Origin of the sequence: Psychrobacter sp. SHUES1, from assembly GCF_001652315.1 — a bacterium.
GTDB lineage: Bacteria > Pseudomonadota > Gammaproteobacteria > Pseudomonadales > Moraxellaceae > Psychrobacter > Psychrobacter faecalis.
Map to the genome: position 1 here is coordinate 1 of NZ_LXWA01000086.1, position 87,723 is coordinate 87,723.

Genomic DNA, 87,723 nt, shown 5'->3' on the forward strand with positions numbered 1-87,723 from the left:
GAGCAGCGTAAGTTGCGGTTTATTAAAGACTTTTTAGGGTCAAAGTCACTCAAATAGCATGAATTATGTCCATTAGCGACTACCTTCTACTTTTTAGCATGAATTTTGTCCATTACACCTATAAATACTTTATGTGGCTACTGTTATGTAGCAGCTAACTATTATATAGGACAGCGGACGCATTAATTCATTGATATGAGGCAAGCTTTGATAAATTCAACCTTCACTATGCCGCGCTATTTTTAGACGCTGAACTTAAAGGCGAAATTAAATGGATGATATAGTTATTGAAATGACTATATAGAAAGAAGCATAGCGAAATACAGGAAAAAAAAGATATCGGCTAAAATATATTTAAGCACTGCTATCCGTTGATCTCCATCTGCTTATTCCATATATGAATATAATTATTCCCGCTCTTCTTGTAGTGATTCTTTAAAACGGGTCTATCATATAGCCCTTATTCAATCATACCTAGAAAAATCTGTTGGATATTCCAAATACCTTATCATAATCAATGATACAAACAATGAACAATGAACTCTGAAATATTATATCAGAGAAGGATGTGATTCCCTTGACGACTATAACGACGAGCGTTCAGCCCGTGAACGATACACGAGAGCCTATTGCTAAAGAGACGCTGGCTTTAAATAAGCCACAAAAACCATTGATAATAGCTGGTGTTATTGTTGGTTTTATCCTGTTGGTCTATCTGTCTATTACCCAGACTACCGCCCAGCCGCTGCTTTTTGCTATCGGCTTATTGCTCGGCTATACCCTATTTCATGCCCGCTTTGGTTTTACTTCTGCCTTTAGACGCCTGATGTCGGTTGGTAATGGGCAAGCCATGCGCTCTCATATGCTGATGTTGGCCGTTGCAGTTACGTTGTTTGCGCCCATTCTTGCTTATGGTACGACGATTTTTGGCGGCTCAGTCGCAGGTTATGTATCGCCAGTTGGTGTCAGTTTACTGGTCGGCGCTTTTGTATTCGGTATTGGCATGCAGCTTGGCGGCGGCTGTGCTTCTGGTACGCTTTACGCAGTAGGCGGCGGACGTTCGGTGATGTTTATCACCTTTATTTTCTTCGTCATTGGCGCGACCATTGGTGCTTATCATCTGCCGTTTTGGACAGAAGAGATGCCGTCTTTTGCGCCTTTTTCGTTAGCCACCTCTACTGGTCTTGGTTATAGCGGTGCTTGGGTATTGTCTTTGGTCCTGTTTGCTTTGATTGCGTGGGTTACGCTCGTTGTTGAGAAAAAAACCAAGGCTCCAAAGATGGCTCCCGTTCCAACTGAGTCAGGTTGGAGACGTATTTTTCGAGGTTCTTGGCCGTTATTCGCAGCCGCCATTGTCTTAGCCATATTAAATGCTTTAACCTTGCTCACGCGTGGTCAACCATGGGGCATTACTTCTGCATTTTCATTGTGGGGCTCGAAAATCGCCAGCAATTTTGGTGTTGATGTTGCCAACTGGGGCTATTGGCAAGGGGCGAATGCCGCTGCATTAAATGCGTCTATTTTCGCTGACTCAACCACAGTCATGAATATCGGCATTATCATTGGCGCTTTTATTGCCTCAGCAGCGGGTGGTTTATTCAAATTCACTCAGATTACTTTGGGGAATTTCGCCGCTTCGGTGATTGGCGGATTAATGATGGGTTATGGCGCACGTTTGGCATTCGGCTGTAACATCGGTGCTTACTTCGGCGGTATCGCCTCTTTTAGTGCTCATGGTTATATATGGGGCATCATGGCGATGGCAGGGACTTTTTTAGCCTTATATCTGCGTCCTTTATTCGGGCTGTCTGTGCCAAAATCGAATGATTCTGTATGCTAATTCATCAAATGTCGTCTTAATAAAACAAAAAAATAGCAGGCTAATGATAAGCCTGCTATTTTTTATTGCATTATCAATATAATGCGCTTCATTACTTAAAAACTATTGCCAATTGTTTGCATCAAGAAACAGCAAGGCTGCGAACAATGACCAATGCCATACGTCCTGTCGCAGGCTGCTGAAGATGCGTTTGACGCCGATAAGAATAATAATGCGGGTCAGCATAACTACAAGGTATAGCGGACTCATTGCTGACTATAATACCTGCTGCACTTAATTGGTCAGCGGCAAGCTTTGGCAGGTTCAGTTTAATCTTGTCCGCTACAGATGCTAAGACATAACGTTGTTCAAAACTCTCAAGATGCTGTGATGACAAGACTTGATTATCTATACAGCCTGCCAGCAGCTTATCTCGTACTTGGCTGCCGACTTCATAATTTTCTTGACTGATACAGACGCCAATCCATGCCGTGATTGGTTTATCAGTATCAAAGCGCTCGGCGGTTGCCTTTATGACGCCGCACGCCAGCCCTTGCCAGCCTGCATGGATAGCAGCTATCTGTCCCGTTGCTGGCTGGTATAAAACTATCGGTACGCAATCGGCGGTCATAATCGCAAGACCTAAGCCCACTTGTTGACTGACCATGGCATCGGCGTCTAGCGGTCGCATAAGGAGCGCCGTCGCATCGACATCATAAATCTGCTGCCCATGAACTTGATTAAGCCAGTGCAAGCTATTGATTGCCGCACGCTGCCCCGCCGCTAATTGCTCATTAATCGCCGTTAATAGACGCATACGATTGTTTAAGACTTTTTTGGCGTTATCATTGACATGCAAGCCTAAATTTAGCGCACCATAATTTGCCTGATTATCTACCTCATTAGCCGCTTCACTATCATCGCTGCTAAAAGCTGCCGTTTGAAAAACCGTCACGTCATCAAGCTGAGCAACTAAGGTGACAGGCAGATTGTTTGTTATGTTAGGCATGGTCAGTGCACCAGTCTTATCGTTATTATTAGAGCATTACAGCCAGATTGTTACCAGACGAATGTCATTATTTAATAGAGCTCATCAGATTTTATTCTTCGTCATAACCTTCGCTTAACACCGCCATCAATTGCTGCATGTCTTCAGGGATTGGCGTGGTAACTTCGATATCTTCACCAGTCGTTGGATGCACGAAACCTAAAGTATAAGCATGCAATGCTTGACGCGGGAAATTATTGATTGCCTGACGCTGCGCTTCTGTTAAGCCTGCTCGCAATTGACGACGCCCACCGTAGACACGGTCACCGACTATCGGATAGGTAATGTGGCTTAGATGCACACGAATCTGATGGGTACGCCCCGTTTCAAGACCGACGTCTAATAGGCAATAGTTATCGTTCAGCGGTGTGACATTCAATAAATGCGTCACCGCTTCACGCCCTGCCGTCATCACCGTCATTTTGGTACGTTGATTGCGATGGCGACCAATCGGCGCATCGATACGGCGATGACGCAGTAAACTTGCCGCATCCCCTGCAACCACACATTGGTAATGACGATAGACAGATTTGTCCTTTAACTGCTCCATTAAAGCCATTTGCGCAGGCTTGGTTTTACCAATTAACAGCAGTCCCGAGGTGTCTTTGTCAATGCGGTGTACCAATCCAGCCCGCGGCAAGTGGTGCTGCTGCGGATAATGATAGAGAAGCGCATTGACCAAGGTGCCCGTCTGATTGCCAGCGCCCGGATGGACAACCATACCGACAGGTTTGTTAATCACTAGGACATCATTATCTTCATAGACAACTTCGATATCGATATTTTCTGGCTGATCTTCGCTATGCTGCTGCAGTGTCGTCGATAGATGCAAGACATCACCTGCTTTGACACGGATTTTCGGTTTTTGTACCGTCCCGTTATAAAGTAAGCTGCCATCAGCAATCCAGCCTTGCAGCTGGGCACGCGAGAAATCGGCAAATACTTTTGATGCCAGTTTATCAATACGTAAGCCCGCTTCGTCTTCTATGACGGTATGCGTGACATCAATAACGACCGGAACCGCTTGCCCAGCAACTACGACTGAACCCTCACTGTCTTCGTATTCATCTTCATCTTCATCGTCGACAATATCGTCATCGACCAATTCATCAAACTCATCATTGGATATGTCCGGCGTTTGCTCATCAAGCGCACGCTGATGGTCATTTAATAATTCATTTGGCATTGGTAACTCTTGTGCTGACATATCGGTATCTAACGGTTGTTTCTTAGGGAAATTGGTCGTCATAGCATCATTATTCATAGCGGATTGATATAGGACAAAGTCGCTTAGCGCTTTATAAGCTGACTTCATAAGAAAACGAGATAAGAAAGTGGACTGGCGCTCACAGACCGGCAAAAATAAGGACGGTCGAAAAAAGCAGCAGTTATATCGTCATAGTGTAACATGCCAAGCGCCTAAGCCCTACAGAAGCTGCGTGTTATCTGCGATTTTATCGTTACCTTCTTTTCAAAGGTGGTGAGCCGTGTTAAAAATTTATGACAAGTGATAAAAATTAAGTCGCTAGCCGATGGCATTGTTTGGTAGATTAGCTCTCTAAAATATGACATGGCTGTAATTTACTGTATATTTGTCCTTGTCAGCCATATTCAATATCGCTCGTGACGACGGCTCATGCTAAACTACAGACCGAAGCCAACACAGATAAAGCATTAGCCCTTTAACTACAAAATAGATAACGAAAAAATAGACGAAGCAGGCGTTATTCTATAAAGTAAGCGTTGTTTTGCTGTATGCTATGGCACTGATTTTTAAAATAAGAACTTTTAAAATAATTTATTTTATTAATATTGGCAAAACTGCATTTGATAAAACGATGTGGATAATAAGTGCGCTAATTGCTAGCGCTTACTTAGTAGCAGACCCTTAATGGATGCCGCCAGCATCGTTTTTTATTATTACCCTTTTATAATTTAGCCTAATAGCGTCGCTGCTATTACGCGTCTTGTGTCGGAGAAGAAGTATGCAAGCTGTTGGCAATACGTTTATCAAACTGTCCTCAATCACCTTACTGGCGTTAAGCGTCAACTTGGTGGGTTGTCAAACGTTTAAAAACCTAACTGGCGGTAAAGACGTGGATGCGGTTGCCACTGCTGAGAAGTCTGAGCAAGGTTATTATAACGACGCCATCGCTCAGATTGATAAGGGTCGCTATACGCAAGCTATCGAAGATTTGAACAATCTGCGCACTTTTTATCCAACGGGACAATATGCCGAACACGCCTTGCTTGATGTGATGTACGCCCAATACGAAAGTGGAAAGTTCGAGGCGGCGGCTGCCAGTGCTGAGCAATTTATTAGCCTATATCCTTCTAATCCGCAAGTCAGCTATGCTTACTACGTGCGCGGCGTGGCCAATATGCAAGGCTCGTCTGAAGGTCTAAAATTGTTTAAGCTCAATCAAGCTGAGCGTGATACCGCCTATTTGCGTATTGCCTTTGCCAACTTCCAAGAGCTTATCAATAAATACCCAAACAGTCCTTACGCGCCCGATGCTGCTCAGCGTATGACCTTTATCTATAATCAGTTTGCCGAAAGTGAGATGAGTGCAGCCAACTGGTATGTCGAGCGCGAAGCCTATGTCGCTGCGGTCAACCGTGCTAAATGGGTATTCCAATATTATCCATTAAGTGAATCTGTGCCTAATGCCCTCGCCGTATTGGCTTATAGCCATGAAAAACTCGGTCTTAATGACTTAGCAAATGAGTATAAGACGCTATTGCAAATCAACTATCCAAATATGCTTAGCGCTGATGGACGCGTCAAGCTCAATACCAAACGTGAGCGTACTTTATTTAATAAACTCACCTTTGGACAATTAAACCGCTTTAATAAAGATACCTCTGTTGCGTCAGGTAACTACAATGGCGCCACCAAAACCCAAGTGATTCGCAATGCCAATCAATTAAGATTGCCGAGTGATAATGCGGCAGCAGCGAATGCTAACGCACCGCTAAATATGTCTCCTAAGCGTGCCAATAGCGGTATCAATGTAGGTTTAGGTTTGCCTGAAGCATCGACTGAGCGCGTGACGAGCCAATCGAGCACTGGTGATACTGCTAGAGAAGCCGATGTCGATCCACAAAACATGAACCCTGTACGCCGTACCACATTACCTGCTGAATAAGTTGATACTACTCGCGTCTATTTTAGACGCTTAGTACCTATCATCAAAAATAAGGTCAACGTTCTGTTGGCCTTATTTTTCTGTTTTTACTTCTTATAATTTTTATCTACTGTCAGTTTTTTCCTAGCTGATTGTCGATGCTTAATATAATTGACCTATGGTAAACTGTTTTTTGTATGAGCATTCCTAACCATATTCTCGAACAATTAAATAGCCAAGCTGACTTAATCAGTATCATTGGGCGTCATACCACGCTCAAACGTGCGGGTAGTGAGTACAAAGGCTGCTGCCCGTTTCATGGCGAAAAATCGCCGTCTTTTTATGTCAATCCACAAAAAAACATCTATCACTGCTTTGGCTGCAGCGTTGGTGGTAATGCCATCAGTTTTTTACGTGATTATGAAAACTTAACCTTTATCGAAGCGGTTAATGAGCTGTCCAAACAAACGGGCATTGAAGTCCCAAAAGACGAGCAGCAAAACGTCAGCTATCAGCGCGCGCCCGTTAAACCAAAAGTTAATCCGCAAACCAAGCCAAAACCCGCTAGTCAGCCAGCAATATCGGCAGCAGAAACGCAGCAGCAAACGCCTAATAACCAGACAGCAGATGATAATAAGTCATCCATAAACATGCTAGCTGCTGACATGCAGCCGCCAACTTATAACGATAATTATGAAAGTTATCCGCCATCAGAGGCGTATGATTCGATTCCTTATACAGACGATGATTACGAAGTTCATTATCAAGGTGCTCACGATCAAGACGATAATAGTTATCCGCCTGCATGGTTGACCAGTGATGGTGCTACTGCTGATACTACTGCTCTTTATGATGAAACTAGCGTCTCTGATAAAGACGGCAATCTGTACGAGCTATTAGAGCAAATCCAGCAGTTTTATCAGCATAATCTCACCACTCATCCGCATGCCAAGCATTACTTTTTATCGCGTGGTATTACTGAAGATATTTTTGAAACATTTGGTCTCGGCTATGCGCCCTTTGGTTGGCAGCATCTTGAGCATCAATTCCCGCAAGATATCGAGGGACTTAAAGCGCTAGGTTTAGTGCGCCAATCAGAATCTGGGCGCGATTACGACCTACTGCGTGACAGAGTAATTTTCCCAATTCGCGATAACCAAGGTCGCACCATTGGTTTTGGTGGTCGCGCGCTCGATGACGAGGTAAAACCCAAATATATTAACTCCTCTGACTCGCCCGTTTTCCATAAGCAGCATGTCCTATACGGCTACTATGAGTCTCGCCAGCAGCGCGCCGATAAATGGTTAGTAGTCGAAGGCTATATGGATGTCATTGCCCTGTATCAAGCCGGTATTTATGGTGCGGTGGCGTCGATGGGTACGGCAATTAATGAGAGCCAAATATCACGGTTATTGACATTAAACCCTACCCTGACATTGAGTTTCGATGGTGATAGCGCGGGACAAAAAGCCGCTTGGCGCACGCTTGAAGTGGCGCTGCCTGTGCTTGGTGATGATAAAGAGCTGCGGTTTTTAACCTTACCAAATAATCATGACCCTGATACCTTTATCAAAAGTCAGGGCGCGGATGCCATGCGGGAGCAAATCGCCAATGCCATGCCGCTATCGCAATATATCTTTGCTTATTTGAGTGAGCGTTATGACTTAAGTCTGGTCGAAGGCAAAGCCAAGCTGATGTCACAAGTGCGTGCCTTGACCACTGCCCTGCCGAAAGGTAGCAGTTTTCGCTATCTGTTGAACAATGACATTTATCAAAAGCTTGGCGGCAGGCGCAATCAAAACAAAGACGCAAGGGATGCGCTGCTAGATTTCGATGGTGAGATGACCATCAGTCAGCAGCTGCAGCTGTGTTTTTTATTCCAGCCGCGTACCTTAATCGATGACCCTATAGAAGCCATTTGGCAGCAGGCAGGTATTCATGAGCTGCAGCTACCAGCGCATATTAAACAAAAAGCCTCGGCCGATATTCTGCGCCCGCTAGCCTGGGAAGATTTGCAAGATAATGCCTTGCTCGATATCGTCAGTACCATTAAGCGCTGTCTTAATTATCTGCCAAAAGACGCCAATGCAGCGGCGCACTTTATTTTATCGAATGTCAAACCGAGCACCCAAGAAACGCTTAGCGGTGATTGGGGCGCCTTTTATAAAGCCCTTACTGCTCGTAATATTTTAAGTTTAGATGGCTTGGTCGAAGAGCTGGTCAGTCAACTTCTTGAGCGTCATATGAAGAAAAAAATTCAAGACTTAGTAAAAAACCCAGACAACATAAAACTGGCAATTGTCCGTAAGCAATCACAGTTATTAAACGACTGGCTACGCGAACAGCACGCGGAACGCTCAGCACAAATGGCCACGGTGAAATCTTAACAGCTAGGCGAAATTTTATTTATCATCGGTAGCCCTTTAAAAGCACAGCCATTGCCCCCACTATTAATGATTATGCCCAGTTGCATATTGAGCGCCAAAGCAAGCGCTGGTTAAAAAATGATAAAAACGTCATGGCTAAGAAATAATCATCCATACAGATAATAAATGCCTGCGAGATTCACTAGCTTGTGCTTGATGAGGCTGGTCTGTGTTAAACTGTGTCGCTGTATATTACTAGCCCGATTTAATAGATGACAATACGCCCATATTATTGAGTAGCATTTTTGGTGCAAGCGCAATTTTAGCGAACAACTTTTAAAGCGTTTTTTAGACTATTCACTTTAAATGCTTTTAGATTTTAAACCGCCATTTTAAGCAAGTTTAAGTAACGGTATTTTTTAGGTAAGCGTGTTTTGACGTATTTATGCAGGAACCATTTTTAGCGGTTTTTTAGTATTGTAATTGTCGTATTTTGAGCCTTTATTCATATCCACTCATTTTTGTTATTATTGACAACCTTTACGCCATATTTTGATGAATCGATTGATTATATCAACGCACCCGTAAGCGTTAGCGAGTCACAATATAAAAATGTCCGATACAAGCAAGCGAGTATTTATGAACGATAAGTCAGTTTCTAAGTCCACATCTCAACTGGCCACCTTAATCCAAATGGGTAAAGAGCAAGGGTATTTGACCTATGCTGAGGTGAATGACCAACTGCCCGACTCTATTACTGAAAGTGATCAGATTGAAGATATCGTGCAAATGCTAACGGACGTTGGCATTAAAATTTTTGAATCTGCGCCCGATGCCGATGACATCTTGATGAACGATGATTCAAGCGATGATGATATGGCAGCCGATGAGGCCGCAGCAGTATTGGCCTCGGTTGAGACCGAGCCGGGTCGCACCACTGACCCTGTGCGTATGTATATGCGTGAGATGGGTACGGTTGATCTTTTGACTCGCGAAGGCGAGATTGCCATTGCCAAGCGTATCGAAGAAGGTATTCGTGATGTACAACATGCCATGGCCTACTGGCCGGGTACGGTACAGTTTGTCCTTGATGAGTACGAAAAAGTACAAGACGGCGAGAAAAAACTGTCCGACGTTATCACAGGCTTTTTAGACCCTGAAACCGAAGAAGATAAAATCGCCGCACAAGAAGCCAAAGACGCAGCTAAAGAAGAGCGCGAGCGTATTAAAGAAGAAAAAGAAAATCCGCCTGTCATCAAAGCAAAAGCCAATGCCAAATTGGCGCTTGACGATGATGATGAAGACGAAGAAGAGGTTGAAGAAGAAGCCGAAGAAGAAACCGGCGGTATCGACCCAGAACAAGTTCGTCTGCGTTTAGAAGAAATTGAGAACCTGTTTATCAAAGCCAAGCAAGCCTTGCTTGATTATGGCCGTGGTAGCGTAGAAGCTGAAGCAGCTTATGCCCTGCTTGCTGAGCGCTTTATGATGCTTAAGCTCAATAATCGCTTGTCAGACCAAGTCATGGCAATCATGCATGATGTCTATGACGATGTGCGTAAGCATGAGCGTCAAATCATGCGTTTGGTGATTCGCCGTGGCCGTATGCCGCGTGACGAGTTCCGTAAGACTTTCCCAAGCAATGAAACCAACGTCGATTGGCTGATTGAACGTATCAAAGGCAAGCCTGCGTTTGCCGGTACGCTAGAAAAAGTCGCCGATGACGTGATTTTATTGCAGCGTCGCATTCGTGACTACGAGCAGCAGCTCGACATGAAAATCCACGATATGAAAGATGTCGCGCGCCGTATGGCAGTCGGTGAAGCAAAAGCACGCCGCGCTAAAAAAGAAATGGTTGAAGCTAACTTACGTCTTGTTATCTCTATCGCTAAAAAATATACCAACCGTGGTCTACAATTCTTGGACTTAATCCAAGAAGGTAACATCGGTCTGATGAAAGCGGTCGATAAATTTGAATATCGCCGTGGTTATAAGTTCTCAACTTATGCGACATGGTGGATTCGTCAGGCAATCACCCGCTCTATCGCTGACCAAGCGCGCACCATTCGTATCCCTGTGCATATGATTGAGACCATTAATAAGATAAATCGTGTCTCTCGTCAGTTGCTACAAGAAATGGGACGCGAGCCGACGCCTGAAGAGTTGGGCGAACGTTTAGAGATGGATGAAGTCAAAGTCCGTAAAGTGCTAAAAATTGCCAAAGAACCGATCTCGATGGAGACGCCTATCGGTGATGATGAAGATTCACACCTAGGTGATTTCATCGAAGATGGTACGATTTCAAGCCCAGTTGACGATGCGACGGCGGCTGGTCTACAAGAAGCCACGCGTGATGTCTTGAGCAATCTGACTGAGCGTGAAGCACGCGTCCTTAAAATGCGCTTTGGTATCGATATGCCAACCGATCATACGTTAGAGGAAGTCGGTAAGCAGTTTGATGTCACGCGTGAGCGTATCCGTCAGATTGAGGCAAAAGCGCTACGTAAATTGCGTCATCCTTCACGTTCTGAGCATCTGCGCTCGTTCTTAGAAAATGACTGATTTATCTAGACATACTTCATTGTCTAAAAATTTCTCAAAATTACATCAAAAAAGCTGAGCATGTCTCAGCTTTTTTGTGCCCGTTATTCGATGGCGGTTATTTAATTGCTATTAACTTATCTAATCAAAATATCCTAAAAACGCTGCGTTATTGCTGCTATCAATTTTTTATAGCCTCTGTCTGCGCAGGCACAGCAAGCAAGAAAAATTGCTATCAGCAGCAGTGCGCGATGTATCTATATTACTTTTCACTCACTATATCTATTAAATGTTAAGCCGCTATAGCATTACATAAGCAATTGACTCATAAAAATATTGCCTTCATCTAAAATAGCGAGTATAACTACCTACCGTTCGGTAGTTAAACAATCAACAGCTAATAGTGCACTTTTATGAATAAGCAAACCCATGTAAAACACATCAGTATCAAAACCATCATCTCTCTTGCCATTATTGTGGCGCTTGGCCCTGCAGCGATTGATATGTATTTGGCCTCAATGCCAAATATGGCAACAGACCTCAATACTTCCTACGCCACCACACAAATCACTTTGACCGTCTTTCTTATCTTTATGGGCTTAGGGCAACTGGTCTTTGGTCCCGTATCTGATGCCATAGGACGAATCGCACCATTATTTGCAGGCTTACTTGCATATATTGGCGCTTCCGTGTGGGCGATGTGGTCACAAAGTATTGAAAGCCTAATCTTCGCCCGCATTTTGCAAGGTCTTGGCGCCTCGATGGCTATCGTGGTGGTGATGAGCATGGTACGTGACTTAGTCGATGGACCGAAAGCGGCACAGATTTATGCTGTACTAAATACCATTGTGGCATTAGGTCCAATCGTCGCACCAGCAATCGGTGGTATCGTCGGTACGCATTATGGTTGGCGTGGCGTCATGTTTATTTTGGCGGCGTTAGGTATGATTGTGCTGATTAATACGCTGTTGAATATCAAAGAAACTTTGCCAAAAGACAAACGCATTCAATTAAATATGCAAAATATTACAGGCATTTATGTCGGCATATTAAAAAATAAGACCTTTGTCTTTAATCTGTTTGCACTATCTGCGGTGTATTTCTTTTTGTTTGCCTACATCGGTGGTTCTGCTTATGTCTATCAAACCGACTACGGTCTTAGCCTAGAGCAATTTGGTTTTGTCTTTGGCTTGACCAGCATCAGTCTAATTTTAGGTGCTTCTTCTACCGCTTATTTGGTCAAAAAAATATCAGCGTCACATTTGGCTTTAATCGGTGCCGGTGTCATGATGCTCGGTAGTGCCGTCTGCATCGTCGCTTATCTACTATCAATGGGTTTGGGCGGTATTGTAACTGGTATTGCGTTAGGATTATTTGGCCTTGGCGTATTGGAGGCGACGTTGATGGCAATTGCAATGGACTCGCAGCGCAGCGCTTTGGGCTCAAGCGCGGCTTTATTGGGCGCCATTCCTATGTTACTCTCATCTACTGCCACGCCCATCGCGGGGCAATTGGTCGAAATAAACACCTTATATTGGTTAATCTTGCTAGGTGTTATGGGACCCGTTATTTTAACTTTGGTTTATTTTAGTTCTAGAAGTTTAAAACCTGATAGCACTGTCGCCACAACATCATTAGAGGAGGCCTATGCAAAGTCATAAACCACGCTCAAGCGCTAAGCAACGTATTATTGATGCCGCGTTTGAGCCTTTTTTTATGCACGGCTATGAGGGCGCATCACTCAGTGATATTGCCAAGGCTGTGGGCATCCGCAAAGCCTCTCTCTATACGCATTTTGCCAGTAAAGAAGCGATATACTTAGAATTACTACAAGATGCGCTTGAGTCAGAATGTGCATTTGTTAAATCATGTTTTGCGACGACTAATGAGTTTACTGCTCCCGGTGAAGCGTATTGCCACGCCTTTGAAGCACGTTATGAAAGCGCAATTACCTTACGGTTTTTAATTCGCATGGCCTATGCCGCACCTGTGCATCTGACCAATACCAGCGCGGCGACTTTTAACGTTTATATTGAGGTGCTGACTGAGCAAATACAGCTGGCTCTGAAGCCTTATGAACTCAACTCTGCGCAACTAGCGCTATATACCGACGCTTATCTAGGCATTATCGATAGCTTAAGTGTGGAGTTGCTGTATGCAGAAGGCTTATATGAGCGCCGTTTTAAAGCCATGCTGATGCTGTATCATACAGCTATTGCACAGCTTACTAAAAAGTAACTTTTTAAATGTAGAACAATTTTATTGATGGTTATTTGAGCATCACTTGCTAATGATGGCTGAGTTCGCCTATCATAGGGACGCTTGGTTGTTTTATAACCATAAAGACCAACATTTAAATCATAAAAACCTTGTCGGGGTGCTTTGATTTTTGATGATTTAATTACCATCAAAATCATGGCTGAGAGTTACCCGCGAACCTGATGCAGTTAGCACTGACGTAGGAAACAAGCGTGTCGATATATAAGTCATAATTACTTTATATTTTGCCAATCTAGTTACTTTAGACTGGCAAATTTACTGTGCCTTATCACTTCTCGTTTCTTATATTTAGCTTACTGCACTTTATAACAGTAAGTAAAAACTATGGATTATCAAACCCTACGCCACCATTGCCCTACATGGAACGATTACACTCAGCATGATTTCGTCAAACAACTGACAGCTGGCACACTCGCCCCTGATAGCTTTCGCCACTACCTCATTCAAGACTATTTATACTTAATTCACTATACCCGCGTGATGGCGCTCAGTATTTATAAAAGCGATAACTTAGCACAAATGCGCGTCGGTCAAGCGGGTGTCAATGCCATGCTCGACATGGAAATTGGTATGTATTTGGATTTCTGTCATCAGTGGAATATCCCACTTGAACAAGTAGAAAACGCTCCTGAGTCTGCCGTCACCATCGCCTATAGTCGCTATATATTAGACGCGGCAATGTCAGGCTCACTGGCCGAACTGTATGCTGCAATTGCACCTTGCCTGATGGGCTATGGAGAAATTGGCAAGTCTATAAAAGAACAAGGATTTATCGCTGATAATCCGTATCAGCCATGGATTGAGGTGTTTTCAAGCGATGACTTTCAAATAATTACCGCGCAAAACGAAGCACAAATTAATACGCTACTAGCCGATGCCAGCCCTGCTCAAGCAAACAAGTTCCAACGCTTATTTAACACCGCCGCGCGTATGGAAGTGAATTTTTGGCAGCAGGCGTTAGATTTGTCTTAACTTATACTCAATCTAGCTTGGTTCTAAAAAAGCCCTCTAGAATCAAAAATAATGATCAATAATAACGATCCACAAGGAGAAACATCATGGCAGCATTCGATGAACACGCAAGCGCGTATGACAGTTGGTTTTTTGACAATCAAAACCTACTGACCAGCGAGCTAAAGCTGGTTGCTCATTTCTTGGATAAAGACAGCGAGATATTGTCTATTGGCTGCGGTAGTGGACTGTTTGAGTCCTTGCTAGCAAAGGATTATGACATTCATATCAAACATGGTATCGAGCCGTCAAAAGACATGGCAGCAGTCGCAGAAAAGCGCGGTATGCAAGTCGATATCAGCCCAGCCGAAACCTGCGAGATTGAACCTAATAAGTTCGATATTATTATGTTTAACGGCAGTGTCAGCTACATCAGCGATTTGGATGTCTGTATCAAAAAAGCCTTTGACGCTCTAAAAACGGGCGGCAAACTTATTCTGATTGATGTACCAAAAGAAAGTGGCTTTGCCAGCTTATATAACCTTGCCAGCGCGGTAGATACGTGGAAGCATCCACTACTTGCCCACATCTCGCCTGCTGACCCTTATCCTATCGAGCTAGTGAAGTCAGCTAACTGGCGTACCTCTGATGAAAAAATAGCCTTAATGCAAGCCAATGGTTTCGTGGATTTTGAATATGCGCAGACTTTATTGACCCATCCTATGTATGCCAATGACAAAGTCCAAGAGGTCATCGAAGGCTATGATCGCGGCGACTACGTGGCAATTTGTGGTTATAAAAAATAACGGTTTTAATGTGCGTTATCGCTGGGTGACACTTGAATAATACGCCGAACGCCCTTATAAATGGTGCATAAAGTGCTTATCATATTTCAATAAAAAATAAGGACCACATCATGACTGATGATCCAAAAGACACCACTACTCCAAACACTGACAACTCGAGCACCGAAAGTCAAGGCAGTAATGCTAGTCCAACGTCGAAAAGAGAGGTCAAAGTGACAGAATTGGTCGCTAATGACGGTATCTTAAAAGGCAAAAAAACTGACGTGCAAAACCCTGAGCTGTGGGATTTCCCAATGAACTATCCAATGAGCATCATCGGTCATGAAGGTGAGCACGAAAGCTTGCTTAATGAAGTGAAGCTTATCTTGGGTAGCCAATTCCCTGAGTTTGATTTGGCCTCTATGGAAGTCAAACCCTCAAAAACTGGACGCTTCCATTCGGTACGTGCCAATTTATACTTAACCACCGTTGAGCAAGTGAACACGCTTTATGCGGCGCTTGATAATGCAAAAACCGTACGTATGGTGGTTTAAAGTCAGTTTTGTTAATTTTATAAAATCCAGCCCGTTTTTCATCCGAATCGTCACTCATATGGGTGGCGATTTTTTATTGTCTGCGGTACAATCTCCACCCGAAATATAACTGCTATTTAGACAATTTGCCCTTATAAATTTAGCCAACAATAAAAAGTAAATTCGCGCCATTTTTTACAAAACTTTTATTATTTTTCTTATCGGCGTCTAACCCTTATCCCATCGTCCTTTGCCAAAATTTGGACACGCTTTACCCTCGCATCAACATAGTTTGCCCTTAAAATCAATATAGCATTTTCAAAATTTTCCCGCTATATTGTGTCCATCTACTAACAAATACGCTATATGTAGTGCTCAGTGATTTAAACCGTCACTATGAGCCAGGGCATCGTTTTACCTAAAAAAACATCTGCCATGACAGGATATCTTGTCTTAAAACAGATAGCGTCTGAAAGATAGCGTGACAAAGCATGTCTGCCAGACTTAACCGCGCAGCAGCTTATAAAGCAACATTATAAATAACTACCTAGCAATCAACTTACGAGGTCAGCATGACACATATCGATAATATCAAAGTAACCAAACGTGATGGACGTTTAGAGCCCATTGATTTAGACAAGATTCACAAGGTTATCGAGTGGGCAGCTCATGATTTAGATAATGTGTCGGTATCGCAAGTTGAGCTAAAGTCGCATATTCAGTTTTATGACGGTATCAGAACGCGTGATATTCACGAAACCATCATCAAGTCAGCCGCCGATCTCATCTCTGAAAGCACACCTGACTATCAGTATTTGGCGGCGCGCTTGGCGATCTTCCATTTACGTAAAATTGCTTATAATAAATTTACTCCGCCGCATCTGTATGACCATGTCAAAACGTTGACCGATGCCGGTAAATACGACGAGCATATTCTAAAAGACTATAGCCGCGCAGAATTTGATGAATTAGAAGCATACCTCGACCACTGGCGCGATATGAATTTGGCTTATGCCGCCGTTGAGCAAATGGCGGGCAAATACCTTGTCCAAGACCGCGTGACCAAGACCGTTTACGAAAGTCCGCAGTTCTTATATATGCTCGTTGGCATGTGTTTGTTTGCCAACTATGAAAAGAGCGAGCGCTTAAGCTATGTCAAACGCTTTTATGATGCGACCTCACAATTTAAAATCTCGCTACCAACGCCTATTATGTCAGGTGTACGCACGCCGTCGCGCCAGTTTAGCTCGTGTGTCCTAATCGAATGTGGTGATAGCCTAGACTCTATCAACGCCACCACCAGTGCCATCGTCCGTTATGTGTCGCAGCGCGCTGGCATCGGCATCAACGCTGGTCGTATCCGCGCCCTTGGTAGCCCTATCCGTGGCGGCGAAGCACAGCATACTGGCTGTATTCCATTCTACAAACTGTTCCAAACGGCGGTTAAATGCTGCTCACAAGGCGGCGTGCGCGGCGGTGCAGCGACGTTATTTTACCCATTATGGCATTTAGAAGTTGAGTCATTGTTGGTGCTAAAAAACAACCGCGGCGTCGAAGACAACCGTGTCCGTCATATGGATTACGGCGTCCAGTTAAACAAAACCATGTATACCCGTTTGATTAAAGGGCAGGATATCTCGCTGTTTTCACCATCTGATGTCCCAGGCTTGTATGATGCGTTCTTTGAAGATCAAGACAAATTTGAAGCGCTATATACCAAGTACGAGCAAGACCCTAACATTCGTAGCCGTCAAATTCCAGCAACGGAATTGTTTAGTCTGATGATGCAAGAGCGCGCCAGCACTGGTCGTATCTATATCCAAAACGTCGACCATTGCAACACCCATAGCCCATTTGACGCGAGCGTTGCGCCGATTCGCCAGTCAAACCTATGTATGGAAATCGCCCTGCCAACCAAGCCTCTTGATAACATCAATGACGAAACTGGCGAGATTGCCCTTTGTACGCTATCAGCAGTCAACTTAGGCAAAGTTGAAAACGTTAGCGATATAGAAGAGCCAGCCGAACTAATCGTCCGCGCGCTTGATGCCCTACTCGACTATCAAGACTATCCAGTCAAAGCCGCTGAAAACGGCAGTATGCGTCGTCGTACCTTAGGCGTTGGTGTGATCAACTATGCCTATTATTTAGCGAAAAATGGCGTACGCTATTCAGACGGCAGCGCGCATGGTCTAACCCATCAAACCTTTGAAGCGTTACAATTTTATCTCTTAAAAGCGTCAAACAAATTGGCTAAAGAGCAAGGCGCTTGCCCTGCTTTTAATGAGACTACCTACTCGCAAGGTATCTTGCCGATTGATACCTATAAAAAAGACTTGGATCAAATCTGCCAAGAGCCGCTACATCTCGATTGGGAAACGCTACGTACTGAGATTACTACGCACGGTCTACGCAACTCTACCCTAACTGCCTTGATGCCGTCTGAGACCTCTAGTCAGATTGCCAACGCCACCAACGGTATCGAGCCACCACGCGGTCTGGTGTCTATTAAAGCCTCAAAAGATGGCATCCTAAAGCAAGTCGTGCCTGAGATTGATAAGCTAAAGGATCAGTACGAGCTACTATGGCAAATGCCGAATAATGACGGTTACCTAAAGCTGGTCGCCATCATGCAAAAATTCGTCGATCAGAGTATCTCTGCCAATACCAACTACGATCCAGTTCGTTATGAAGGTGGCCGTGTACCGATGAAGATACTGCTTAAAGATCTGCTAAACGCGTATAAGCTTGGCGTGAAGACGTTGTATTATCATAATACGCGTGATGGTGCGAATGATGCGCAAGCGGATATGGAAGATGATTGTGCTGGCGGGGCCTGTAAGATTTAGAGTTTGACGGGTGGCGGGTTTGGCTTTTGGGTTGAACTCGCTGTTTAATGCTTTGATTAAAAAACTATAAATCATTTTGAAAGGATTGTTTTATGGAAAAGGGAATAGTGAAAGCGGTTTTAGAAACATCGAATAACATCTTGTTAGAAGTGTATGGTGACCTTTTGAAACCAGGCGTTTCTCAAGTTGGTCAAGCAATTGGTACTTTGCTAGGCTATGGAAATACCATACTAATGCCTCTAGCATTAAAAAATGAAAAATCTAAAATTACTATTCAGAGCAATTTGAATAAATATCGACAAAAGCTTGAAGAGATTTCTGAAGAAAATATTCAATCCGTTGTTCCTGAGATTGGTGTACCTATTCTAGAAAAACTAATGTATGTTTCTGATGAAACTCTTGTAGAACTTTATACTGAATTATTAGCGAAAGCTTCTGACAAAGAACAGTGTGAATCTACTCATCCTAGCTTTGTTAATATTATTAACAACCTGTCTCCTAAAGAAGTTAAGATCTTAGAGCTTATATATGAGAAACATCTGGCCATAGTATCCGTTAATGTTATTGCGGATGACAGTTCTCATCCAGTAGAACAAATATCAGAATTAATATTAGATGTAGATATATATGACGAGAATGCTACAGCTCACATAAGTAATCTAATTGGGCTTGGCTTAATTGATATGAATTTTAATGTGCAATTCTCAGCTGCTCAGCGCTACGAGAGATTAGAAGAAATAATAAAAGAAACTTATTCCAATGCTCCTACAGAATTAAAAGACGTCGAAATAATTTCTCATTTCATGAAAGGTAACGTCAGTTTTAGCAGAGGAACTATTAAAATTTCAAGTTTTGGGGGTCTATTTCTTAAAGCCTGTACTAAGAATAGAAAAAAGACAGAATTATTTAATTTGTTTTCTAGATTGTGAGGTGCACCCAGCGCACCGATGATATGGAAATTGTATTTAACAGTGCGTGAGGCGCACCCTACACAATATATAGATTAACAATTAAGACCTAATTTTCGTGCTAAAATTAGTCCTATATTTAGAGCCTAATATTAGCGGAGAATGAATCATGCAACCGATATTTGCGACACAGACAGCCAGTATCTCAGAGCTTAAGACCAACCCTTCGGCACTGATTAAACAGTCGGACGGTGAGTCTGTTGCTATTTTAAATCACAATAAACCTGTGGCTTACTTGGTTTCCACAGATATGTTTGAGCGCATGATGGAAGCGATGGACGATATGGCACTCAGCCAAACCGTTAACGCCCGAATGAATGACGGGCAAACACCTATAAAGGTAAGTTTGGATGACTTATAATCTTGAATTTCATCCTTTGGCGTTAAAAGAATGGAAAAAGCTAGCGCCCAGTATTCAGCAGCAGTTTAAGAAAAAATTACAGCAGCGCTTAGCAAATCCGCGTGTGCCTGCGTCAAAACTCTCAGGACATACAGACGCCTATAAAATCAAACTACGCACCATCGGCTATCGTTTGGTATATATCGTCAAAGATGATGTCGTCGTGGTTTATGTATTAGCCGTAGGCAAAAGAGAAAATAACAAAGTATATGAGGCGCTTGCGACTCGCCAGCCATAATTAAAACACAGAAAGAATAAAAATGACGGAGGTCATAGACGTGCAATATACCGCAATCATCAAAGACGGTGGTTTATTTATCCCTAATGTATTTTCCGACCTAAATGATGGTAACTCGCATATCGTGCAAGTAGAAGTCGATATCGAGGAAGTTCGTCAGCAATTAAATACCAACGAAGTAACAAAGATGGACGCGCCAAGACCAGCAAAAAAGTCAATCAAGAAGCCGCCAAAAAAACCAGTACAGAAAGCCGCAGAGGTGGAATTGAGTACGCTGCGTAAGAGCGCTATCGATGAGCTAGAAGGATTGGACGATAGTGAGCTGAGCGAGATATTTAAAGCCTATATGAATGACGGACACGAACAGACACAGATAGCATTAGAAAACTTATAAGCTATCGTTGCTGATACAGTAACGAGCGCATTTTAAAAATAGCAAAGCCAATTTTAGATTAACCATTTGTATAACTTATAAAGGTAGCACGATGACTTACTCGATTTTTTCTCAAACGCCAAACAATGCGCTAACAGAGCCGATGTTTTTTGGTCAACCGGTCAACGTGGCGCGTTATGACCAACAAAAACACCCTATCTTTGAGCAGTTGATTGAAAAGCAGCTGTCGTTCTTTTGGCGTCCAGAAGAAGTCGACGTTTCAAAAGACCGTATCGATTATGGCAACCTGTCGTCGCATGAACAGCATATCTTTATCAGTAACCTAAAGTATCAGACCCTACTCGACTCTATCCAAGGTCGTAGCCCAAACGTGGTGCTGTTGCCGTTGGTGTCTATTCCTGAGCTTGAGACGTGGATTGAGACTTGGACGTTTTCTGAGACCATTCACTCGCGCAGCTATACCCACATCATTCGTAATATCGTCAATGATCCCGGCGTTGTCTTCGATGACATTATGCAAAACGAGCACATTTTAGAGCGCGCCTCTGATATCGCCAAATATTACGATGATTTGTACTACGACTCACAGCTTTACAATATGTATGGCGCAGGCACGCATACCGTCAATGGCAAAGAAGTGACGGTCAGCTTAAAGTCGCTTAAAAAACAGCTGTATTTATGCTTAATGGCGGTCAACGTCTTAGAAGCTATTCGTTTTTATGTGTCGTTTGCCTGCTCGTTTGCATTTGCTGAGCGCAAGCTGATGGAAGGTAACGCGAAGATTATTAAATTAATCGCCCGTGATGAGGCGCTACATTTGACCGGGACGCAACATATCTTAAACTTGATGCGTAATGGTCGTGACGATCCCGAAATGGTCGAGATTGCTAATGAATGTTTCGATGAAAGCATCGAAATCTTTACCAAAGCGGCGCAGCAAGAAAAAGAATGGGCGGGTTATCTGTTTAAAGACGGCTCAATGATCGGCTTAAATAAAGACATCCTTTGCCAATATATCGAATATATCACCAATTTACGAATGGAAGCGGTTGGCTTACCAGTAGCGTTCCCGAACTCAAAATCAAACCCGATTCCATGGATCAATACTTGGTTGTCGTCTGATAACGTGCAAGTTGCGCCGCAAGAAACCGAAATCAGCTCATACTTGGTCGGTCAAATTGATTCAGATTTATCAAATAGCGATTTTGACGACTTTGAGCTTTAAGAGCTTTAAACGTTTAACTCTAAGCTCATGAATGTCATGGCTTAATCTTACTATTTTAAGGTTAGGCCACTACCGTTTTAGCAAGATTTTATGATTAAAAAGTACCATTAAAGACAACTTTACATGCGATGGGTAAATTGAGATAAGGTTGAATTATGACTTGGGTAATGACGAGTAAGAAGCAATTCTACTTGCATGATGACGAAAGTCTGCTCGATGGATTGCTACGCACCGGACATGATATCAATTATCAGTGTAAGGAAGGCTATTGTGGCAGTTGTCGCATCAAGCGCATCGCCAGCTCACACGTTATTGATTATCCGTTTGAGCCACTTGCTATGATTGAAGAAGACGAAATCTTGCCCTGCTGCTGCCGCGTGCAAGGCGTCATTTATATCAATCATGAGCTGATAGAAAAATAGCGGATATATTCATAAAGTTATTCTTAAAAGTAAAAACATTAATAAAAAAGCGCGCTATCTTCAAAATAGCGCGCTTTTTGTTATCTCTTAAACTGTAAAGCACTATATGTAAATCATGGCGTTATAAAGGTGCACCATCTCTTTCAAATAGCTGCAATAGCTCTTCGCGCATACGGTCACGCTCCGCTTCTGACATCATTGGCACTTCTTCTCCATCATTTTGTAGACTAGGATCGCCCATACCGCCAAGCGTTTCATCGTGAATGATAACAGGGCGCGCCATAGGTTCTTGCGCTGGACGCTCTTCGAGCAGGATTTTTACTTGCTTGTTTTTGCCTTGGCGTAAGACTTGGGCATTAAGCGTGGTATTCGGCGCTTTACGAGCAACATACTGGATTAAGGTATTGGCATCTGTCATCTCAATACCGTCAATTGACAAAATAATATCACCAATGCGTAAGCCACTCTTAGCCGCTGGGCTTTTAGGCACGACATTAAATACTTCTACCCCAGTTGAGGTCTCAAGCTGGGTTGGGTCGCGCAGCTGTGATTGGATTTCGATACCGAGCCAACCACGGCTAACCTTTCCATCTTTAATAATCGCATTCATCACTTGCTCAACGATGGCAGTAGGAATCGCAAAACCAATACCCATCGAGCCACCAGAGCGCGAGTAAATAGCGGTATTAATACCAATAAGCTCGCCGTAAGCATCAACCAGCGCGCCACCTGAGTTACCCGGATTGATCGCCGCATCGGTTTGGATAAAGTCTTCAAACTTATTAACACCCAGTCCTGTTCGTCCTGTTGCCGAGATGATACCTTGCGTCACCGTCTGACCAACCCCGAATGGATTACCAATCGCCAATGCCACATCGCCAACACGAATAGGGTCTTTACGGAAGCCAAGGGGTTTCAAATCGGTCATATCGACTTTAATCACCGCCAAATCACTGTCTGGATCGGTACCAATCAATTTTGCACGGCTCTTGCGCCCATCATTTAACGCAACTGTGATTTCATCGGCTTTTTCAAGGACATGAGCGTTGGTCACGATATAACCATTTTCTGAAACAATGACCCCAGAACCCAAGTTGGTATTGCCCTGCTCTTGGGAAGGCCCACCATGAAACTCAAAAAATCGGCGCAATACCGGATCGTTCATATAAGGATGCTCGGCCATCGTCTGCGTGGTATAGATATTGACGACAGATTGTGACGCGCGCGCAACGCCATTATGATAAGAGGCAATCGGTGCTGGTGTATCGGACGCCGGCGCTGACGCTTGCTGCTCGGCAGGCGTCGTTCTAGGCGGCTCCCACGCTTGCTCTGATGCCGTCTTCATACTCGTAAACAACCAAATAAACGCTGCAACCACTATCAGCAACAAAACCCAAGGCAACCACGTTAACGCGCCGGCCTTGTTATTGGTATTCCGAGATGACGACATATAAAAACCTCTCTATTTTAAAAATAGTTTTGTGAAAACAGTTTGGTAAAACAGTGAATGAATGATGACTATACGCAAACGCTTCTCGTTGGACAATAATGCTTAAAATAGCTAAGACAAGATTGAATAATATAAGCGCTACGGATTCTATAGATTCAGGTATGTAAATTATAACTGGCCATACCGATAAATAGTAACGTATCGTGTACCGTTTCAGTTATCCGCGCCATCTACACTTTTACAGCGCCATGCTAAAATGGCGCAATTAAACACCCTAACGACTTAGAGCAAAGTTAATTATAAACAGACATTTTGCTTATTTAGCGGCAATACTTACCGCATTGAACGCTCGAAATCTGCAAATAACAAACAATCAAGAAGCGTCCGTAACGGCAACAATTATAAGGAATGACCATGACCGAACACAATAGCTTAACCGAATCCTCAAACCAGTTCTCAAGTCAGTTTTCAAGCCAAACGCCAAATAAGACGATTAGCGCGCAAGCTTTGACGGATTTTTGTGACGACTACTTATCAGCAGCAGCCTTTAAAGACTATGCGCCAAATGGCTTGCAAGTAGATGGCGGGCGACCTATCGGGCGTATTGTTACTGGTGTTACCGCCTGTGAGGCGTTGATTGACGCCGCGATTGCTGATAACGCCGATGCTATCGTGGTGCATCACGGCTATTTTTGGAAAGGCGAGCCTGCGCCCATCATAGGCATGAAAGGACAGCGTGTCCGCAAACTGATGCAGCATGGCATCTCTTTGATTGGCTACCACCTGCCACTCGATGCCCATCCTATTATTGGCAATAATGCCAAACTTGCTGAGTTACTCGATATGAATATCATCGGCGCGCTTTATCCGCATGAAACGCATCCGGTTGGCAATATTGCCACCTGCCAGCCGCAAAGCGCTCAAAACCTTATTACCCAGATTACCGCTGCCCTCGGACGAATACCGTTACATATTCCCGCTGCCTACAACGCCGCACCCAACGCTGAGCCTACGCAAGCGGACAGCAGATTAATTGAACGCGTGGGTATCTGTACAGGCGGCGCGCAAGATATGATTGAGCAAGCAGCGCTGATGGGCTGTGATGCTTATATTTCTGGTGAAATATCAGAGCGCACTACCCATAGCGCCCGCGAGCTTGGCATTGATTATTTTGCCTGCGGTCACCATGCGACCGAGCGCGGCGGTATTCAAGCGTTGGGCGAACTGCTGGCTGAGCAATTTGGCTTGCCAGTGACTTTTATTGATATTGACAACCCAGCCTAATCATTAATGCCTAATGATTAAGCTGTTTGATCTACTTGCAACTATTCTCTTACTATTTTAAGCGCTAATTTTAGAGTTTTTCATTAAATACAGAAAATGCTGCTTAAGCGCAATCTTTTCTTATAGCGCTTTTTGTCACTGGGTCAGCCAAAACAAGGACGTTTTTTACCGTTTATAGTTCTATTGTTAAGTTTTATCGCTAATTTATTAACTCTACTTGAATAATATAATGAATATCCGCATATTAGTTCCTGAAGAAAGAATGTCTTGTCATGAGACTTCCCATTTTTATAGCTTCCGGTTATGGCGCTAAAATTTGTTTCATCGCTTAAAGCTCTATTTTTTAATAAGTTAATAAGGTTTTTAACGGTGATCATTTAAATACTCTCTTTGCATTATTTAGCTTATGTGATTATGGTTTTTGAAACAGTATTTTTATTTTAGCGTCGCGATAAGATGAGAGCAAAATCTCTCTGATGGTGTTTTTTTACTCGCTAGCAGACAGTATTATTACTCATATTTATCGCTGAGCAATCCATATTATTAGCCAGCTCTTCTACTACAATCGATTTAAAGAGTAGCTCGTGATTAATATAAATGCAGCAATGATTAAGTGCAGTTGTACGGCTCTTATGCTGCGTATTTGTCTCAATAATTTATTCATGACCTTACCTATGTTTCATATGGGTTTATAGCCAGTCTTTTAAGTAATAATTCGTTTTATAGCGATGAAGGAATCATCCGATTTATACCCTTCGCGCTGTGGTGCGTCTTTTTTTTAGAATGATGTTTGAAGTGCGTGTTTTATCTTCTAAAAAATAGCTACCTATGCGTTAAATGATAAAAAGACGGTTGTGCTAACGGTTGTATATTTGATGTTAGCAACGCCATATGTAAACAAGATGACAGCGACCTTATACTATTTATTAGGCTGATGTGATCTAAAATGTAACGCCAGTTTATGCCACTTATATAGCCATACGCTTTTTATAACTATATAAGCCGCATAAATTGATCAAGCATTTTTATGGTATGCAGGATGGCTAAAATCAGGAGACATCCATGCAGCGTATTACTTACCGTGTGAAAGTATCTGCGCAAGGGGCCAAACGCCGTATTTCTTATTTACTGCGTCCATCTAAGCGCTTACTGCACACCAAAAGTAACTTCGTTCCAGCAGTTGCACCTATCAAAGTGACTGGTTTCGCCAAAACCAAATTTTCCAAAACCAAGAAATTGGCACAAGTATCAAGCATCGCTCTGCTCTCTTTACCGGCTGAGAGCTTGACCACGATGAACGCTCCCGTGCCTGCCTATGCGCACGTTATGTCAGAAAACACTCTAACGGTTGCTGCTGTACCGGGTGACAGCACCTACTTTGCAACCGACGGCTTTCAGCACGGTTTTGGCTATGATTTAGTGCGTAGCTATGCAGATGGGCTTGGCGTCAACATCAATCTCAAAGCCTATGCTAGCGAAGAGGCAGCGCTCAGAGCTTTAAAATCAGGCGATGCCGATATGGCTTTGACCACCGCCAGCACCCAGCTAAAAAGCCAGCTAGACTTAGCCTCTGTTAATGTGAGCTGCGGCTATGATGCCAGCTTGACTAAAAATGGGCTGCATCCTAAGGTCAGTTGGACATTTAATTCTGCCAACGATCCATTATCGCAAAAAGCCAGTTACTTTTTATGTGATAGTATTAAGCTTGAACACACGCAAAAATTGGCGGCGTTTTATAATCAGAACTTATTAAAAGACGCTTATAGCCAAGACCATTTTAAAAAGACCTTGACAGAAAAGTTGCCTGATTATCAGTCATCGTTTCAAGAGCAAGCGCGCAATTATAATCATGATTGGGAGCTACTGGTCGCCATGGGCTATCAAGAGTCGCATTTAAATGCCAATGCCGTCTCTCCGACTGGCGTGCGCGGTATCATGATGCTGACCAATAATACCGCTAAGGCGATGGGCGTCTCTGATCGCGTTGACCCGTATCAAAGTATTGGTGGCGGTGCTCGTTATTTGGAGCAAATGAAAGCCGATTTCGCTGATGTACCAAAAACCGATCGCATCTGGTTTGCCCTTGCCGCTTATAATATGGGTCCAAATGCTGTAAAAGGTATCCAGCGTAAATTGAGCGCCAATGGCATCGATGATAAAAGCTGGGCAAACATATATGCTTATTTGTCGGAAAATAGAGCGTCAAACAGCCGTTATGGTCAGGCCATGCATTATGTGAGTAATATTAGAAGTTATCTTGAAACCATTAAAACCCAAACGGTTTAATATGGTTTTGCTAAAGGCTCTAAACCTTGAATAAAGTCTTATATCTTGAACAAAATAATGCCAACAAAAAAGCTGCTCTTAATTAGAGCAGCTTTTTTTAATGCTTAAAATTTGTCAAATGCGACTACATTCTACATTAGCGATTCGGTACGGTTAAACGTTGACCGCGTTGCAGCATGGTATCGACAGCAATGTTATTCATATCGGCAAGCTCTTTGGTAGATACGCCATACTTACGTGCTAGGCCAATCAAACTGTCACCCGAGCCTACGGTATAGCTGACCGTTGCTTTTGGTACTTTGATGGTTTGACCACGTTGTAACTGGGCGTTGGTCGCCAAATCATTGGTCGCTGCCAAATCCTCTACCGAGATACCAAACTGACGCGCTAGCGCAATCAGACCATCGCCTGCTTTTACTTTATAGCTTTCGGTATTACCAAGTTTTTTACCAGCGCTGGTGCTACTGGCTGTTTCTGTACTTGCGGTGCTGCTCTTACTACTGCTGCTAGCATTACTGTTAGTCGTGCTAGCAACACTGACCGTACCGTTTGCAGGAATGGTAATCGTCCGGCCCAATATCAGATTAGAATTGGTTTTTAAATTATTGGCGGCGGCCAAATCACTTAAGCCGATATTGTAACGCTGCGCCACGCCCGTTAACGTATCGCCTGATTTCACTTTATAGCTGACCGCTTTGTCATTAAGCTGACGATCGACCAAATCTTTGGTGACAGGCACTTTGATTGTCTGACCACGCTGTAAGCGCGCCCTAGCATCAAAGTTAGGGTTAACGGCTGCTAGCTCTTCAGGACTGATACCAACACTATTTGCAATACCAATTAAAGTATCACCCGATTTAACCTTATAGTTAGTCGTTGCCACTGTGCTTGTAGGAGCACTGGTTTTCACAGGATTGCTAGCGCTACTCGAGCTAGTATTTGCAGCAGTAAAGTCTACATTGGCAGGCACTTTTAAGATTTGACCGACGTATAGTGAGTCCGTCGTACCCATATTATTTAAATTTGCCAAGGTGGTGGTCGGCACGTTAAATTGACGAGATAGCGCAATCAAACCATCGCCCGGTTTGACTTTATAATTTTTGGTAGCCGTACTGGATTTACTAGGTTTGGTCGATGGCGCAGCAGGCGTGGCCGCAGGCGCGGTGACTTTACCAGGTACCAACCACAGTTTTTGCCCACGTAGCAAGTCTGCTCTACTGCTCAGATTATTGTAGGTAGCGAGCTGGGTGACTGACAAGCCAAAGCGATTGGCGGTACCGATTAGCGTGTCGCCACCTTGAACGATATAGCTTTCAGGCTGGCTTGCGGCGGTATTGCTGGCACTACTTAATGGCTCGATAGATTTGGCGTTGTATAGGTATAAAGTACTGCCTGCGAGTAAGTTGGCACTCGCATCTATCTGGTTCCATTCAGCGATATCACGCCAGCTAACACCAGCACGGCTGGCGATATTTGCTAAAGTATCACCTCGTTTTACCGTATAAGTAGTACGTGCGCCTTCTGGTTTTGGCTTGCTTGCGGTTTTTTTCGGGAAGCTCAGTTTCTTTTCTTGCCCCGTTGCCTCTAAAATCGACTGCTGCGTCTGAACGGCTGATAGGTTGATATTACCATCGGCGTTAACGACATTGGTTTCAGGCGTACTGATACGAATCTGATTGGCAATGTAATCACGCTCCGCTTTACTTAATGGCGGCTCTTGAATGATGGTATTGTTTTGCGTGATTTGCGCCGATGTGGTCGGTAAGCTGTTACTGTTTTTTAGCTCAGCGTTAATCTTTTTGGTTTCAGCAGACGTCAGCGGCGGCTCAGTGCGGACGGTATTGTTGCTACTATAAACGGAGCTGCTGGTCGGTGAAGCCGTGGGCGGAATATAACTGGTGGTCTGCTGTGGTACGCTCGCGCTCGCCGCATACTCTGCAAGGGCGCTGCCGGTAGTCGGTAACGAGCCACTACTGGTGTATGGTTTATTATTGTAGCTTGGTGTGGTTGAGCCTGAATAGCTAGGCGTCGTGCTAATACTGGTATTGCTAGAGGCAATCACATTACTACTACCATTACCTCTTAACGAGCTAAGCTTGGCATCTGTCGTTAAGCTAACATCGTTCGGAATGATAATACGCTGCGGCCCTGAGGTGTCGACGCGCGCTGATGTCAGTGCCGTATTTAGCCTTTCTAACTCATCGTAACTGACCCCAGTCACTTGCGATACTTCCGCTAGGCTCACGCCATAATTGACCGGTACACTACGGAAATGCTGACGGTTAGCAATAGCAGGCAGATAGACGCCATATTGCTCAGGCTTGGCAACGATTTCGGCAACCGCCAAAAATCGCGGTACATAGTTCATGGTTTCAGTCGGTAGTCTGAGCGACCAATAATCGGTCGGCAAACCACGCGCCGCATTGGCATCGATGGCTTTTTGCACCCGACCAGGACCGGCGTTATAAGCAGCTAATGCCAGCTCCCAACTGCCAAACTGATTGTGCAGTGCGGTCAAAAAGTCGTACGCAGCACGAGTTGATTCAATCACGTCACGGCGACCATCATAGGTGCTACTTTGATTTAGACCATAAATGCGTCCTGTACTTGGGATAAATTGCCATAAACCGGCGGCGGCGGCACTACTGGTACCACTTGGATCGTAGGAGCTCTCAATTACGGGCAATAACGCAAGTTCGGTTGGAATATTACGGCGCTCAGCTTCTCGAACGGTATGGTAAAGATAGCGACTGGCACGCGCGGTCAAGCGGTTTAGATAGTCTTGGCGACTGGTAAACCAACCTTTTTGCGCTTCAATACGCTGATTATAAACAGGGCGTCCACCATTCATACGGTAGCCTGCGCGCAAGCGATTCCACAAATCACCATATTGTTGAATAGCAAGTTTATTACCTTCAACCATCGTCATATCAGTCGCTTCTAATAAATCTGCCAGCTCATCTAAGCTTTCAGCATCCAAGAAAGCTGTCGAATAATCAGCGCCCGTGCTTGGTTTAGTCACTTGAGTAGCGGGACGTTTGTTAACCACAGCTGAGCTGCCGGTCGCACCCGTCTTTTTTACCGCTGAGGTATTACTACAAGCACTGATAAGTAAAGTCGACACCGCCAGCGTCAATGGTAAAGCGATAAAGGAGCGAGATTTTGATGACACAGTAGACATGATAGTGGAAGTTTCCTAACAACAATAAGTGATAAAATAAAGTTAATCGACAGTATAGTACGCAATATCAAACAAAAACCAGCCTAATCGTAAAGATAATGCGCAAAAAGTCATTTGCCTTATCTTTTGATGGCTTACTTCATAATACAGAACTTGATATATGACTAATTTTTAGTTGATGGTCACTTGTGAGACCGCGCGTAAAAGCACTGCATTACCCGTAGATAACGTCAGTGTGACCCGCGACGAGGTGACAAATGAAACTTTTTGACCGTCTTTTACCCAGCTTTCATTGGTGGTGACATTGGCTTTGGCTTGGTCGCCCGTAATCACAATGTTATCCACAGTAATATCGTAGCGATAGTTTGACGTATCACGCCAGCTTCTTTGCAGCAGTTGCAGATAAGCGTCTTTATCAAGGCTGGTGGTTTTGCCTTTTCTGGACATCGAAATCAGTGCATCATCAGACACCAAGCGCGCAACCTGATTGGTGTTTTGGCTATTGGCAGCTGACTTCATAGCAGCGGCATAGTTTTGTACCAGCGCATTGCTCATGGTCGCCGCTTGCGCGTTGATACTGATAGCACTAGCAGCGGCCACTACTGCTGTCACGCCAGCACTTTTTATCAATAGAGCAATTAGCCCTTTTCCCCATAGTCGTTTCATGATATTCCTTAGTAATACTATTATCATTATCGTCGTGTGTCGTTAAAGCCAAATAATATTATGGCTATAGATTATGGTCATACATTGACTTAAGATCTAAATCTATCAGGCGCTTATAATTCTTTTGTGTTTAAGGCTATTTATGTGTAAAGCTTAGATTAATTAACGACACATTGTTATGTTAGTTTTAGCCTATCACCCAATTCTCACAGCCATGTGACACCCTGTGTGATAATTGCGAATCTCACGCAAAACAATGCTGTGCATTTATCTGCTTAGTCCAATTTTTAATGACCATTTTTCTCATGCTTATGTTCATTATGACCGTCTTCATAACTTTCATCATCGCTAAGCTTCATGCCTAAACGCTCAACGCGTCTGTCCATCATCTGCCGAGCTAAGGCTTGCATGTCTTCGACGCGATCTATCTCATCGACAATTTCAAGCCCTAATAAAGTTTCAAACACATCTTCTAAAGTTACCAAGCCTTTAACTTCGCCGTACTCACCAACGGTGATAGCAATATGAATACGGTTTTTTAGCATCAGCTCTAATAAATCAAACAGTTTCATCTTTGAAAATACAAAGGTAATATCGCGTTTAAACTGGGTCAGTGGTTTATGAGCGGCATGGTTAAATTTTGCCAAAAGCATATCGGTTTTTAAGACAAAACCGGTGATATTGTCTAAATCTCCATCATAAATTGGCAAACGCGAAAAGGTCAGTTTGGGACGGTCGACCAATAAATCAGCCACGGTTTTATGCTCTTCAAATGCGAGCATCACCGAACGCGGGGTCATGATATCTTCAACTTTAATCGCCCCAAATGCCAATAGATTACGAATAATACGCGACTCTAATGGATCAATCTGTCCTGATTCTTCGCCGATGCTGGCGAGCGCCGCAAATTCACGACGGCTAAACGCTTGCGGCTCTTTACCGCGTACCAGCAGTTTGGTTAATTTTTCTGAGAACCAAATCAAAGGATAGAGCAGCAAAATAATACCGCGGACAAAATAAGCAACCATGCCGCCCAGTTGGCGCCAATATATAGTGCCTAGGGTTTTTGGCATGATTTCGGATAAAAACAAAATAGCCAAGGTCATGAACGCCGAGAACAGTCCAAACCAAGCACTACCAAAGACAATCGTCGCCTGCGCACCCGCCCCAATCGAGCCCAAAGTATGCGCCACAGTATTTAACGTTAAGATGGCTGCCAACGACTGATCGATATTATCAACCTTTAGGCGTTTTAGCATGTTGGACTTTTTGGGGTTCGTTTCCTGCAAGTCAGCAATATACGACGGCGTCATACTGAGGAGTGCCGCTTCTGCTAACGAACAAATAAACGAGATGCCAATGGCGATAAGGACAAATAAAATAAGCAGTAGCACGCTACTAGCAGTAGGATTTGCTACCTCACCTGCTGCCCAAACCGTTTGTGGTAGCAAAGAGGTTAGCAATAGAATAAACGCGAAAAACGATTTACTATTAAATCTGGTCACATAAGAGCGACCATTGCCACCCATCGTCGGGGGAGGTTCAGCAGAAGCGTCTTTGCGGCAAGCGCGCGGACGGTATAAGCGAGGTACAGACATAAAAAAGGTAAACAAGTTAGGTAACCTAAACAAAGAAGAAAAAGGAAATCACAATATATCATGCGCAAGCGCCAGCAGATAGAAAATAATAGCCGATAAATACGAATGCTTTTCTACCCAATCATTAAAAACGTGCTCAAACCATTCTATTATACAGCCATTCTGTTTATGATACTGGCAATTTGCGATAAATAGCTATTATTATCAATTGCTTAGAAATATAGCTACCCATATTTTTGAAAATTATAAAATAATAACAACTTTATATTAACTTAACATTTGGCTTGTTATGTCTACTGCATAATTGCCCTTGCTTTGCTTATAATAACAAATCCTCTATCACTATAACTATCATAGCCACCCCATGAATTGCAACAAAAACGCCCTCAGCCTATGATTAACAGTTACCAAGCCTGAGATTTTTTGTTACTATGCGTGTAAATTTATTCTTATCTATGACTTACTGAGAGAAATTATGAGCTTATTCATTCAAGCGGCCCATGCGGCACCAGAAACTGCCGGCGCTGCGTCAATGTTTGGACAAATCTTGTTGCCGGTTGCCTTTTTTGCCATTTTTTACTTTTTGGTGATTCGCCCACAGTCTAAACGTACCAAAGAACACCGTGCGATGGTCAACGCGTTGACCGTTGGCAGCGAAATCATTTTTGCTGGTGGTCTTATGGGCCGTATTAAAGCATTGGAAGGTGATTATGCGGTAGTGAGCTTAAACAATCATACCGATGTTAAAGTGCAACGTGCGTCCGTGATTTCAGTATTGCCGGCTGGCACCATTGAAAGCGTTTAATTGTCATTTAGAAATTCAATAATTGACAAACTTTTATTGAGCTTAATTGCTGCTAGATATCAATTATTGGTTGTAATGACTGTAAAATGACCGTACATTATTTACGGTCATTTTTCGCTTTACTGTTTACGCTTAACCGTTTTTTGCTTTACTATCATCGCGGATGATCGCAGTGGTGCAGAATTTAGTACGACTACTAACACACAATAGTAGCTCTCCATTTAATCACCTGCCATTGTTATCGCTAACTTCCCATCTGCTAACTTGTGGCCTGCGTCGCCAGTAGTTTATCAACTTAAAGAAGTGATTATGCAATATCCCGCTTGGAAATACTTACTCATCGCCGTCGTGCTTATCATTGCCGGTCTATATGCGGCCCCTAACCTCTATCCTGATGAACCTGCCGTACAGATTACCAGTGCCGCAGCAGGTACACAGCTATCTGAAGGTATTTTGACCCAGTCTAAAAGCTTACTTGAAGAGGCTGGCATCAATAATCATGATGGTACCTTTGAGGGCAACAGCGCGCTGGTGCGTCTCGATAATCCAGTCGATCAGCTAAAAGCTCAGGAAGTGCTGCGTCAGAATTTGGGCGAGGACTATGTGGTCGCACTAAACTTGGCACAAACGACCCCAGAGTGGTTGCGTGATATCGGTGCAAAACCGATGAAACTCGGGCTTGATTTGCGCGGCGGTGTACGTTTTGTACTAGAAGTGGATATGGATAAAGCGCTCGAGCAGCGTTTGACCAGTGCCAGTCGTGATATGCGCCGTGACTTACGTGCTGAGCGTATTGCGGTAAAAGGTATCAAAACCGAAAAACGTGGCGTGGTGCTGCATTTCGCTGATACCGATACCCGTAACCGTGCGCAAAACATCTTACAAGGCTCGATGGGTAATACTTTCACGCTACAGTCTTCGATTGATGAGCAGGGCCCTGCGCTGATTTTAGCGTATAACGATGCCACCTTAGATGAAATCAATAGCTACGCGGTCAACCAAAACTTGACCACCCTACGCAATCGTATTGCTGAGCTTGGCGTGACTGAAGCTTTGGTACAATCGCAAGGTGCTAGCCGTATCGTCGTTGAACTTCCAGGCGTACAAGATACCGCTGAGGCAAAACGTGTCCTTGGTCGTACGGCTAACCTTGAGTTCCGTATGGTTGCTGAAGGTGCTGAAAACTATATGGGCGGTATTCCGCCTGCTGGCACTGAAGCGTTCCCCTTTGAAACACTCGATGGTCCGCCAGTATTGCTTGAGCGTCAAGCGATTGTCACCGGTGATAAAGTCACCAATGCTCAGACAGGCATCGATGAAAATGGCTCGCCTGAAGTCAGCATTACCCTAGATAGTGCTGGTGGCAAGCTCATGCAAAACGCTACCCGTACTGCTGTCGGTAAACAAATGGCGGTGCTGTTTATTGAGAATAAACAACGTATCGCTTATAAAGAAGACCCAGCGACTGGTGAGACGGTTGAAGTACGTACACCGTATGCAGAAACCAAAGTCATTAACCGTGCCAATATCCAAGCGGTACTGGGCTCGTCATTCCGTATTACTGGACTTGACAGTAGCGCTGAAGCGGCTGAGCTTGCCCTTTTACTACGTTCAGGGGCGCTAGCAGCACCGATGTATTTCGTGGAAGAGCGTACGATTGGTCCATCACTCGGTCAAGAAAATATCGAAAAAGGCTTATTCTCTACCCAAGTGGGTTATCTATTAGTTTTCGCCTTTATGATTGTTTTCTATCGCTTATTTGGCGTCATTGCCAACGTGGCCCTAGCAATTAACGTCATTATTATCATTGCTATCATGTCAATCTTAGGCTCATCACTCACCCTACCGGGTATTGCTGGTATTGTCTTGACCATTGGTATGGCGGTCGATGCCAACGTGCTGATCTTTGAGCGGATACGTGAGGAGCTGGCAAATGGTGTCCGGCCAAAATCCGCCATCGTCGCAGGTTTTGACCGTGCTTTTAGTAGTATTTTCGATGCCAATATCACAACCTTACTGGTCGCCTTTATTTTATTTGCGATAGGTACGGGTCCGATTAAAGGCTTTGCGATTACCCTCGCGATTGGTATTGTCAGCTCGCTATTTACCGCCATTTTGGTGACGCGTGCGCTGATACAAATTGCTTACGGCAAGCGCAAATCTATCAAACGTCTGAGCATCGGTTAGGAGAAAACTATGGCTATCGATAATAACAATCCGCTAGAACAAGAAAATAACCCAGATCGAAATGGCTCAAACGGTGAAGCAAATACTACTGGTACGCGCCGCCGTAAAAAACCGCGCCGTGATGGCAAAGGCAGTAATACGCAAGCTAATAATCCTAGAACCTCTAAATTGACCGGTTCAAAAACCCGCCGCGGTGGGAAAGAAAATCAAGCCTTGGCGACCCAAGCATCTGGTAACACAGCAGCGGTTGATCCTAATTTGATGTTAGGTGGTTCTGCCGAAGATGCCGCTGCTTACGCAGAAGGTGGTATCAAAGCCATTGGCGATCAACGTATCATCCCATTTATGAAGTTAGAAAAGCCGATGGCACTTCTATCGCTTCTGATGGTGATTGGCAGTATTATCGCCATCGCCGTTAATGGTCTAAATCTAGGTCTTGATTTTACCGGCGGGGTTTCAGCAGATGTGCGTTATGAGCAGCCTGCTGAGCAAGCCGATGTGGTAAATGCCCTAGCCGATAATGGCTTTGACGATGCGGTCGTACAGTATCTAGGTACGCGCCAAGAGCTTTTAGTACGCTTGCCACCACAGTCAGATAACGTCGATGGACTGAACGCCAGCCTGAGTAAAGCATTAGCATTGCCTAATAATAACGTTGAAATCAGTAACGTTAATATAATCGGTAGCCAAGTCGGTAACGAAATCTACTTAAACTCGGTTATGGCATTGGCATTGGCATTGGCTTGTATGCTTGGCTATGTTGCCCTACGCTTCCAGTTTAAGCTAGCGCTTGGCGCAGTACTGTCGCTATTCCATGATGCGGTGGTAACCATCGGGGTCTTTGCATTATTTGGTTTTCCGTTTGATTTAACTGTCCTAGCTGCTGTACTGGCGTTGATTGGTTACTCGCTGAACGATACGATCGTCGTTTATGACCGTATTCGTGAAAACTTCCGCCGCGTGCGTGGTATCACGCCGCGTCAAACGGTTGATTTGTCATTGACAGAGACGCTGCGCCGTACGATTATGACCATCTCAACGGTACTATTGGTAGTACTAGCGATGTTATTCTTAGGCGGTGATGGCTTATTCTGGTTCTCGGCTGCCCTGTTTATTGGTCTACTTGCTGGTACTTACTCATCTACTTATATCGCAAGCTCGATTCCTCTAGCGATGGGTTTGTCACGTGATGACTTTATCGTTAAAGTAAAGCCTGAGTTTGAAGAAGAAATCGTTACTTTTAATGATCCAAAAATGTATGAGCAAGACTAACGCTTGTATAAAAGCCAATCACTAGACTTTTAGTTGTTTAGCAAACGTTATCACGATAAAAGCACCTAAACTCTAGGTGCTTTTGTCTTTATACTATTTTTATCCATCTTTTAATACTATTCGATAAGTCATCACTAAACTTTTCTGTCTTATTATATGGTTATATAAGCGACTAAGCTATGTCATCTACCCTGCCGCCAAGTGCTATGCCGCCTATTGATACTCGCTATGCGCGTATCATCGCGATTGCCTTACCTGTATTATTGGCTAACCTTGCGATGCCACTACAAAGCGTCATTGATACAGCTATTGTCGGTAATATGAATGACACTGCCAAGCTTGCTGGCATGGGTTTGGCTATTCAGCTGCTGTCTTTGATATTAGTCAGCTTTAACTTTTTGCAATACGCGTCATCTGGACTGTCCGCACAAGCCCTCGGTCAGCTGGCTCATAATGATGCGCATAAACAAACGCAATCGCCGCTGCTATCAATTTTGCAGCGGGCTTTGTTACTTGCGTTTATGATTGGCGCAGTGCTACTTATTGCAAAACCTTGGCTCATTGATTTTGGCTTGCAAGCGCTTTCTGCCAATCCTGATAGCGGTCGTGCAGCCAAAACTTATTTGGACGTCCGTTTTTGGGGCGTTATCGCAGAGCTGATGAATTTTGCCTTTATCGGCTGGTTTGCCGGTCAAGGCAAAACCCGCTATATGCTTTATCAGCAAGGCTTTATCGCCCTGCTTAATATTATTCTGACCTTGTTTTTTGTTTATGTGCTGCAGATGGGCTTGGTTGGGGTAGCATTAGGCACGACCATTGCCTTTTGGCTTGGGGTGGTCTTAGCATTGTGGCTCAGCCGTCGACATCTACAAATCTCTTGGCGCGCGTTATTTAATGCTAATAAAGACCACTTTACCAAACATAAAATGCTTAGGCTATTTTCATTAAATAAAGACATTTTTATCCGTACGCTTATTTTAACCCTAAGCTTTGCTTGGATTACCCGACTGTCGGCCCAAAGCGGCGATGTCATTTTGGCCGCCAATGCTATTTTATTGCAGGTATTAAGCATCTCAGCCTTTGCCCTTGACGGCGTGGCGGTATCGGCAGAAACCTTAAGCGGACAAGCAGCAGGACGACGCGATTGGCCACGTTTTCGCATTATCGTCAAACGCACAGGCGTGGTCAGTTACGGCCTTGCCATGATGCTAAGCGCGATTTGGTGGCTTGCAATGCCAACTTATTTGGATTTTATGACCAATATTGAACCCGTCTTTGCGCTGGCTTATGACTATCATCTTTATGCGGTACTACTGCCACTTGTTGGCGTTGGCGCTTATTGGCTCGATGGAATATTTTTTGGTTTAACGGCTGGTAGCGTCATTCGTAATGCCGCGCTGATATTGGCGCTTATCTTTTTCCCTTTAAGCTGGCTACTCTACCAGCAATGGGATATGACCGGTATTTGGCTTAGCGTTTGGTGCTTATTATTATTAAGATTGATGATTCTTGGTGGGTTTTTATACCGTGCCCATCAAACAGGCAGCTATGAAAAATTGCAGCCTGAAGCTTGACCATTAAAGTAATTAGCTAACATGAGGCGTTTTAAAAAGAAGAAAAGAGATAATCAACGACACATCAAAGTAAGAAAAATTAGAGATTAAGAAAAATTAGGATATCACGTGACTACTCAATCAAATGAGATAAACCAAAATCAAGCCTATTATTACCATTGGGCAGAAGGCTTTAAAAAAAGCTTGCCAGTCGCCATGGGTTATCTGCCAGCAGGCATCGCCTTTGGCGTGCTCGCACAAGTAGCCGGTGTACCAGTGTGGGCGACTATTATGCTAAGTGTAGTCTTATATGCAGGCGCGGCGCAATATGCGTGTTTACCGATGCTAAGTGCTGGGCTACCGATTGGTAATATTGCTACCAACATTGCCGCCATTAACTTGCGTCACGTCTTTTATGGTATGCCGTTATTGCAGTATTTGCCAAAAAATAAAATAGCGAAAACCTACTGTTTATTTGCCCTCACCGATGAAACGTTTTCGGTAATGACCAGTTTGCCAAACGAGTCGCGCCAATCACTCATACTGCCGATTAGTTTGTTTAACCAAAGTTGGTGGGTATTAGCTGGTGCGATTGGTGTAATGATTGGCAGTGCACTCAGTGACTTGGTACCGCATTTGGATTTTGCCTTGGTCTGTTTATTTGCCATTTTAGCTTATGAGCAATTCCAAAGTATCAAACGCTATTTCCCGATTGGCATTGCGGTGATTGCTTTGATGATTGCCTCATTATTTACCAGTAATTGGTTGTTATTAGTAGCGATTACGATTTGTATGCTGCTGATTTTAGCGCGTGGTTTTTGGTTACAGCGCAGTGTGCAAGGAGGCAGCAATGAGCAGTAGTTATTTGATTCTTGCCACACTGGCGATGGCAGCCGTGACCTTTATTACCCGTGCCCTGCCCGCTTTAATACCTAAAAAGCTGCTAGATACACCGTGGCTACATCGCTTAAATGAAAGCTTGCCGCTATCTGTGATGGTATTACTGATTTTAACCAGCCTTTCTTATCAAGGTTTGTCAGGCGATGCTGGCTTCCAAGCTGGCTTAAATAGTGCCGAAGTACATTTATTTATGGCACAAATTGGCGCGTTATTATTGGTGCTACTTATCTATCATCTTAGTCGTCAATTGCTGGTCAGCATGATCGTCGGTATCGCGGCGATTAATGGCTTTTTGTGGTTATTTACGCGTTTTTTAGGCTGATTAAAAATTTAGTGTATAGCGTATATTGACCCTAAAAAAGATACAGCGCGGCTGGGATGAATTTTTCGTAACCTCTGTGATAACAGCAAGCAAGGAAAATTTATACCAGCCGCCTATGGCTGTTTATTCATCATTTTATTTCATACTGACTACGTTTATTTGTGCTAATAAAAAAGGCTGGAATCTTTACGAATCCAGCCTTTTTACTTACTACCATTTTTGAGTTACTTATTCTATTATAACTCTTCTACGCCCATCATATCGACTGGCGTATCAGCAACGATTTGCACGCCTTTTTTGCCTGTTTTGGCGGTGTCGTTACGTTGCTCTTGTAGATGATCGAGATACGCTTCGTTGATTTGCCCAGTAATATAGCAGCCATTAAATACTGCGCAATCAAAGCCTTCAACCTTGCTATGCTTGGTATCTTTTACCGCTTCAATCAAATCGTCCAAATCTTGGAAAATCAAGCGGTCGGCACCGATAATCTCACGTACCTCTTCAACGCTATGACCTGAAGCAATCAGCTCGCTACGCACTGGCATATCGATACCGTAAACGTTTGGATATTTAACCGGCGGTGCAGCACTGGCAAAAAATACCTTACGGGCACCAGCATCACGTGCCATTTGGATAATTTCATGACACGTCGTACCGCGAACGATTGAGTCATCAACCAAGAGGACGTTTTTGCCCTTAAATTCAAGCGGTACGGCGCTTAACTTTTGACGCACGGATTTTTTACGTTGCTGCTGACCTGGCATGATAAAGGTACGACCGATATAGCGGTTTTTCATAAACCCTTCACGGTATTTGACGTTCATCTTTAGCGCCAGCTCCATCGCTGAGGTACGCGAAGTATCAGGAATAGGAATAACCACATCGATATCGTGGTCTTCACCCCATTCAGCAAGGATTTTATCGGCCAGTTTTTCACCCATACGTAGGCGTGATTTATAAACCGAGATATTATCCATAATGGAATCTGGACGGGCAAAATACACATATTCAAAGATACAAGGCGTGTACTCTTTTTGCTCAACGCACTGATGCGTATGCAGTTTATGGTCCAAATCAATAAAGATCGCTTCGCCTGGTTTAACATCACGGACAATGCTAAAGCCTGAACCTGTCAATGCGACTGACTCTGACGCAACCATATATTCTGTGCCGCCGTTAGCAGCCATACGCTTACCAAAAATCAGCGGGCGGATACCGTTTGGATCACGGAAGGCCAGCAAACCATGCCCCGTAATCATAGCAACCACGCCATAAGCGCCTTCAATACGGCTATAAACTGCTGTTACTGCTGCAAAGATATCCGTAGGCGTCGGGTGGGTTTTATTGATATTCTGCATTTCATGCGCAAGCACGTTTAGCAACACCTCAGAATCTGAATCGGTGTTTAAATGACGGCGATCTTCTTGATATAAAGACTTAGCCAAACCTTCAGCATTGGTTAGGTTACCATTGTGCGCAAGGGTAATACCATAAGGCGAGTTGACGTAAAAAGGCTGTGCTTCGGCGCTACTTGAGGTGCCAGCGGTCGGGTAACGGACGTGACCGATACCAAACTTACCCACCAGTTTTAGCATATGACGGTTCATAAACACGTCACGTACCATGCCATTTTCTTTACGTAAATAAAGACGCCCATCCTGTAAAGTCACAATACCTGCCGCATCTTGCCCGCGATGCTGCAACATGGTTAAGGCATCATAAAGAATTTGGTTGACCGGCTCATGAGCTGCGACCCCAACGACTCCACACATAGTTGTATCCTATTTTGTACCACACATTGATAACACAATAACGGCTGATAAGGTTGTCTTAAATGTTTGCCTATCTTTTGCCGCAACGCTGATGATCTTGCTAAGAATAACGACTTACGGACAATAGATAAGGCTAATTATCCATAAGACGAGTTAATGATGATAAATAGAGGTGTATTTTACGAATATTAAAGACGCTTGAATAGTTTTTTTTAAGTGCTTAGCATGCCTTTGGATCTATAAAATTTAAGACTGATTGACCTGATCCCATGCCATCCCAAACATATCTGAGACCAGCTCTTTACCCATGGGCGCATAAGGCAGTAATTCAGGCGCGAGCACTGAGGTTTCCCACTGCGGCATTTGTACCAACAATGGTGCGCTGACGCTAAGCACCACCAAAACCATAAGCACGTTTTTTGCCGCGCCAAGTACCCCGCCCGCCATTTTATCAAGGACGCCAAGACGTAAGGTTTTAAGTACGCCAGAAAACACAAACGCAACCAGATGCATAATGGCTAAAATAGCAATCACAATCACTAAAAACGCCAGCGCCATTTGTAAAACAGGATTCTCTACCATACTTGATAATTGCGGCGCGACCGAACCTGCCAGACGCGTAGCAGCAATAAGTGCGATAAACCAACCGACTAAACCGACAGCTGTCTTAATCAGACCTACCTGAAAACCACGCCATAAGCCAATCAGGACAACCACAGCAATTACAATATCTAAACCACTCATGTTTATCGCCTCATTTGCATCTTATTTGGTGTACTTCAGTGAAGGTGAAAAGCTTGCAGTTTTAACAATCTTAACCTTCCATCGCATCGTAATAGCCACCGATAGATTGAATGCAAGACTGTACCAGTCCCGGCCCTTTATAGATAAGTCCTGAATATAGCTGCACCAAATCTGCACCTGCTTCAATTTTTTTGACGGCTTTGTCACCGCTATCGATACCACCAACGCCAATCAACGTGACCTTACCACCCAACTGGTCAGAGAATTGTTGTAGAATTTGCGTACTAATGTGGCTGACCGGACGACCGGATAAGCCGCCTGCTTGCTCACCATCGGGCAAATCTTCGACACCCACGCGGCTCAACGTGGTATTGGTGGCAATCAAACCATCAATCTCAAAGTCCAGCAACTGCTTAGAGATGTAATCCACTTGTAATGGCTCTAAATCGGGAGCGACTTTTAATACCAATGGTACATAAAAACCATATTCGGTTGCCAGCTGATTGTGGCGATTTTTAATGGTAGCTAATAATTGGGTTAACGCTTCACCGCTTTGTAGGTCGCGCAAATTTTTGGTATTCGGCGAGGAGATATTGACCGTAATATAAGACGCATGCGGATAGACACGCTCTAAGCAATAGACATAATCATCAGCCGCATTTTCAACCGGAGTCGCAGCATTTTTACCAATATTGATACCGATATTGCCTTGGTATTTACAGCGTTTGACGTTTTCAATCAGGTAATCAACGCCTTCGTTATTAAAACCCATGCGGTTAATAATGGCATCGGCTTGTTTGATTCTAAATAGTCTCGGTCGATCATTGCCAACTTGCGGTTTTGGAGTGACCGTACCCACTTCGATAAAACCAAAACCCAACTCTGCTAATGCATCGATATAATCGCCGTTTTTGTCCAAACCGGCGGCAAGCCCAACAGGATTGGCAAACTGTAAGCCCATACAGTCGGTTGGCTGCATTGACTGACCATATACTAAGCCCAACACACGCGCTTTATGAGCTTTATCCAATAAAGACAAGGTCATCTCATGCGCGTGCTCGGGGTCCATATTAAACAAAAAAGGGCGAAGTAAGGCGTAAGACATAGTAATGACAGACCCTGCTTGAAAAGAAAGAATGAATAAGAAAAACGAATGCGGTCAAGCGCTGCGATTATATCAGCTTAACTGAAATAAGACCAAAGTTTCATCAGGAAAATTACGCCCTATCCTGCGAATAAATAAGCGTTAATACTGATAATTGACTGACTTAACCTAGTAAAGAAACCCCTATCAGACAGCATTTTTATCCACATCTACCACTTATTGATATTCATATTCTCAGATTAAGGCACTGGGCGGCCATCAGCAAGCGCAATCCAACCGCGTACAATACGGTACAGATGCCAAATAAAAGTAAAGCCCATAATAACAAAACCTAAAATAGCCAATAATACTGAGCCGATGGCAATGTTGTTGGTTTCAGCGAACATACTGACACCAAAACCGCCTAAGGCAAAGGCGACAATAAGCACCCCAATGGCGAACAGGACAATACTGTACCAAAATGTCTTGATTTGCCAATCAAAATGGGTGGCAAGCCAAGTACCATCCGCATCACGGCGTTTGGCATAGTTCATAAAGATAGGCACAATCCACAATAGCCCAGCGGTAAAGTAGCTGAGCACATAGAGCAAATAGGTGATGTGGTTATATGTCGTCAAAGAGCGGCGCTTATCATCACTCATCGTATTATTAGAATTATTTATCATGCTGTCACTCGTTATGTTCTGTGGTCTGTAGTTATTTTTATTGTGGCAAATTGTCAGGTTTTCAATGTGGTAATTTTTAAAGCGTTAACGTGGTTAAATATTTTTCTTACATAATTGACTAAAAATATTAAGAAGTCACGGTCGCCTGTACTTGAATGGCCTTGGTAACCAAATCTTGTTGCATCGACAGTTGGGTAAATTGCCAACCTTGCTGCTCAAGATTACCGAGTGCACCACTCACCACCGCTTGGCTTGGATGGGTAAAGCTCAGTTGTACCGCATCGCCCGCTGCAATGACCTGCGCATCAGCAATCCCTGAATTATTTAACAGCGCACTGATACGGCTAGCCGGCGGCATCGCTTCAGCGCCATCTGCTGAATTAGTAGCATTTAACGCATTGCTATCAATATTACCAGCTTGGGCACGCAACCAAAAATAATCAGCGACCTGCTCGTGATACTCATTTTTGCTCGCTTTTGCTGCTTGATGGACGCTATAGCCGCCATAGCCACCGACAAATAACAGCAAAAACGCCGACAATAGCAGTAAGGCTAATTGGTCACGCGCAGACAATGCCTGCCAACGTGTCATTAAAATATTTTGATAGCTACTCATGCGCGTTGATAATGCACTGCTTTTAGGGTCAGCCACCATAGTGCTGCGTTTGGCGAGGCGTTGTAATCTTTTCATGGTTACCCTTTATTGCTAACGCTACTATTGTTTTCCACCACATCGACGGTCACTTGACCACTAAACTGCCCTTGCTCATTGCCGTTGACTTGTTCCAACTTAGCATTTAAGCCTTGAGCAACTAACGTATTGGTAAATTGATCAAGACTGCTGCGGTCTGGCGCAATCAGTGTAAAGCTAAGTGCGGTTGGCTGCATGACTAACGCCTGCGCTCGTAATGACGACTGTTTAATCAACGGTGATATACGTGATAATACCGCTATGTGAGCGTTAGGCGCTTGGCTATCACTACGAAGTTTTGGTTGCAATTGCACTTGCAATTTGGTGCGCGTACTAAGCGGCTCATTAGGAAACCAAGACTGGTACTGGGTGGCAATCTCGGTTTTGGTCGCCACTGTCGCCGCCTGATACTGATACCATTGCACACCATCGGTCGCCATTTGTAACACGAGTGCTGACAGCGCTACCATCATTGCCACCCGCAGATACGGTGATAATTGTGAATCGGTCGATTTAATAAAAAAGTTCAGCGCATGACGCTCAGGAATTTCAAGCGGTTTAGGAGCAACTGGTAGCGTGGTTAATAGTAATTGATGCTCGGCAATCATTGCCGCCGTTTGAGTAGTTACTTTGACGGTATCATGCTTGGTTAAATCAATATCATCGAACGCAGGCTCATTAACCATATCAGTAGCGTGGCTCGAATCTACAAAGGCGTCATCAATAGCTGGTAATAGCAGCACTTCACTTAAATGCGGAAAACGCTCAAAGATTAAAGGCAAGTAACTGACTGCCATACCTTGATGTAAGGATTGGCGTAGCAGCGTGGTTTGTTGGTCTTGGTACAATACAATCTGCTGACCTGCGCCCTCTTCTGGCGTTGGCAGTAATAAAAAATCAGGCAATAATGCTACGATGTTCATGCCAGCAAGCTTGGCGCTTTGCTGCCATGCTTCGATATCGCTTTGAGCCAAAGCATAGAGATGATGACTGGTATTTTCAGTCACTTGGCGAATGGCTAATTGTTCAACCGGCGTCAGAGAAGTTTCTTCAAATAAATACTGTTTACCGCTCATACCTAATTGTTTAAGCTGAGCCGTATTTAGCTCAGACTCTACTTGTAAGACATGGCTTGATGGGAAATACAGACAAACCGATTTTTGACTATTGGTTTTATAGCTACCATAGATATCATGTAGCTGTTGCCAGCCGTCGACCAATTGCCATTGTTTTATGTCTTCGTGCCAGACCGCTAGAGGACTGTGCTGCGCTCTTAACCAAACATGTAACACCAAATGTGTCCTTAATTATCAAAGCTGTTGTTTAGAGTCATTGCTGATTAAAGCTGTCATTTATTAAAGCTATGGTCTAGCAAGCATTTAAATGTCTTATGAGCGTGTGTATGATTGATACTAATAAGGTTGTTCTGGAACAAAGCGGTCTATCTCGGTTGCCATACCCGCCAGCACAAAATCCATCTCAAACACGCGCGCTTCTGCTAAAGCAAACGATTCAGGGTAATCACCCGTCAGCAGGCCAGCGATATGAGCAACAATAGACATATGACAGACAACCACCAGACACTCCGTTTCAACATTACCAATGTCGATGAGCGCCTGATGGGCATCGTCGGACGGCGTGATATTCTCTTGTATTTGTGAGGGCACGTTAGGAGCGCGTAACTGTAATGCTGCCAGCGTCTGTTGCGCCCGCTTATAAGGGCTCACAACAAAACAATCAGGTTGATAATGAGTGGTAATATATTCTGCCGTTTCCGCCGCTTGTTTCTGACCAAAATCTGTCAACTGCCGTGCACTGTCTGGGCGCGTCCCATCTTCTGCTTGACCATGACGTACTAAGATAATTTTCATAATCTTAACCACCTTGTGTGTTACGTTTACCTGACTATTTTGATGATAAAGTAATGTTAACAATGAAATAGCTACATTCTGCTAAACGCTTTACTTATTTTCGTCTATTTTATGCTTAGTCTTGCTTGCTGTTTGCATTTGCGCCGTTAGTGCCGCATTACTATGGTCATGCTCCATGACAAACTCAACATCACTACGGAAGCCCGCTTCCATAAGATGTAAGGCGACACCAAGCGCGGCTTTGTCTTCATAAATTACCGCATGCAAGGCATGGGTAATCGGCATATAAATGCCTTCTTTGGTGGCTTTTTCATGTACCTGCTGAATGGTGTTGACGCCTTCAGCGGTTTGACCCAATTTTTTGACCGCCGCATCAATGGTCATACCGCGACCGAGCATATTACCAATACGGTAATTGCGGCTCAGCTCTGAGCTACAAGTGGCATATAAATCACCGACGCCCGACAGACCTAAAAAGGTCAGCGGATTGGCACCGGCATGGACACCAAAACGGCTCATTTCCGCTAAACCGCGCGTTAATATCATGGCTTTGGTATTTTCGCCCACTTCATAAGCTGCCGCCATTCCCATGGCAATGGCATAAATATTTTTTAGCGCGCCACCAAGCTCAACACCGCGAACATCGTCACTGGCAAACACTCTAAAGAAAGCACTATGTAATGCTGCTTGTACCGCATGGCGTAGTGGCTCAGAGTCACTGGCAATGACCGTAGCAGACGGCATATTTTTCATGATTTCAATGGCGAGATTTGGCCCTGACATCACGCCAAAGTTCACTTCCGGCAGCTCATCTTTAATAATATCACTCATCAAAGCAAAGGTATCTTTTTCCATACCCTTGGTCAAAGAGACAATAGATTGCCCGCTAATAAAGGGTGCGATGCTTTTAAGGGTTTCGCGAAACGCGAGGCCTGGGACAGCGATAAAAATAATATCGGTATCTTTGACCGCCGCTTGCAAATCGTGGCTGTATTTGAGCCGATCATCAAGCTTATAACCGGGCAGATATTTTTTATTGGTCTGCGTCTTTGCCATAGCCTTAACAGTACGTTTATTGCGTACCCACAGCGTGGTATCACAGCCATTGCGGGCAGCCAAGTTTGCCATTGCCGTACCAAAGCTACCGCCACCTAAAAATGCCAAACGCAGCTTGGTTGGATTGTTATGGATTTCTGCCATGTTTTTTGCCACCGCAGACTCAACCGCGCTAGGATTTAACTTCTTACGCCCTAGCCCAGATTTGGTGGCACGCTCAATGATACCGGATAGCAAACTGTTTTGTTTTTCAGCACCTTGATTGTCCGTTTGACTGTCCTTTATATTTGCATCTGTCTTTTTATCATTAGCGCTGGTCATATTATTTTATCCGTATTGACTGACTGAATTATGAATAGAATTTGTGCTGAGTATACAGTGAGATTGAGGGTATGTTTCAACAATTATTGATATAGAACCGTTATTTTATTGAAATAACGTGACCAGTTTGGTCATTGTTTTGCTTTGCTGTATCACGTTATAGCAACGCTTACTATTTTGAAACATCGCCGTAATCATAGACCTGTCTGGACGCTATGACTCAAAACGCAGTAATGCCTCAATATCAATCGGCTTGCGCGTGGGCATATCGCACGGACTGCTGCCAGTATAAACAAAAGCCGTGACATAATCATCTGCCCCAACGCCAAAATAGGCTTTGACGGCAGGCTCATTGGCCAATAAACCCGTACGCCAAACTGTGCTAAAACCTTGAGCTTGTAGTGCCAAAATTAAGTTTTGCACTGCCGCGCCGGCACTGAGCATTTGCTCAAAAGGTGGCACTTTTTTATGAACTTGCATGTGGGTGACGACTGTAATAATAACCGGCGCACGCAGTGGCATATTGTAGGTTTTCTTGCGTGATTTCTCAGACATCTCTTCGCCCGCTTGCGCCGCTTGTGCTTCAGCAGCCGCTAAAAAGGCCCGGCCCAAGTCATGACGCGCATTACCTTGAGTGACGATAAAGCGCCATGGCCGCAGTTTTTTATGATCAGGAGCGGTAACCGCACAGTCAATAGCTGCTTTAATCTGAGACTCTGTCGGTGCCGGAATGCTCAGATTGCCGATGCTACGTCTTGATTTAATCCAGTTAATCAGCTGTTCATTGGTTACTTGCGCGTTTACCTCTCTCGGGCTTTCGGCTTGATTTTCTTCGCTATTACTGTTCAGTTCGTTACCGTTATCCATATTATTTTCAGAACTATTCATATTTTATCCTTATTTATTATTATGCAACTGCATTAGCGATATGCCTTACGCCGCTTCTGAGCCTTCGATGCGATGATCCATGCGCAAATAGTCCTCTGACTGCATTTCAAGCAGGCGTGAACGTGTACGCTCAATCTCAAAGGCCAATTTTTGTCCTTGATAAAGCTCGAGAATTGGCTGCTCTGCTCTTACCAATAGTTTGACGCGGCGATCATAAAACTCATCAACCAGATAAATAAAACGGCGGGTCGGATCACGCAAATCATCATCTAAAGCGGGCACAGAATTGATTAACACCGTGCTAAATTCTTTGGCAATCTCGATAAAGTCGGACGCTGAGCGTGGCTCCATACATAAATGACGGAAGTCACAAAATAAAATATCTTCGGTACGGGCATTGATTTTGATTTCGCGACCATTGATGGTAATAGGCGCGTTGCTGATTTTTTGATTGTTAGACAAGCTAGCGAAACGGTTGGCAAGCCAGTGGTGATTGGCTTTGGTCAACGGCGACTCATATAACTCCGCTTGCTGTAAGACACGTAGGCGATAATCAATACCAGAATCAATATTCATCACTGTGGTGTGACGCTCAACTTCGGCGATAGCTGGCATAAAGCGATCACGGTGTAGACCATCTTTATAAAGCCCTGCTGGTTCAATGTTTGATGTGGCGACCAAAGTCACGCCGCGATTAAATAGCATGGTAAACAAATCACCTAAAATCATCGCATCTGAGACGTTGGAGACAAAAAACTCATCAAAACAGATAATCAGTGCTTCTGCATAAATGATATCCGCGACTTTTTCTAGCGGATCGCTTTGACCTTGTAGATTATTTAGCTCTTGATGGACGCGCTGCATGAAGTGGTGAAAATGCTGGCGCATCTTACGCTCAATGGTCAAAGAGTCGTAAAACATATCCATCATCCACGTTTTACCGCGCCCCACCCCGCCCCACATATACAAACCTTTGGGAGCCGCAGGTTTTGACTTTAAAAAGCTAAAAAAGCCTTTTTTTTGCGCCACGCTATCATTAAGCTGATGATACAACCCATCTAAATAGCTCATTGCCTGATATTGCTGCTCATCTCGAGTAAACTCATCAGTGCTAATGGCCTGCTCATAACGTTGCAAGGGAGATAAACTCATAATACGACTCATTATTAGACAAAATAAATATAAAAAGCTAAAAGTATGCTTAGATAAATTGGTTAAGACACCAGCTGGTTTTACTGCGACTCTTTAGAGCCAAAACTATGCTCTTCCAACAAACCTTTTAGCTCAGATAAACGTCCATGGAAAAAATGCCCAGCACCATCAACGATACTAACGGCCAGTCCTAAACGCTCAGCGAATGCTTGCATATTATTTGGGTCAATCACTTCATCAGCATTACCATATATCTCAAAGGTTTTATCAATGGGTAAAGTGATATCACTGCTGTCATTTTTTTCGACTGAGGGCGCGATAAGCGCGACGTTTGCTATTTCAAAATCACCCAGTCCCCAAATATGCGGCGCTACCATGACTTGCTCAGCGACACGTGCTATCACATAACCACCAAAGGAGAAGCCACCTAGCCATAGCTTACGAGCGTTGGTCTGCTCTGCAATCCATTGTAGCACGGTCATCGCATCGACTACTTCACCATCTGCGTAGTCGTGCTCGCCGGTTGACTGGCCAACGCCGCGAAAGTTAAAACGTACCACATGCATGCCGCTATCACGCCCAAAACGATACATGGTCGTGACCACTTTATTGTTCATCGTGCCTTCAAATAACGGATTGGGATGACAAAGCAGCGCCACTGTATCGGTATTCGCATCTTTAGGATTGTCTTGTTGCCATAGCGCGTCGACTTCGAGCACGCCAGCAGGAGCAGGAATCAGTTGCATAAATTTACTTATTGGTTAAAGGTGAATACCTCAATTATCCTAGATATGGTTTATATTTCAAGTAATTTGCTGTGTACCTGCAACGTTGCACACAATAACCGCCTAGACACTCCTTGTCGCAATACGTTAGATTCATACAAGTTGTCGAGTAATATATTGAACTTATAGGAAAAAGGAAACTATTATGAATATTTTTAATAAAACCGCTACTTTAACAGCAACACTGGCTGCGGCTCTGGCTTTGAGTGCCTGTCAAAGCACGCCTTCTTCACCGGTAATTCAGCGCGCTAACTCGATTTATGAAACCACAGGCATCGCTGAGAGCAAAGTAAAAGCCCAGCAAAATGCGATAGACAGTGCGCAAAAAACTTGCGGAAGAAAACAAGTGATTATCGTTGATGATAAAGTCAAATATAACGGTATTTTAAATGAGCAAACGGGCCGTATGGTCGGACAAGCGGGCGCGGTCATCGGTTCAATCTTTGGGACGGGCACGCCAGATTTATCACGTAAAGATGATTATGAGTACATGATTAATTTTCGTTGCCAATAAAGCCGTCATTATTTAGCCTTTAGCCAATAAGTTTGTGAGATAGCTATTATATTCATCTATATTTATCGCGGCTTATTGGCTTTACTTTTTGTAGCGGCACTTTTGGGGTAAACTATCCTGTCTGGTCTTTTATACCTGCAACCTTTACTTTGATGAGTTAATCTAACGTCGTTAACCTTTCAGCCTCGATTACCTTTGGTCTCCTCTTATGCGCAAACCCAATCTAGCAAATATGAAACAAGCCAGCTCTAAAAAAGACAAAGTTTTGGTGCCTGCCAAAGATTTAGCGACCTTGGAAGCTGAACTGGCTGAGCAAGAAAACAGTCTGGAAGTCAGTTTAGAAGATACGGTTTTACGCCTAAGTGATTACTTGTCGGCGGTCGATATGGTCATCAAACAGACCTTTAATCACCGCGTATGGGTTAAAGCTGAAATTCGCAACCTATCAAGCAAAGGTGGGCATTATTACTTTGAGCTGGCAGAAAAAGATGACGACGGCAAAGTTATTGCCAGCTGCCGTGGTAATCTTTGGCGCTTTAAAGCGGCGCGCGTCTTAGCAAAGTTTGAGCGCGCAACCGGTATGCCGCTTGACCGTGATTTGACCGTATTACTCAAAGTATCGGCAGGCTTTCATGCACAATACGGTTTCTCACTGACTATTGAAGATATCGACCCAAGCTATACGTTAGGCGACTTGGCGCGGCAATACGCGGAGATGGTCGACCGCTTGACTGGCGAAGGCTTATTAAACCTCAATCAGCAGCTACCCGTCCCATTTGATATCGAACATGTCTTAGTCATTGCCCCTGAAAAAGCAGCGGGATTGGGCGACTTTCAAGCCGATGCGGACCGCTTAGCTCGTACAGGTGCCTGTCATTTCCATTACCATCACGCCACCTTTCAGGGCAATCACGCACCAAGTGAAATCCGACAAGCTATCGTCAGCGCCCAGCAGCAGTTTTACGACACCTATCAACGCCTGCCAGATTTGTTAGTCATTATCCGTGGTGGCGGCGCGGTTGGTGATTTGGCGTATCTCAATGATTATGAGCTTGCTGCCCTCGTTGCCGAGCAGCCTATCCCTGTCTGGGTTGGTATCGGTCATGAGCGTGATAAAGTGATTTTAGATGAAGTGGCGCATACCAGCTTTGATACGCCATCAAAAGTGATTGCCGCTATCATGGCGCATTTAGCCCAGCTCGTCACGCAAACGCTGCAATACCAAGCGCAAATCAAACAAGCAGCGCAGCGTCAACTGAATATCGCTGAGCAACAAACGACACGCCAGTTGAGTCACATTCAGTCGCAAACGATTGGTCAACTGACCGCCCTGCAAAAAGACAGTGATTATGCTTGGCAGAGTATTCAGCAAAGTGCCCAGCGCCAAGTCAAACAAGCAGCCAGACGAACCAGTGAGCTGCGAGTCCAAACTCAAAATTCTGCTTATCAGCAATTAACCATTGCATCAAGTTATAGCCAAAACCAAAAAAAGACGATTATACATAGTGCGCAGCAGCAGTTGCTACAAGCACGACGTGATAGCGAATATCTGCGCGATATTGTGCTCTTGCATCGTCCTTCTCGCGTGCTTAAACAAGGCTACACCATGCTCACTGATGCAAAAGACAAGCAGATACTGACCAGCAGTACGCAACTTTATGCTGAGAAAACGGTACATATCATCTTAAAAGATGGTAAGGCAAAAGCACAGATTATTGATGTGAAGACCAATTAGTTATAGTCTGTTTGCCATAAAAATACACAGCTGTTGGGATAAATTTTGCGTAGCCTCGAACAGTGACGAAGTCACACAGCAAGCAAGGAAAATTTATAACAGCAGCAGACTCCTGAAACTAAAATATTTAACAACTTTTTATCTACTTTTCTTTCTATGTTTTTTTCTTAAACTAATGTGAATATTAGGAAACCTTATGACAACCCCTACTCGCAAACGTAAAAAAGCCGCCCCAAAGACCTTTAAGGCAGCTTATGTTATTCTAAAAACCAATGCCGCTGAGCTACAGCAACAAGATGAGCCAGATATCGATAATCTGATGACAACGGTTGAGGAATCGATTGCCGCTTATCGCGTTTGCGAAACCCGTATCAATGCCGTGCAGCAAGCGTTAGATGCCGCTTTCGCCGAAGAAGATAGCACAGAGAACAGTGACATTTAAACTAAATTAAGTCAGCTCTATTCTGGCTCATCGACTTCAAAAACTTGGCGCAAATAGGCAAGATAGGTATCATTATTGATCATAGTCTTGCCTGGGCTGTCCGACAATTTGGCAACTGGCTGCCCATTGCACTCAACCAATTTTAGGACGATATTTATCGGGGTGATGCCCATATCGTTGGTCAAATTGGTGCCAATGCCAAAGCTGGTTCTTATTTGACCTTTAAAATATTGATGTAAATTCCACGCCTTATTTAAATCCAATCCATCACTAAAGGTCAAAATCTTGGTTCTTGGGTCTATTTTTAATTTTTTATAATGCGCAATGGCCTTATCGCCCCAAACATACGGGTCGCCGCTATCATGACGCAGACCATCGAACAGCTTGGCAAAATACAAATCAAAGTCGCGTAAAAATGCATCCATCCCAACGACGTCGGTCAGCGCAATACCCAAATCACCACGATATTCATGTACCCACGCTTCAAGTGCCGCTTTTTGTGAATCACGCAAACGCACATCCAATGCCTGAAATGCCTGCATAAACTCATGTGCCATGGTACCAATTGGCGTCATGCCGAGTTTTTTTGCTAAATAAACGTTTGACGTACCGCTGACGATTTTCGGTTCAGCGTTATGTAAAGTCTCAACCACATGCGCTTGCCAAACCTTGCTAAAGCGTCTACGTGTACCAAAATCAGCGACGATAAATGGCGGTGTATTATTATCATATTTTTCCTGTTTTACCGCATACTGATGCAATAACTCAACTTTCTCATCTAGCCTACGTTGCCCTTCTTCAATAACGCTGGCATTTGATAAAGCACTAAAATATAGCTCATTCACAATGGCTAGGACAAATACTTCAAAAAACATTGCCTGAATCATCGGCCCTTCGATGTCAATAAACAAGCGGCCTTTTTCGTCGGTGCTAACGGTGATAAAACGGCGCTTTAACTTAAACAATTCTAGATAATCAACGAAGTCTGAACGCATAAAGCGCAATCCGCGTAAATACTCCAGCTCATCTTCTAAGAATCGCAATTCACACAAGCTGTCTAGCTGTTGCTCTAAATCGTCTTTGATATCCGCCAATGGATACAGCGTATCTTCGTTATTACGGCAGCGAAAACGATAAACGCCATGGGTCTGCGGAAACTGATGTAGCATGGCTTGCAACATAGTAAATTTATATAAGTCGTTATCCAATAACGAGGTAATAATAGGTTCAAAAGGTTTAGAAGTTTGAGTAACGGTCATGTTACAGCCTTAAATACAAAAATGAAAAGTCGCTAAACAAAACGAGCGACGAAATAGGTAGCAATAGTTATCAAGATGCCAAAGTTATCAAAATGCCAATAATAGAAAAGGTTCAGATTTTGAGTATAACGAAGTTTGTCTCATTTTTCATAACTCAACGCTTATAAAAGCAAAACTACAACGATAATAATCGTATTTATCCTTTTACTCTGACTTATAGGTTTGGAATAACAGCCTTGACTTCCTCTCCTCCCTAAAGTGAGGGGATTCCTACTACTAGACGCTCAAGCCCGAGCGCAAGAATATTCTTTGCCGCATTAATATCACGGTCATGAGTGACACCGCACTCGCAAAGCCATTCTCTTATTCCAAGACCCGTCCTACCTTTCGGACTGTTTTGGCGTGAGCCACAACACGAACAAGTTTGGGTGGTGTAACTTTCATTCACCTCAACATAGTGACAACCTGCGTTCTCGCACTTATAGGTCAGTTGCCGCTTAATCTCAAACCAACCGGCGTCATAGACGGACTTGGCTAGCTTGGTTGAGGTAAATGATTTTGATTGAAGTTTGCCAATGATGATTATTTTATTAGTCTTGGTAAGGTTGGTGGTAAATTTATGAATCAAGTCTTGGCGTGTATGTTTAATCTTGGCGTGAATCGCCTTAACTCTTTGTTTGTTTTTAGCCCGCTGAGCAATGCCTAGTTTTTTAGCGTATTGCTGGGTGACTTTGGTTTTTAGTACCTCACCATTACTTGTCGTTGCTGAGTCCCTGCAGCCTAAATCAATACCAGTTTCTCCTGTACCGCACTCAATTTTTGGGTACTCTTTAACGGTGATGCACGCATACCAGTGGCCGCGACTGTCTTGTACAAGCTCACAGGTGTTGATGGTGTAGAGTGCTAGATTATAGCTATCCCACACGTCGATGGTCAGCTTCTTGCCTTTTGATAGGCTAAATTGAATGGTGGATTTAAGAGCTTTTTTACCTGCTTTTTTGACACCTAAATATTTGATTGCTGTTTTTTTAAAAGGAATCCAACCAAGTGATTTGCGCTTAGATTTTGGGTTATTGGTTCGCCAATTTAGTTTGGCTTTTTTGAATTGCTTGCGAGATTTAGTATGGGTTTCGGTGATGGCTTGTAAGGTTTGGCTGTGCAGGTTTAGCAGCTCGCCACTACCTTTTACATAAGCGGCAATATCATAAGCGGAAAAGAAATGATTGGTGCGTTGAAGATGCTTAAAACTCAAGTCATTCACATAGTTCCACACAAAATTAACTGCGCCCGCTAAGGTATTTAGCTGATTGGCGTGTTTGTCTTTGATGCGACACTTGAGCGTTTTCATAGAGTGATTATGGTCTCAATGAGTTTGGTTGACAAGTCTGTTTTAAGGCTGAGCGACAATAACTGACGCCTGATATCCACGCCCTAGAAGGGACATGGTTTTAAGGCGCTTTTTGATAAAAAAGACGCCAAGCATCAGCTTAACGTCTCTTTATGAGTTTAATCATCAATATCAATCATTAAGGTTTTGCAGGCTTTACCAATTTTACCAACGGCGCATAGCCTGACTGCGGCATCACGCTGACTGGGATAAATTGTAGTGCACCGCCATTGATACAATAGCGCAGTCCGCCGCGGTCTTTTGGGCCATCAGGGAATACATGCCCCAAATGCGAGTCTGCTACCCGTGAGCGAATCTCAGTACGCACCATGTTAAAGGCAGTATCCTCATGCTGAGTAATCACTTGCTTATCGATCGGCTTGGTGAAACTTGGCCAACCGCAGCCAGATTGGTATTTATCGGTGGATAAAAATAACGGCTCACCGCTCACCACATCGACGTAAATCCCTGGCGCAAATAAATTATCATACTCATGACTAAACGCACGTTCTGTCGCCGCCTCTTGAGTGATATTGTACTGGGCTTTGGTTAGAGTGTTTTTTAGCGCACCTTTATCAAAGTTTGCATAGCGTTTGGGATCTAAAGTTTCAGCAACCGTGCTGACCGGTGCAAGCTTGGTTCGCGCAGTGCCTTCTGGTTTATCATCGGCAAGGCTTAAATCGACATGACAATAGCCATTTGGATTTTTTGCCAAATAATCTTGATGATACATCTCAGCCAGATAAAAGTTATCTAAAGGCTTATTTTCTACCACGACTTTTTGTTTATACTGGCTTTGGATACGTTTGAGCGCCGCATCAATCACCGCTTTGTCTGCTTTATCAGTGTAATAAACGCCCGAACGATACTGGACGCCGCGATCATTGCCTTGCTTATTGAGGCTGGTTGGATCTATCACGCGCAAGTAGTATTTTAGAATCGTATCAAGATCGGTTTTATCGGCATCGTAAGTAACCTTAACCGTCTCGGCATGACCTGAGCCGCGAATCACTTGCTCATAGCTTGGATTGGCCGTGTCGCCATTGGCATAGCCTGAGACTGCATCGACCACACCTTCGACACGCTCCATATAAGCTTCAACGCCCCAGAAGCAGCCACCTGCTAAATAGATTGAGCGCGTATTAATCGCCTTACCTTTATCGTTATAATAAACGCCATCTTTTTGCTTGATGGTTTCAATTTTACTGTTGTTATTCAATGCTTGGGCGTTTGCCGGTTTGGCATTACCCGCTTTTAGCTCGGCAAAGTCATTATCAGCATTTTCAGCAAGGGCATAGGCTTGCTCTGCTGATATATTACCTTTGACCAAATGCACCAAGTTGCCTTTTTTATCGAGTATCGCCCAGCTTGGATACACTTGCACGCCGAGCTTATTAATCAGCTCACCCGAAGCGTCGGACAATACGGGTAGTTTAGGATAATCAGCTTGCACGCCTGCATACCAAGTCCTAAAATCGCTCTCTGCTTTTTCATTGAGATGACCGGGACTGGCAACGGTAACAAGGTTTAAACCGGCAAACTTAGGATCGGTACGCCACTCTTCGGTTTCTGCAAGCGTGCCTAGACATAACGGGCACCAGCTTGCCCAAAACTTAATCAAGGTAGGTTTATTGGGGTCAATAACCGCCGCACCTGTGTTGCCCAAACCCTTGGTTAATTGCGGTAACGCCTGCATTTGCCCGAGCATATCAGATGGCAGCATATCCCGTGAACTTTTTACGCCGCTGTTTTGGCTACTGGCATTAGCATTGCTCTTAGCATTGTTCTTAGCATTGTTTTCTGCGCTACTCATTTGTCCGCAAGCAACCAAAATCCCTGCACTTAACACCGTCGTTACCCCAAAAGCACTGACATTTTTTAACCAGCGTGCAGCTGCTCGCGGTGACTGTGTCACTAAATCATGAGTGTTGCTGCCCTTATCAGAGCGATTGATATTATGAGACTTATTATCTTGTTTATCAGGTAGCATGAAGAATCCTTTTCACAAAATCTTGCGAGCACCCGCTTAATGATTAATAGTTATTAAGCGTATTCAACAGCAATAAAGCAGAATGAATGTTAGTGAAAGCAAATAGATTGCGAGATATATGAAAATAAAAAGAATGATAACGACATTAGTCTATCTTAATAGTATACATCGCTAGTGGAGTTTACTTTAATAGTAAATAAGTGGTTGCTACACTTTTTTAACAACGCCGTAAGAGTAGTGATATACACAAGTGGCTACAAAGAAATGATGTGAGCAATTATTAATGGGCGATTATATTTATATGAGGATAAAATAGTGAAAAATCAATATTACTAGGCCAATCAATCACTTAATAAGACATTTAATAGTTAATATCAGTTAGATTAAGACTATAAGGTAGTTAACTTTTAGCACCCATAAATTGCACCACATAATCATCAGCGGGATTGTTGCGTAACTCAGTTGCGCTACCAGTTTGTACCAGCCGCCCACCGTTTAAAATACTGATACGCTGACCAACTTTCACCGCCTCATCGATATCATGGGTAATAAAGACGATGGTTTTATTAAGCCGTTCTTGTAAATCAAGTAACTGGTCTTGTAGCTGCGCGCGAATAAGGGGATCAAGTGCGGAAAATGCCTCATCCATCAGTAAGATTGGATTGTCGGTTGCCAACGCCCGTGCCAGTCCCACCCGCTGCTGCATACCGCCAGACAACTCATCAGGATAGCTGCGTTCTAGATTGGGTAGCCCGACCTCATTGAGCCAATAACTTGCCACTTCATGGCGCTCCTTGGTACTCATTTTGCGCACACGTAAACCGTAAGCGACATTTTGTAGCACCGTCATATGAGGCACCAAACCAAAATGCTGAAACACCATACTAACTGTTTGCTGACGATAGTGCTGTAGCTCTTTATCATTGAGTGCTAGGATATTAATAGCAGAAGACTTTTCGTTTCTAGCCGGTAATTGCTCTTCGCTTGCGACCGCTGAATTAGAGACAGTTCCCTCTGTAGATTCTTTCGCGTTAATAGCGGTATCAACCCAAATTTTTCCGCTAGTTGGATCAATCAAACGATTGATATGGCGTATCAAGGTTGATTTACCAGAGCCTGACAAACCCATAATACAATGCAGCTCGCCCGCTTTAACGCTTAAATTGATATCATAAAGACCGACCGAATAGCCAGTCTGCTTTTTTACGGCAATGCTGTCCATACCTTCTGCCAATAATGCCAAGGCCGACTGCGCTTGCGAGCTATTGGCATTATAAATCTTGCTGATATTTTCTAATTGAATATGGTTCATTGTGGCTCTCATTTTTTATTTTTATGATTCATCATTAACCAATCGGGCGTCTGCCCGCATCAATGGTTTTTTGCCGCGCGCGTTTTCCTTGCCCAAAGGCCTGCGTAATACGGTCAATAATGATGGCGACAATGACAATAGCAGTACCCGCTTGTAAGCCTTGACCGATATTAAGCGTTTGAATCGATTGCAACACATCTTCACCAAGACCCGGCGCGCCAATCATAGAAGCTAACACCACCATAGACAGCGACATCATGACCGCTTGATTAATACCCGCCATGATACTAGGCAGCGCTTGTGGCAACTTAATCCAAATCAGCAGCTGCAAATGCGTGCTACCAAATGAGCGCCCTGCTTCGACCATTTCATGGTTGACCTGGGTAATTCCCAAAGTGGTCAGACGAATCAGCGGCGGCAAGGCATAAATAATGGTGGCAAATAGCGCGGGCACTTTGCCGATGCCAAATAACATCAGAACGGGTATTAAATAGACAAAGCTTGGCATGGTCTGCATCACATCGAGTATCGGTGTGATAATTTTACGCAAGATTTTACTACCAGACATGGCGATACCGATTGGAATACCAACCACCACCGTGACCAACACTGAGACAATGAGCAGCGCAAAGGTATCAATCAATGCGCCCCATAATCCAAACGCACCAATTAGAAATAATCCGACGCCACATGCCAGCGCAAACCATATTTTACGAACGCCAAACCATGCTAAAACGGTTACGAGCGTAATGATTAGCCACGGCGGCATAAAGGTTAAAAAGCGTTCAATGGGCAACAATAGATAGGTTAAAGCGGCGCTACTAACACTGCGAAAAACGTCACCATAGTTTCTAACCACAGTCGCTAAGACGTTATTGAGCGACGTTTCAAGCGACCATGCAGGAAAGCTTGAAGACACGCTGAATAAGTTAGCGGTATTATTGTTTGTTGATCTATTTGAGGCAGCGTTATTTGATAAAGCACTACCGTTCAGGCTCATCCCAAGCGTTGCTGCCATCTTCTGCGCCGCTTCTGGCGTTATCCACGTCTGCCAAATATCAGGATTTTGATGTAAAAATACCAGCGCTTGCTCATCACCGCTGCGCTTGTTTTCATTCATCTCTAAAATAGCGCCGTTGAGCTGATCCGGGGTAAATTTAACTTGTTTAAAAAAATCAGTCAGCTCAGGATTAGATTGTATAAAAGGCGTTGATACCGCGATACTCAAAGGAGAAACAGGAAAGCCTGAGATGCAATCAGAAGTACCATCAGCTATTAATAAATCTTGCCAACAGGCATCATCGTGCGCAGGGAACTCTAAAGGCACAAAGTCGTATTTTGCCATGAGCCCAGTCGGTTGCCAGTAATAAAATAATAAGGGTTTATGTTGTTCAAAAGCAGAGGATATTTCGGCATCAAGCGCAGCGCCTGTACCGGGGTGGACACTGTTAAAAGTCTTATCTAAACCGGTATTTTTTAATAAACGGGTATTAAAAATCTCACATGCCCATCCTGACGGACAGTTCATAAAGCGCGACTTACTCGGGTCTTCAGGATCTTTAAATAGCTCAGCGTATTTGGGCAAATCTTGATAACGACGCAGACCGGGATTTTCCTCTAGGACATATTTGGGCGCATACCAACCTTGAGTCGCACCGCCCTCAAGCGTATCGCCAATAATGGCCACCTTTTTGTCCTCGATCGCTTGCTCTAAAATCGGCGAGCGCCCTATCCACTGTTCGCCGATTACTTGGATATCATCTTGCAGCAGAGCATTTTCAAGCGCCGGACCAGCACCCGGTACCTCAGTCACTTGGCAGCCATAGCCGTTTTCAGTGATATATTTCAACACCCCAGTGGTAAATTGCCCACTCTCCCACGTAAGCGCGCCAAATTTAATCGGCGCATCACAACTTAATACAGCAGCAGATACGGGCAACGACAATATGAGTGAGCTTATTAACAATAAGCTAAAAGCAATCCATTGGCGCACGGCAGATCCTATTTATCGTTATTATTCTTGAAATTATTTCTAAGTTTAGTAAAGCTTATTTTTACACCTAAAGTCTGTTGTTTATTATTAATTTATTTACTTAGAGTGCGTCTAAAAACTAGCACCATTTTGTTTAGGTGGTCTACAAAGTGTAGCGATTTATAGATAAGATGACAAATGCTCATTCATTCTAAAAAGCGGTTTTTAACTACTTATTTTGAATGTTCTGAAGGTAATGGATTAACTTTTAGATAAAAAATAGCACCTACCTGAGTAGATGCTATTTTTTATAACGCTACTTATTTAGAGCGTATTGTTATTTTAAAAACAGTGCCATGGCTTTTTTAAATACACCACCATACGGCGGCAATAAAATATTAAGACCATTGAGCTTCGATTGTATGAATACCGGCTTCATATGACTAAGTCGCTCAAAACCAGCTTTACCGTGGTAAGAGCCCGTACCTGAGTGCCCAACCCCGCCGAACGGCAAGTCATGCTGCGCCACATGCATAATGACTTCATTGATACACAGACCGCCTGACACCGTATTGTTACGCACCTGATCTATCTCGCTGCTGTTGTCACCAAAGACATAAAGTGCCAACGGGCGTGGACGCTCATTGATAAAATCAATAGCATCATCGAGAGTGTCATAGTGCATCAAGGGCAAAATCGGCGCAAAAATCTCGTTTTGCATCAGCTCACTATCAGGCGCAGGCTCTTTGACAATCACTGGCGGCATCAGGCGGCTGTCGTGATCAGCATCTGCATCCGTCAACTGATGGATATGGTCATCTTCTAGATCATCGAGATAGCCTTTGACGCGTTTAAACTGCTCGCCGTTGATGATGTGCGAGTAATCAGGATTGTCTGCAATATTGGGATAATGCTTTTCCATCCACTCTTTTGCCAGACGGGTAAATTCCTCATGATATTGACGTTGAACCAATACATAATCAGGCGCAATACAGGTTTGACCCGCATTAAGCGTTTTACCCATCATCACGCGATTAACAGCGTTTTCTAAATTAGCACCTTCTAAAACGACAACCGGCGACTTACCACCCAGCTCAAGGGTGACTGGCGTTAAGTTCGGTGCCGCCGCCGCCATGACTTTTTTGCCGACCGCAGTCGAGCCAGTATACAATAAATGGTCAAAAGGCAGTTTACTAAAGGCTTCGGCAATCTCAACTTCGCCAATCACCACAGAAACCATATCCGGTGAAAAATAACGCGAAATAGTCTCAGCAAAGGTTTGAGCAAATTGCGGTGCCGCCTCGCTCATCTTAATCATAATGCGATTGCCCGCTACCAGCGCATCAATCATCGGTCCGACTGCTAAAAATAGCGGGTAATTCCAAGGCACCATAATACCGACCACGCCAAGCGGCTGCGGCTGAATCTCATTATGAGCTGGCATATAAAGCGCTGAAATCGATACCCGCTGCGGCTTCATCCATTTTTTACCATTCTTTTTTGCATGGCTAATACCGGTAAAGCTTGGAAATAGCTCAGCAAACTGTGTTTCGGACTCACTGCGATAGCCAAAATCGGCACTAATCGCTTTGGCAAGTAGCGCTTGGTTGTCGCTTAGCATCACCTCTAAATTATCGAGTTGATTTTCACGCGTGGTCCAATCATTGATAGGCTGCGTGCGGCTCAGCTTTTGTAAGCGCGCAAATTGCGCTTGCATATCAGCGACCGTTTTAATGATACTAAGAGACTCATCTGCATTATGAGCATGATTTGGTTTTTGAGTTTGATTGGTTGGCGTAGACTCATTTTGAGAGGGTGTATTTTGATTACTATCAGTCATTTGTCTTCCTTGTTATGAGCGTTAGAGTCAGTACGCTATTATCGATTTAGGACTCTGAATCTATGGTCGTTAAAATAAGCAGTCTCTAAAGTACGAAAAGCGCCTGAGATTCCATTCAATGCTGCTAAACAGTATTTTATTCAATGCCGTTTAATGTAGCGCATTGTCCAATCAATGAACAGCACCTTTGATTGACTACTGGGTTTGTATGAAATACGTGTCAGGCAAGGGTTATATTGCCGCAATTTAACCGTATTTTTAACGCAGCTCGGACAATTAATTCATACATTAAACAGCAAAATTTAGATTTGGGCACAAAAGCTAAAACTGCTACACTAAATATCAATAAGAAGCCCCTTTTTTAATAACAAAACCATAAGACAATCACTCTCATGCAAAATACCGCGCAACCACTCAATGATATGCTGGTCAGCAAATCACTTTCAGCTGCTGATTATGTTCCCACCCTTGATGCTATGCTATCGCGTACGTTAGCGCGTATCGCGCTGAAAAAAGAGCAAGGTCTACGCACGCCTGACGAGCTTTGGATTGTCGATCACAATGATGTCTATACGCTTGGACAAGCCGGTAAAGAAGAGCATATCTTACAACGTACCAATACGCCGATTATCAAGACCGACCGCGGCGGTCAGGTGACATGGCACGGGCATGGACAGTTGGTTATCTATTGGTTGTTTGATCTGGACAGTTTGGGCTGGAGTGTGCGCAACATGGTATCGCACGCCGAGCAAGCGATTGAAGACGTAGTCAATGACTGCCTAAAGAGCCATGCGTCTAATAGTAGTCTTATCAGCGCTCATGCCCGCCGCGATGCGCCCGGGGTTTATTTATATAGCCATCTGAATACTGCCAGCAATGACAAGGCTCAACCACTCACTGAGCTTCCGATTGATGACGCCATTATGCTGGGTAAAATCGCTTCACTTGGCTTTAAAATCAAGCATGGTTTTAGTTATCATGGGGTCGCGATTAATTTAGATTGTGATTTATCGGCCTTTAATGCCATTAACCCTTGCGGCTATGCGGGCATGCAAATGTTACGACTGGCTGACTTTGCCGCCATGGATAAGCAAGCGCAGGATAAACAACTGGCAGCGCAGGCAGCAGAGCAATCTATGCCAGCAATGACCAACTGTTTAAGCTATGAACAAGTGACGCAAAAACTTATCTCTAATATTGCCAAGCGTCATGCTGGACATATCCAATTACGTGCCCTCGCTCCTAAATAGTTTTTAATTACTGTTTTTGCATAATCCTTTTTTGCATAATATCGTGCACGCTTAGACTTAAGCATTATGAGAAAATTTGAGTCAAACTTGTTATAATCGCAGGCGCACAAATTGGGCGCAGCAAAAACCTTAGCGCGCCAACATTTAACCCTTTATCATTGAAGCATTCATAACAAAAGCACCTTGGAGCAATTTATGGCAGATTTTAATAAAATTTTGGACGCAGGCGACGTCGATGGCGGCATCATTAATGTGGTCGTAGAAATCCCAACTGGTAGCAGCCATAAAATTGAGTGGAATCGCGAATTGGCAGTTTTTGAGCTTGACCGTGTTGATCCGCAGATTTTTGCCAAACCTTGTAACTATGGTTTTATCCCACAAACCCTTGATGAAGATGGCGATGAGTTAGATGCGCTTATCATCACAGAACAGCCTTTACCGACTGGTATTTTCTTAAAAGCAAAAGTCATTGGCGTCATGAAATTCGTTGATGATGGCGAAGTTGATGACAAAATCGTCGTCGTACCGGCTGACGACCGTGATACAGGCAATGCTTATAACAGCCTAGAAGACTTACCAAAGCAGCTTATCAACCAATTACAATTCCATTTTAGCCATTATAAAGACCTTAAAAAAGCCGGTACAACGGTGGTCGAATCTTGGGGTGACGTCGCAGAAGCTAAAGAAGTCATCAAAGAGTCTATCCAACGCTGGAAAGACCTATAAATTGTCCTAGATAATTTATAAGAAGCGTTTATTGCCATTTTTTTATTAAAATAGGATAAGCGCCATGAAAATACCGCAGACATGATAATGGTTGCGGTATTTTTTTGCTTGAATTTTGCGCCGATAAAATGGTTATAATACCCTCACCTACCTAGTATCACACCCAAATAAGGACTGTCATGTTTGACTCTGATTCAGGCTCAACGCCCGCCAATAAAAAACTGCCAAAAGCCGTTATGATGATGGTCGAAAAAGGCAATTTGGTGCAGGCAATTAAAACCTTGGCCGCTGATGAAAATATCAGTATGGATGCCGCCAAATCTCGCATAGATGCTTATGAGCTTGCGCTAAAGAACCAGCAGCAGCAAACCCTCACGACTATCGCCAACAAACAAGGTATCCCAAGCCAAGCCTTTAGCTTTGATAGAGAACAAGTTGAAGAAGAGACAGAGCGTCTGACAAAGACTCGCGTTAAAACCACGCCAACGGAGCAAGGCTTCCAAAGTCTACAAGATGGTGTCGACAGTCAGCTCAATGATTTGGGCTATAAAAAACCGCTTATTCCTTATTGGGCAAAGCGGCTATTGGTCATTGCTGCGGTGATGGCAGGGTTATTTTGGATAATGTGGCGTGTGTTTGGCTAGTCTGTTATAAGTGGTCTATTAATAGGTTTGAAGAGTGAAAGGACTGGTTTCGTTGGGAATATCTTCCTGCACGGCTAAATGTATATTGCCGTATGGAGGATTGGGAATGGCTTGCCCATAGCTAAAGGCTCAAGTCTTAATTAGGGAGCTGTATCAATCCTACACCCTTATAAGCATGAGTATTAACAGGCCTTTTCTTAAACTGAGAAACGTTTTTTAAGACAGCCAGTCATTTCGAACTCCCACGCCTTGAGCAGATTAAACTTTGTGCCAATCTTCAATGGCTTTGTAACCTGCTTCCAATCCCACATCGTAGCTATAACGGATCTTAGCTTTGTTTTTGGACAATCGACTTGCCATATTTTTTAAGTCAGGTGGGCAAACCTCTACGATTTTTTGTGAGGATGCAGAATGTAAAAATTGTACAGCCGCATTATAACGTTCTGTTCGTGCCAACAAGCTTTGGGCAAAACCCTGGCGTTGCTTAGAAAAATACTTGGCCAATAACTGATCACCTTTGTGACTTGCTTTATAGTAATCTTTAGGACGAGTACGGATAACCATCAGCTTAGCAACCCCCTCTTGTTGAGCAGCCCAATGTACAGGTAAAGCATCGGCCACGCCCCCATCAAAATATGGCTCGCCAGATATTTCTACTGCTTGTCGGGTGAGCACGGGAATAGAACTTGATGCTCTTAGACCATCCAAAATATTGTCCTCACAAGCTTTTATATAGGTCGCTTCACCTGAAACAGCGTGTGTTAGCACCATGTAAAATTCAGCATTATTAGTCAATAATTGTGCCTGATTCAGTGGATATTCTTGTTCCACCACGTTCCACATCCATTTCAAATCCAGTAAATCACCGCCTTTAAAAAAACGGCCATAATGAATAAACTCAGATCGCAGTGAATGATCTAGATAAATATGCAGGGTGCGACCTTGTTGTTCAGCTAAATAGTTAGCAACATTGGTAGAGCCTGAGGACACGCCCACACAAAGATCAAAAGGGTTGAAATGTTGTTGTAAAAATGCGTCTAAAACGCCACTGGTAAATGCGCCGCGCATTCCACCACCCTCTACTACTAGTGCTTGCCGTTGGTGTTTAAGCATTGAAAACCTCGAGTTAATCATTATAAATACCCTATTGAGTACGCTAAGCCAACCTATCAAAAAATATTACAAGCAGCGTTAGCGTCAATAAAAACCCCTGCTTTACTCATTGATATAAGCATTCATACTTTTTAGAGCGTTAAAAAAGGACACCGAAGTATCCTTTTTCCATTTTAGGTCAAGGTGAAATAAACCTACTCTAATGATGCTCACCCGGTAGAATTCTGGCAAAAGCACGCTGCGCGATATTTGGTTTTTTATCACTCGTTAATCCCGCACGGGTACTTGGGAAAATACGGTAACCCATCGATTGAATACCAACGTTGATCGCTGGTGCTAATGAATAAGTCGCCGAGGCAAACTTACCCATGTTACTGGCAATACTGTTTGGTTTATGGACAATCGCTTTGGCGACCATCATCGCCGCTTCATCAGGCATCAGCGCAGGCATGTAGCGGTATAACTTAGTGGGCTCAATCATCGGCGTACGCACCAATGGCATAAAGATATTGGTAATGGTGACATTATCGCCTTTTACTTCAGCAGCCAAGCAGCGACTAAAGGCATCCAATGCCGATTTTGAAGCGACATAAGCGGCAAAACGCGGGCTATTCGCCAGCACACCAATCGATGATATATTAACAATTTGACCAGTCTGACGTTCAATCATCGTCGGCAAAAACCCAAGCACTATTTTAACCGCGCCAAAGTAATTGATATCCATGGTACGCTCAAAATCATGGAAGCGATCTATAGACTCGTGCACCGAGCGGCGAATTGAGCGACCGGCATTATTAACCAAGACATCTACATGACCGAAATCTGCCAAAATTTGCGCGCTGACTTTTTCTATATCATCCATATTGGTCAGATCACAAGGGTAATAAGTAGCTTTACCACCAAGCTCCTCGATACTGTCTTTCACAGCTTTTAATTTGTCTTCAGTACGTGCCAGCAAGATCACATGAGCACCGCATTCACTGAGCAAATAGGCCGTACGCTCACCAATACCACTTGATGCCCCTGTGATAATAATATGCTTATCTTTGACTGCTTTGCTGATTGCTTTTTTTGAGGGGTTGACCATAAAAGATCCTTTTCGTAAATGATACTTCCGTTAATGTTCGCCTAAAGCATAACAAATATAATTGGATTGAAGTTAATAAATAAGCCGTAAAATGCATTTAATATCATGAATATTAGCAGTTAGGTATTTATTATCAAGTGGATTGCTTAAACTGACCGTTTTTTCTTGCTATTCGTGCGCGTGTAAAAAGTCTTCGACCACGCGAAACTGCCCAGCGGTACTCTCTTCACCATACATGGCTTGGCGAAAAGCGTTGGAATTAGGGATGCCGGTGGTATACCACGCAATGTGCTTGCGAGCAATTCGGCAGCCTGAATATTCGCCGTAAAACTCATATAGCTCTTGCAAATGCGCTAGGACAATCTCTTTTATCTCGCTCACACTAGGTGCAGCAAGCACTTCTCCTGAGCGCAAAAAATGCTCGATATCGCGAAATATCCAAGGCTGCCCTTGCGCAGCACGCCCTATCATCACCGCATCACAACCGGTCAGCTCATAGACACGCTGCGCTTTTTGCGCGCTATCGATATCGCCATTGGCAATCACAGGGATATTAATGCTTTCTTTGACTTCGCGAATCAGCTCATAACGCGCTTCCCCAGTATACATATCCTCACGCGTTCGACCATGAATGGCAATCGCAGCAATACCCGCCTGCTCTGCTCGCTTGGCCACGCGCAAAATATTTTCGCGGCCATTTTCAAACCCCAAACGCGTTTTTAAGGTCACAGGAGCATCAACGGCTCCTACCGCCGCATCCAGTAAGCGCGCGACCAAATCTTCGTCTTGCAAGAGCGCAGATCCTGCCAATTTACGGCACACTTTTTTGGCCGGGCAGCCCATATTGACATCAATAATCTGCGCGCCATTATCAATTTGATAACGTGCCGCTTCTGCCAATTTATCCGGTTCTGCGCCCGCTATCTGCGCAGAAATAGGCGCTATTTCGTTATCAAAATTGGCGCGGTAGAGCGATTTTTTGCGCGCATAAAGTGCAGTATCAGCGATGATCATCTCACTAACGGCATGCCCTGCGCCAAAGGATTTACAAAGTCTACGAAACGGATTATCCGTCACGCCAGCCATCGGTGCGACCATCAGACGATTTTCAATCGTCAAGCCGCCAATAACCAAGGGCTGCAATAAAGGATGGTCATTATTAGCTTCTGCTGATGCTTGATTAGACACGGGATTATTTATAAGCATAAAAAACGGCTTGATTCGTAGTGAAAACAAGCCGTTATTCTAAGGGTTCTTAACTTTATTGCAAGTGATAGAGGCAATCATTTGCTTAGCGCACGTCAAGGAAAAAATGCCTATTTATCAAAAACACTGCCCTGCTCTAAGGTAATATCATTATCATGTACTTGCATACGCCACGGCAAAATGTCAGGAGATATATTAATAAAGTGCAAATATTTTTCAAACTGATCAATAATATCGTTAATCACTGAATCTGATTGATAGCCATATAAGTCATAGGTTTGCCCGCCGCGGCGTAGATAAACTTCCGCCCGATAATGATGCTCTTGCGGCAGTTTACTCGCCATCTCTTCCGTATAATAATCTGGCACTTCATGCTCCGATAAACGCACTTCGTACCAAAACTCGACGTTATCGCCGCCTCTGAGCTCAAATACCACGCGGTCATTGACTTCATCAAAATTCACCTCAGGCAACCAACCCGTTTCGGCAAACTTTTCAGCAACCTCATGCATCGACGATAAAACCGTTCCTTTAATATAACCCAAAACTTTATCGCGCGTTGGCTGCTGGGTTATATAGTCAATGCGGTCACGCCATGCATCTAGTTTCAACAGATGCGGCGGCAGATGATTGTCACTGGCCAGGCTTTGATTGCGATGACCTTCGATACGCAGCGCTCGCCACATGCCAAACATCGCAATCAAAATAATAATCGTAAAGGGCAAGGCGCTAACAATTGCCGCTGTTTGCAGCGCTTGCAGGCCACCTGCTAAGAGCAACGCCGAGGCAACAACGCCAAGTATCAATACCCAAAACGTACGCTGCCATGCCGGCGTATCACTGCGCCCGCCCGCTGCGAGCGAGTCAATCACCAATGAACCTGAATCGGATGAGGTGATAAAAAAGGTAATGATAAGTACCACAGCCAGTACAGATACCACTTGGGTAAACGGTAGATTCTCAAGCAGTTTAAATAAAGCAATCGCTTGGTTATTTTGCACTTCAGTAATCAGCGATTCATAGCCTTGAACCATAATCATATTTAGTGCTGTATCACCAAACACCGCAAACCAAAAGAAAGTAAAGATGGTAGGTACTAGCATCACGCCAACGATAAACTCGCGAATGGTACGACCACGACTAATCTTGGCAATAAAAATACCGACGAAAGGCGACCAAGAAATCGTCCATGCAAAAATAAATAGCGTCCAACTGGTTATCCAATCGCCTTGCTGATAGGCCTGCAGACTAAAGGTACGCTCGACAATATTACCTAGATAACTACCCGTGTTTTCCATAAAGGCGTTGAGAATAAATATCGTCGGCCCTACCGCAAATACAAATAGCATCAGCGCCGTTGCCAGTATCATATTCAAGATAGATAAGCGTTTGACTCCTTTGTCCATACCTGCAAGCACTGATATCAAGGCCAGCCCCGTAATCAAGACAATGGCGATTACTTGCACGGTTGTATTGACTGGAATGCTTGGTAATAGGTAATGGAGTCCCGTATTTATTTGCGACACTGAAATGCCAAGACTGGTGGCCAAACCAAATAAAGTACCTAAAATGGCGAACACATCAACCGCATGACCAATAGGCCCATGAATTTTTTCACCGATGATGGGGTACAGCGTCGAGCGCATTGATAGCGGCAAACCGTGACGAAAAGCAAAATACGCTAGCGTCAAGGCCACGACGCCATTAATTGCCCAAATATGGAAACCCCAATGGAAGTAAGCAATCTGCATGGCTTCTTTTGCCGCAGCTATAGTTTGTGGCTCTGATAGCGGCGGCGAGGCAAAATGCGTCACTGGCTCCGCTACCCCATAAAATAACAAAGCAATCCCGTACCCTGCCGAAAACAACATCGCAAACCATTCAATAAAATTGTACTGCGCCTCACCATGGTCAGGCCCTAGTTTGATACTGCCATAAGGCGAAAATGCGAGCACCACCACAAACATCAAAAACAGCGCGGTTGCTAGCATATAAAACCAGCCGAATGTCTCGGTGGTAAATTCTAGTACTTGGACAAACAAATCACTCGCCAGCTGTGGGTTGACCGATGTCCCCACTACCAGCAATAACATGACAATGGCCGTCGGTATAAATACTGGCATCAAAATAGTAGAGCGAGGTTTACTCATAAAAAATTCTCAAAAAATCTTAAATTTGGGTATGCGTCTAATATTGTTATATAACGCCCAGTTATTCAAATAAATTTTAAATCACTGAGCCAATAGTTACATTACCTAATGATGGTAAAAAATATTGCTTTGTTTATTAATATTGAAAAACATCGCTATTTAACGAAAAAAGACAGCTGCTTAGCTGCCTTTTTTATCGCACGAATACACATTTATTTATCGAACACACTGCCTTGCTCCAGCGTGATGTCATCATCATGTTGCTGCATACGCCACGGCAAGATATTTGGCGAAACATTGACAAAGTGTAGATACTTTTCAAACTGATCGATAATGTCATTAATCACAGATTCAGACTGATAGCCATATAAATCATAGGTCTGACCACCGCGGCGCAGATAGACTTCGGCGCGATGATGATGCTCTTGTGGTAATTCATTGGCCATGTCTTCGGTATAATAATCAGGCACCTCGTGCTCTGACAAGCGCACTTCGTACCAGAATTCCACATTATCCCCGCGTCTTAGTTCTAGTACGGCGCGATTATTAATCTCATCATAATTAACCTCAGGCAACCAGCCGGTTTCGGCAAATTTCTCTGCCACCTCTTGCATCGACGATAGCACTGTACCTTTAATATAACCCAGCACTTTATCGCGCGTTGGCTGATTGGTCATATAATCAATACGGTCACGCCAAGCGTCTAGTTTTAACAGATGCGGCGGTAAATGATTGTCGTTGGCCAAACTCTCGTTACGATGGCCTTCAATACGCAGCGCTCGCCACATACCAAAGGTCGAGATCAAAATAATCACTGCAAACGGCAAGGCACTGACGATAGCGGCAGTTTGTAATGCACTCAAACCACCTGCGATAAGTAGCACCGCCGCGACAGCACCCTCAGTGACAACCCAAAACGTACGCTGCCACCAAGGCGTATCGCTACGTCCACCCGCCGCGAGCGAGTCAATCACCAATGAGCCTGAATCTGACGAAGTCACAAAAAAGGTAATGATCAATAGCACGGTCAATGACGAGACAATCTGAGTAAATGGTAGTTGCTCTAAAAGCTTAAATAACGCAATGGCTTGGTTGTTTTGTACCTCGCTAATCAGTGCCTCATAACCATCGACCATTATCATGTGTAGCGCAGTATCACCGAATACCGAGAACCAGAAAAAGGTAAACAACGTTGGCACCAGCATTACACCAAGAACAAACTCACGAATGGTACGTCCACGACTAATCTTGGCGATAAATAGCCCAACAAAAGGCGCCCAAGCAATGGTCCATGCAAAAATAAACAGCGTCCAGCTACCGATCCAATCGCTCGATTGATAGGCTTGTAAACTAAAGGTACGCTCGACGATATTACCCAAATAACTACCTGTGTTTTCCATAAAGGCATTTAGAATAAATACTGAAGGTCCAACAACAAATACAAATAGCATCAAGGCAGTGGCGAGCACCATGTTTAATATAGATAAGCGCTTTACCCCTTTGTCCATACCTGCCAATACCGAAACGAGCGCTGCGGCCGTTACCAAGGCAATGATAATCACTTGTACCGTGGTACTGACTGGCACCGTATTTGGCAACAGATAATTTAAACCTGCATTAATTTGCGCGACTGACAATCCCAAACTGGTGGCGATACCAAACATAGTACCGACGATCGCAAACACATCGACGGTATGCCCAATGGGACCATGGATTTTGTCACCGATTAGTGGATAGAGCGTTGAGCGCACGGACAATGGCAGACCATGCCGAAACGAGAAGTACGCCAGTGACAAGCCAACCACACCATAAATCGCCCAAATATGAAAACCCCAGTGGAAATAAGCAATTTGCATCGCCTCTTTTGCCGCCGCAATAGTTTGCGGTGTGGACAGGGGTGGACTGGCGAAATGTAATACTGGCTCTGCAACGCCATAAAACAGTAAGGCAATGCCATACCCCGCTGAGAATAGCATGGCAAACCATTCAAGGAAGTTATATTCAGCATCCGCGTGGTCAGGGCCCAACTTAATACTGCCATACGGCGAGAAGGCTAAGGCAATAATAAACATCAAAAATATGGCAACTGCCAACATATAAAACCATCCGAAAGTATCGGTGGTAAAAGCCAGAACTTTGCTGAACAACTCACCCGCAGCTTCAGGGTTGAGGGCTGTGCCAATCACTAATAACAACATAATGGTTGCGGCTGGCACGAATACTGGCAACAAAATAGTAGAGCGAGGTAATTTACTCATAAAAAATGATGTCCTCAAAAAATAACAATAAATATGAAAGCTAAATACAACAAGAGAAGTAAGATCGCCTACTTTATAAATTTGTATGAATAGAGGCAGTATCTCGTTCGGCTCTTATTAAACCGTTTATAAAACAAATATAATTTTTATCACACTCTCTGCAAAAACCCTAGGCAAGTGCCTGACTCGTAACACTATTTTAACGTTTGTTACATGACTATTACTCAGCAATAAAAAAGGCAACTTGTTAGCTGCCTTTTTTTTGATGATTGCATTATGAATGGTCAATTTAAGACATTAAGGATTAATAGCGCCTGCTAACTGTTTCGCCATCTCAGCAAGCTCACTTTGATCTGCTTGCGTGACCGCATGACGACCTAGCTCATGAATGCTCGATGGAATTAGATGCACATGGTAATGAAAAACAGTTTGTCCGGCTTGTGCGCCATTTAACTGCATTTGAATAATACCCTCACGCTCGAATACTTGACGCTGCGCTTGCATGACTTTTTTGGACGTCATCAGTACTGCTGCGGCATATTCTGGTTCAAGATCGACTAAATCAACGGCTTTTTGCTTAGGAATGACCAGTACATGACCTTTTGCTTGCGGCATGATATCCATAAAGGCGAGGGTTTTGTCATTCTCATAAACTTTATGATAAGGGATATCACCGTTAAGCATTTTGGCAAAGATATTATTATCATCGTATTTGGTTTGGGTATCTTGACTCATTTTTATTCCTTAACCTTTTATTAGTAATTAGTTGTCATCAATTGGTTGTCAGTACTAAAGAGTAAATAGCTCAGCAAATATAGTGGACGAAATTTGGATTGAGTACAAGTGGCTGATACATTCACTAGCCACTTTCAATTTTACTGGGTTTTGCTATCAACAATTCTATAAGTGATACGATTAATTTATTGGCGAGCCGTGCGCTTTAAATGTTATATTAATCCTCTATTTTAATCACCTCAGGTTTATGGATTTGACTGCCTTGCCAACCCAATTATCCCAATCATCAAACACTACTGACGCTCATAGCGACCACGCTCATGACACTATGAGAAATCATACTGCGGTTAATGAAACGCTTGAAGATAGCGCACCGTCAACCATGTCAAGCATTGAGCCAAACGCCATTATCTTAGCTGAGGCATTAACTGATAAGGCAATCAGTTGGCGTATCCATAATTGTAAAATCAGCAAAAAAATCATGACGCAGGATATGCCACTGCCCTTTTTGTATCATTACGACAGTTTAGATGACAGCATTAAACAGACTTATCCATTAACACCTGCCCTACTTGCCCAGTTTAATACCCCCATGACAGCTGACGAGGCGGCGAAACTTATCGGTATTGATAAGGCGCTAATCACCAGCCCTTGGCATGTCAAAGTGATTGGCTCATTGGTGGTGTTTAGCGAAGCGCTGCAATTGGCCGTACGCCTGCATTGGACCAATACTGGTAAAGACACCCAGCAAATTTATACCAAAGATGAAGCCGATGCGCTTACTGCTGCTTTTAAAGAGTGGCAGTTTTTTGGTCGTATCGATGTGCTTTATAAGAATACTAAGCAAACACTTATCAGTATTGATGAGCACGCCGAAAACGATAAACAGCTACTGACTATTGCTGCCAGTCCTGACTATCAATTCTTGCCAGCGCCTCACGCCTTAGTCGTCATCGCCAAACTTGAAACCGATAAAGCCGATTTGCCTTGGTTTGAGACCGCTATTTTAGAGCGCCTCGTTTAAATATTGACCCTCAAGTCTTTATGATTATTGGTTAATGATTTTCAGTTATCCATATCTAATGGTATGGTAACGCCTTAGTATTATTCACTAGTACTCACATGGCATAAAAAGCACACTATCCGTATGACAGCGGATGCTGCAGACGTTTATAAATCTCGCTTATTTGTAAGGAATATCACATGGATTATCGCTCAAAAACTTCTACTGGCGGTCGTAATATGGCCGGTGCGCGTGCCCTATGGCGTGCAACGGGTATGACGGATGGCGACTTTGGCAAACCGATTATCGCCATTGCCAACTCCTTTACCCAGTTTGTCCCCGGTCACGTGCATCTAAAAGACTTGGGGCAACTGGTGGCGCGTGAGATTGAAAAAGCGGGCGGCGTGGCAAAAGAGTTTAATACCATTGCGGTCGATGACGGTATTGCCATGGGCCATAGTGGCATGTTGTATTCATTACCAAGCCGTGATTTGATTGCAGACTCGGTTGAGTATATGGTCAACGCCCACTGCGCCGACGCCCTAGTCTGTATTTCTAACTGCGATAAAATCACCCCTGGTATGCTGATGGCAGCCATGCGCCTCAATATCCCTGTTGTTTTCGTCTCTGGCGGCCCGATGGAAGCGGGCAAGGTCATCGCTAGCACTGTCGCTCATAGCCATAATAATGATGGTGGCAGCGATGTGCACACGACCGATAGTAAAGGCAATGCGATTCGTAAGCTTGATTTGGTCGATGCCATGATGGATGCCGCTGACGATAATATCAGCGATGAAGATGTTTTGGCCATTGAAAGCTCGGCTTGCCCAACTTGTGGCTCATGCTCTGGGATGTTTACCGCCAACTCAATGAACTGCTTGACCGAAGCATTAGGCTTATCATTGCCGGGTAATGGCTCTCTATTAGCCACGCATTCGTTACGCCGCGAGTTGTTTTTAGAAGCGGGTCGCACGATTGTATCATTGGCCAAGCGCCGTTATGAGCAAGACGATGATTCGGTATTACCGCGCTCTATCGCTACCAAAGCCGCTTTTGAAAATGCGATGAGCTTAGATATTGCGATGGGTGGCTCGACCAATACTATCTTGCATCTATTGGCTGCCGCCAATGAAGCGGAAGTTGATTTTAAAATGCATGATATTGACCGCCTAAGCCGTAGTGTCCCTTGCCTGTCGAAAGTCGCTCCTGCTTCACAAAAATATCATATGGAAGATGTCCACCGTGCTGGTGGTGTGATGGCGTTACTTGCCGAGCTTGACCGTGCCAGTTTACTGACCACCGATATCCCAACCATTCATAGCGCAAGCATGAGAGATGCTATCGATAAATGGGATATCATGAATCCTGATAATACTGAGGCACGTGCGCGCTATATTGCCGCTCCTGGTGGCGTCCGTACCACGCAGGCCTTCTCGCAATCAAAAGAGTGGCCAAACCTTGACGTCAATCGTGAGTCGGGCTGTATTCGTAGTGCTCAGCATGCCTATTCAACCGATGGCGGCTTAGCAGTACTATACGGCAATATTGCTGAGCGCGGCTGCGTGGTTAAAACCGCAGGCGTCGATGAAAGCATCTTAGTCTTTACCGGACGCGCACGTATCTTTGAATCACAAGACGCTGCCGTAGCCGCCGTGCTTGATGACCAAATTGTCGCCGGCGATGTGGTCATCATTCGCTATGAAGGCCCAAAAGGTGGGCCTGGTATGCAAGAAATGCTTTATCCAACAACTTATCTTAAGTCTAAAGGTTTGGGCAAAGAGTGTGCGCTGCTCACAGATGGTCGTTTCTCTGGCGGCACCTCAGGCTTATCCATTGGTCACGCCAGCCCAGAAGCAGCTGAAGGTGGCGCGATTGGTTTAGTACAAGAAGGCGATACCATTCATATTGATATCCCGAACCGTACCATCAATATGCAAGTCAGCGATGCCGAGCTTGCTGCGCGCCGTGAAGAGATGGAAGCGCGTGGACGTAACGCATGGAAGCCTGTGAGCCGTGAGCGTCACGTCTCGCCTGCGCTGCGTGCTTATGCAGCTATGACTACCAGTGCCGATACGGGTGCCGTCCGTGATGTGAGCCAAGTTGAGCGTTAAATAAATCTGTAAACGCAATGATTTATCACTAACCTTATAGAATTACCCAAAGCCTGCGCCATGCAGGCTTTTTTTCACCAAAAAACAACGCTACCGCCGTTCTGTTAACGTTTTTTTGCGGTAATAAAAAGCATTTGCGCTCATTATTAATAGCGATTAAACCTCTTGTAACTTTATCTTTTTAAAACCAAAAAATAGCGTGCACCAAACTTATGATTGAAAACTATAATTTATTCTTATTGGTCTGCGGTATTGCCTTTTTATTCGGGGCACTGTTTCCTATTCTTTTTAAACGTACGCCCATCTCGCTGCCCATGCTGCAAGTAAGCTTTGGTCTATTCATGGGCTATTGGTGGACCAGTTTATCTTTTTTAAATCCGATGGATAACGGTTTAATTATCGAAAAACTGACCGAAATCGTGGTATTGGTTTCGCTGGTTGGTGCAGGTATCAAGATAGATACTGAGCTGTCGTGGCACTTATGGCGCCCGACTGTGCGCTTACTACTTATCACCATGCCGATTGGTATTTTTGCCATGGCGCTCTTAGGCTATTATGCTTTTGGTTTGACATTAGGCGCGGCCATCTTGCTCGGTGCGGTACTGGCTCCGACCGATCCTGTGCTAGCCTCTAGTATCCAAGTCGGACCGCCCAATACTGGCGGCGAGGATACACCGCGCTTTACCTTGACCTCAGAAGCAGGGTTAAATGACGGCTTGGCGTTCCCATTTGTCTATTTAGCGATTAAGGTCGCAGAAGCTTATAGCGGCGGGCAGCAGTTCACAGGTGAGATGCTGTGGCAATGGTTTACGACTGATGTGCTGTGGAAAATTGGCGCAGGTTTGGTGGTCGGGATTGTGGTTGGTAAATTACTAGCAAAATTGGTCTTTTCAAAATACAGCCACAATACCTCCATCTCTCAAGGTTATGTGGTGATAGCTCTCACCTTGCTGGCCTATGGTTTGGCAGAATATGTACACAGCTATGGCTTCATTGCAGTATTTGTCGCCGCCTTTGCCTTTCGACGCTCGGAGCGTGAACACAGTTATCACCAAAAGCTGCACGATTTTGCTGAGCAGTCAGAAGGCTTACTGATGTCCTTAGTTCTTGTGGTTTTTGGCATGTTTTTAGGTCAAGGACTGCAAGCGGGCGTTGAGCTGACATGGCGCGTCTATATCGTCAGCTTTACCTTTTTATTATTGATTCGACCGATTGGCGGATTGATTGCTCTATCAGGATTAAAGCTGCCCTATACTGAAAAGTATGCCATTTCTGCGCTCGGTATACGCGGTATTGGCACCTTATATTATCTGTCTTACGCCCTCAATCAAGGCTTCTTTGATGAAGTAGACGCTGTTAAACTTTGGATAGTCTGCTCAATTGTCATTTTGGCGTCTATCTTTATCCATGGTTTGATTTCCCCAAGGTTGCTTAAACTCACGCCTAATAAGCCGCGCCATGGATAATTTCGGACGACTACCTCAATACTTTTGTTAGTTATAGTGTTGCTACTTATCCTTTAAGCACCTGTATTTCTGTTTTTCATACTGGCAACAAGAATATTGAGGTAAGTTCAAGAGTCACGTCTACTAGATTCCAGCGTCAATCAAATCTAATACCGCTTCCGTCAGCGCAAACTGGCGGACATCATTGAGCATTGTTACATCAAAATTATGGATAAAGGTAAACGACAATTGCCGCGCAGGATCACACCACGCAACCGAACCGTTATAACCCATGTGCCCAAAACCTTGCGCGCTCATATTAGAAGCTTCACTTTGACAAATGCTAAACCTGCGATGATAGCCCAAGCGCCAGTTCATTTTCGCCGGCATTACCGCGTCCATGCCAGTGGTTTGCGGGGTTGAAAGCTGCTTAAATGTTGCGTCGTCAATTAATGTCTGCCCCTGCCATGTACCGCCATTGGCTAGCATGGCATAAATAGTTGCTAATGCTTGCGCTGATGCCACGCCGTTGGCAGCGGGAATGATGGCTTGTAGCGTCCGTTTATCGTAATAATCGATAGGTTGTTTATTAGCCAACACAAGAGCCGATTTATAGTTTTTTAGATTAAGCTGGCTGTTATTAAAGTATAAACGGTTAATTTTTGCTGTATCCAAATTAGGCAGCCCATCTGCCATTGCGCTTTCATTTGCGCCTGCTTGATTGGTTAGTGCTCTTTTTTGCCAACAAGTATAGCTTGGTAGGCTTGAATAAATACGCAAAGTATTTTCAGAATCCGCTCTTAACACGGGTTTGCTGCGGCGAGGTCGCGCTTGCGACAGCTCCTGATTGCTTATTTGCTGGGCTGTGTGTTCGTCTGTTTGGAAATATTTAACCAAATGAGCCACTTCATCTACTTTATCGTCTGGCAGCCCAAAATAACAGCTGTCTGCAATTCCTAGCGGCTCAGTCAAATAGTGACGCAGCGCTGTGGCTAATGACATATGGGTAACGGCTTCTATCACGCCGCCCAGTACCCAACCGTAAACCAAGGCGCTATAAGCGCTCTCATATAAGGCGCTGTCTTCAGGCGCTGTTACTGGCATAGCAGCAACCTTTTCTAGCATGAGCTGCCAATCGAGCACCATGTCATTATCGACATCGATACTTTGAATCGAAAACAAGTTGCCTTGATGCGACATGACGCTACGTAAAGTAATCTGTTCTTTTCCTTGCGCGGCAAAAGCAGGCCAATAATCCGCAATCGCTCGGTCATAATCAAGCATATGCTCGGAGACCAACACATGCACCAATGTCGCCAACACCCCTTTCCCTGTTGAAAAATTCAGCGATAGGGTATCGGGGCTCCATGACAAATCCGCGCGCGCCATTCCCACACTAGCCTGAGCAATACATTGCCCCGCTTGATAAACCACCAAGGCACCGCCAGCTGGTGCGTCATCAAGCTGCAAATATGTTAGCAATTGTTGTAATTTTTGCTGAATAACAGGATTAATAGACGTATAGACGTTTTGATTATCAGCTTTCTCATTATTATTTTTCATTATTCACTCGCTTTATTTATAAAAACATTTTTTATAGTCAAAAAATTCATTAGCTAATTAATCACGAAATTTGCTCATAAAAAAGGCAACCTATTGGTCGCCTTTTTTGTTGCATGTCGCTCATATGTAACGCGTACAGTTTGCCCTACATGCTTAGTATGCCATGAGTCTAGCGTGGAACCAATAAACGATTATGAACCTCTTCTTCTAGCTTCGTCAAACCATGACTGCGCCCGCGCTCCATTGCCGTATCCATTTTGCGTCCGCGTAACCAGCCCGCACGCAATGCTACCGCTGCACCAGCGCGATTACCAGAACCACAGTGCAAGACGGTTTTTTTGCCATGGTACTGACGCAAGATGTTATCAAACGCCAATATATTTAACTGTTTTAAATCCTTGGCCCCGCTGATAGGCAGCTGCTCATAATGCATACCAGCGCGCTCTACCGCCGCGCGCTCATCAAAATTTAGCTCATCATCTGGCTGCAAGTTAAGCACCAACTCAACGCCAGCCGCCGCTAAAGTAGCGACCTTTTCGTCGTCGAGGGCGCCGCACACGATGGTGTTGTCATCAGGGCGAAAATACGGCTCAAACATATTTTCCAAATCGATACCGTTATCTTTAGCAGTAGATTCATCTATGGTAGCTGAGTTATCGGGCGCAGCTACGCTTGTTGCATTGTCATGTAAAGTCATAATGAATAATTGGTTAATAAAATATAAAGGTTAGAAATATGGCGCAATCTATTGATTTTCGCTTTGCAGTTTGATCACACCAGCAAGATGCGGCTTGTCGTTTTTAGCACTAAATAAGCCAAACTCGCAAGTATCGGTTGGGCTCTTTAACTGCGCTATCGGCTCAGCGATCAGCTCTACTTCAGCTGGCAAAAAGATAGGCAGCTTAAATGATACATTGACCGTGCAAGCATCTGGTAGCTCATCCACCAGCGCTAGACATTTAGCTTTTGACCACATGCCGTGGGCGATGGCTTTTGGAAAACCAAATGCGCGTGCCGATAATGGATGGAGATGGATGAGGTTAAAATCCCCTGAAACAAACGCATAACGACGGCCGATATCTTCTGGTACTTCAAAGATACTGTGCACGCCTTCTTCATTCACCAAAGGCTTAACGGTCACTGGACGCGGCGTGCTTTTTTTATCTTTGCTACCTGATTTTTTTCCACGTGACAAATAAGTAGAAGTGCCTTCCCAAATTACCTCGTCATCTGACTTAACGGTGGTGACAAAATCAAACTGCTGGCCTTGCGCATGGTCGCGTAGATTATCAAACTTCACCGCCATCGCTACCGTTTCACGCTCACCGATAGGACGATACTGCGTCACGCTATTATCCACATGCACCAAACCTAGCATAGCAAAGGGAAATGGCTCTTTGACCATCATATTCATTTGTAACGTCTGTGATAAAACAGAAAAATAGGTAATCGGTATTTTGCCATTGTCGGCGAAACCACAAATCTTACGATAATCGTCAAGATTATTTTGGTCGATGTGCAAATTATCTACATAATACGTCGCTTGTGGCAACTGATCGCGGCTGACCTTTTCGTTATTACCAATAGGCAATAGACTCTTGACGATATTGGCGTAGGTGGTATGCGCTTTTGGCAACGCATCATAATGTTTGTCTGACATAATAAATCCTAAATGGGGTTGAGCTAACTGAGGCTGGAGCAAATTATCTGGCTACTTGTAAACAGTGAAGCATTCGTTTGTCGGCTTATTTGTTTACTGGTTGGTTTACTGGTTCATTTACTGGCACATGCTTTTATTCATACCTGTTTTTATCATAAAAAAGCCACCCTCGGGCAGCTTTATTACAATTTATCAGCAATTTTTCGTAAGCATATGTGAGGTCCATTTAAAAACCTCATACACCCTACTTACTTAATACAGGCTTGCTCACTATGATTTAGTCATTTATCGAGCAGTATTCTGCCTCTATTTTACTGAGTATGCATCCAACAAGCTATGCACCCAACAAGCTTTGGCCACAAACACGCACGATGTTGCCATTTAGTCCACCAGAAGCTGGTGACGCAAGCCATGCAATGGTTTCAGCCACATCGATTGGTAAGCCGCCTTGGCTCATTGAGTTCATACGGCGACCGGCTTCACGAATGGCGAACGGAATGGCTTCTGTCATTTGCGTTTCGATAAATCCTGGCGCTACAGCGTTGATGGTCATGCCTTTAGAGCCGTCTTCTAGCTGCTTAGCAGTCGCGTTTACCAAACCAATGACGCCCGCTTTAGAGGTGGCATAGTTACTTTGACCTAGGTTACCAGCGATACCTGAGATAGATGAGACGCAGACGATACGTGCATGGTCTTTTAATACATCATTATCGAGCAAGTAGCGGTTTAGCTTGGCGATACTACCCAAGTTGATATTGATGACCATATCCCACTTTTTCTCGTCCATTTTTGCCAGTGTCTTATCACGGGTCACGCCAGCATTATGAATAACGGCATCTAAACCGCCACGCTTTTGCGCCGCTTCTGCGATTTCTTTGCCCGCATCTTCACTAGTGATATCAACGGTTAATACTGAACCACTGATTTCGCTGGCGACTTTTTGTAAGTCCGCTTGCTGCTGCGGTACATCAAGACAAATAACATGGGCGCCTTCGCGTGCCAACACACGAGCGATGGCTTCACCGATACCGCGACTTGCGCCAGTGACCAGCATAGTTTTACCGCCTAAAGGCTGCGTCCAATCGACATCAACGTTGTCGCCATTAGTAACACGTACCACTTGTCCTGACACATAAGCTGAGCGCGCTGAGGCAAAGAAGCGTAACGTTGAGTCTAGGTTCTTTTCAGCGCCTTCTGCCACGTAGATAAGCTGGGCGGTGATACCGCGCTTAAACTCTTTACCGACAGATTTCACAAAACCTTCAAGCGAGCGCTGCGCCAATGCCGCCTCAATATCGCTCAAATCTTCTGGTGGACGACCGATAACGATAACGCGACCTGATTTTTCGACGCGGCGCGCCACGGCATGAAAGAACTCATACACTAGTTTGAGCTCATCAGCATTGCTGATATTGCTGGCATCAAACAATAAAACTTTAAACTTGTCATCGCCGCCGGTATTGGCTTTGGCTTTCACGCCTGCATCAGCCAGTGCGTCTTTTACCGGATCACGGCTATTAACAAATACATCAGCATGCAAATCTGACAAAATACGGGCAACTGATTCGCTGATGGCAGTATTGTCGCCATCAGCACGGCCAACCAATACACTACCACGTACTGACGGCTGTCCACTATCAAAACGATCCAACTCGACTGGCATCGGCAAGCCTAGATTTTTTGCCACTTTTCGGCCAATAGAAGACTGCACAAAATCACCATAACGGTCTGACATAATATAATCCTATAATTAATGAGAAGAAAAAAAATTATTAATATGAGTAAACAGGTTAAAAACTGCTGTAACTATACACTTCCATGCAAAACAAGTCCAAAAGCTGCGCCTGTCTATCATAATCTGTAGACAAGCCAGTATACAAGATAGCAACTTTTTCTCGCCTTAAAAACACCCCACTTATGTTAAAATCTAACGTATAAGTTATGGCAAATGCATTTATAGATAACAATATATTATCAAAAGCTTCGTTATGCAATGTTATTAATCAATACTAACCAGTATAATCAGTAGCGTTTGATAGTTAGCATTGAAGGCATGAGCTTAAAATTAGCGTCACATCGTTTGCTAAAGAGATACAGTAAGCGCGTAAAAAGCGCCTTATGCTAACCTTCTCTGCCGTGTACTATGTTTTTCTCTTTTGTTTTTCCCTTTTATCTTCTACCCATATTTTTTAAGGATAATATTATGAGTACTAAAAACAATCACCCTGATAGCCCTGTTGTTGAAACGACCGTCGTAAAAGCTGGTGATAGCCAAAATACCGAAACAGCGACTGACGCAGCAACCAAAAAAGCAGCAACTGAAGACGCCAAGCACCCAAACGTTTTTGACACAATGGCAAACTCAAAAACCGCTGAGCCGAAACAAGCGGACGATAAAAAGTTGGATGCCAAAACAGCGGATACGAAAACAGACAGCTCTAATAAAGATAATTCTAAGAAAGACGAGTCTAAAAAAGATGATTCAAAAAAGGAGAGCACCGCTGAAAAAAGCTCAAAAGACAGCAAAACTACTAACGCTACTAAAGATGATAGTGCGGCTAAAGATGCCAATAAAAAGACTGACACAGCTAGTACAAAAACAACTGCTACGACCGCTAAAGAATCAAGCAAAACTGGCCTGAGCTCGGGTCAACATCGCGTCGCTATCCTAGGTGGCAACCGTATTCCTTTTGCTCGCTCAAACGGTACATACGCAGATGTCAGCAACACCGACATGCTAACCGCCGCGTTAGATGGCTTGGTTGAGCGTTTTAACTTACAAGACGAAAAAGTCGGTGAAGTCGTTGCTGGTGCGGTGATGAAATTGAGCCGTGATATCAACTTGACGCGTGAAGCAACGCTAAGTACGGCATTGAACCCACATACACCAACGTACGATATCTCACAAGCTTGCGGTACTGGCTTACAAGCAACCTTTGCTTCTGCCAATAAAATCGCCCTTGGTATCATTGATTCGGCGATTACTGGTGGTGTGGATACCACCTCTGACGCCCCTATCGCGGTTGGTGATGGCTTACGTAAAGTGTTAATCAAATTGGGCGCAGCTAAAGACAACAAACAACGTCTAAAAGCGCTAATGGGTTTAAATCCTAAAGATTTGATCGACTCACCACAAAATGGCGAGCCGCGTACGGGTTTATCCATGGGTGACCATCAAGCGATTACCACCCTTGAATGGAACATCAGCCGTGAAGATCAGGACGAGCTTGCCTTTAATAGCCATAAAAATCTAGCACGCGCTTATGACGAAGGTTTTTTTGACGACCTAATCACGCCATACAAAGGTTTGACGCGCGATAACAACTTGCGCCCAGATACGACGTTAGACAAGCTTGCTAAACTAAAACCCGTGTTTGGTAAAAAGAATGCCAACCCAACCATGACAGCCGCTAACTCGACGCCGCTAACCGATGGTGCCTCTTGTGTGCTATTAGCCAATGACGAATGGGCCAAAGAGCGTGGTTTTAAACCACTAGCATACATCGTTCATCAAGAAACGGCTGCCGTTGACTTTATCGGTAAATCTGGCGATAAAGAAGGTTTACTCATGGCGCCAGCTTATGCGGTACCGCGTATGCTTGAGCGCGCTGGTTTAACGCTGCAAGATTTTGACTTCTATGAAATTCATGAAGCGTTTGCCTCACAAGTGTTATCAACGCTAGCAGCTTGGGAAGATGAGAAGTTCTGTCAAGAGCGTTTGGGTCTTGATGCGCCACTAGGCTCTATCGATCGTAGTAAGCTAAACGTCAATGGCTCATCACTTGCCGCAGGTCATCCATTTGCCGCAACCGGTGGTCGTATCCTAGCCACTGCTGCCAAATTGTTAGACCAAAAAGGTTCAGGTCGCGCCCTTATCTCAATCTGCGCCGCTGGCGGTCAAGGCGTTACTTGCATCTTAGAGAAATAATATTCTCACTGATGTCATTAGAAATAAGCCATTAGTTAATAAATAGCGTTAAGCTTTTAAAACACCCTTTAATCTGATGATTAAAGGGTGTTTTTTGTTGTGGCTGAAAAAAATATTAAAAAGACTGCAACAAGTAAACACGGCGTACTCATAGCGTTATTGTAAATGTGCTAGAGTAATAAACCACATATAGAACTATCATAATGAATAATAACCATAAAAATATTGCTTAGGAGCTTATTATGAGCAAAGGTCCCTCATCGATTGACCGACAAACCTTAAACGCCCCCAAGCGGCAAGAACTGTCAGCACTCGAACAAGACAGCTTTATTACCCGTATGGATAAAGAAGTGTTTGGCGATGAGCTACGCCGCAAAATGCATCAAGATTTGATCGACAGCTATGACGAAGAGCTGGAAAATGAGATAGACGATTATGTGCGCGACTTTCGTTTTGATGGCCGCGCGATGAGTGAGCAAGAAAAGCTCGATCGGCGTACTTATTTTGAAGAATTACTGCGACTACAGCGAGAGCTTATCAAACTGCAAGATTGGGTGGTCGAATACGGCGAGCGCATTGTGGTGATATTTGAAGGGCGCGATTCTGCGGGTAAAGGTGGCGCTATCAAGCGTATCACTCAGCGTCTAAACCCGCGTGTTTGCCGCGTTGCTGCGCTACCCGCACCAACCGAACGCGAACAGTCACAGTGGTATTTCCAGCGTTATGTAGCGCACTTGCCCGCCGCTGGCGAGATTGTCTTGTTTGATCGCAGCTGGTATAACCGTGTGGGCGTTGAACGCGTCATGGGATTTTGTACCGATGCCCAGTACGAAGAGTTCTTTCAATCGGTGCCTGAATTTGAGCGTATGCTGGTGCGCTCAGGTATTCGCTTGGTTAAATACTGGTTTTCGATTACCGATGACGAGCAGCATTCGCGCTTTATGAGCCGGATTCACGACCCACTTAAGCAGTGGAAGCTGTCAGCGATGGACTTACAATCACGTCGGCGCTGGGAGGATTATACCAAAGCCAAAGAGACCATGTTTGAGCGCACCCATATTCCTGAAGCGCCGTGGTGGGTGGTCGAAGGCAATAATAAAAAACGCGCTCGGCTAAACTGTATTGCTCATTTGCTTGAGCAAATCCCCTATAAAGAAGTACCGCGCGATGAGATTGAATTGCCCGAACGCAAGCGCGATGATGAATATTACCGCGAGCCAATTCCCGATGATATGTATGTACCACCGCGCTATTAGCTAAATGCATGCACGTATTATTTAACAAAATACGGCGCATAAAAAAGCAGCCTCATCAATATAACGGCTGCTTTTTTCATTTTTTCGCTAAATGTATTATGCTAATAGCAAATACATTTCACGCTCTGTAAAAACACTACATCGTATAAGTCGACTGCAAGCTATCAAGCTTACCGGCTAATAAGCGCTCGACCTCGTTTTTGATTCTTAGCCCAGCGACATCAGTGCCTATTTGTACCGCAAAACCTGCTGGGCGGCCGCTTTGGCTTTTTGAATTGATCCAAACCACTTTACCATTCATCGGTAAGCGTTCGCTAGAATTGGGCAGAGTGACGGCAATAAACACTTCATCGCCCAGCTTTTGGGTTTTATCAGACGGCACAAATAATGCGCCATTGGTCACAAAGGATAAATAGCTTGCGTATAACGTTTCCATATCTTCAATATGGCAGGTTAAAATCCCGCCACGTCCTGGCATTGCCATAGTCCGCTTCCTTTATATGTGAGATTTTTTTTTAATCTTAGATTAACACACCAAGTGCAACGCTAATTAATATTATAGAACGCCTGCATAGGCGTCTTAAACCCTAATCGTTTTCTTGGTCTGTTGTTTAGTTTGTTCTCAATGTCCTGTATTTC

At 44.1% G+C, this 87,723-nt stretch carries 69 protein-coding genes and 1 riboswitch; of the genes, 35 read left to right on the plus strand and 34 right to left on the minus strand.

Annotated features, from left to right (window positions below):
* The first annotated feature begins 577 nt into the window (after nt 1-577).
* Nucleotides 578-1,840, plus strand: a complete 1,263-nt coding sequence (locus A7325_RS11110; protein WP_238060753.1) for a YeeE/YedE family protein — start codon at nt 578-580, stop codon at nt 1,838-1,840.
* A 121-nt stretch (nt 1,841-1,961) separates the two neighbouring features.
* Here the strand turns inward: A7325_RS11110 and A7325_RS11115 are convergent, their stop codons facing one another.
* Both A7325_RS11115 and A7325_RS11120 read right to left on the minus strand, forming a co-directional pair.
* On the minus strand, nt 1,962-2,828 hold the full coding sequence (locus A7325_RS11115; protein WP_227515006.1) for a polyphenol oxidase family protein: 867 nt from the start codon (nt 2,826-2,828) through the stop codon (nt 1,962-1,964).
* Between the two features lie 91 nt (nt 2,829-2,919).
* Nucleotides 2,920-3,996 carry an RluA family pseudouridine synthase gene (locus A7325_RS11120; protein ID WP_068408255.1) on the minus strand — a complete coding sequence of 359 codons (1,077 nt, stop codon included), beginning with the start codon at nt 3,994-3,996 and terminating at the stop codon, nt 2,920-2,922.
* Nucleotides 3,997-4,852: 856 nt separating this feature from the next.
* Here A7325_RS11120 and A7325_RS11125 point away from each other — a divergent pair.
* The 15 genes from A7325_RS11125 to yfaE all read left to right on the plus strand — a co-directional run bounded on the left by A7325_RS11125 (nt 4,853) and on the right by yfaE (nt 21,944).
* Nucleotides 4,853-6,016, plus strand: coding sequence for an outer membrane protein assembly factor BamD (locus tag A7325_RS11125; RefSeq protein WP_068408148.1), 1,164 nt, complete (start codon nt 4,853-4,855; stop codon nt 6,014-6,016).
* Between the two features lie 176 nt (nt 6,017-6,192).
* Nucleotides 6,193-8,382, plus strand: coding sequence for a DNA primase (locus A7325_RS11130; RefSeq protein ID WP_068408150.1), 2,190 nt, complete (start codon nt 6,193-6,195; stop codon nt 8,380-8,382).
* A 618-nt stretch (nt 8,383-9,000) separates the two neighbouring features.
* Nucleotides 9,001-10,920: an RNA polymerase sigma factor RpoD gene (gene rpoD, locus A7325_RS11135; protein ID WP_068408152.1), complete on the plus strand. Its 1,920-nt coding sequence runs from the start codon at nt 9,001-9,003 to the stop codon at nt 10,918-10,920.
* Between the two features lie 392 nt (nt 10,921-11,312).
* On the plus strand, nt 11,313-12,560 hold the full coding sequence (locus A7325_RS11140; protein ID WP_068408154.1) for a multidrug effflux MFS transporter: 1,248 nt from the start codon (nt 11,313-11,315) through the stop codon (nt 12,558-12,560).
* Nucleotides 12,547-13,137: a TetR/AcrR family transcriptional regulator gene (locus A7325_RS14140; protein WP_068408156.1), complete on the plus strand. Its 591-nt coding sequence runs from the start codon at nt 12,547-12,549 to the stop codon at nt 13,135-13,137. Before A7325_RS11140 ends, A7325_RS14140 begins: the two co-directional genes overlap by 14 nt.
* 125 nt (nt 13,138-13,262) lie before the next feature.
* Nucleotides 13,263-13,381: riboswitch (TPP riboswitch) on the plus strand.
* Between the two features lie 122 nt (nt 13,382-13,503).
* Nucleotides 13,504-14,151, plus strand: coding sequence for a thiaminase II (tenA, locus tag A7325_RS11150; protein WP_068408158.1), 648 nt, complete (start codon nt 13,504-13,506; stop codon nt 14,149-14,151).
* Nucleotides 14,152-14,237: 86 nt separating this feature from the next.
* Complete coding sequence (locus tag A7325_RS11155) at nt 14,238-14,936, plus strand: class I SAM-dependent DNA methyltransferase (RefSeq protein ID WP_068408161.1); 699 nt, start codon at nt 14,238-14,240, stop codon at nt 14,934-14,936.
* Between the two features lie 221 nt (nt 14,937-15,157).
* Nucleotides 15,158-15,469: a YbeD family protein gene (locus A7325_RS11160; protein WP_372396278.1), complete on the plus strand. Its 312-nt coding sequence runs from the start codon at nt 15,158-15,160 to the stop codon at nt 15,467-15,469.
* Nucleotides 15,470-16,020: 551 nt separating this feature from the next.
* Nucleotides 16,021-18,297 carry a class 1a ribonucleoside-diphosphate reductase subunit alpha gene (gene nrdA, locus A7325_RS11165; RefSeq protein WP_068408163.1) on the plus strand — a complete coding sequence of 759 codons (2,277 nt, stop codon included), beginning with the start codon at nt 16,021-16,023 and terminating at the stop codon, nt 18,295-18,297.
* A gap of 92 nt (nt 18,298-18,389) precedes the next feature.
* Nucleotides 18,390-19,226 carry a DUF4393 domain-containing protein gene (locus A7325_RS11170; RefSeq protein WP_068408165.1) on the plus strand — a complete coding sequence of 279 codons (837 nt, stop codon included), beginning with the start codon at nt 18,390-18,392 and terminating at the stop codon, nt 19,224-19,226.
* Between the two features lie 148 nt (nt 19,227-19,374).
* Complete coding sequence (locus A7325_RS11175; protein WP_068408167.1) at nt 19,375-19,626, plus strand: type II toxin-antitoxin system Phd/YefM family antitoxin; 252 nt, start codon at nt 19,375-19,377, stop codon at nt 19,624-19,626.
* Entirely contained in the window at nt 19,616-19,903 is a 288-nt protein-coding gene (locus tag A7325_RS11180) for a type II toxin-antitoxin system RelE family toxin (protein ID WP_068408169.1), read from the plus strand. The genes A7325_RS11175 and A7325_RS11180 overlap by 11 nt, the downstream gene beginning before the upstream one ends.
* A gap of 22 nt (nt 19,904-19,925) precedes the next feature.
* The gene (locus A7325_RS11185) at nt 19,926-20,297 is read left to right on the plus strand and encodes a hypothetical protein (RefSeq protein ID WP_227515007.1); all 372 of its coding nucleotides are present in this window, start codon (nt 19,926-19,928) and stop codon (nt 20,295-20,297) included.
* 91 nt (nt 20,298-20,388) lie between these two features.
* The gene (gene nrdB, locus A7325_RS11190; protein ID WP_068408171.1) at nt 20,389-21,522 is read left to right on the plus strand and encodes a class Ia ribonucleoside-diphosphate reductase subunit beta; all 1,134 of its coding nucleotides are present in this window, start codon (nt 20,389-20,391) and stop codon (nt 21,520-21,522) included.
* 155 nt (nt 21,523-21,677) lie between these two features.
* Nucleotides 21,678-21,944 (plus strand): class I ribonucleotide reductase maintenance protein YfaE, encoded by a 267-nt coding sequence (gene yfaE, locus A7325_RS11195; RefSeq protein WP_068408173.1) that lies wholly within the window; start codon nt 21,678-21,680, stop codon nt 21,942-21,944.
* A 121-nt stretch (nt 21,945-22,065) separates the two neighbouring features.
* Here the strand turns inward: yfaE and A7325_RS11200 are convergent, their stop codons facing one another.
* Nucleotides 22,066-23,394, minus strand: a complete 1,329-nt coding sequence (locus A7325_RS11200; RefSeq protein ID WP_068408175.1) for a S1C family serine protease — start codon at nt 23,392-23,394, stop codon at nt 22,066-22,068.
* A 414-nt stretch (nt 23,395-23,808) separates the two neighbouring features.
* Between A7325_RS11200 and A7325_RS11205 the strand changes: the two genes are divergently transcribed.
* Both A7325_RS11205 and A7325_RS11210 read left to right on the plus strand, forming a co-directional pair.
* Nucleotides 23,809-24,678, plus strand: a complete 870-nt coding sequence (locus A7325_RS11205) for a Nif3-like dinuclear metal center hexameric protein (RefSeq protein WP_082894391.1) — start codon at nt 23,809-23,811, stop codon at nt 24,676-24,678.
* A 1,062-nt stretch (nt 24,679-25,740) separates the two neighbouring features.
* Nucleotides 25,741-26,964 (plus strand): transglycosylase SLT domain-containing protein, encoded by a 1,224-nt coding sequence (locus A7325_RS11210; RefSeq protein ID WP_068408177.1) that lies wholly within the window; start codon nt 25,741-25,743, stop codon nt 26,962-26,964.
* Between the two features lie 136 nt (nt 26,965-27,100).
* Here A7325_RS11210 and A7325_RS11215 read toward each other — a convergent pair whose 3' ends face one another.
* The 3 genes from A7325_RS11215 to A7325_RS11225 all read right to left on the minus strand — a co-directional run bounded on the left by A7325_RS11215 (nt 27,101) and on the right by A7325_RS11225 (nt 32,409).
* Nucleotides 27,101-30,145 carry a LysM peptidoglycan-binding domain-containing protein gene (locus tag A7325_RS11215; protein WP_068408179.1) on the minus strand — a complete coding sequence of 1,015 codons (3,045 nt, stop codon included), beginning with the start codon at nt 30,143-30,145 and terminating at the stop codon, nt 27,101-27,103.
* A gap of 171 nt (nt 30,146-30,316) precedes the next feature.
* On the minus strand, nt 30,317-30,811 hold the full coding sequence (locus tag A7325_RS11220; RefSeq protein ID WP_068408181.1) for a nuclear transport factor 2 family protein: 495 nt from the start codon (nt 30,809-30,811) through the stop codon (nt 30,317-30,319).
* A gap of 287 nt (nt 30,812-31,098) precedes the next feature.
* Complete coding sequence (locus A7325_RS11225; RefSeq protein WP_082894393.1) at nt 31,099-32,409, minus strand: hemolysin family protein; 1,311 nt, start codon at nt 32,407-32,409, stop codon at nt 31,099-31,101.
* A gap of 475 nt (nt 32,410-32,884) precedes the next feature.
* On the opposite strand from A7325_RS11225, the gene yajC reads away from it, so the two are divergent.
* The 6 genes from yajC (at nt 32,885) to A7325_RS11255 (ending at nt 39,448) form a co-directional block, all read left to right on the plus strand.
* Nucleotides 32,885-33,214 carry a preprotein translocase subunit YajC gene (yajC, locus tag A7325_RS11230; protein WP_068408182.1) on the plus strand — a complete coding sequence of 110 codons (330 nt, stop codon included), beginning with the start codon at nt 32,885-32,887 and terminating at the stop codon, nt 33,212-33,214.
* Between the two features lie 309 nt (nt 33,215-33,523).
* Nucleotides 33,524-35,401, plus strand: coding sequence for a protein translocase subunit SecD (gene secD / locus A7325_RS11235; RefSeq protein WP_068408185.1), 1,878 nt, complete (start codon nt 33,524-33,526; stop codon nt 35,399-35,401).
* Nucleotides 35,402-35,410: 9 nt separating this feature from the next.
* Nucleotides 35,411-36,673 carry a protein translocase subunit SecF gene (gene secF, locus A7325_RS11240; RefSeq protein ID WP_068408187.1) on the plus strand — a complete coding sequence of 421 codons (1,263 nt, stop codon included), beginning with the start codon at nt 35,411-35,413 and terminating at the stop codon, nt 36,671-36,673.
* 179 nt (nt 36,674-36,852) lie between these two features.
* A complete protein-coding gene (locus A7325_RS11245; protein ID WP_068408188.1) occupies nt 36,853-38,247 on the plus strand; it encodes an MATE family efflux transporter in 1,395 nt (464 codons plus the stop codon).
* Nucleotides 38,248-38,355: 108 nt separating this feature from the next.
* Nucleotides 38,356-39,087: an AzlC family ABC transporter permease gene (locus A7325_RS11250; protein WP_068408189.1), complete on the plus strand. Its 732-nt coding sequence runs from the start codon at nt 38,356-38,358 to the stop codon at nt 39,085-39,087.
* Nucleotides 39,077-39,448 (plus strand): AzlD domain-containing protein, encoded by a 372-nt coding sequence (locus tag A7325_RS11255; protein ID WP_068408190.1) that lies wholly within the window; start codon nt 39,077-39,079, stop codon nt 39,446-39,448. Before A7325_RS11250 ends, A7325_RS11255 begins: the two co-directional genes overlap by 11 nt.
* Before the next feature lie 236 nt (nt 39,449-39,684).
* Here the strand turns inward: A7325_RS11255 and purF are convergent, their stop codons facing one another.
* From purF to A7325_RS11310, 11 genes are all read right to left on the minus strand, one after another.
* The gene (purF, locus tag A7325_RS11260) at nt 39,685-41,220 is read right to left on the minus strand and encodes an amidophosphoribosyltransferase (protein ID WP_068408191.1); all 1,536 of its coding nucleotides are present in this window, start codon (nt 41,218-41,220) and stop codon (nt 39,685-39,687) included.
* Nucleotides 41,221-41,466: 246 nt separating this feature from the next.
* Nucleotides 41,467-41,964: a CvpA family protein gene (locus A7325_RS11265; protein ID WP_068408192.1), complete on the minus strand. Its 498-nt coding sequence runs from the start codon at nt 41,962-41,964 to the stop codon at nt 41,467-41,469.
* Nucleotides 41,965-42,034: 70 nt separating this feature from the next.
* On the minus strand, nt 42,035-43,069 hold the full coding sequence (locus tag A7325_RS11270; RefSeq protein WP_068408193.1) for a quinone-dependent dihydroorotate dehydrogenase: 1,035 nt from the start codon (nt 43,067-43,069) through the stop codon (nt 42,035-42,037).
* 239 nt (nt 43,070-43,308) lie between these two features.
* Nucleotides 43,309-43,734: a DUF4870 family protein gene (locus tag A7325_RS11275; RefSeq protein WP_068408194.1), complete on the minus strand. Its 426-nt coding sequence runs from the start codon at nt 43,732-43,734 to the stop codon at nt 43,309-43,311.
* A 127-nt stretch (nt 43,735-43,861) separates the two neighbouring features.
* On the minus strand, nt 43,862-44,425 hold the full coding sequence (gspM, locus tag A7325_RS11280) for a type II secretion system protein GspM (RefSeq protein WP_068408195.1): 564 nt from the start codon (nt 44,423-44,425) through the stop codon (nt 43,862-43,864).
* Nucleotides 44,426-44,427: 2 nt separating this feature from the next.
* Nucleotides 44,428-45,717, minus strand: coding sequence for a type II secretion system protein GspL (gspL, locus tag A7325_RS11285; protein WP_068408196.1), 1,290 nt, complete (start codon nt 45,715-45,717; stop codon nt 44,428-44,430).
* 120 nt (nt 45,718-45,837) lie between these two features.
* Entirely contained in the window at nt 45,838-46,296 is a 459-nt protein-coding gene (locus tag A7325_RS11290; protein WP_068408197.1) for a SixA phosphatase family protein, read from the minus strand.
* 90 nt (nt 46,297-46,386) lie between these two features.
* Nucleotides 46,387-47,673: an NAD(P)H-dependent glycerol-3-phosphate dehydrogenase gene (locus tag A7325_RS11295; RefSeq protein ID WP_068408198.1), complete on the minus strand. Its 1,287-nt coding sequence runs from the start codon at nt 47,671-47,673 to the stop codon at nt 46,387-46,389.
* A 213-nt stretch (nt 47,674-47,886) separates the two neighbouring features.
* Nucleotides 47,887-48,561 carry a nitroreductase gene (locus A7325_RS11300; RefSeq protein ID WP_068408199.1) on the minus strand — a complete coding sequence of 225 codons (675 nt, stop codon included), beginning with the start codon at nt 48,559-48,561 and terminating at the stop codon, nt 47,887-47,889.
* A gap of 45 nt (nt 48,562-48,606) precedes the next feature.
* A complete protein-coding gene (gene zapE, locus A7325_RS11305; protein WP_068408266.1) occupies nt 48,607-49,713 on the minus strand; it encodes a cell division protein ZapE in 1,107 nt (368 codons plus the stop codon).
* Nucleotides 49,714-49,793: 80 nt separating this feature from the next.
* A complete protein-coding gene (locus tag A7325_RS11310; RefSeq protein ID WP_068408200.1) occupies nt 49,794-50,459 on the minus strand; it encodes an alpha/beta hydrolase in 666 nt (221 codons plus the stop codon).
* A 184-nt stretch (nt 50,460-50,643) separates the two neighbouring features.
* Here A7325_RS11310 and A7325_RS11315 point away from each other — a divergent pair, with 184 nt between their 5' ends.
* The 3 genes from A7325_RS11315 to xseB all read left to right on the plus strand — a co-directional run bounded on the left by A7325_RS11315 (nt 50,644) and on the right by xseB (nt 53,189).
* Complete coding sequence (locus tag A7325_RS11315; RefSeq protein WP_068408202.1) at nt 50,644-51,012, plus strand: hypothetical protein; 369 nt, start codon at nt 50,644-50,646, stop codon at nt 51,010-51,012.
* A gap of 208 nt (nt 51,013-51,220) precedes the next feature.
* A complete protein-coding gene (xseA, locus tag A7325_RS11320; RefSeq protein ID WP_068408204.1) occupies nt 51,221-52,747 on the plus strand; it encodes an exodeoxyribonuclease VII large subunit in 1,527 nt (508 codons plus the stop codon).
* Nucleotides 52,748-52,943: 196 nt separating this feature from the next.
* On the plus strand, nt 52,944-53,189 hold the full coding sequence (xseB, locus tag A7325_RS11325) for an exodeoxyribonuclease VII small subunit (protein ID WP_068408206.1): 246 nt from the start codon (nt 52,944-52,946) through the stop codon (nt 53,187-53,189).
* A gap of 17 nt (nt 53,190-53,206) precedes the next feature.
* On the opposite strand, the gene pncB is transcribed toward xseB, so the two are convergent.
* From pncB to A7325_RS11355, 6 genes are all read right to left on the minus strand, one after another.
* A complete protein-coding gene (pncB, locus tag A7325_RS11330; RefSeq protein WP_068408208.1) occupies nt 53,207-54,448 on the minus strand; it encodes a nicotinate phosphoribosyltransferase in 1,242 nt (413 codons plus the stop codon).
* Between the two features lie 253 nt (nt 54,449-54,701).
* Nucleotides 54,702-55,796 carry an RNA-guided endonuclease InsQ/TnpB family protein gene (locus A7325_RS11335; protein WP_068408210.1) on the minus strand — a complete coding sequence of 365 codons (1,095 nt, stop codon included), beginning with the start codon at nt 55,794-55,796 and terminating at the stop codon, nt 54,702-54,704.
* 178 nt (nt 55,797-55,974) lie between these two features.
* The gene (msrAB, locus tag A7325_RS11340) at nt 55,975-57,825 is read right to left on the minus strand and encodes a bifunctional peptide-methionine (S)-S-oxide reductase MsrA/peptide-methionine (R)-S-oxide reductase MsrB (protein WP_068408212.1); all 1,851 of its coding nucleotides are present in this window, start codon (nt 57,823-57,825) and stop codon (nt 55,975-55,977) included.
* A 400-nt stretch (nt 57,826-58,225) separates the two neighbouring features.
* Complete coding sequence (locus A7325_RS11345; protein WP_068408214.1) at nt 58,226-59,137, minus strand: ATP-binding cassette domain-containing protein; 912 nt, start codon at nt 59,135-59,137, stop codon at nt 58,226-58,228.
* Nucleotides 59,138-59,171: 34 nt separating this feature from the next.
* Nucleotides 59,172-61,130, minus strand: a complete 1,959-nt coding sequence (locus A7325_RS11350; RefSeq protein WP_197488905.1) for a glycine betaine ABC transporter substrate-binding protein — start codon at nt 61,128-61,130, stop codon at nt 59,172-59,174.
* Between the two features lie 316 nt (nt 61,131-61,446).
* Nucleotides 61,447-62,949 carry a coniferyl aldehyde dehydrogenase gene (locus tag A7325_RS11355; protein ID WP_068408216.1) on the minus strand — a complete coding sequence of 501 codons (1,503 nt, stop codon included), beginning with the start codon at nt 62,947-62,949 and terminating at the stop codon, nt 61,447-61,449.
* Nucleotides 62,950-63,341: 392 nt separating this feature from the next.
* Here A7325_RS11355 and A7325_RS11360 point away from each other — a divergent pair, with 392 nt between their 5' ends.
* The 3 genes from A7325_RS11360 (at nt 63,342) to A7325_RS11370 (ending at nt 65,569) form a co-directional block, all read left to right on the plus strand.
* Nucleotides 63,342-64,199: a lipoyl protein ligase domain-containing protein gene (locus A7325_RS11360; protein WP_068408218.1), complete on the plus strand. Its 858-nt coding sequence runs from the start codon at nt 63,342-63,344 to the stop codon at nt 64,197-64,199.
* Nucleotides 64,200-64,394: 195 nt separating this feature from the next.
* On the plus strand, nt 64,395-64,925 hold the full coding sequence (locus A7325_RS11365; RefSeq protein WP_025651820.1) for an inorganic diphosphatase: 531 nt from the start codon (nt 64,395-64,397) through the stop codon (nt 64,923-64,925).
* Nucleotides 64,926-65,104: 179 nt separating this feature from the next.
* Entirely contained in the window at nt 65,105-65,569 is a 465-nt protein-coding gene (locus tag A7325_RS11370; RefSeq protein ID WP_068408220.1) for a hypothetical protein, read from the plus strand.
* Between the two features lie 258 nt (nt 65,570-65,827).
* Here A7325_RS11370 and A7325_RS11375 read toward each other — a convergent pair whose 3' ends face one another.
* The 6 genes from A7325_RS11375 to A7325_RS11400 form a co-directional block, all read right to left on the minus strand.
* Nucleotides 65,828-66,682: a patatin family protein gene (locus A7325_RS11375; RefSeq protein WP_068408222.1), complete on the minus strand. Its 855-nt coding sequence runs from the start codon at nt 66,680-66,682 to the stop codon at nt 65,828-65,830.
* 199 nt (nt 66,683-66,881) lie between these two features.
* Nucleotides 66,882-67,769 carry an SDR family NAD(P)-dependent oxidoreductase gene (locus A7325_RS11380; RefSeq protein WP_068408224.1) on the minus strand — a complete coding sequence of 296 codons (888 nt, stop codon included), beginning with the start codon at nt 67,767-67,769 and terminating at the stop codon, nt 66,882-66,884.
* 168 nt (nt 67,770-67,937) lie between these two features.
* On the minus strand, nt 67,938-68,975 hold the full coding sequence (gene dusB, locus A7325_RS11385; RefSeq protein ID WP_082894392.1) for a tRNA dihydrouridine synthase DusB: 1,038 nt from the start codon (nt 68,973-68,975) through the stop codon (nt 67,938-67,940).
* Between the two features lie 110 nt (nt 68,976-69,085).
* A complete protein-coding gene (locus tag A7325_RS11390) occupies nt 69,086-71,125 on the minus strand; it encodes a BCCT family transporter (RefSeq protein ID WP_068408226.1) in 2,040 nt (679 codons plus the stop codon).
* 212 nt (nt 71,126-71,337) lie between these two features.
* Nucleotides 71,338-73,383 (minus strand): BCCT family transporter, encoded by a 2,046-nt coding sequence (locus A7325_RS11395; protein WP_068408228.1) that lies wholly within the window; start codon nt 73,381-73,383, stop codon nt 71,338-71,340.
* Nucleotides 73,384-73,680: 297 nt separating this feature from the next.
* Nucleotides 73,681-74,118 carry an HIT family protein gene (locus A7325_RS11400; RefSeq protein WP_068408230.1) on the minus strand — a complete coding sequence of 146 codons (438 nt, stop codon included), beginning with the start codon at nt 74,116-74,118 and terminating at the stop codon, nt 73,681-73,683.
* A 247-nt stretch (nt 74,119-74,365) separates the two neighbouring features.
* Here A7325_RS11400 and A7325_RS11405 point away from each other — a divergent pair, with 247 nt between their 5' ends.
* The 3 genes from A7325_RS11405 to A7325_RS11415 all read left to right on the plus strand — a co-directional run bounded on the left by A7325_RS11405 (nt 74,366) and on the right by A7325_RS11415 (nt 78,698).
* On the plus strand, nt 74,366-75,142 hold the full coding sequence (locus A7325_RS11405; protein WP_068408232.1) for a hypothetical protein: 777 nt from the start codon (nt 74,366-74,368) through the stop codon (nt 75,140-75,142).
* 179 nt (nt 75,143-75,321) lie between these two features.
* Entirely contained in the window at nt 75,322-77,232 is a 1,911-nt protein-coding gene (gene ilvD, locus A7325_RS11410) for a dihydroxy-acid dehydratase (protein WP_068408234.1), read from the plus strand.
* Nucleotides 77,233-77,444: 212 nt separating this feature from the next.
* On the plus strand, nt 77,445-78,698 hold the full coding sequence (locus tag A7325_RS11415; protein ID WP_068408236.1) for a cation:proton antiporter: 1,254 nt from the start codon (nt 77,445-77,447) through the stop codon (nt 78,696-78,698).
* A gap of 123 nt (nt 78,699-78,821) precedes the next feature.
* On the opposite strand, the gene A7325_RS11420 is transcribed toward A7325_RS11415, so the two are convergent.
* From A7325_RS11420 to A7325_RS11435, 4 genes are all read right to left on the minus strand, one after another.
* Nucleotides 78,822-80,240 (minus strand): serine hydrolase domain-containing protein, encoded by a 1,419-nt coding sequence (locus tag A7325_RS11420; RefSeq protein WP_068408238.1) that lies wholly within the window; start codon nt 80,238-80,240, stop codon nt 78,822-78,824.
* Between the two features lie 169 nt (nt 80,241-80,409).
* Nucleotides 80,410-80,937 (minus strand): beta-lactamase hydrolase domain-containing protein, encoded by a 528-nt coding sequence (locus tag A7325_RS11425; RefSeq protein ID WP_068408240.1) that lies wholly within the window; start codon nt 80,935-80,937, stop codon nt 80,410-80,412.
* A gap of 48 nt (nt 80,938-80,985) precedes the next feature.
* On the minus strand, nt 80,986-81,900 hold the full coding sequence (locus A7325_RS11430; protein WP_068408242.1) for a MaoC family dehydratase: 915 nt from the start codon (nt 81,898-81,900) through the stop codon (nt 80,986-80,988).
* A 334-nt stretch (nt 81,901-82,234) separates the two neighbouring features.
* Nucleotides 82,235-83,635, minus strand: coding sequence for a 3-oxoacyl-ACP reductase (locus A7325_RS11435; protein ID WP_068408244.1), 1,401 nt, complete (start codon nt 83,633-83,635; stop codon nt 82,235-82,237).
* A 618-nt stretch (nt 83,636-84,253) separates the two neighbouring features.
* Here A7325_RS11435 and A7325_RS11440 point away from each other — a divergent pair.
* Nucleotides 84,254-85,828 carry an acetyl-CoA C-acetyltransferase gene (locus tag A7325_RS11440; protein WP_082894394.1) on the plus strand — a complete coding sequence of 525 codons (1,575 nt, stop codon included), beginning with the start codon at nt 84,254-84,256 and terminating at the stop codon, nt 85,826-85,828.
* Between the two features lie 242 nt (nt 85,829-86,070).
* Nucleotides 86,071-87,084, plus strand: coding sequence for a polyphosphate kinase 2 (gene ppk2 / locus A7325_RS11445; RefSeq protein ID WP_264298329.1), 1,014 nt, complete (start codon nt 86,071-86,073; stop codon nt 87,082-87,084).
* Nucleotides 87,085-87,220: 136 nt separating this feature from the next.
* Here ppk2 and A7325_RS11450 read toward each other — a convergent pair whose 3' ends face one another.
* Nucleotides 87,221-87,568 (minus strand): PilZ domain-containing protein, encoded by a 348-nt coding sequence (locus A7325_RS11450; RefSeq protein ID WP_068408248.1) that lies wholly within the window; start codon nt 87,566-87,568, stop codon nt 87,221-87,223.
* Nucleotides 87,569-87,723: the final 155 nt, after the last annotated feature.

Bases quoted from the DNA above. Each gene is read 5' to 3' on its own strand.
- A7325_RS11175 (WP_068408167.1), top strand. From the start codon at position 19,375: ATGCAACCGATATTTGCGACACAGACAGCCAGTATCTCAGAGCTTAAG.
- A7325_RS11415 (WP_068408236.1), top strand. From the start codon at position 77,445: ATGATTGAAAACTATAATTTATTCTTATTGGTCTGCGGTATTGCCTTT.
- nrdB (WP_068408171.1), top strand. From the start codon at position 20,389: ATGACTTACTCGATTTTTTCTCAAACGCCAAACAATGCGCTAACAGAG.
- A7325_RS14140 (WP_068408156.1), top strand. From the start codon at position 12,547: ATGCAAAGTCATAAACCACGCTCAAGCGCTAAGCAACGTATTATTGAT.
- A7325_RS11185 (WP_227515007.1), top strand. From the start codon at position 19,926: ATGACGGAGGTCATAGACGTGCAATATACCGCAATCATCAAAGACGGT.
- dusB (WP_082894392.1), bottom strand. From the start codon at position 68,975: ATGCTTATAAATAATCCCGTGTCTAATCAAGCATCAGCAGAAGCTAAT.
- A7325_RS11390 (WP_068408226.1), bottom strand. From the start codon at position 71,125: ATGAGTAAACCTCGCTCTACTATTTTGATGCCAGTATTTATACCGACG.
- A7325_RS11380 (WP_068408224.1), bottom strand. From the start codon at position 67,769: ATGGTCAACCCCTCAAAAAAAGCAATCAGCAAAGCAGTCAAAGATAAG.
- ppk2 (WP_264298329.1), top strand. From the start codon at position 86,071: ATGAGCAAAGGTCCCTCATCGATTGACCGACAAACCTTAAACGCCCCC.
- A7325_RS11130 (WP_068408150.1), top strand. From the start codon at position 6,193: ATGAGCATTCCTAACCATATTCTCGAACAATTAAATAGCCAAGCTGAC.
- A7325_RS11170 (WP_068408165.1), top strand. From the start codon at position 18,390: ATGGAAAAGGGAATAGTGAAAGCGGTTTTAGAAACATCGAATAACATC.
- gspM (WP_068408195.1), bottom strand. From the start codon at position 44,425: ATGAAAAGATTACAACGCCTCGCCAAACGCAGCACTATGGTGGCTGAC.
- A7325_RS11425 (WP_068408240.1), bottom strand. From the start codon at position 80,937: ATGACTTTACATGACAATGCAACAAGCGTAGCTGCGCCCGATAACTCA.
- A7325_RS11125 (WP_068408148.1), top strand. From the start codon at position 4,853: ATGCAAGCTGTTGGCAATACGTTTATCAAACTGTCCTCAATCACCTTA.
- A7325_RS11365 (WP_025651820.1), top strand. From the start codon at position 64,395: ATGGCAGATTTTAATAAAATTTTGGACGCAGGCGACGTCGATGGCGGC.
- A7325_RS11255 (WP_068408190.1), top strand. From the start codon at position 39,077: ATGAGCAGTAGTTATTTGATTCTTGCCACACTGGCGATGGCAGCCGTG.
- A7325_RS11430 (WP_068408242.1), bottom strand. From the start codon at position 81,900: ATGTCAGACAAACATTATGATGCGTTGCCAAAAGCGCATACCACCTAC.
- xseA (WP_068408204.1), top strand. From the start codon at position 51,221: ATGCGCAAACCCAATCTAGCAAATATGAAACAAGCCAGCTCTAAAAAA.
- A7325_RS11395 (WP_068408228.1), bottom strand. From the start codon at position 73,383: ATGAGTAAATTACCTCGCTCTACTATTTTGTTGCCAGTATTCGTGCCA.
- A7325_RS11440 (WP_082894394.1), top strand. From the start codon at position 84,254: ATGGCAAACTCAAAAACCGCTGAGCCGAAACAAGCGGACGATAAAAAG.
- A7325_RS11370 (WP_068408220.1), top strand. From the start codon at position 65,105: ATGTTTGACTCTGATTCAGGCTCAACGCCCGCCAATAAAAAACTGCCA.
- A7325_RS11405 (WP_068408232.1), top strand. From the start codon at position 74,366: ATGGATTTGACTGCCTTGCCAACCCAATTATCCCAATCATCAAACACT.
- A7325_RS11360 (WP_068408218.1), top strand. From the start codon at position 63,342: ATGCAAAATACCGCGCAACCACTCAATGATATGCTGGTCAGCAAATCA.
- A7325_RS11400 (WP_068408230.1), bottom strand. From the start codon at position 74,118: ATGAGTCAAGATACCCAAACCAAATACGATGATAATAATATCTTTGCC.
- A7325_RS11205 (WP_082894391.1), top strand. From the start codon at position 23,809: ATGACCGAACACAATAGCTTAACCGAATCCTCAAACCAGTTCTCAAGT.
- zapE (WP_068408266.1), bottom strand. From the start codon at position 49,713: ATGAGTTTATCTCCCTTGCAACGTTATGAGCAGGCCATTAGCACTGAT.
- ilvD (WP_068408234.1), top strand. From the start codon at position 75,322: ATGGATTATCGCTCAAAAACTTCTACTGGCGGTCGTAATATGGCCGGT.
- A7325_RS11155 (WP_068408161.1), top strand. From the start codon at position 14,238: ATGGCAGCATTCGATGAACACGCAAGCGCGTATGACAGTTGGTTTTTT.
- pncB (WP_068408208.1), bottom strand. From the start codon at position 54,448: ATGACCGTTACTCAAACTTCTAAACCTTTTGAACCTATTATTACCTCG.
- A7325_RS11435 (WP_068408244.1), bottom strand. From the start codon at position 83,635: ATGTCAGACCGTTATGGTGATTTTGTGCAGTCTTCTATTGGCCGAAAA.
- A7325_RS11200 (WP_068408175.1), bottom strand. From the start codon at position 23,394: ATGTCGTCATCTCGGAATACCAATAACAAGGCCGGCGCGTTAACGTGG.
- A7325_RS11355 (WP_068408216.1), bottom strand. From the start codon at position 62,949: ATGACTGATAGTAATCAAAATACACCCTCTCAAAATGAGTCTACGCCA.
- A7325_RS11180 (WP_068408169.1), top strand. From the start codon at position 19,616: ATGACTTATAATCTTGAATTTCATCCTTTGGCGTTAAAAGAATGGAAA.
- A7325_RS11450 (WP_068408248.1), bottom strand. From the start codon at position 87,568: ATGGCAATGCCAGGACGTGGCGGGATTTTAACCTGCCATATTGAAGAT.
- A7325_RS11210 (WP_068408177.1), top strand. From the start codon at position 25,741: ATGCAGCGTATTACTTACCGTGTGAAAGTATCTGCGCAAGGGGCCAAA.
- A7325_RS11275 (WP_068408194.1), bottom strand. From the start codon at position 43,734: ATGATAAATAATTCTAATAATACGATGAGTGATGATAAGCGCCGCTCT.
- purF (WP_068408191.1), bottom strand. From the start codon at position 41,220: ATGTGTGGAGTCGTTGGGGTCGCAGCTCATGAGCCGGTCAACCAAATT.
- rpoD (WP_068408152.1), top strand. From the start codon at position 9,001: ATGAACGATAAGTCAGTTTCTAAGTCCACATCTCAACTGGCCACCTTA.
- secF (WP_068408187.1), top strand. From the start codon at position 35,411: ATGGCTATCGATAATAACAATCCGCTAGAACAAGAAAATAACCCAGAT.
- secD (WP_068408185.1), top strand. From the start codon at position 33,524: ATGCAATATCCCGCTTGGAAATACTTACTCATCGCCGTCGTGCTTATC.
- A7325_RS11375 (WP_068408222.1), bottom strand. From the start codon at position 66,682: ATGCTTAAACACCAACGGCAAGCACTAGTAGTAGAGGGTGGTGGAATG.
- A7325_RS11300 (WP_068408199.1), bottom strand. From the start codon at position 48,561: ATGAATAGTTCTGAAAATAATATGGATAACGGTAACGAACTGAACAGT.
- A7325_RS11420 (WP_068408238.1), bottom strand. From the start codon at position 80,240: ATGAAAAATAATAATGAGAAAGCTGATAATCAAAACGTCTATACGTCT.
- A7325_RS11270 (WP_068408193.1), bottom strand. From the start codon at position 43,069: ATGTCTTACGCCTTACTTCGCCCTTTTTTGTTTAATATGGACCCCGAG.
- A7325_RS11245 (WP_068408188.1), top strand. From the start codon at position 36,853: ATGTCATCTACCCTGCCGCCAAGTGCTATGCCGCCTATTGATACTCGC.
- A7325_RS11140 (WP_068408154.1), top strand. From the start codon at position 11,313: ATGAATAAGCAAACCCATGTAAAACACATCAGTATCAAAACCATCATC.
- A7325_RS11310 (WP_068408200.1), bottom strand. From the start codon at position 50,459: ATGCAACTGATTCCTGCTCCTGCTGGCGTGCTCGAAGTCGACGCGCTA.
- A7325_RS11225 (WP_082894393.1), bottom strand. From the start codon at position 32,409: ATGTCTGTACCTCGCTTATACCGTCCGCGCGCTTGCCGCAAAGACGCT.
- A7325_RS11220 (WP_068408181.1), bottom strand. From the start codon at position 30,811: ATGAAACGACTATGGGGAAAAGGGCTAATTGCTCTATTGATAAAAAGT.
- yajC (WP_068408182.1), top strand. From the start codon at position 32,885: ATGAGCTTATTCATTCAAGCGGCCCATGCGGCACCAGAAACTGCCGGC.
- A7325_RS11115 (WP_227515006.1), bottom strand. From the start codon at position 2,828: ATGCCTAACATAACAAACAATCTGCCTGTCACCTTAGTTGCTCAGCTT.
- A7325_RS11290 (WP_068408197.1), bottom strand. From the start codon at position 46,296: ATGAAAATTATCTTAGTACGTCATGGTCAAGCAGAAGATGGGACGCGC.
- nrdA (WP_068408163.1), top strand. From the start codon at position 16,021: ATGACACATATCGATAATATCAAAGTAACCAAACGTGATGGACGTTTA.
- xseB (WP_068408206.1), top strand. From the start codon at position 52,944: ATGACAACCCCTACTCGCAAACGTAAAAAAGCCGCCCCAAAGACCTTT.
- A7325_RS11265 (WP_068408192.1), bottom strand. From the start codon at position 41,964: ATGAGTGGTTTAGATATTGTAATTGCTGTGGTTGTCCTGATTGGCTTA.
- A7325_RS11215 (WP_068408179.1), bottom strand. From the start codon at position 30,145: ATGTCTACTGTGTCATCAAAATCTCGCTCCTTTATCGCTTTACCATTG.
- A7325_RS11295 (WP_068408198.1), bottom strand. From the start codon at position 47,673: ATGACCAGCGCTAATGATAAAAAGACAGATGCAAATATAAAGGACAGT.
- tenA (WP_068408158.1), top strand. From the start codon at position 13,504: ATGGATTATCAAACCCTACGCCACCATTGCCCTACATGGAACGATTAC.
- A7325_RS11345 (WP_068408214.1), bottom strand. From the start codon at position 59,137: ATGAACCATATTCAATTAGAAAATATCAGCAAGATTTATAATGCCAAT.
- msrAB (WP_068408212.1), bottom strand. From the start codon at position 57,825: ATGCTACCTGATAAACAAGATAATAAGTCTCATAATATCAATCGCTCT.
- A7325_RS11315 (WP_068408202.1), top strand. From the start codon at position 50,644: ATGAATATTTTTAATAAAACCGCTACTTTAACAGCAACACTGGCTGCG.
- yfaE (WP_068408173.1), top strand. From the start codon at position 21,678: ATGACTTGGGTAATGACGAGTAAGAAGCAATTCTACTTGCATGATGAC.
- A7325_RS11335 (WP_068408210.1), bottom strand. From the start codon at position 55,796: ATGAAAACGCTCAAGTGTCGCATCAAAGACAAACACGCCAATCAGCTA.